Raw genomic sequence first — 90,018 nt, 5'->3', positions numbered from 1 at the left:
GAGCAAAGAGCTGACCTCCGTTAATCGCATCGGTTGAATCTGCTGATACATTACCGGCAGCTACATGGGTAATTCTTTGTGCACTATCGCTTCCATGACTGGCATCATATGCACTAATACCGCTATTCCATTGCAGGGCATCCTGCCGTAGTTCGGCAACATTACTGGTGGCAGTACTGATCGTGTTGTCTAATTGTCCCAGTATCGTTGAAGTACTGGAAGAAAGGCTATTCAGTCCGATGGCAGTACTGGAAGACAAACTGCTCAATCCGCTAGCAGCACTGGAAGATAAACTGTTCAATCCGCTAGAAGTACTGTTAGACAGACTGGCTATCATGCCTGAAGTAGTCGAAGATAAACTGCTCAAAGCATTTGATGCTGCAGTAGACAGACTGCTTAATCCGCTGGAAGTTGTGGTAGACAGACTATTTAGTCTGTCCGGCCAGTCTGTAGATAAACCGTTTACTTTATCCTGAACTGAGCTTAAACCACTAGAGACTGATCCTGATACTTCTGCCAGACTGCTGGCATAATTTGCATTAGCCTGATCAAGCTGCGCACCAGTAATAACATCAGTTGAATCTGCTGATACTTCACCGGCAGCAACATTGGTAATTTTTGCCGGATTTTTGGTTGCACGACTGGCATCATAAGCAGCAATATCATCATTCCATTGCAGTGCATTCTGCTTTAAATTAGTTACCCTGTTATCAATATTGCTTGCAACAGTAGACAGACTGATCACATCATTACCACCAGTTTGAGTAATCGTACTCAAAGAAGACGTGAAATGATCGAAACTGGTACTAACACTGCTGGAAAGTTCCGTAATATTAGTATTAGTTGTATATAACTGGCCAGCAGTAGCAACATCACTTGATCCCTTTTCAATATTGCCATCAGCTACATTGGTAATTTTCTGGACTTTTCCGTCACGCATAGCATCATAAGCACCATCTTTCCACAATAGCGCATTCTGCTGTAATGTTTTTACATTTGAGTCAGTCGCTGCCAGGCTGCTTGATGCTGATGCAGACAGTTCAGTCAATCTGCTGTTGGTACTGTCGATACCAGTAGACAAACTGGATAATCGATTACCACTAATTTCAGACAATGATGAAGACAGGCTATTTAAACCTGTTACCACACTGCTGGAAACGTCGTTTAGATTACCGGACAGGCTGCTAACCTGAGTATTGGTATCAAACAATTGCCCGCCGGTAATTACATCACTTGAGTCTGCTGCCAGACTACCTTGGGCTACATTGGTAATTTTTTGTGCAGTACCGGTTGCATGACTGGCATCATAAGCAGAAATAGTGTTATTCCATTGCAGCGCACTCTGCTGTAATGTAGCTATATTTGAATTAACAGAGCTTAACCCGGTATTGGCCGCTGCAGAAAGAGAGCTCAGACCGGTACTCAGCGACTGATTTAAATCAGCTGAAATATTATTCAAACTGGCAGATGTCGAACCAGACAAATTTTGCAATCTGCTATCCAGGCCGGCAGACAGAGTAGCCACACTGGTATTGGTGTCAAATAATTGCTTACCGGTGACAACATCAGTGGAATGTTCACTCAGATCACCATCTTTAACATGGGTAATTTTCTGTACACCATTTTCAACACCATGGCTGGCATCGTAAGCACCGTCTTTCCACTGTAAAGCATCCTGCTGCAAGTTAGTAATATTGGAATTGATATTATTCAAACCTGTACTAAGAGCTGTAGATAAACTGCCCACACCATCCGCAGATAAATTCTGCAGAGAACTGGATAAATTATTTAAACTTTCTGCTGTAGAACTGGAAAGACTATACAACTGTTTACCGGTCACCGCATCAGTTGAGTCAGCACCCTCTCTGCCGTCTGCTACATTGGTAATGCGCTGATTACCAAGTACCGGATGTTTAGCACTGTATGCCTTATCAGTATCATTCCATTGCAAAGCATTATCCTGCAAGGCCGCAACTTCGCGCTGATTGTTTCCCACAAGTCCGGAAAGACTACTAATAATCGACTGAGAAGAGCTGCTTAAGGCCGTACTCAGACTGTCTAACCCACCTGTAGTTGATAAAGATAGATTATTCAGAAGATTATTGGTTGTATATAACTGTGCTCCGATCACCACATCAGATGAATCTGCTGTTAAGGCACCTGCAGCAACACCTGTAATTTTCCGATTACCGGCATCATAAGCGATTTTACTTTCATTCCATAACAGAGCTTTATTACTTACATCGTCTATTTTTTGGTTACTGTCTGCCAGATTTGTACTTATTGTGCTGGTTACGTTATTCAGTTTAGCTACAGTAGCGGTCGAAAGACTGTATAACTGTCCGCCGGTAATTACATCTGTTGATCCCTGTTCAGTACTGCCGTCTGCAACATTGGTAATTTTCTGAGCTTTTCCGTTACGCTCAGCATCATAGGCACCATTTACCCCATTGTCACCTGCTTTCCACAGTAAAGCGTTATTTTGCAAACTGGACAGGCTGCTACTTACACCACTGGCTACTGTAGACAAACTAGCAATATCTGCTATATTTGAATTACCCACTGAATTTGACAGGCTGGTCAAACTTGAAGCAAAACTTTCTGATAAATTAGTCAGATTTGTATTGGTTTCATATAACTGGGAACCAATAACCACGTCACTGGAATGAGCCGAAGAAATATCACCGGCCGCAACATGCGTGATTTTCTGGGCTTTTCCGTCACGTTCAGCATCAAATACACCATCTTTTAACTGTAGTGCATCCCGGCTTAATTGATTCATGCTGGTTGAAGTATTGTCCAGAAGCTGATTGAGCTTATTTGAAGTTTCTGACAGGGTTGTACTGATTGAAGCAGACATTGAAGTGGAATTCGATAGCGCAGTGGAAATACTGCTTATCGCAACAGTTGACAAACTGCTCAATGCTGAATTGGTACTATAAAGCTGTCCGCCATTAATAGCATCAGTTGATTCTGGCGATAAATCACCGGCCGCAACATTGATAATTTTTGCTGTATTTGCCTGACCGTGAACTGCATCATAAGCCTGTACATCGTCATTCCACCGTAATGCATTTTCCTGCATCTGGCTGATACTGGTTAAAACTGAAGTATTTATTGCATCAAGTTTGTTATTAGTTTCAGTAAGCCGGCTGTCCAGTAAGCCGGCTGTATCTACCAGCTTGCTGTCATATGTAACTAAAGTTGAATTGGTCGTATTTATCAGTTCATTTAATTCTTTGTCGTTTTTAGTTAAATGGCTTACTGTTGAAGAAGACAGACTATTCAGACTGGCTGACACAGAATCGCCCAAGCTTTTTAACTGAGCCACATTGACAGCATCGGTATCCTGTGTACCGGCTGCCAGGCCGGTAATCTGCCGTGTGGCACCAGTACTGGCATTACCAATCGCCACCGATCCTCTGGTACTGTTCCAGGTAGATGATGTAGCATCATGAACCCCACCAGCAGGATCATAGCCAGCCACACCTGCTGCGGCTGTAGTTGCAGAATTACTGCCTATAGCCACGCCGTCATCAGAACTGACATTAGCCTCTGTACCGATGGCGACGCCATTCATACCACTAACTTGAGTCTTGTTACCCAGTGCCAGGGCATTAGCAGCACCGACTTTAGCTTCATTACCTACAATCATGGCCCCGGTAGCATTTGCAGAGACTTTGTTCAGATTGCCTAATATTCTTATATCATTAGCCTTAGTAGCACCGGTTGAATCAAGTGCTATAACATTACTATTACCGAATATACCGGTATTATCAGCAGCAATCGTACCATTCTGATTACCGAAAGAATAAGTGTCATTCCCGGTTACACTAGTGATACCGGTTGCAGCACCAGCAACTTCACCATTAGCCTTCGTTGGATCCTTTTCATCTTCTTTATTATTGTAAGCTGTTGTTGTTTCAGAACCGCCAATCGCACCGGATCTTTTCCCGCTTACCTGATTGGCTGAGCCTATACTGATACTTTGTTCGCCAGTGGCCTGAGCTGTATTACCGATAGCTACAGCAGAATCTGCTGTAGCCTGTGCCTGAACACCTAAGGCAACAGTACCATCTGCACTGGCCTGAGATTTCAAACCGGCAGCCACACTACCCACACCATTAGAAGATGCAACCGAACCTAAAGCCACACTGGAAACACCTGTAGCCTCAGCGCCGACACCAAAAGCAATCGAGGCCCGCCCAGAAGCCAGAGCAGCAGTTCCGATGGCCATCGCGCCACCGGCAGTTGCAGTAGCATTAGTACCGAATGCTACTGAGTAATTACCAGATGTGTAAGCACCACAACCGGATGCAAAAGAATAGACACCATAGGCTAACGGCATTTTATTTGCAGCACCGCCCGTCTGTGTACCCTGCATAGCAGCATCCGCATTGACCGAACTTGTGTTTGTGCCATAAGCCTTATCGCTGCCATTAGCAAAGCGTAAATATTCGTCCATTGCAGAAAGTAATTTAGCTGGATCATTCGGATTACCAATCACACGTCCAGGGTCGCCTCTGCCAGCAACTTCATCTGCGCCACAGCCCGGAGAACCTGTAGCAAAACCATTGACGCCGTTGATAATTACCGAACCGTGGCTTGCCCTGGCTGTACCATTCTGATCTTTATAATATACTAAAGCACCATTAGTACTAGTCGTCTTACTGTCGCCACCAATAATCGCAACATTAGAAGCAAAAACATTCGGAATAACGAGTGAAAAATTCAGAATTGAAGCGATAAGACTCCGTTTAAAGACTGATCCGAATCGGGACTTACTTTTTATCATGCCTGTGGCCGGCAAGCAGGCTACGGTATCGGACTTGGTTTTACTCTTAGCTAGTTCGGAGGCGGCCACCCAGGTCTGGGTCGTTTCATTCCATATAGCACGATATATTTTATTCAATTGGTTTACTCCTGATTAGAAATCATGCCGTCAAACAAAATTTGTATAAATTTAAATAAAGTTAAAATTTAAAATTAAATCTTTAAGCAATATAACATAATATACTTGCTTGTATGTATTCAACAAATTTAAATAATATTTAGTAAACTCAATAAAAACTATATTTTTTATAAAAATAAATATCTGAAATTCAAATATTTTTTTAAATTTATTTCAAAAATTAAATATATAAATATGTTAATTAAATAGATTGTTTATATATTATTATTGTCTTATTAACACCACAGTAATCTGATTAATCCGTTTTCTCAAAATTAAAAAATTAGAATGGCATTTTATTACACCTAAACAAATCTGATCTAAATAAATGGTTTTAGGCAGTTAGATTTATTATCTGCTTTTCGTTTGCTAGCCACTTGAATAAATACAGTAATGGAAGTAAATATAGTTATTAATTAGCTAAACGACGCAAATTGGCCGCAATTAAATTACGCTTACACATCATTTGAATTGTATTTTGTGTATTACCATTTCTGCGTAACAGAATAAAATTTGATCCGGCATAATATTAATCTATCAAAACAGACAGATACAGACAATGCATCTATATTCGCAGAGAAAAGCAGAATAGCCAGAAAATCTAGATCAAGGCATAACAGAATGTTATGCAGAAAGGTACAAAGCAAAAATGGTCTGACTGTAAAAACAATATGCTATTTAAATTAATAAATAGCATATTGTTAATCTGAATTAAAAATATAACTGTGAATAGTTAATTACAGAAGAATTCAATTTTTAATTAATAACCATGTAGCCGGAATACTGGTTTAACAGCCATATTCAAATCAATCAGCAGCCATATCGAATCTATATAATCCGGTTACTACTCCATTTGTTTTTCAACATCAATCAGCGCCCGGCGCGATAAAGCCAGATTGGCACGGTGGCTATCAAGTACTGAATACAAAAACAGGCTACCCAGTTTTTTCAGCGGCCGGATCAGATGATACTGTTGCCCCTGTGTAATCAGTATATCCTCAATTTCATCGCTAAGATCCAGCATCTGCATAGTTTTGATTTTAGAGCGGATAACTTCCGTACTGCTGGCCGCGGCAATTTCCAGATCAATTTTATTAATGGCATTACCGGCCATTAACATACCATTATCATAATCAACCACCGCCGCCGCCAGTGCACCTTCTACGTTTAGTAATTGCGCTACAACAGCTTGATAATCCATTGCATTTATATCCCGGAATAATATAATAAAGTGAAGCCGGTTAAATATTATCCGGCCAGTTTAACCTGATTTTGTTAAGTAATTATAACATATTCTTAACATGAATATTATCATGGCCGCAAGTCAGGCTGCATGCGGCAACTGATGAAATGCGGCCGGCAGCTGATAATTATGCGGAAAAGTTACCCATTCATAGGCTTGTGGCTGCGCCAAAAGCTGCCTTAACAGCGCATTATTGATCGCATGGCCGGATTTATGCCCCTCAAAGGAGCCAATAATCGGGTGACCAAGCGTATAAAGATCTCCAACAGCATCAAGAATTTTATGCCGGACAAATTCATCCGGATAGCGCAATCCTTCAGGATTAAGCACATCCGTATCATCAATTACAATCGCATTACTCAGATTACCCCCCAGCCCCAGATTGTGGCTGCGCATCAGTTCTACTTCCTGCATAAAACCAAATGTCCGCGCCCGGGAAATTTCATCAACATATGACTGTCCTGCAAAATCAATCCGGAAAGTCTGGTTACTGCGATTAAAAACAGGATGATCAAAATTTATGGTTAATGTAATCTGAAATCCTTCATATGGAGTAAATTTTACCCATTTATCTCCCTCTGTCAGTACCAGCGACTGTTTAATACGCAAAAATTTTTTTTCGACAGGCTGATCAATTACCCCGGCATCCTGTAACAGATAAATAAAAGGCAGGCTGGAACCATCCATAATAGGGATTTCCGGTGCATTAAGCTCAACAATAATATTATCGATTCCATAGGCAGCAAATGCCGACATAATATGCTCGATGGTGCCAATACGAATACCGTCCGGCGTAACAACCGTAGAAGATAAACGGGTATCGTTAATCAGTTCAGGAGTCAGCGGCACAAGCCGGCCAAATTCTCCGTTCAGATCCGTCCGGCGAAAACGAATACCACTATCCGAAGCAGCCGGATGCAGACTCAGGCGTACCCGTTCCCCGGAATGCAAACCCACTCCTGTAACACTGATACTTTTTGCTAATGTGCGCTGCAGCATATTCTGTTCCTGATCAATCCGACCATCCTATGGTAACGAATTTCACTGGTAAAGGTAATGAAATTTGCCAAACAGTGGATAAATTATTGCTATCAGCATTCATTTCTGTTAATTATCCACAGCAAACAATAGTATCAGAAAAATTATCCACATAATCCACAAATCATCCGCAGATGCATTTAATAACTTATCTACAAATAAAAATATGATTTATAGTGATATTTTAAGTTTTCCACAGGATGTATGGCTTCGTCTTTGTCTTCATCCATTTATTATTTATATTTTTATTTGAATAATAATTTAAATTCCGACATGTTCGCGTAATCCGGTTACTTCAACAGATTTACCTCTGAATTGAAATAAAACATCAAAATTACCCAGATGCATAACAAAAACTTTGTCTGTATGGTGCTGATGCACCGGTCGCGGATCCTGGGCAAGACTTTGATTAATTAATTGAAAATATTCAGAATCTAATGAAAAAAATTGCATTTGATTTAATGCATGCTGTGACCAGTGAACTGTCAGTAATTCGCGTTCATGTGCAAAACTGCTATGTGCATAAGGTTTAGCCTCAACAAACGGAATATAGGGTTTGATATCAATTACCGGTGTCTGATCGAGAAAATCCACACCGCTTACATACAATCGAATCTGTTTATTACATTCAATTCGCTCTAGTTTTACCAGTGATAAACCTAAATGATTAGGCCGGTGCGGACTGCGGGTTGCAAAAACCCCTTTTTTTTCTTTACCTCCTAATTTTGGCGGTCTGATCAGAGGTTGCCAGCCGTCTTTAATGGTGGCATGAAAAATAAACTGAATCCAGATATATTCATAATCACTTAAACCGCGTACACATTCGGCAGTAAACTCTGTGGATAATTCTATATATGCCTGAGCTGCCGGTACCAATCCTGGCTGCCGGGCAACTCCGAATTTTTGTTTATAGGGAGAATTAATGTAACCAATCGGGTGGATTGTCCAGTGCAGACCGGAATTTTCAGAAGATGCGGGCATAAAACGTACAAAATGTGATTAATCAGAACAGGTATATTGTACGGTAATTAGTATATTTCTCTGTATATAAATTGTGGATAAAATAATTAATTTATTGTTTTTATTATGCTTAAATTAATCATTAAATGAGTTTCAGCTGATATCCGACTACTTAAGTTATGCACGGAATCATAATATTATCGTTTAAATTGTTGATAAATATATTTATATTATTTACTGTTTTATACTGATTTCCGTATAAATTCGAAACAGCTTGTTTATCTGGCAGTATTACTGATTTATTAGCTGTTTAAAAGTATATTTTCTAATTAAAAATATTATTAATAACGATAAACAGACCATTATGATTGTGGATAATTTAATTTTTAGTGATAAGTGAATTTCTGTGGATTTTAATCTTGTATGGAAATGTGTGATTCATGATTTCAACCAGAATAAATTATTAAACCGGTATTCCGGACTCGTAGCCTGAAGACCTGCCTGTGGATAAATATAACAGAGTAGGGGAGTGGTTAACTATATGATTTTAATATTATAAAAAATAATTGTGTTGAATTATGGATTTTAAGTTGCAATGTTTTTATTTCATACCGGAAATTAGACTGAATTGATCTGTTTATAGCTGTTGATTATTTTTTACAGAATTAAAAAATATTGTACACAGTGATTTTGAAACTTGCCGGATAAAGTTATCCACAAATCATATTTGAACAGCAAAATAATATTTCCAACTGAGTGTCGGCAGTTTATCTGTATTTCTGTTACTATATCCGGTTAAGTATAAATTGATAGTAGCAATTAAATTACACTGATTAGCTGATTTATCTGTATTGCGGTGGTTAATCTGCAATCAGAATACCGGTAATCACTGATGGTTAGCGGTTATGATTAATCTAAGGGTGGTTCAGATGAAAATATTGGTAGCGGTAAAGCGTGTTGTCGATTACAACGTGAAAGTGCGTGTTAAACCTGATGAATCAGATGTGGATATTGGCAATGTGAAGATGTCGATGAATCCGTTTGATGAAATAGCTGTGGAAGAAGCTGTGCGTTTAAAGGAGGCCGGTAAAGCCACTGAGGTGGTGGTGGTATCTTTAGGCGTAAAACAGTGTGAAGAAACTTTGCGTACAGCTCTGGCAATGGGTGCTGATCGTGCCATTCATGTTGAAACAGATGAAAAGCTCGAGCCGCTGGCCGTGGCTAAGTTATTAAAAGCTGTGGCCGAAACCGAGCAGCCGCAGTTGTTGTTGCTGGGTAAGCAGGCAATTGATGATGATGCCAATCAGACGGCACAAATGCTTGCCGCTTTAATGCAGCTTGCGCAGGGTACTTTTGCCAGCAAAATAGAGCTTAAAGCAGATGAAGTGCTGGTTACCCGTGAAATTGACGGCGGGCAGGAACAGCTGGCGCTGAAATTACCTGCTGTAATCAGTACTGATTTGCGACTGAATGAACCTCGCTATATCAAGCTGCCGAATATTATGCAGGCAAAAAAGAAACCGCTTGAGAAAAAAACAGTAGCTGAGCTGGGTGTCGATATCAGCCCGCGGTTAGTACAGTTAAAGGTAACTGAACCGGCTGAGCGGGCTGCCGGCATCCGGGTTGGAAATGTGGCCGAGCTGGCAGACAGATTGCATCACGAAGCAAAAGTCATTTAAAGGAGATATTAATGTCGGTATTGATTATTGCTGAGTATCAGCAATCCTGTCTGGATGAGGCCACTTTGCATGCTGTATCTGGGGCACAGCAACTGGGGGAAATTGATATTCTGATAGCCGGGCACAATGTGGCCGATATCGCTGCTCAGGCACATCAAATTAGCGGGGTACGAAAAATATTACTGGCTGATGCTCCTGACTATGCTCAGGTATTGGCGGAAGCAGTAGCTCCGCTGGTAGTGCAACTTGCTGATTCATATGATCATATTATTGCGGCAGCTACTTGTTTCGGTAAAAATTTGTTACCGCGTGTTGCGGCTTTACTTGATTGTGCCCCTGTTTCTGATGTTGTTGCCATTATCGACAGTCAGACATTTGTTCACCCGATTTATGCCGGGAATGCTTTGCAGACAGTGCGTAGTGAACAATCGAAACAGTTGCTGACAATCCGGACTACCGCATTTGCTCTGGCAGAATCTGCTGGCGGGCAAGCAGCAATTGAATCTGTTGCCGCTGTTCCTGTGCCAGAATTAAGCCGTTTCATTGAACGTAAACTGACCAAATCAGATCATCCTGAGCTGACTACTGCTAAAGTGGTAGTCAGTGGCGGACGTGGTTTGGGCAGTGCTGAAAATTTTGCTGCACTTCTCAACCCGCTTGCCGATACCCTGAATGCAGCTATCGGTGCTTCACGCGCAGCTGTGGATGCCGGTTATGCTCCGAACGATTATCAGGTAGGGCAGACAGGGAAAGTAGTCGCACCGGAGTTATATATTGCTATTGGTATTTCAGGAGCCATTCAGCATCTGGCCGGAATGAAAGACAGTAAAGTTATTGTGGCTATTAATAAAGATGCTGATGCTCCGATTTTTAATGTAGCTGATTATGCGCTGGTTGCTGATTTAAATACTGCTGTACCAGAACTGCTTGAACAGTTAAAGGCTCTCGGACATTAAATTGCTGATGGTTGTTGAATAATGTTTCACGTGAAACATTATTCAACAGTTTGACCTTGAAACAAACGGGTAGAAAGTATCCGGTTTGCTGTAACTGATTGCCGGTAAACTGCCTGAATAAACCCAGTATTCAGGCAATTTTTATGATATCTTTTATAAAAAATTCAGCTTAAAATGATGAACCGATTACATGATAATCAGAGTTATGCTTTTGCATCAGATAATTATTCAGGTGTTCACCCGAAAATTATCCAGGCACTGACAATCGCTAATGGCGGACATCAGCCTGCTTATGGTGCTGATGTGTATACGCTTGCTCTGCAACAGAAAATCAAACAGTTATTTGGTGAGCAGGCTGAAGCTTTTCCGGTATTTAACGGAACCGGAGCCAATGTTACCGCTTTACAGGCATTGTTGCCGCGCTGGGGTGCGGTGATTTGTGCGGAGAGTGCACATATTCAGTGTGATGAAGGAGTGGCGCCTGAACATCTGGCCGGCGTAAAGCTCCTGACGGTTGCTACTGATGATGGTAAATTAACCCCGCAACTGGTAGCCCGGCAAGCCTGGGGTTTTGGAATGGAACATCGTGCTCAGCCGGCAGTTGTGTATATCAGCCAGACTACTGAGCTGGGCACTTGTTATAGCGTGGCTGAAATCCGTGATCTGGCCGAATATTGTCATAAACATAATATGCAGCTTTATCTGGATGGAGCACGGCTGGCGAATGCTCTGGTAGCGGAAAATACTGATGTCAGAACTATGGTTACCGATACGGGTGTGGATATGCTTAATCTGGGCGGTACTAAAAATGGTATGCTTCAGGGCGAATGTATCATCAGTATGCGCGCAGATACTCATGCTGCTATGCCGTATCTGCGTAAAATTAATGCTCAGCTTGGTGCAAAAATGCGTTTTATTTCAGCACAATTTCTGGCATGGCTGGAAGACGATCTGTGGCTGGATCTGGCCGCCGGCAGTAATCTGATGGCAAAGCGGCTGGCTGCATCACTGACCGCAATTGAGCAGGTATCGGTTACTCAAAAAGTTCAGGCAAATGCCATATTTGCAATATTACCTGCTAATGCTCGTGCCCGTTTGCATCAGCAGTTTCATTTTTATGACTGGGATGAAAGCAAAGGAGAAGTACGCTGGATGACCAGTTTTGATACCACGCCTGAACAAGTTGATGCATTTGCGGCCGCAATCAGGCAGGCTATTGCGGAAAAATGAGTACAATTTATCAGTACACAACGCTGGCAGCACCGGCACAGGCAGAATTTAAAGATAAAGGCAGCCGTTTTCTGGCCTTTGCCTATCCGGTGCAGGATGAGTCCGAAATTCGCCAGTATGTGCAAACTTTGCGGGAACAGCATCATAAGGCACGTCATTGCTGTTTTGCCTGGCGTCTGGGCGTAGATGGTAACCGTTATCGTGCCAATGATGATGGAGAACCTGCTGGTAGTGCCGGCCGGCCGATTCTCGGACAGATTGATTCTGCGAATATCACTGACGTTGTAGTGATAGTGATACGTTATTTTGGTGGTACTTTGCTGGGAGTTCCCGGGCTGATCCATGCTTATAAATCTGCTACTGCGGCAGCGATAGAAGCTGCTGATAAAATTTGTCTGGATGTATGCCGGCAATTATGGCTTTATTGTGATTATGCTCATTTAAGTGAAGCAATGCGCTGGTGCCGGCAGCAGCAGGCACAGATAATACAGCAGGATCTGCAGCAGCAGTGCTGTCTGTCTGTCCGCCTGCCGCTTGCTCAGCTGGAAAGCGGGCTGTCATCTTTACGCAAGCTGCGGATGATTGATGTTAAACTGGATAACTGAATATTACTGGTTAATGCTATAAAACGCAGCCGGCTGGCTGCATACACACCTTATTTTGGAGAAGGGGTATATGAAATTACTGGTTATCGGCAGCGGCGGAAGGGAACACGCTCTGGCCTGGCGTCTGGCACAGTCTCCCAAAGTAAATACGGTTTATGTAGCTCCGGGTAATGCCGGTACTGCAACAGAACCAAAGCTGCTCAACCTTGCTGTAACTGATCATCAGCAGTTGATTGCCTTCTGTCGTGAACAGCAAATAGCATTTACAGTAGTCGGCCCGGAAGCACCACTGGCAGCTGGTATTGTGGATAAATTTACGGCCGCTGGTCTGGCTGTTTTTGGTCCGAGCCAATATTGCGCTCAGCTGGAAAGCTCTAAAGATTTTGCTAAGGCGTTTATGGCGAGAACGGGTATCCCCACAGCTGCCTATCAGACTTTTACTGGTGCTGAAGCTGCTCATCAGTATATCAATCAGAAAGGCGCACCGATTGTTATCAAGGCTGATGGTCTGGCAGCCGGTAAGGGAGTGATTGTTGCCATGACACTGGCCGAAGCTCATCAGGCTGTAGATGATATGTTGCGGGACAATGCTATGGGTGCTGCCGGCAGCCGGGTAGTAATCGAAGATTTTTTACAGGGAGAAGAAGCCAGCTTTATTGTTATGGTGGATGGTGAGCACGTTTTACCTATGGCTACCAGTCAGGATCACAAACGCCTGCTTGATTTCGATAAAGGTCCGAATACCGGCGGAATGGGTGCTTATTCTCCTGCACCGGTAGTGACTGAAGCTGTATATCAGCGGGTAATGGATGAAATTATTCTGCCTGTAGTAAAAGGAATGCAGGCTGACGGCCACCCTTATCGCGGCTTTCTGTATGCCGGTTTGATGATAGATGATAGCGGAGCACCGTATACCATAGAATTTAACTGCCGGTTTGGTGATCCGGAAACTCAGCCGATTATGTGCCGGTTACAAAGTGATCTGGTTGAGCTGATAGAAGCTGCTCTGGACGGCCGGCTTGATACGGTGACTGCTGAATGGCGTGATCAGGCCGCTGTTGGTGTGGTACTGGCGGCGACTGGTTATCCACAGGATCCACGTAAGGGAGATGTAATTTCCGGGATTACTGAGGCTGATCAAACCGGAAAAGTTTTCCATGCCGGTACCGCGCTTAATTCCCGGAATGAACTGGTTACCCATGGCGGCCGGGTATTATGTGTAGTCGGATTAGGAGCAGATATCAAAACTGCACAAACCAAAGCTTATACTTCTCTGGAATCGATAAAATTTGCCGGTATGCAATACCGGCATGATATTGGTGCAAAAGCATTGAAAGCTGTGGATAACTAAATCTGATTTTTATATTTTATCCTGTTTATCAACAGATATTTTAATTATGTATTCTGTTTAGTTTAGCCGAACAGAATACATAATTTTTTGGCTAAACCAGATAATTAATATGTACTATCAAATTATTAAGATAAATTTTGATTATCGTGATATTCAATTTTAGCTTAGCACAGGCAAATGATAAGAATATAAAACTGTAATTGAATCGATTCTGTGGATAAATATAAAAATAACACTATGGTGTCTGAAGCTTGATTACATCCTCAGCAGTTAAAATAAATCGGCATATTTATTAACAATTTTGAGGAATCAGTATAAAACTGTTTTATGCGGAAAATTTGAACTGGTTTCAAGTTTCATTAAGAGGATTTAAACATCAGAATATTTTTTATTAACTGTGTATTATCAGCAATTATAATCAAAATTAAATATGACTTATTCAGCTATCGATTATTGATAACAGACACCATATAAAATGATAGTTGTCATCAATACTGGATTGTCTGCACATAGTCATTTATCCAGTATTTATCCACAGTCGCCGGATTTCCGGCTAAAAATACGGTTTTTATGTTCCGGCCTGTTTAGCACCTATTTTATTTAAAAGTACGCTGAAATTTTTCCCAGAAAAGATGTTAACTATCAGTGATCAGTAAATTTCAAATCAGGCCTAATAATCTGTCAAAATTTCAATGGCCGGAGAAAATAATCTGTTGCAATTCTCAGTAAATCAACCAAATATTGAATAGGCGATGCTAACTATTGCTGTACCTAATCCTGAATTTCTAAACCGGAGAGAAGTGATATCTGGTTGTTTGGTACTAATAAGATTATAATAAAATAACTTCTCGGTAACATTACCTACTTACAATAAGCGTTTTTTGAGCGGATATGATGTAGTGGTAGCATAACTGCTTCCCAAGCAGTTCGGGCGGGTTCGAATCCCGTTATCCGCTCCAAATCTTCTTTTGATAAGTCCATGGGTAATGATAATCAGTCTGCTGCTATATTCATTCCGACAGTTTTTTTGAGTATCTTATCTTATTTCCTATGATGTGTTTGAGGTTAGATAAATACTTCAGTCATTACTGAGTAATATTGCTTGTTCCGATTAATTTGACATTAAAAAATAAGCAGATATCGCTGCTAACCGATTTATCAGTTCGGTTTAGCAAACCTGCTGTCAAATCTGTATCCTGAAATGTCAGTGCTGACATCAATATTTTCGTTTGATATGCTTGGTTGAATTATCAGTGTGAAATATACAATGCCGGAAATATATGTCTTCAAACAAGCCGAACTTAGCAACAGAATTATATGAAGAATATAAAACTATTATTAGTCACCATAGCAACTATATCTGTAAGCTAAAAATAAAAGTTTCTGCCATCATTGCAAAAAGACAACTTGTTTCATTTATGAATGACATTAAATGGCTTGAACTTCAATATGCAGTTAAAGAATTATCATTTCCGCCTCCGTATATACTGCGATGTGTTACCGATGGTGACGATATTGCAGAACCTTTTTTTGAAAAAATACCCTGGTGGATAGGTGACTGGTCAAATTATTATCATGAAGGTATACCTGCATTATTTAATATTGAATGGATAAAAGTATACCCGCAATTAAGCAAATATCGCGGGCGTTTAGTGGAAAATGAAGTTTTAGATGAAACAGAAGCTTTCAGGACAATACTTAACCGGCTGAATATACCTTATGACAGAAAAGATAATATTTTTACTATTTATGGATATAAAAACCCTTAGCATTCGATAAATATAAAAATTTACAGAGTAAATAATCCTATTTTTTGTTTTATTACGAACACTTTTTTGCTTATTCAGCGAAACTAGATATTGAAAATCAGTGATCTACTTAAAGAATAAGTTTAATATGTCTTGTTTTATTAGAAGAAAGCCTGCGATTAGATATCTGTGGAGAAATAACTAAAAGATAAATTTCTCTTAATTTGGATAATAAAAATATATTTTATTAATAAAGAGTTACAACAAGAACAATATAATCTGATATTTGGAGACTGCAACCATGATTTGCTGTCAATAAAGCAAGTATTGAAACATCAGAAAAATCTTCGGGAATATTTGATCGATATTTGTAGTTATATGTGGATTTATTGTCTGCTATAGAATGATATCCACAGATTTATACACAAGCTGTAAACTTTTTATTCTGGTTTATTTAAACTGATACGTATCCTATCTGACAGCAGCAAAAAAAAGATGTTTTATTTAAATTACACGGCTTGAATCAGTAATACAAAATTTATACACCGAAAAATGTGCTGTTTGCTCCACTGTTGGTTTTATTCAAAGTTTACTTATTTCATCAGCTATACCATATGTAACTGATAAAAATTTATCCCTGAAATTTGATTAAAAATCAGCAATTGCTGCCACTAGCCGATGCTTTATGTATAGGCCTGGCTGATGTTTTCCAACTTAAGAGCAGGTTTAACTCTTTGATAGTTGGTTTATTCCTCTTATAAAGCAGAAATAGCAACTATAGTCCTGCGCATTTGATTTTATCCGCAAAAATTTATTTAAATTGATGATTTGCTTTTGTTTAATATGAATCAATTAGATTTTAAAATCTTGATTTATTTTATATAAATATTGCATAATAATTTAATTATATTATTAATAATTAATACTATTTTCAAAAGAGCATATTATCTTAATAGCATAAATAATAATGAAATACAAAGTAATGTGTCACAAAAATTATATATATTATAGTAGCTTAAAGAGAAAAATTTAAACCATTACGGATGTAGATCGATCGTTACTAAAATTTAACTTATTTAATATACTGTCGCTTTTATAATACATTTGATAATAAATAAACAAATAACGTATAGGAATAAATAGGTAAAATAAAAAATATAAAAAATCATATAAATTAAATAGTTAAATTTATTTATTTCTAAGATTTCTGAATGATTTTGCCTGTGTTTAAGTATAAAAATGTTATTTATTTATTCGCATTTATTAAAATATTTATGTTATATTTATGAATAATTTAACTCAATTTTAACCTATCTTTAATTTATTAAAGTATTTTGATAAACGCATGATTTTAAAAAATTAGGAGTAAACCAATTGAATAAAATATATCGTGCGATATGGAACGAATCCACTCAGACTTGGGTGGCCGCTTCTGAATTAGCAAAAAGTAAAACCAAGGCCAATGCGGTTTCCAGTAATACTGCTAAGCCGTCCCTGTTAGCCAGAATGGGTCTTTATACTTTCAGACTGGGGTTAATTGCCTCGCTGATCAATATATCTTTATATTCTGCTGATGTATATGCAGCAGGCAGGACCAGCATCTGGGGTGAGTATCTGTATGGTGATGAGGCCGCCAGTAAAAAACAAACAAGCTATAACTCAGTTACCATTGCAGGGGATAATGAGGATTATTGTGGTTATGATTATGTTAAAAATCGATCAAATACTAAAAATACACAAGCAAAGCTTCTTGATCCTTTAGATGAATATTTGCGTTTTGCACAAAATCAATCATTTCCGTATGGGGGGCATAATTACACACCTTATGATTCAACCACTGAAGCAGAAAAATGGGTTGGTCAACGGACACAGATTATAGGAAAAAATTATGGTAGCGGTTATCAGAGTGAGAAAACTGGAGGAGGAAAATCATCTCTTCCGAGAGCTTATGGAGTAGCTTCTTTTTCTTATGGATGTGCATCTCTGGCAACAGGTAATTATTCCCTGGCTTTTGGTGTTAATGCTACTGCTACAGCCGGTGGTGCTCAGGCATTTGGTGTGGCAGCTGTGGCTTCCGGGCGGGCGTCCAATGCGATCGGAATTTCATCTGAAGCTACCGGTGTGTCCGGTGTTGCTCTGGGTTCTGTGGCTCAGTCTGATGGTGTGGGAAGTGTTGCGCTGGGTTTGCAGGCACGGGCTAATGCTGATGGTGCTGTAGGTGTCGGGGTAGGGGCTCATGCAGGACTGGATTCCAGCGTAGCCATTGGTAACGATAATATTCTTGCCGGCAAGCAAAGTATCGGTATCGGTTCCGGTAACGCGGTAGATGGTGAGCAATCAATTGCTATCGGCAGTGCCCAGACACCTACTACCTACAACACGGTTGACGGTACGCAGAAAAATGTAACAACACACTATACCTATATTAAAGGGAATAAAACTTTATCTCTGGGTAACAGTAATACAGGCCAAAAGATCAAAAAAGAGGACTCAGAAGAACAAAAAGAATATGAATGGGAAAGTATCTCGGCAGCCAATACTGCCATCTTTGGTAACAACAATGTGATTAATAATGCCGTTGACGGTGCTCATATAATCGGTAGCGATAATACAGTAGGTACCTCAGAAGGTATTGCAGGTACCGGTGCAACAGTAATTGGTAATCACGCCAGCATTAGTGCAGATAATGCTCTTGCTCTGGGTAATCAAACCACTGTTAGCGGTGCTGATGCTATGGCAATAGGTACTGGTGCGGTGGCTACGGTGTCTGGCGGTGTTGCTCTGGGTTCCGGTTCTCTGGCGAATACAGCTCAGTATGTTGACGGTTATAATCCAAATAATCATGCAACCTACAGCGATCCGGATAGTAAAGCTGTCTGGAAAAGTACCTATGGTGCTGTTGCCATAGGCAATACTGACCCAAAACAAAATATTACCCGGCAGATTACAGATGTTGCGGCGGGTACCAACCCTACGGATGCAGTTAATGTTGCTCAGTTAAAAAATCTGAGCTTTTCAGTTCCGGGTATTTTTTCGTCTGCGTCAAGCAGTATTGATACTAATCTGATTGCAGCAGATAAGACTATCATCAGTAGTTCTGCTGCAATGCCTGCAAAATTTGATCCGCTTAATAGCAGCATCAGTACTGTTTCATCGCAGATAAAGCAGAAGTTCGGTGATCAGAATACTTCTGGTGAAGTAGGAGAAAATATTTCCCAGCTGAGTACATCTTTAGCAGATAATATTACTTCTATACAGAAAAAGCTCCTGCTGGATCAGGGCGGATTCTATGACGCTAAAATTTATGATGGCAAAACGCCGCGTAAAATCATTCACGTAGCTGATGCAGATATCAGCAACGCCGGTTCAACCGATCTGGTTAATGGCAGACTGCTTTATGCGACCAATTCGTCGCTGAGCTCTTTATCATCCAGTATAGATAGTGGTCTGAGTACGCTTAATAGCGGTTCCACTGAGGCTAAAAATATAGTTGATACTTCAACCAGCCAAATCAATACTGGTATAGATAGTTATTCCACATCGGTTTCTACCGGTATCCATAATCTGCAAACAGGCATATTAAAATGGAATGGTCTGCCTGAAGGCGAATTCAGGGCTGATAATGATAATACTGACCACAAGATAACAGGTGTGGCAGAAGGTTCGTTAGCAGCTGATTCAACCGATGCTGTAACTGGCGGTCAGTTACATACCACTAATACCAATATTAGCAGTCTGTCCAATAGCGTCAGCACAAGTTTCAGTAGTTTATCCAGCTCACTGTATGACTCTTCCGGTCTGGAAAAATTATCAACAAGTCTGAGTGATACAGGTAATCAGGTTGCTGCTTTACAAAATGATGCACTGCAATGGGATGATATTCATAAGGTGTATCGTGCCAGACACGGTGATAATGATGAAAATCAGAAAATCACTCATGTTTCTGCCGGTGTTGTTGATTTCGCTTCAACTGATGCGGTAACCGGTGGTCAGTATTATGATCTGAATACCGAGACAGATACCAGTGTAAGTACACTGACAGCAAGTGCTTTGCGCTCTGTCGGTCAGATTAATAGCAACATTTCGGCATTGCAGCAACAAGTACTGCAACTTGACGGAAAGAGCTTTAATGCACAGCGTAACGGAAAAAATCAGGCTATTACCGGAGTAGCCGGGGCTGATTTAACTGATTCATCAGTTGATGCTGTTACCGGAGCACAGTTATATTCAACAAACACATCTCTGAATAATTTAACGGATTCAACTGCTACCGGACTGAGCAGCTTGTCGACACAACTGAGCACATATTCTGAAAATACGCTGCAAAGCGGTATGGAACTTGTGAACGGTTCCAATACGAGTCTCAGTGCCTTACAAAGTAATGCTTTACTGTGGAATAGTGAAGATAAGGCATACAGTGCTGCTCACGGTACGCAAGGAAACCAGAACATTACCAATATAGCAGCCGGCGAGGTAAAAGAAAATTCAACTGATCTGATTAATATGGGTCAGATTCATGTATTCTCGGTGTCTGCGTCTGCAAGTATCGCTGCTGTAAACCAGGCAATAAATTCATTAAATGGTTTATCTGATACTGAAATTAATCGCCTGGCTGATACCATTAGTAGCAGTCTGAATACGGCAGATAATCAAATAGCGGGTTTAAAGAAAAATCTGTTGTTGTGGAACGGGAACGCTTATGATGCCAGTCACGGTAATCCTGAAGGTACGGAGAAAATTACCCATGTAGCAGAGGGCAGTTTGCAGTCCGATTCAACGGATGCCGTAACCGGAGGGCAGTTATACCGGACCAATACCAGAATCAGTGATCTGAAAGCAGAATCTGATAATCAGTTTAATATTTATTCCGGTAAGATTGATAGCAGTCTGGCTGCTGCGCAAACGAGTCTGAGTAATTCTATTGCTACAGATATCAATAATGTGCATGGTAATATGGATTCCGGTGTACAGACAGCTAACTCGCATATTACTGCTCTGCAGCAGGATAGTTTATTGTGGAATGGAAAAGCTTATGATGCCAGCCATAATCAGGGTGATAATGGAAAAAACAAAATCACTAATGTGGCTAAAGGCGACATTTTACATGATACTTCATCCGATGCTGTTACCGGTGCGCAGTTATTCGCTACCAATAGTAGTATAGATTCACTTTCTACTGCGTTTGACAGCAATGCATCTAAGTTTATCAGTACTACGGACAGTAATTTGAGCAGCTTGTCAGTTGCCATGCAGAATTCATCTTTTCCCGGACTGGAAAGCCTGTCTACCGGAACTCAGTCTCGTCTGGGTGAGATAAATAATCAAATTTCTGGGTTACAGCAGGCACTGCAATGGAACGATGGTGCTTATGATGCCAGTTTTGGTAAAAACGGAATGCAAAAAATTACTCATGTTGCTGATGGCCGGCTGGAGGAAGGGTCAAAAGATGCGGTAACAGGTAATCAATTGTATAACACTGATGCTGCCATCAATAATCTGGGAGCAAGTTTAAGTACCGGTATAAATAATATTAGCAGCTCCATACAGAGTATCGCTCAAAAAAATGATGAAACGATAACTGATTTATCCGAAAAAGTGCAGCAAACTAAGAGTCAGCTGACCAGTCTGGAGACTACTACAGCAGCCGATCTGACTCATATCAATACCGGTATTTCCGCTCTGCAGGATGATGCTGTGCAATGGGATGGCAAAAACTATGTTGCCAGCCATAGTGGTAAGCCAGGCATCATTACTCATGTATTAGCTGGTAGTCTGAATGAAGGTTCGTCAGATGCAGTGATTGGTGCACAGCTGTACAACACTAACAGCAGTATTACTGATCTGGAAAATAAACTGACAGATGTATCCAATAGCTTTAGCACGGGTATCAGCAGTTTATCCACAGCTGTATATGATAATGCTGATTCGAAGCTGTCGCAGTTGGTACAAAACAGGGAAAATATTGAAAATAATATTACACATTTGTCCTCAAGTGTATCCTCTGCATTTATTTCCGCTGACAATGAAATAGCTATTCTTAATCAAAATGCATTACAGTGGAACAGCTCACTGAGTGCATTTGATGCCAGTCATGGTCAGAAGGATGAAAAACATCTGATTAAGAACGCAGCTGAAGGTGATCTGCATGCCGGTTCGGCTGATGCTATTACTGCAGGTCAGCTGTATACCACCAATAGCACATTTAATGCACTGGATGATAATATCAGCGGGCGTTTTAGTAGTTTGTCAACGACATTAAGCAGTTTGATTAATACTAATGTAAGTACGCTTTCTTCCAGCATTGCCGGTCTGGATACCCGGGTGAGCGGATTAGAGCAGAATGCATTACAATGGAACAGCGATATTGCTGCTTATGATGCCAGTCGTGCAACCAAAAATCCGGCTAAAATTACTAATGTAGCTGCCGGTCTGATAGCATCAGATTCGTCTGATGCCGTTATTGGTGCTCAGTTACACAGCCTGTCAACTGTGTCTGATGGTCATTTATCCGCCTGGCGCAGTTCAATACTCTCCAGCTTAAGTACAATAGAAGATTCAGCAACTACGGCATCTGGTTCACTTTCTCAGCAGTTCGATACGCTATCAGAAAATATCTCCAACAATTTACAAGAATTTTCCGGCAGTGTTTCAAGTGGTGTGAGCAGTTCGTTTGTCAGCACTTCAGAGATTGTTACCGGTTTGTCATCTGCTATACATGAGCATCTGAGCCAGCTGTCTGATGGTATAGGTGAGAGTTTAACCAGTCTGTCGACCAGTACGGATACTGGTATCAACACGCTTTCTTCGCGTATTGACAGCTCAGCAAGTATATTAACAGAGTCTTTAAATACCGTTAATAACCATATAAGTACGCTTAATCAGGATGCCCTGCAATGGAATGGCGGTATTAGTGCATACGATGCCAGTCATGGAAGCAGTAGTGCACAAAGAATTACCCATGTAGCAGCCGGTGAAGTATCAGCAGATTCAACCGATGCGATTAACGGAGGTCAGCTCTTTGCTCTGTCCAGCTCAGCCTCAACCGGACTGAACAGTCTGTCAACCAGCATGAGCAGCATGGCAGACATTCAGCAGGGTAGTATATCCACAATCATTGCTGATAACCTGAAAGATGTAAATCAAAACGTATCCAGCCTGTCAACCGGTCTGAACACAGCTAATAGCAGCATAAACAGCCTGTCAAGCGGATATGCCAGTATCAATAATCGGGTATCTTCATTAAATCAGGATGCCCTGCAATGGAATGGCGGTATTAGTGCATATGATGCCAGTCATGGAAGTGGAAGTGCACAAAGAATTACCCATGTAGCAGCCGGTAATGTATCAGCAGATTCAACCGATGCGATTAACGGAGGTCAGCTCTTTGCTCTGTCCAGCTCAGCCTCAACCGGACTGAGCAGTCTGTCAACCAGCATGAGCGGCATGGCAGACATTCAGCAGGGTAGCATATCCACAATCATTGCTGATAACCTGAAAGATGTAAATCAAAATGTATCCAGCCTGTCAACCGGTCTGAACACAGCTAATAGCAGCATAAACAGCCTGTCAAGCGGATATGTAAATATCAATAATCAGGTATCTTCATTGAATCAGGATGCCCTGCAATGGAATGGCGGTATAAGTGCATATGATGCCAGTCATGGAAGCGGTAGTGCACAAAGAATTACCCATGTAGCAGCCGGTGAAGTATCAGCAGATTCAACCGATGCGATTAACGGAGGTCAGCTCTTTGCTCTGTCCAGCTCAGCCTCAACCGGTCTGAACAGTCTGTCAACCAGCATGAGCAGCATGGCAGACATTCAGCAGGGTAGTATATCCACAATCATTGCTGATAACCTGAAAGATGTAAATCAAAACGTATCCAGCCTGTCAACAGGTCTGAACACAGCTAATAGCAGCATAAACAGCCTGTCAAGCGGATATGCCAGTATCAATAACCAGGTATCTTCATTGAATCAGGATGCCCTGCAATGGAATGGCGGTATTAGTGCATATGATGCCAGTCATGGAAGTGGTAGTGCACAAAGAATTACCCATGTAGCAGCCGGTGATGTATCAGCAGATTCAACCGATGCGATTAACGGAGGTCAGCTCTTTGCTCTGTCCAGCTCAGCCTCAACCGGTCTGAACAGTTTATCAACCAGCATGAGCAGCCTGGCAGACATTCAGCAGGGTAGCATATCCACAATCATTGCTGATAACCTGAAAGATGTAAATCAAAATGTATCCAGCCTGTCAACCGGTCTGAACACAGCTAATAGCAGCATAAACAGCCTGTCAAGCGGATATGCCAGTATCAATAACCAGGTATCTTCATTAAATCAGGATGCCCTGCAATGGAATAGTGGTATTAATGCATATGATGCCAGTCATGGAAGCGGTAGTGCACAAAGAATTACCCATGTAGCAGCCGGTGATGTATCAGCAGAATCAACCGATGCAATTAACGGAGGTCAGCTCTTTGCTCTGTCCACCTCAGCTTCAACCGGTCTGAGCAGTCTGTCAACAACTGTTTCCTCAGCTGTTACTAGTAGTATTGCCAGTATAAGCACTTCTATGTCCACTGGATTTAGCCAGATGACAGACAGTGTAAATGCCTGGCAAACGGATTCTGAAATCATACAGACACAAGTGAGTACTCTAAAAAAGAATACGATTGTATGGAATGAAGAGCAAAACGGATTTGATGCAGGACGATCCGACGATGATAAGACTCGTGCTTCTTCCGATACCAAATATTACAAAATTTTTAATCTGAAGGATGGTGACGTTACTCCAGATTCACATGATGCGATAAATGGCAGACAGTTATACAGCGTAAAAACTGAGCTGACTGACCTTGTGAATACGAAAGCGTTAGCGTGGACATCTGATATTGGTGCCGATGGGAAAGAACTGCCAACAGGTGCTTATAATGCTACTCGCTACTCGAAAGCACAGAAAATTACCGGTGTTGCCGAAGGTGATGATTCAAAAGAAAATTCTCTTGATGCAGTGAATGGTGGGCAGTTGTGGAAGGTAAAACAAAGTATCACTGCCCTGACAGATAATCTGTCAACCCTGTCATCAACAGTAAGCGGACTGCCTTCCGGCACTATTTCTAATGATCCTGCACTGACGAGTCTGTCAACTGCAATCAGTAGTCAGCTTTCTGCTATAACTGCCGGTTTGGGTAAGCCAAGCGGATATGATCCAAGTACAGGTCAGATTACGCCGCCTAAATATGAAACCACTACCCCGACAGGCAATATAGTGACTGCGGATAATGTGGCTGACGCTTTGCGGAATATTCAGGATTACGGCACTAAATATGTAAAGAGTAACTCAGCAAAAGCAGCCTCAGTCGCACAGGGGGTTGATTCAGTTGCAATAGGCGGTGCATCAATGGCCAGCGGCACTTCAGCAGTTGCCATCGGTGATTCTGCCAGCGCATCGTCAGCCAATGGTGTTGCTCTGGGCAGTCAGGCGAAAGTAACTCAGAGCGGAGGCGTAGCACTTGGATCCGGATCGGTAGCAAGTACAGCAGCCGGTAAAGAGGGCTATATACCGGTAACGGCAACGCAGCAGCAGGCAGCAGCAATCCGGGCAACGAAGAGTACAGAAGGAGCGGTATCTGTAGGAGATACATCGAAAGGTGTATACCGTCAGATAACCGGGGTTGCCGCGGGTACGGCTGATACTGATGCAGTCAATGTGGCTCAGCTTAAGGGTGTGAATAATCAGATTACCAACATCAATAAGTATGTAAATCAGGTAAATGATCGTGTTCAGCGGACTGAACGCCGCGCCTATTCCGGTACGGCACTGGCCATGGCTCTGTCCGGTGCTTATCTGCCTTCTCTGAATGCCGGTGAACAGGCTGTTGGTGTAGGTGTTGGTACCTATCGCGGCTATACTGCGGTAGGAGCTAATTATAAAGCCATGAGTAACAGCGGTAATATTGGCTGGGGTGCAGGTGTTTCCACTACAGGCAAAGAAGTTGGCTTTAATGCCGGTGTCGGCTTTAAGTGGGGTCGCAATTAAACTGTTTTTACTCAGTAGTCTGACTAACTTCCGGATTTATCTGAATCCGGAAGTTTTTTTATGGTTTGGAAAAATGTTAAGAGATAAAAGATGGCGGATATACTGTATCTTCCCGGTTTACGGATGAATCAATTGGCATCGATTTTATGGATAAAGTGGTTCCCAAGCACATGATTAATCTGAAAGTATTTAGTTGACAATGATATGGTTCAGATTGAAAAAATCATAAAATTCTAGTGTGTGTACCGGATATTAACAGGCTGATTTACACATACAGAAGCCGTAGAAGATATTAATATTTAGATACTGTGCACCGGCCGGCTTTATTGATTTACTGTAGCCGGTATTATATATTTAATAACATTAAAATATTATTACATAAACATAGGAATGCCAACATGCATGCTGATCAGCAGACAGCCGGAAAGCAAACTGCACTGGTTGTAGAAGGTGGTGGAATGCGTGCTGCATTCAGCAGTGGTGTTACTGATGCCTTCTTACAGGCAGATTTTAACCCGTTTAGTTTACTGGTCGGAGTATCTTCCGGAGCCAGTACTATTGCCAGTTATCTGGCCGGACAGGAAGGGCGTAATCTGGATATACTGCTTGATCAGTCCTGCCGGCCGGAATTTATCAGCTGGTCACGCTTTATCCGTGGCGGCGACCTGATGGATATTGACTGGTTATGGCAGGTTGTACAACAGGAAAATCCGCTGGACTGTGAACGTATGTTTGCCCGACAGCGTGATTTCAGGGTTGTTTTAAGTAATGCTGTTAGCGGTGAGCCGGAGTATGTTGTGGCTCAGCCCGATTCTTTTCTGGAAGTACTGCGTGCTTCCAGCTCAATTCCGTTTATGATTCGTAAACCGGTAGCAATTGGCGGAGGATTTTATTTTGACGGCGGAGTTGCTGATGCCTTGCCGGTACAGTGGACTCTGTCTCAGCCGGGCATCGGTTGTGTGATAGTAATTCGTACCAGAGCGCACAATTATGTGAAGAAAGGTAGTCTGGGTGACAGTCTGCTGGCAAGGCGTTTGCCTGTCAGCGGGTTTGCTCAGGCATTACGGCAGCGAGTAAAGCATTATAATACTACCCTGACATGGATGCGGCAGCCTGAAAACTGCCGGTATATTATTGAAATTAATCCTCCGGATGATGGCAAAATGGCCGGACGTCTGTGCCGGGATGCCGGCCGTTTACGCTACAGTTATGCAGCCGGTCTGGAATGCGGCCGTGCATTATTGCAGCAATGGCCGGTAAATTAATAGTTTTTTGCCTTAAAGGTAAACGAGTAATTTGGTGAAGTAATGAAAACGGATTCGACTGTATCGAAAACACAGCACCGGCTTAGTCTTTTTGTTGCTATTCTGGCTTTGGCATTTGTTTTACGCGGCCCGCTGACTGGTGTGGGTCCCCTGTTACAGAATATTCAGACGCAGCTGCAGATAAGCAGTACGCTGGCCGGCATGCTGACTACGGTACCATTGCTGACATTTGGTCTGTTTTCGATTTTTATCCCCAGGCTTGCAGCACGTCTGGGCTCGGAGCAGATGGTCTTTTTTGCTTTGTGGATATTAACGCTGGGGCTGGTGCTGCGCTGTGGTTCCGGGCTGTTTCTGCTGCTGACAGGTACGGCTTTGCTCAGCTGTGCCATTGCTGTTGGCAATGTACTGATTCCCAGTATGGTAAAGCAGTATTTTCCGTTTAAAATGGGACTGGTTACCGCATTATATGCACTGGTGATGAATATGGGCGGTGCGGCCGGTTCTGCTTTAAGTGCTCCGCTTGCTCACAGTAATCTGTGGGGCTGGCGCGGTGCTCTGGTAATCTGGGTACTACCGGCGCTGGTGGCCATGGTTATCTGGTGGCTGCCTTTTAAAGCAGCCAATGCTGTGCCCAAGGCGGCTGTACGTGCACGTCAGGTAAAGATACACCTGTGGCGTAATCCGCTGGCCTGGCAGGTAACGCTATTTATGGGATTTCAGTCGTTTCTATTTTATTCTACAGTTAGCTGGCTGCCGCAGATTGTAGCCAAAGCCGGTGTATCAGCAACGGAAGCCGGTGGCTGGCTTGGGCTGATGCAGCTAGTGATGATACCAACCAATTTGCTGATACCAATTTATGCAGCCAGATTAAAGCAGCAGCACTGGATAGGGTCGATGTGCGGCGTAGCTTTAATTTTGTCGGTATTATTGCTGATGTCGCCATGGCGCAGCTGTTATTTTCCGGCAGTGTTGTTGCTGGGGCTGGGCATCAGCGGGGCTTTCTGTCTGAGCATGATGTTTTTTAGTTTGCGCAGCAGCAGTGTTACTGAAGGAGTGCTGTTATCCGGAATGGCACAAACCTGTGGCTATCTGTTTGCGGCTGTGGGTCCAGTCCTGATGGGCGCTCTGCATGACATGATGCATTCCTGGTTTCCGGCATTGTGTCTGATGTTTATTGCCGCGGTCGTTATTACAGTGTCTGGCTGGAATGCCGGTAAAGATCGCAAGTTATCTGATTTTCAGGAATAAAAATATCCACAGTTTTATCCACAAATTTCTGTGGATAAAACTGCCTGCCCGCATACCGGGCAATCCGGATTGGCAGCCAGTTGCAGGCGCTGCCATTGAAAAGAACAGGCGTCAAAACAGTGTAGCCAGCAGCCGTCAGGGTGAATACCGGCAATTATCTGCAATGCTTCACTGGCCTGTGCCGCGCCCATAATACCGAGTAAAGGTGCAAAAACTCCGTTTTTAGCACAACTGGCACCTTCATCATTCATTTCTCCTTCAAACAGGCATTGATAGCAGGGGCCGCGACCATCACGAAAATCATATACTGCCAGCTGACCTGCAAATACCAGTGCAGAGGCTGAAACCAATGGTTTGCGTGCACGGAAACAGACCTGATTAATCAGCCGGCGGCTGGCAAAATTGTCGGTACAATCCAGAATGATATCGGTATGCTGAACCAGTTGCTCTAACAGGCTGGCATCTGCTCTGGCTACAATGGGTTGTAATTGGGTCTGCGGATATTGTGTCTGTAGCTGCCGGCACAATATCGCGGCTTTTGCCTGACCGATATCTTGATCATTAAACCAGAACTGGCGTTGCAGATTACTGATTTCAATAGTGTCGTTATCCACAACGGTAATATGCCCTATTCCGCTGGAAGCCAGATAAGTCAGAGCCGGATGTGCCAGGCCGCCGGCACCGATTACCAGAGCACGGGCAGCAAGAATTGCTTCCTGTCCGGCAATATCCAGCTTATCCAGTAATATATGACGGCTGTAACGCAATAGTTGTTCATCAGTAATCATGATTGTCTCTGGTGGTTGGGTGGCTGTGACCGGTACAGGTGTAGTCTGGTTTATTCTGCCCTGCTATTATAATAGTTTAGTCTAGTTTCTCAGAATATTTATGCGCCATCCTGCCCGTCCGTCCGGCCGGTTTTTATATCGTCTGCGCAGCCATCTGCATCGTGGCGGTTTGATTGCTTATCCTACAGAAGGCAGTTATGGGCTAGGCTGTCTGCCTGATTGTGTGCCGGCGGTGCGTAAAGTCATTGCATTGAAAAAGCGACCGCAACATAAAGGGCTAATTGTTATTGCTGCTGATTTCACTCAATTACAGCCTTTGCTCGCACCTTTGTCCGCAACCGATATAGCGGCTGTCAGCCGGCAGTGGCCGGCACCCAGAACTTTACTGTTACCGGTACGCAAACAGGTTTCATCTGTGTTACGCGGGCGTGGTCGGCAAACTTTGGCCGTACGGGTTCCGGACCTGGCAACTGCCCGGTTTTTATGCAGAGCAGCAGGTACAGCGCTGGTATCTACTTCTTGTAACCGGGCAGGAAAAAAAGCTTGTTGTACAGAGCGTGAAGTCAGACGCCAGTTTGGAAAACAGGTGATGATTCTGGGCGGACGCACCGGCGGAAGAAAGCAGCCCAGCCAGATTATTGACTGGGCTTCCGGTAAGCGGCTGCGTTAGTTATTTTATGAATAAGCTGATCTGTAAATAAGTTATATCTGTCATTAACTGAATTACTGCGCAGACAATGTTTATATATTTGTAGTTTGCTGTTGCTTAGCACATTTTTAATGATTGCGGGCAACGACAAATTGCGCCAGTGCGCGAAGATGAGATGCACGCTGGTCAAAATCGCTTAAAGCATCAATAGCCTGTTGTACCAGATTTTCTGCATACTGGCGTGCTGTAATCAGCCCCATCAGACTAACGTAAGTAGGTTTATTAGTCCGGGCATCTTTTCCGGCGGTTTTACCCAGTGTGCTGCTATCCTGCTCGTAATCCAGTACATCATCAATAACCTGAAAAGCCAGACCCAGATGAGCGGCATAATGGTCGAGTGCGGTTAATGCCTGCTGGCTGATATCATGACAGCAAAGTCCGCCCAGTGTAACTGCTGCTCTGATCAGCGCACCGGTTTTCAACTGGTGCATGTGTTCCAGTTCGGCCTGATTCAGACCTACCCCTACGCAGGCTAAATCGATAGCCTGTCCGCCGGCCATGCCATGACAGCCGGCAGCCTGTGCCAGAGTCTGTATCATTTGCAGCTGACGCGCAGCGTCCAGACCAGTTGGCCGGCTCAGCAGGCTGAATGCCATACTTTGCAGGGCATCACCAACCAACAAGGCTGTTGCCGGTGTATATTGTATGTGACAGGCAGGCTTTCCGTGACGCAGACTGTCGTTATCCATCTCCGGCATATCGTCGTGCACAAGCGAATAGATATGTATGCATTCGATTGCAGCCAGAGCATAATCTGCGGCTTCTGTAACCGCACTACCCAGCTCCGCCGCCGCCAGAACCAGCATTGGCCGCAACCGTTTACCGCCATCCAGCGCCGCATAGCGCATGGCTTCAATCAGTGGTGCGGGAAGTTGTCCGGCCGGCGGAAGTAATCGGGTTAATGTTTCTTCCGTATGTGTCTGTACCTGTTTTTGCCAGTCGGCAAAATTACTCCCCTGTTTCAAGCTTCAGCTCCTTTAATTCACCATTATCCAGTACCTGTAGTTTTTGTTCTACCTCAGCCAGCTTCTGCTGGCAGTATTGCACCAGTTCCTGACCATATTCATATGCAGCCAGTGATTCTTCCAGCGGAAGATCATTGTTTTGCATGGATTCAGTTATTTTTTCCAGTTGCTGGATAGCTTCTTCATAGCTTTTGGGGGTTATTTTCTTCATATTATAGGTCTTTACATGAATTTATGGCTATTGTAACACTCGCACTATGGCTATTGCTGCGGATATCTGTATCATACAATTAGTCAGAATTAGCTGATAACCGGATGAAGTATATTTCAGTTTGTGTTATTAAAAGTAATGTGCTTATATAATCAGTAATAATATTTTTATATGCAACAGAATTTATTCATGTAATGAATAATAATACAGATATTTTATTCAGATAAGGGCAAATTTAAATCAATATCTGCCTCTCTAAATATAAAAATTGTTTTTTAACCGTAAGAATAAAAAGTTATTTGTAAAAATTAATATATTTATATATTAATTATATAACTTGTTATCTGATGCTGATGTTTGAAATAGCAGGCGGAAAACAGTTTTATGTAAAAAAATCAAATAAATTTTGATTTTTTGTATTATTCTTTTAGCATATGTTTTAATTTTCGGTAATACTTACTATTGTTGCCGGTTGTACGGTGTATAACTTTATATATATCGAAATATTTCCAGCATATTATGCTTTTGGAGTTTTTTAAAATTAGTTCATTATTATGGATTTTATTTGTCAGCAGGTATTTTTTTGCTGTTTATTTATCTGGTTTTAAAGCATAATGTTGTTTAAAGCATAATTATATTGTGCTAACTTTAAGTAATTGTTTTAATGGAAAATTAAAACATAGAATTATTTAATTTGTATGATTTGACAATCGGATATATGCAAAACAGGGAAGCCTGAGGAGGAATAATGGTGAACTATTTATACAGATACGGTTGTCTGTAACAGAGTAGCAGAGCAGGCATAGAAGCGAAGATTGAGTACTGTCGTTTATAATCGAATAAATAGTGGTTTCTGAATCTGTTTTACAGATTACTTAAGTAGTTTCTTTGTTTTAAGTAGGCGTTATGGGTAAACAAATTTTTTATGAGGAGTCAGGTCAGTTTAAAGTAGCGGAAATAGTTCAGGAAAATGATGCTACTTTTCTGGTTAATACACAACATGGTAAGCGGGCAAAAATCAAGGCCAGCCACGTTTTTCTGGTGTTTGATGGTGATGCTGCGCAATTTTTACAACAGGCTGCTGAAGCAGCTGCCGGTATTGATATCAGTCTGCTCTGGGAAGCGGTAGGCAATGAAAATGAATTTACCGCAGCCAGTGCAGCCAGTGAATATTTTGGCGATAGCAGCGGGAATATTGAGCTGGCGGCCACACTGATGGCTCTGTATGCAGCGCCTATGTATTTTTACAAAAAAAATAAAGGTGTATTCAAAGCTGCGCCGGCAGAAACATTACAGCAGGCGCTGGCAGCCATTGAACGGCGCAAACAGCAGGAAGAGCAAATCAATGGCTGGATACAGGAATTACTGGCCGGTCGCCTGCCGGATGAGATTGCTGCTGAAGCCAAAATGATTTTGCATGCACCTGATAAACAAAGTCTGAAATACAAAGCAGTGGTCAAAGCTGCTGATCAGAAAAAAACCTCACTGTTTGCCCTGCTCCGGAGTGTTGGTGCAGTACCGCCTCTGCCTGAATATTTTCTGGATGGTTTTTTACTTACCCAGTTTCCCAAAGGTACGGATTGCGGTAACTATCCTGTACCGGTTATGCACAATCTGCCAGATGCTGATACCGCAGTACGCGCATTTTCCATTGATGATATTGAAACCAGTGAGGTAGATGATGCATTCAGTGTACGTGACCTGCCCAATGGCAACAAACTGGTCGGAATTCATATTGCTGCCCCGGCTTTGGCAATAGATGCTGAGTCTTTGCTGGAAAAGCTGATATTTGAACGTTTAAGTACTGTGTATTATCCCGGTGGTAAAATTACCATGCTGCCGGATAACTGGATAGCTGCTTTCAGTCTGGATGAAGGAGCAGCACGACCGGCAGTCAGTCTGTATGCAGAAATCAGTCCGCAGTTTGAGGTGATACGTTATGAATCACGAATTGAATCGGTGTATATAGACTGTAATTTACGTATTGAAAATATTGAGCAGGCATTTCAGCCTTTGCAGCCGCGCGGTGATACGGAAGCTTTTGCACATCAGCATGAAATGAACTGGTTATATGATTTTGCTATGGCCAGAATGCAGGCGCGGGGTAAATATGATCCGGAACGTTTACCGCAGTACGATTATGGAATTAAGCTTGGGGCGGATAATACTGTACATATCAGCGTGCGTGAACGCGGAGCACCAATTGATACGCTGGTCAGTGAACTGATGATTTTTGCCAACAGCACCTGGGCGCAGATGCTGGATGAGGCTGAAATGGCGGGATTATTCCGTGTACAGCCTACCGGCAGAGTGCGGATGAGTACTCAGTCTGAGCCGCATATTGGTCTGGGGCTGAAACATTATGCCTGGTTTACTTCACCACTGCGCCGTGCTACTGATTATATTAACCAGAAGCAGCTGATCAGTTTACTGGATCCGGACGCAGAGCCACGTTTTGAACCGCAGGATGCCATGCTGTTTGCGGTATTGCGTGATTTTGAGTCGGCTTATGCAGCCTACAATGATTTTCAGCGCCATATGGAAGCATACTGGAGTCTGATATATATTCAGCAGGAACAGTTGCAGGAGCTGACTGCTCAGTTAATACGTGATGATTTAGTGCGTATTGAAGGCCTGCCACTGGTAAGCCGTGTTAACGGTGTACCGGTTGATGCCATGCCAAAATGCCGGATGAAGGTATCGATAACCGGAATCGATCCGATACAGGTAAGTGTCGGACTAAACTATATTAATGTTTTGCTGCCGGCAGATAATGCCAGCCAAATATCCGGCTGAATTATTTAAAGTGCTTTGAAGGTTACCTGATGGATGGCACACGATTTGATTGGCTACTTTGCTGACAGTATAAATATACGGGTGTGACCGTTGATTCTTTGTCTGTCTGATTGTTTTCAGACCGTATATTGTGCTTCGGTCAGAAATAACTTTTACTTAAAACCTTGTTTTTATACATGCAGCCCATATATGGGTTGCATTTCTATTATCTATCCGGTTTTGCTGTTCAGGCATCCTGCTGTTTAAGAGCAGGTTGCCTGCAAACCTTTGGAATAAAATTATGACTGAAGTAGATTTTTATGAAGTACTGGGTATAAGCCGTACTGCAGGGGATGAGGAAATCAAAAAAGCTTATCGTAAGCTGGCCATGAAATACCATCCTGACCGTAATCAGGGCGATAAAAACGCCGAAGAAAAATTTAAAGAAGTACAGCGTGCTTATGAAGTATTGTCTGATTCTCAAAAACGTGCTGCCTATGACCAGTTTGGACATGCCGGTGTAGACGGCAATATGGGTGCCGGAGCCGGCGGCTTTTCCGGCGGTTTTGATTTTGGTGATATTTTCAGCCAGATGTTTGGCGGCGGAGCCGGCGGACGGTCGCAGCAGAATAATCAGGGCGCTGATTTACAATATAATATTGAAATCAGTCTGGAAGAGGCTGCGCGCGGTATTAAGAAAAAAATCACTATTCCTACTCATGAAGAATGTGATGTCTGTCACGGCAGTGGTGCTAAAGTCGGGACTTCAGCCACTACCTGCAGCATGTGTGGCGGCAGTGGTGTCGTTCAGGTACGGCAGGCCATTTTTCAGTTACAGCAGACCTGCCCGACCTGTCACGGCAGTGGTAAACAGATTAAGGATCCGTGTGTTAAATGTCATGGCGACGGACTGGTAAAAACCCGCAAGACTGTTGAGGTTTCCATTCCGGCCGGTATTGATGACGGTCAGCGTATCCGCCTGAGCGGTGAAGGTGAACCTGGTAAGCATGGTGCGCCTGCCGGTGATTTATATGTGATGGTGAACGTGCGCCCGCATCCGGTCTTTGAGCGTGACGGCATGGATTTGCACTGTGAATTGCCTATCAGTTTTACGATAGCAGCGCTTGGCGGAGAGGTTGAGGTGCCTACGCTGGATGGTAAAGTTAAACTGAATATTCCGAAAGAAACACAAACCGGTCGTCGCATGCGGGTACGTGGTAAAGGAATTAAATCTGTACGTTCGGCTGCTGTGGGTGATTTATATTGTCATATCGTGGTAGAGACACCGGTAAATCTGACCGATCGTCAGCGTGAATTACTGGAAGAGTTTGAAAAAATCTCTACCGGTATGGACCGGGCTCAGACGCCGCGGCAAAAATCATTTATGGACAAACTGCGCGATTTATTTGAATAAAATACGAAAGTACCACAGTTCAGAAGTGTTTATTCCGGATGTATGAATAATTAATACTGGTTATACTGTGTAAAAGCCCGCAGAGCATAATTTTTCTGCGGGCTTTTGTTATCAGAAGAAAAGATACAGGCCGGTTAAGGCTTGCTTCTGCTGAATCCGGCAGAAAAAAATGATTTGTCGCATTTCCTGTTGATGAAAAGCGTAAGCAGGCGTTTTAGTGAATTAAGTTCCGCTAAATATGCAGGATATGGCTAGTCTGTAATCACAAAGGCGTTTAAGCTGAAACTGACTGAACAATTTAATCTGTATTGACCAGGAAATAAATTATCGCTCCGTTTACCGAAAGGTGCAGGAGCGACAGGGAGATTTGGTACAACAACTGAATGATTGTGGACAAATTTGTAGTATTTAACTGGATAAAAATCAGTCTTTATGCTTAATTCCTTATAAAACAAGGGTTATAGCATAATAAATACTATTTATTTTACTGATTATCTGTGGATAATTCTGTGGATAATTATTGAATCAAAAAATGGTCAGGCCAGTTCTGCACGTAATTGTGCAGCCAGTTGCGCCAGTTCTGCCTGATCAGCAGCCACACTTTCATGTTTACCCAGTTCATGGATATGTCCGGGAATCAGATGAATGTGATAATGAAATACAGACTGACCAGCCTGTTCGCCGGACAACTGTAATTGCACAACGCCATTACGATGTAACACTTTACGTTGCGCATTAATAATCTTTTTGGCTGCACTGAATACGGCAGCAAGGTAATCTTGCGGCATGTCAGTTAACTCTATTGCTTCACATTTAGGAATCACCAGTACATGGCCGCGTGCCTGTGGCATCACATCCATAAAAGCCAGTGTCTGCTCATCCTCATAAACTTTATGGCAAGGAATTTCACCACGGATAATTCGGGCAAAGATATTGTTACTGTCGTATTGTTGCATGACTGTCTCCTCTCAGGCTTTTGCTTACCAGCCGTTACCTGAGCAATTGTTTAAGAAATAATACTTAGCTTGCTTTTGGCAAATACGGTATCCAGCTCTTTAATCCCCTGTTTACCGAAATTGATGGTCAGGCGTGCCCCTTCAGCTTTCCGGGTAGCATCTATGATGACACCTGTGCCGAAACGTTCATGATAAACATTCTGTCCTAGCTGAAAGCCGTCAAAATCCGTGCTTTCCTGTGTTTCTGCCAGTTTGCTGCGGCTGTGAAACGGATTGGTTCTCTGCGTGGACTGTTGCCGGGCTATCAGAGAGTTTCTGTGAGCAGACAGATATTGCAATACCTCTTCCGGTATTTCATCCACAAAGCGTGATGGCAGGGCAAAATGCGTTTGTCCGTGTAACAGGCGTTGTTCTGCCATTGTTAAATACAGGCGTTTTCGTGCTCTGGTGATGGCTACATACATCAGGCGCCGCTCTTCTTCCAGCCCGTCGCGTTCGGCCATGCTGTATTCACTGGGGAATAAACCTTCTTCCAGCCCTGTCAGAAATACACCGTCAAATTCCAGCCCCTTGGCTGCATGCACAGTCATTAACTGCAAGGCATCTTCACCCTGTCCGGCCTGATGCTCTCCTGCTTCCAGTGAGGCAGTACTTAAAAAAGACAGTACCGGAAATAAAGGATCGTTTTCATCATACTCAGGTTCCATATCATAACCAGATTCCTGCGGTTTAAATGCCACTGCCGCATTCAGTAATTCTTCCAGGTTGTTGATGCGTTCCTGTTGTTCACCTTTCTGGGTACGGTAGTGTTCCATCAGACCGCTATCATAGATGGCAGCAGCCATCAGTTCCTGCAGAGAAACTTGCGCAGCCTGTTGCTGTAAATTTTCAATCAGGCGGATAAAAGCAGCAATTTTACTGTTTTTCGCTGACAGGCTGATGGCCGCCTGCCATAACGAAGTATGGGCTTCATTGGCTGCCGCCTGAATGTTTTCAACACTCCGCGCGCCGATACCGCGTGCCGGTACATTGATTACCCGTAATAATGCATTATCATCATTGGGGTTAACCGCCAGACGCAGGTAAGCCAGTGCATGTTTGATTTCCTGACGCTCATAAAAGCGCAGGCCGCCATAAATTTTGTAAGGTATACCGGCGCGGAACAGAGCCTGTTCCAGAACCCGCGACTGGGCATTACTGCGATACAGTACAGCCATCTGCATATAATTCAGCCCTTCGCGGTGTAAAGCCTTCACTTCATCAACCACAAACTGCGCTTCTTCAAGATCATTAATTGCCTGAAGCACACGGATTTTTTCGCCATCGCCGGCCTGAGTGCGCAGATTTTTACCCAGACGGCTGGCGTTGTGTGCAATCACCGCGTTGGCTGCTGTCAGAATATTGCCTACCGAACGGTAATTTTGTTCCAGCCGGATGGGTTCGCCAACATGAAACTCATTCAGAAAGCGGGTCATATTGGCTACTTCGGCACCGCGAAAGCGATAAATACTCTGGTCGTCGTCTCCCACGGCGAAAACCGCTGCATGCTCTCCGGCCAGTAATTTTAGCCATGCATACTGTAATTTATTTGTATCCTGAAATTCATCAATCAGCACATGATTAAAACGGTTCTGGTAATGATTGCGCAAAATTTCATTACTCTGCAGAATTTCATAACTGCGTAACATTAATTCCGCGAAATCCACTACACCTTCATTCCAGCACAAACTGTCATAGGCGGCATAACATTCAATCATTTGCCGTTCATGCGGGTCGCGGGCCGATAAACGCGAAGCACGCAATCCGTTTTCTTTTTGTGCATTAATGAATCCTTGCAGACTGCGCGGTGAGATAATTTCTTCAGCAATATTCAGTTGTTTTAGCAAGCGCTTGACTACAGAAAGCTGATCACCCATATCCAGAATCTGAAATGTTTTGGGCAGTGCTGCTTCCTGATGGTGCAGTCGTAAAAACCGATGGCACAGCCCGTGAAATGTCCCCAGCCACATCGCCCGTACCGAGACCGGTAACAGCGTGCTCAGGCGCAATTGCATTTCTTTAGCCGCCTTATTGGTAAAGGTAACGGCCAGAATGCTGTGTACACTGGCCTGACCAGTCTGCAATAACCAGGCAATACGTGTGGTTAGTACTCTGGTTTTACCACTTCCTGCACCCGCCAGTACCAGTGCCGGTTGCGCAGGCCAGGTAACGGCGGCTAATTGTTCACTATTAAGACCGGTCAGCAGACCGGCAGAAGATAAAATTTCCATAGCGCTTATTGTAGCTGATTAAGCCTGAAAAATCGCTTTGAAAAATATGCTTATGGCTTATTTTATACAGCACAAGAAGATTTATCTGACATCTGCACAAACTGAGCTTAAGCAGGACAATGGATGTTGCGTAAAATTCTGGCTGACGATACCAAAAAAGAGCAGAGCAAAATATCAGCGCTTTGCCGAATATCTGCCCTGCTCCTTTAATAAATCAGATTGCCGGTTGCAGATTAGTCCGGCGTGCTGAGCGGGCTGAGTCCGGGTAAGTCGGCAAAGCTGCGTTCGCGCACAATCTGGCAGAAATTATCCAGATAGCTTTTATTACTGTCTGTTTCGCGCATGGCGGCATACAATTCACTTTGCAGCGGTATATCACCAATCTGCCGTGCAACTACATAGCCTTTTTCCAGATACGGCATAACCGTCCAGTAAGGCAAGGCAGCAATGCCGCGCCGGCTGGAAACCAGCTGAATAATGGCTATCGTCAGTTCACTGTTACGCCGTGCCGGTTGTACCCCGGCCGGTTTTAAAACCTTACGCAGTAAATCCAGCATATCATCCGGTACCGGATAGGTGATCAGTGTTTCATTCTCAAAATCCTGAGCCTGCCATACACTTTTAGCCGCCAGCGGATGATCCTTCGCGCAAATGCCGACCATTTCATAGGCAAACAATGGCTGAAAAATAATCCCCGGCTGCGGAGCATATTCGGATACGATTGCCAGATCAGCACGGTGAGTCAGCAATAACCCAACCGGATCGGCCTGAAAGCCGGAAACAATATCCAGCTCTACTTTAGGCCACAGCGCCCGGAAAGCATCCATGGCCGGCATCAGCCAGTCAAAGCAGGTATGGCACTCTACCGCTACCCTCAGCTCCCCTGCCTCACCTTCAATTATCTGCGCCATATCCAGCTCTGCTACTGTAACCAGCGGCGTGATTTCTCGTGCCAGCTGTAGCAGCCGCACACCTACCGGAGTAAAGTGAATCGGGTTGGATTTACGTTCAAACAGAGGGGTACCATAAAACTGTTCCAGAACACGAATCTGGTGTGAAAGTGCAGACTGGGTCAGAAAAACCCTTTTTGCCGCCATCGATACGCTGCCGGTTTCTTCCAGAGCCAGCAAAGTGCGCAGATGGCGCAGTTCAATAATCGACTCCATGTATTCCGCCTTTGATGAGTATTTTTAACTACAAATTCAAGTTAAAAAATTCATAAACAGCCAGACTGCTTATAAATATCATTTATATGAATAGAACAATAATTACCTTACTGATAGCCAGTTATCTATTTACAAACCGGACACCTGTATACCATATCATACTCTTGGATTACACTAGTCTGAAATATAGTATTAAAAAAATTCATACAGAACTGCAAAATTTATCGCTTGTCGTAATGTCATAACTCACGCACACTGGCCGTTATTGAAATCCATCATTCGTAATAGGGAGAAACAAATATGAATACATTCCATCTGTCTGGTTATCCGCGTGTTGGTGCTAAACGTGAATTAAAATTTGCCGTTGAAGCATTCTGGAAAGGCGCAAAAAGCGAAACCGAGCTACGCCAGACAGCGGCAGATATCCGCCAGAAAAACTGGGCAACCCAGATTGCCGCTGGTGCCGATCTGCTGCCGGTAGGTGATTTTTCATATTACGACCACGTACTGGATACGCTGTGTGCACTGGGCGCTATTCCGGCACGTTTTGGTTTTGACGCAGATAAACTGACCCTGTCTCAGTATTTTGAACTGGCACGCGGTAATGCCAGTCAGGTAGCAATGGAAATGACCAAATGGTTTGATACCAACTACCACTATATCGTACCTGAATGGCATCAGAACACCAGTTTTAAGGCCAATGCAGCCAGTCTGATTGCCCAGATAGAAGAAGCCAAAGCCACCGGACATGATATTAAACCTACACTGGTGGGTCCGCTTACTCTGTTGTGGCTGGGTAAAGAAAAAGATGCCGGTCATAATCGTCTGGAATTATTGCCGCGTCTGCTGCCTGAATATCAGAAACTGTTACGTGAACTGGCCAATGCCGGTGTTGACTGGATACAGATTGACGAACCGATTCTTGCCGTAGATATTGCCCGTGAGTGGCTGGATGCCTTTGCTCCCACTTATCAGGAGCTGGCGATTACCGGTACCCGTATTATTATCGGCACCTATTTTGGCAGCGTTGCCGAACATATTAATCTGCTCAAAAACCTGCCGGTTAACGGCGTACATATTGATTGTGTGCGGGCACCTGAGCAACTGGCTGAATTTGCCAATGCATGGCCGGAAAATAAAGTATTGTCAGTTGGTCTGATCGACGGACGTAACGTATGGCGCGCCAATCTGCGTGAAGTAATAGAACTGCTGGCGCCGGTAGCTACTCAGCTGGGTAATAATTTATGGATTGCGCCGAGTTGTTCACTGTTGCACAGTCCGCAGGATTTAAGTGTAGAGGAGAAACTTAACCCTGAAATCAAAAACTGGCTTGCCTTTGCTGCCCAGAAACTACAGGAACTGGGTATCATCAAACAGGCACTGGCACACGGTAAAGACTCCGTACAGGAAGCTCTTGCCGCTTCTGATGCTGCGGCTGCCGGACGCAAAACCAGTAAACTGATTCATAATGATAAGGTTGCACAGCGCGTAGCCAGCCTGCGCGAACATGCCGACCAGCGTCATAGCCCGTTTGCACAACGGATTGAAAAACAACAGCAATGGATGAATCTGCCTCTGCTGCCAACCACCACTATCGGTTCATTTCCACAGACACAGGAAATTCGTCAGGCACGCGCCGCCTTTAAAAAGGGTGAACTGAGCGCTGCCGATTACGAAGCGGCCATGAAAAAAGACATTGCCTACTGTGTTGAGCAGCAGGAACAGCTGGATATCGATGTACTGGTACATGGTGAAGCTGAGCGCAATGATATGGTTGAATACTTTGGTGAACAGCTGGATGGTTACTGCTTTACTCAGTATGGCTGGGTACAGAGCTATGGTTCCCGCTGTGTTAAACCACCGATTATTTTTGGTGATGTGGCACGCCCGAAAGCCATGACTGTTGCCTGGTCTTCTTATGCACAATCTCTGACCAAACGTCCGATGAAAGGTATGCTTACCGGACCGGTAACCATGATGAAGTGGAGTTTTGTACGCAACGATGTACCATTAAGTCTGGTGTGCAAACAGATTGCGCTGGCACTGAACGACGAAGTACTGGATCTGGAAAAAGCCGGTATTCGTGTTATTCAGATTGATGAACCGGCCATTCGTGAAGCCTTGCCGCTGAAACGTGCGCAATGGGATGAATATCTGGCCTGGGCATGTGAATCATTCCGCCTCACTTCCACTGATGCGGATGACAGCACTCAGATTCATACACATATGTGCTATTCTGAATTTAATGATATTCTGCCGGCTATTGCCAGCATGGATGCTGATGTAATTACCATTGAAACTTCCCGTTCTGATATGGAATTACTGGATGCTTTTGTTAAATTCAGCTATCCGAATGATATTGGCCCCGGCGTATATGATATCCACAGCCCGCGTGTGCCTACTGAAGCCGAAGTCGAACATCTGTTGCGTAAAGCACTGAAAGTCATTGATCAGCGTCGGTTGTGGGTGAATCCGGATTGCGGACTGAAAACACGCGGATGGCCGGAAACCAAAGCAGCACTGGAAGTTATGGTTAATGTAACCAAAAAACTGCGTGCAGAATTAACTGCATAATTCAGATTTAGCTTATCACACCGCCCCGGTTTGCCGGGGCGGTTTTGTATGCTCGATTGGTAGAATATACCAATAATATTTTAGTTAATTTTACTTTTAATCAAACAAGATAATCAGGCATCTGTATGTGCTTATAAATTGGAATATATCTGAGTAAATACGCAGTTCATCATATAAATACATAATTTATGCATATATAATTAAATATTACTGATATCCGATAAAATATTTATCCAATATCAAACAAACCCTATTCATTATTATTTACAATGGGTAAAAAAATTAATCTAACTCAATTAATATAAAATAATAATAGTTTACTATTGTTGTAAATTTTATTTATTAATAGAATTTTAATTATCATTTATCTAATGAAAATTTTTAATTACCTGGAGAGATAAAGTTGGCTAAAGGATATTTTTTAAGAGTTGGGGATCGTACAACTTGTGGCGGTAAAATTATCAGTGGTGACAGTATGATCTTATGGCATGGTAGTGCTGCCGCATGGGAGGGCGATTGGGTTACCTGTGGAAGACATAGCGGAACCTACCGTATTACCGGAGGAGTCGTCAATATGTTTAATCCATCAAAAAAATTAGCTGGTTCAATCAGCAGTATCAGTACTTGTCCATGTAAAGCACGCTTAATTCCTTCCATAACTGACAGCTATATTGAAGACAGACTAACTAAATCTGTTAGCAGTATGCCGTATTCCCGCAGCTTTCATATTAAAACCCCGGAAAACGTTAATACTTATGGTGTGGCTTATGCTATCAAAACAGCTTCGGGTATTGTAACGGGAGAATCAAACCGCGATGGACATATGCATACCGTACAAACTTCGCAGCCTGAGCAGGTAGAAGTAAGCTATTTAGTTCAAACTAAGTTAGGAATTTAATTATGGCAGAATTAAAAACCCACACTATGAAATCAGCACCCAAGACTACTCTGAATGCAGATATTTTTACCTTAGACCAGATTCCTGCTGCTATGGATAAAATGGGCTGGGTAGTTGCAGCACAGCTGATGCGGCACTGGTTTAGCGGAAAACCGGCTAAACCTTTCACTGACAAGACAAAAAACCTTTATGTAAAAGGACCGGCAATAAATATACCGCCAGAACATGTAAATGATTCTATTGTAAAAATGCAATGGGCAATGAAATTTGAACCTGTACAGAAAGCGATTAAAAAATTAAAGGAAGGCTGGGCAAGTGAAAGGGGAATAAAAGAGCTAAAAGGAAGGCTTATTAAAAATAAAGGTAAGCTTGAAAAACTAAATGATGTTAAAATGATTGATACATATTTATATGTAAATTCAACTACAATTGGAAAAGCTGATTATGACCCTTTCGGCTCTTACAGTTTTTCCGGTATTTCCGGTGCCTCCGGCTCCGGCTACAGCTACTATAGTTACTACGGGTCTGGAATGGCCATTAATGATTTTATGGGCGCGATAGGCTTGTCATCATTAAAAATTGTGCCATGTGGTTATCAAACGGTACGTGGCGGAAAAAATGTCTTTATCACTGAAAAAATCGGTTTTTATATAAAAGATACCTATGATTTTCTCGGTACGCAATTTCTGGGTGTCTGGAATAAAAATGAAATGCTTGGTGCTGCAAAGGCGAAAGAATATCTAAACCTTTTTGAATCGAAAAGTTGGAAGCGAATATATGATTTGGCTATGCAAAATTATGCAATGGTTTGGAATAGTGATTTCAGAAAATGGCAGGAAAAGAAAAAAACTGGTATTGATTTTGTAGTTTTTTCGGATGTTTACTGGGATGACCCTTTAGATAAGCATAGAGAAATTCAATTAGATGCTAAAAAATAATTTAGAAATTTTTTCAGCTTTATCTGGTTTGATTTCTATTGATTATTTATAACCATTTCCGCAAAGTTGGAAATTATTTGGTTTGACTATTTCCTGAATAGATATTGATGCCGGATTAAAATTTTCCGGGCGTGATGAAAAATATTTAGCTTTTTAGAAAAAGTGATGGTTATGATGATATTAATATCAATATCAAATTAAACAAAACCATAGGAAATAAAATGAAACATAATATCCATATATTTTTTGAAAATATACTACGCAAAAATGCTGTATTTATAAAAATTATATTAGTGTTAATTATGGTGATGTGGTGGTGGTTTTTCTCGTCCTCCAGTTTTTATGGTGATTTTAATCTATGCGATACAATAAACAGTGATGATCGTGAGTATTACATAAATATGTATCAGCATCTGCCAACAACCCCGCTGGCAGTCTATGAATTGATAAAGGGGGATCGGTATTTTTATGTTTTATATAACAAACAAGGTAAGAAAATTTGGCATTCACCTTATTATGCTTATGAATCCGATCATTTAGTAACTGATTTTGTGCTACCTACTAAAAATAGTAATTCATTTAAATATTATGATGAAGAATGGAAAACAGTTGATATAACAAATAAAATAAATTAAGAATGTAGTAAGAGCATAATCAGTATTAAAGATGAAACCAATCTATAATAAAAGTATGGAGCGACGGATTATGAAAAAAAGTATAAAAATGATAAAAATAATAGGTTTATTTGCTTTTTTCTATTGGCTGTGTCTGTTTTCGTCATCCAGTTTTTACGGAAATTTTAATCTTCATTCAACAGTAAAAAGTGAAGATGGTGAGTACTATGCCAATATATATAAACATCTGCCCACTTCACCAATTTCAATTGTAGAAATATTAGGTGGTAATAAATACTTCGTCGTTTTATACAATAAAAAGGGAGAAGAACTATGGAGATGCTCTTATTTTGAATATCTTAGTAAAGAGGCGATATTATATCAAGAAATTTTTTTTCCTAATAAAACAGGAAATGATTTTCTATTTTTTACAGATCATGGTTTAGAAGGACACGATTTTTCTACAACTATACGTAATCATAAAGTAGTACTAATCAAGTAATTTAAACAGGGTTAGCAAAATTTTTGGATGCAGGATAGGATTAAGTTGATTTAACCCAAAAATCAAACAAGATAAAATATTGAATAATAAAAGCCTCCTTTTTTGCTTGCATATTTCATATCATAACAAATGACAAGAATTTATTTTATACGATAAATATTTGTAGTAAGTTGGAAGTTATTCAGTTTGACTGTTTCCTGAATAGATATTGATGCCGGATTTAAATCTTCCGGATGTGATGAAAAAAATTTAGCTTTTAGAAAAAGTGATGGTTATGATGGTATTAATATCAATATAAAATCAAATAAAATCATAGGAAATATTATGAAACATAATATCCATATATTTTTTGAAAATATACTACGCAAAAATGCTGTATTTATAAAAATTATATTAGTGTTAATTATGGTGATGTGGTGGTGGTTTTTCTCGTCCTCCAGTTTTTATGGTGATTTTAATCTGTCCGGTACAAGAGAAGGTAGAGATGGTGAATATTACATGAATATGTATGAGCATCTGCCAACAACTCCGCTGGCGGTCTATGAATTGATACAGGGGAAGCGATACTTTTATGTTTTATATAACAGACAAGGTAGGAAAATTTGGCATTCACCTTATTATGCTTATGGATACGGTAATTTAGTAACTGATTTTGTGCTACCCACTAAAAATAGTAATTCATTTAAATATTATGATGAAGAATGGAAAACAGTTGATATAACAAATAAAATAAATTAAGTATGCAGTAATATAGAGCACAATCAACATTAAAGATGGAAATAACCAGTCTATAATAAAAGTATGGGGCGACGGATTATGAAAAAAAGCATAAAAATGATAAAAATAATAGGTTATTTTGTATTTTTCTATTGGCTGTGTCTGTTTTCGTCATCCAGTTTTTACGGAAATTTTAATCTTTATACAACCATAAAAAGTGAAGATGGTGAGTACTATGCCAATATATATAAACATCTACCCACTTCACCAATTTCAATTGTAGAAATATTAGGTGGTAATAAATACTTCGTCGTTTTATATAATAAAAAGGGAGAAGAACTATGGAGATGCTCTTATTTTGAATATCTTAGTGAAGACACGATAATATATCAAGAAATTTTTTTCCCTAATAAAATGGGAAATAATTTTCTATTTTTTACAAATCATGGTATAGAAGGACAAGATTTTTCAAAAACCATACGTAATCATAAATTAGTACCAATCAAGTAATTTAAACCGGGTTAGCAAAATTTTTGGATGCAGGATAGGATTAAGTCCATTTAACTCAAAAATCAAACGAGATAAAATATTAAATAATAAAAGCTCCTTTTTTTGATTGCATATTTCATATCATAACAAATGACAAGAATTTATTTTATACGATAAATATTTATAGTAAGTTGGAGGTTATTCAGTTTGGCTGTTTCCTGAATAGATATCGATGTCGGATTTAAATCTTCTGGGCGTAATGAAAAATATTTAGCTTTTTAGAAAAAGTGATGGTTATGATGATATTAATATCAATATCAAATTAAACAAAACCATAGGAAATAAAATGAAACATAATATCCATATATTTTTTAAAAATATACTACGCAAAAATGCTGTATTTATAAAAATTATATTAGTGCTAATTATGGTGATGTGGTGGTGGTTTTTCTCGTCCTCCAGTTTTTATGGTGATTTTAATCTGTACGGTACAGTAGAAGGAGTGGATGGTGAGTATTACATAAATATGTATGAGCATCTGCCAACAACCCCGCTAGCAGTCTATGAATTGATAAAGGGGGATCGGTATTTTTATGTTTTATATAACAAACAAGGTAAGAAAATATGGCGTTCACCTCATTATGCTTATTTATATGATGATGTAAATTCTTTGTTTATTCCTACTAAAGACAGTAAATTATTAAGATATTCAGAAGAGGACTGGAGTGACGCTGATATAGATAATAAAATCAAGGAAGTATACGGTGATATAGAACATAATCAGCATTAAAGATGAAAATAACCAGTCTATAATAAAAGTATGGGGCGACGGATTATGAAAAAAAGCATAAAATGGATAAAAATGATAGGTTATTTTGCATTTTTCTATTGGCTGTGTCTGTTTTCGTCATCCAGTTTTTACGGAAATTTTAATCTTTATACAACCATAAAAAGTGAAGATGGTGAGTACTATGCCAATATATACAAACATCTGCCCACTTCACCAATTTCAATTATGCAAATATTAGGCGGTAATAAATACTTCGTCGTTTTATACAATAAAAAGGGAGAAGAACTATGGAGATGCTCTTATTTTGAATATCTTAGTAAAGAGGCGATATTATATCAAGAAATTTTTTTTCCTAATAAAACAGGAAATTATTTTCTATTTTTTACAGATCATGGTTTAGAAGGACACGATTTTTCTACAACCATACGTAATCATAAAGTAGTACTAATCAAGTAATTTAAATCGGGTTAGTAAAATTCTTGGATAATTATTTATTTTTGTTTCACTTATAAAAAATCATGTTAGCTTAAGAAGTTTCTTAAATGTAGGGCAGTAAATATAAACTCTGGTTTAACTGATATAGAGGATATACAAGTATCAATAAAGCAATACCAGATGAATCAATCATTAAAATACCGATGAAACCAATTTGTAGATTGTGAAGTTAGATATATTCATTTTGATATCGCTGATATAACAAATAGCAGCAACTAAGACATGGCATTAACCACAAATTCTATAAAAATATTGTGTTTTGACGGCCGTTGCCTGTCGGCTGTATAAAGCAGATGTACTTCTTTTGCCGGTGGTAAAAAATCTTGTAATATGGGGAGTAATTTATTTTGTCTGATGGCATCGCTAAGCATGGATTCGGGCAACATAGTAATACCCAGTCCTTCAATTGCGGCTTTTGCTAATACCAGAGTCTCATTGCTTTGTAATGAACCTGATATAGAAACATTAACTTTTTTTCCATTTATCATAAATGGCCAAAGGTAATCATTTTTATTTGGATTCATATACTGATAAATAAGACAATTGTGCTTCTCTAAATCCTTTGGTACAGACGGAACACCATGCTGAGCCAGATAACTGGGAGAAGCAGCAAAAGTGAGTTGATAGGGTTTTAATTTTCGCGCAATTAAACCTGAATCAGCTAACTGGCCAATACGAAACACAATATCAAAATTGTCCTGAACCAAATCTACATAGCGATCACTTAATTGAATATCAACTTCTACTTTGGGATAGCGTTTCATAAAATCGCTGATTACCGGTATTAAATTGTAATAACCATAGCTTACGGGAGCACTAATTCTTAAATTGCCTTTTGGCTCTTCACTGAATTGTTGTGCAAGTACTTTAGTTGCCTGGATTTCCGCTAAAATAGATAAGCATTTCGGGTAATATTGTTTGCCGAATTCAGTCAGATTTTGTGATCGTGTGGTTCGGTTAAGCAGTTTTAATCCTAAATAATTTTCTAAAAATGCTATGTATTTAGCAATCATTTGCGGTGATGTATTTAATGAAACGGACGCTGCGGCAAAAGAACCGGTTTTTACGGTCAGAATGAATGCTTGCATACATCGGAATAAATTCATATTGCCAACTCTCAGTTGTTAATCAATCAATTTTATTTGTATTTATTGCCTTTTAATTTGTACTGATAATACAGCGCTCTATTTAGAAAAGGAAATATTACGATGAAAAAGATTGGCATTATCGGAGCAGGATTTATCGGTCAGGCCTGGGCAAAGCTATTTATGCAGGCAGGCTATCAAGTGATGGTGAGTAATTCTAGAGGGAAAAATACATTGTTCAGTGTGGCTAGCAGCATAGGCTGTGAAATTGGAAGCCAGGAAGAAGCTATTGAGTTTGCAGAAATTATTCTGATTGCTATTCCATTTAATAATTATCTGCAACTACCTGCTGAATCAATGAGTAATAAAATAATATTAGATACCATGAACTATTATCCTGATCGCGACGGGCACTGGCCGCAATTAGATAAGCGTGAAATCACAACCAGTGAATTGGTTGCTCAGCATTTTTCGAAATCTAAAGTGGTTAAAGTTTTTAATGCGATTCTGGCAAGAGATGTTATTAAAGATGCCAGACCAAACGATAAATTAAACAGAAGAGCCATTCCAGTGGCAGGCAATGATTTAACTGCTAAACAAACTATATTTAAAATATTGGATCAGGTCGGTTATGATTTTGTTGATGCCGGCCTGCTGTCTGATAGCTGGCGATTTGAGCGGGCTAAACCTGCTTATTGTGTTCCGTTAAATATCCGGCAATTACAAGAAGCACTGGAGCAAGCTCAAAGAAATATTGATTTACCTGAAAATTCATGGAAATAAAAAAGTGAATGTTACTAAGATATAAACAGGCTTCATTATTTTTCTATCCTGATTGAATTTGGTAATTAAACAAATTAAAAAGCCCGTAATCATCGGGCTTTTTATGAGTTATATAAATTCAGAAATAGTATCCGGTTAGCTTTTTTTGCCATCAGCCAGTAATCTGTTCTATGGTTAAAATTCATTAAATCAGAAATTATTCGGTTTGCAATATTTTAATTAGTATTAACCAGAATAAAAACGCAGACTGCCACACAGGCAGTCTGCACAGGTTGTTCGCTGTTTTATATGGTTTAGTTAACCTGATATTTCGCCAGTGCCGCACGAATTTGCGGTAAGGCTGCTCTGGCAGCCTGTTCACCCAGCCGGATAGCCTGAGTTTTCTGGTCAAAACCGCCTACTGTACCCAGTTTCTGTACCTGAGGACGGATTACGACCTGAGCTTTGCTCAGTTCGCTGTTCAGGGCTGATGCGCTCATGATATTCAGGCTCTGGTCAAGATAAGAAAAAAATCCCTGACTGGTCAGACGTGCCGGTTTAGCAGATATATCTACCGCGATAACTACATTGGCACCCAGCTGTTTGGCTGCTGTGACCGGTACCGGAGCAACCAGACCGCCATCGACAAAACTTTTATTGCCGATTACTGTGGGCTGAAAAACATTGGGGATACTGGCCGATGCGCGTACTGCCTGTCCGGCATTACCACTGTTGAAAACAGCCATGCGGCCGGTACCGAATTCAGTAGCCACTGCGCCGAAACGGATAGGAAACTGCTGAATCGGTTTATTGCGAACTTTGTTGTTGATGTAATCCTGCAGTTTTTGTCCTTTGATAAAGCCGGATGTAGACAGTACCGGATCAACTAAATCGGTTTTATTCAGTATTTCAGCCTCAAGCTCCAGCCTGTCCGGGCTCATACCGGAAGCATACATGCTGCCAACCAGTGCACCGGCACTGGTACCGGTAACAACCCTTACCGGAATATGGTTTTCCTGTAAGACTTTAATTACCCCTATATGCGCAAAGCCTTTAGAAACTCCGCCACCAAGTGCCAGCCCGATAACAGCGCGAGGTTTGGCCGGAGCAGGAGGGGTAACCGGTGTGGTGTTTTTGCAGGCAGTGATGGTAACGAATGTAGTAATAATAAGTATGCTATTACGCAATAATGCCGAGAATTTCATATTATATTAATAATGTTCGGATTCTATGTTGTAGATGAGGGATAAAATTGTACTGGTGCTGTATTGTCGGGCAGTACCTGTTTTTTAACACCGTGTCCGTACACCAGCTCAAGTGTAACATTTTGAATATCATTGCTCTGCCATGCATTAGCCAGAATACGAACTGCATCAATTTCACTGTTAAATTGCAGACTTTGCCATAGTCCGGCTGTGCGCATGTCATCAATAAAGCGCTCTGCATTGGTGTATTGCAGAGTCAGCATATCCATGTCTGTTACCGGATCATAAAAACCGTGCTGAAACAACATGTCCCCAAGATCGTGCATATCGATCAGATTCGGTGTTTTCACTACTATACCCTCTGTACGCCAAAGTGTCATGACTTCTTTCAGGGTATCCGGACCAAAGTGGCTGAAAAAAAGTAAACCATCCGGTTTTAAAGCTCCGGCCCAGTTTCTGATAACAGCCACGGGATCATTCTGGTGAATCAGACCAAGGTTACTCCAGACCATATCAGCAGACTGGTTGCCGGGAAGCTGGTCGGAAACGATTTGTGCAGGCAGATTGCTGTGGAGTTTTTGCCACCAGTTTTGTTTGGCTTTGCGAATAATCTGTGCTGCCTGTAAATAAGCCTCGCGACTGTCATACTCCTGAAAATGCGCATGCGGATAACGCATGCTGAGCAAACGGTAACTTTCATCACCGTCTGCTGCTGCCAGGATAATCTGTTCCGGCGGTTGTTTCAGAATACACAGACGTTCATCCAGCGTAGCGGCCAGATGTGCATGGAGAAACCAGTCTGGCTTGTGTGGCAGAGTTGTCATGTGTGTCGCTCCCAAAATTGGCACAGTGCACGGGCAAATTGATCAGGATGGCTTAAAAACGGTGTATGTGCAGCCTGTGGCAGGAGGCACCATTCGCTTTGCGGCAGCCGCTGATGAATGTATTCACCCATACGTGGCGGAGTAATGGCATCGCGATCACCATAAACCAGTAATACCGGACAGTTTATGCTAGAGAGTAAAGGGCGTAAATCAGCCTGTTCTAACGCATGCAAAGCCGCGTTAAGAGCAGCAGGCGGTCCATACTGACAGATAGCCGGTATCAGGCTGTTAACACTGGCTTGTGCTGAAGTGTCTGCATACAGCATCTGTAATTGTAGAAACTGCTGCATGTATTTGGGATAATCTTCACGAAATTTATCAGCCATGATATTGAGGCTGGTACGTTTCAGCCCTTGCGGATAATCGCTGCCGGCCAGCAGTCTGACCAGACTGGCAGTCAGACACAGTGTGGCTACTTTCTCCGGATAGCGGGCGGCCAGAGTCAGTGCCACCATCCCGCCCAGTGACCAGCCAAGCAGATGTGCAGGAGCCGTAAGCTGTGCGGCCAGCTGGTCTGCAATACTGTCTATACTGAAATTACCGTTAAACGGTGCACAGCCATGCCCGGGCAGGTCTGGGGTATACCAGTTTTGTTGCCATGGGGTTGGCAGATATGCCTGTAAAGGGTCGAATATATGGTGGTTAGCGCCCCAGCCATGTATCAATAACGTTTGCGAAGGTGTGATCATGAGTATAACTTCATTGCTTACTTCATTCTGGCACGCCTGCATCGGCGCACCGCACTGTTTATTATGCCACGATTGTGCGGATGTCTCAGGTTTGTGCCGGTCATGCAGGCAGGATATGGCTGCTTTGCGGCGTTCTGATACTGATATCTGTCTGCGTTGCCGTGCCGGCGGGCTGACAGCCGGAGTGTGTGAACAGTGCGGCCAGAAATGGCCTTTTACAACTTTATATGCCAGTTACCGTTATGCCGCACCATTACAGCAAATGCTGCGTGCATTTAAGCATCAGCGGCAGCTTACTTTACTGGATACGCTGGCAGCACTGATGCTGGCACAGCCGCCGCAGTGGCTGGAGAAGGTAAAAATAGATGCTGTACTGGCTATGCCGCTGAGCCGCCGGCGCCTGTTTGAGCGTGGTTTCAATCAGAGCCAGTTACTGGCTGCAATCGTTGCCAGACACTATACCTTGCCGATAGTGACACCAGACTGGATAGAGCGTTGTCACCGACCACCGCAATCAACTTTAAAAAAATCAGCACGTTTGCATAATGTGCGCGGTGTATTTCGCCTTAATAGCGCAGTTAAAAAACGTAACTTGTTGTTAATAGATGATGTTGTGACCACCGGCGCAACAATTTTCGAATTGGCTCAGACCCTTAAGAAATCAGGTGTTGCGCAGGTTTATGTCTGGACACTCGCACATCCGGAATGAAAAAATCTTTGACAGACTGAAGTCTGTTTGGCATAGTGTCGCCCAGTTAAATAACTGATTCAATTGTTAACTGCGTTACAACCATGGCGATTTTGCCGGTTAGTAAGCAATTTTCAGAACCCGCCAGTGTGCTGTTTTAATCACCGCCGGTGTTTGTTCTTGCCAATTGAGGCACCAGCCTCTTCTGCCACATTTTAAAAGTGGCCGCCACTGTTTTTTGCTGCCTTAGTAGAAATTCAGTCTTTACCGGACTATGTATTGTTTACCCGCAAATGGTAATTGCGTGTCTGGTTTTTGCGTCTTTTACTCAAAGAAACGGAAATACGGTTTGATCAGAATTAAATTGTTATTTATTAGTGTTGCCATGATACTTGGATTGAGTGCGGCATATGCCGGACCATCAGGTAATTTGTCTGCACCAGTTTATCATCCCAAAAAATCAGTATCTAATCTTACAGTAGTACCCGCAGAGCATCTGCATAAAACAGCTAATCTTAGCTATCAGGTAGCGGGCAAACGTTATTATCCGCTACAAAAAGTGGCCAGTTTCAGTCAGGTAGGTAAAGCTTCCTACTATGGCAAAAATTTTCATGGCCGTAAAACTTCATCAGGCGAGCGCTTTGACAGCCAGATGCTGACAGCCGCCCATCCGACTTTACCTATCCCCAGTTATGCACGGGTAACCAACCTGTCCAATGGAAAGACAGTGGTTGTACGTATTAATGATCGCGGTCCCTTTCATGCTAACCGGGTAATGGATGTATCCTATGCTGCCGCACAGCAGTTAGGTTTTGTACGTGCCGGTACTGCTCAGGTACGGGTAGAGCAGATTCTGCCCGGAGAGCGTCTGCAACCGGCAGGTACCAGTGGTAATATTTACGTGGATCTGCAGAAATTTGACAGTAAGGAGCAGGCTCAGAAATATCTGAAAACCACTTCACGTCATTTACAGAGTGCAGGAAGCGAACAGCAGGCTAAGCTTGTGAAAGTTCAAAACAGCTATGTTGTCCGCATGGGTCCGTTTAAACAGCAGCAGCGTGCCGATGAGGCAAAAAAATCAATGCTGACTGTATTGTAAAATTGCTCAAGCTCAGAAAAAAGCCCGTGATATGATGCACGGGCTTTTATATATCTGGCTGTTGGGAAGGGAATATCATGATTAGCCGTTTACGCGGAATCATATTGGAAAAAAATCCGCCGGTAGTGGTACTGGATGTTCATGGCGTAGGCTATGAAGCTCAGGTTTCCATGCAAACCTTTTATACTTTACCGGCCGCAGGTGAAGAAACTGCACTGTATACTCAGCTGGTCGTGCGTGAAGATGCTCATCTGCTATTTGGTTTCGGCTCCCGCGAAGAACGGGAAACATTCCGTGCATTAGTAAAGGTAAGCGGTATCGGAGCCAAAAGTGCTCTGGGTATTTTATCCGCACTGACCAGTGAGGAGCTGGCTGCCGCTATTGCTACTGAAGATATTAAACGCCTGACAGCTGCACCAGGCATCGGTAAAAAAACCGCCGAACGCATGGTATTGGAATTGCGTGGCAAACTTGCCGCCGTCAGTGATGATGCTACCGGTTTGTTTACACAGAATACAGCCGGCAATAACGAAGATATTATTAATACATTACTTGCTTTAGGCTATACCGATAAAGAAGCCCGTACTGCCTGTAAAAATATACCGGCAGGTACAGACGTCAGTGAAGGTGTACGGCTGGCTTTAAAAAACATGCTATAAATTAATTTGCTTTATAATCATATACGCCACCACGGGAATTTGTATGGCATCTAAATTGATTTTGCTGGATCAGGATGGTGTTCTGGCCGACTTTGAGCAGGGAGTAAGACAACTATGGCAGCAAACCTATCAGCAACCGCTGCCTCTGAAAGAACGCAGACATTTTTACCTGCGTGATGATATGGCTCCCGAATTTCACCGGCAACTGGCGCAAATTTATAGCAGTAAAGGTTTTTTTGCTTCATTACCGCCTATGCAGCATGGTATTTCAGCAGCTAAGCGCCTGCTGGAAGCCGGCCATGATGTGCGTATTTGTACCTCACCTATACAGGATTATCACTATTGTGTATCCGAAAAATTTGACTGGGTGTGCCAGCATCTGGGTGAAGACTGGATGCAGCGCATAATTCTGGCCAAAGATAAAACCTGGGTACGCGGCGATATTCTGATTGATGATAAACCTCAGATAAGCGGCAGTCTGGTGCCGCAATGGCAACACTGGATTTATGATCAGCCCTATAATCGGCATCAGACTGAATTGTATCGGATAAACTGGGAACAACCGGAAACATGGTCTGAATTACTAAATAATTAAGTTCGGTGACCGAACTATATAAAACAGAGAGGCTGGAAACTACAATGCAAACGATTTTTTTAACATCTTATATTGCTGGAACCGGTCAAAAGCTAGCCGATTTTATGCAGAACAATAAAATTAATAGCAAGCGTGTTCTGTTTATCCCTACAGCCGGTAATGTTGAAGGCTACACAAAATATATAGATGAAGGTAAATCAGTATTAACACAGCTTGGATTGAAACTTGATTTACTGGATATTGCCACAGCGGATATCCGCCAGTGTCATACAGCTTTTTCGGCAGCAGAAATCATTTGCATAACCGGCGGTAATACATTTTATTTATTGCAGGAACTGAAAAGAAAAAATCTTGACCGGCTGCTTGCTCAAAGAATTGCTGAAGGCTGCGTTTATATTGGGGAATCTGCCGGTGCAATTATTCTGGCAGCAGACATAGAATATAATAAAATAATGGATGACAGCGGCCTGGCTCCAGAACTGAACAATTATACAGGTTTAAATTGCATCAATTTTTATCCTCTGCCGCATTATATTGATGAACCTTTTGTCCAGTCAGCCCAGCAAACCTATGCAGAATATAGTAAACGTTTGAATTTAGTAACTTTTAATAACTCTCAGGCTATTGTTGTTATTAATCATAATTATGTGGTGGTGTAAATTCAGAGCTGTCAATACGCAGCCAACCCAGTTTGTTCTGTCTGATTTTTAGCCTGTACAGAAGTACTTTAAGGCAAAACTATCTGAATAAAATAAATAATAGTATCGCAGCACATTATCAAATAAACCTCTGTAAGCTACAATAGCACAATTATTCCAATGCCAAAGATCGGTTGTGATTCAGCTTTGGCCTTATATCGTATTCAGGAAAGCCCATGTTTGGATTTTTTAAACGAAAAAAAAATACTGAGCCAGTTGCTGAGCAGCCCGTACCGGCCCCTCACCAGCAGGAAAACTCAGAACAATTACAGAATATAGCTGATGATTCTGTTCAGACTGAAGTAATACCGCAGCCTGAACCGGCTATCAGTGATCCTGTTGCAGAAAAACCTGAGCAGGCCGACACCGCTCCCGTTCAACCACAGGCCGAAACGGAACAAGATATTATTGTACCCACAGCAGTAGATGAACCGGCAGCCATTGCTGTAACAGACGATACTGCCTCACCAGTTCAGACACCTGTCGCTAGTGAAAATACAGTTGTGATAGCTGCTGAGCCGGCTATAGTGAGTGAGCAGACAGAAAAACCGGCTAAACTGAGCTGGACTGCACGACTAAAACAGGGGCTGAGCAAATCCCGCAATCAAATGGCCAAATCTCTGGCTTCTGTATTTGGCGGCGGTAAAATCGACGAAGATTTGTATGAAGAACTGGAAACCGTATTGCTTACCAGTGATATGGGAATTGAAGCCACAGAAAAACTGCTGGCACAGGTGCGTCAGCGGGTTACCCTGAAAGGGCTGAAAAACGGAGATGAGCTGCGCAGTGCTCTGAAAGAAGCCCTGTATGAATTACTGTTGCCACTGGATCAGCCACTGATTTTACCGGATGATAAAAAGCCCTTTGTGATTATGATGGCCGGTGTGAACGGTGCCGGTAAAACTACCAGTATTGGTAAACTGGCGAAATATTTTCAAAGTCAGGGTAAAAGCGTGCTGCTGGCTGCCGGCGATACCTTTCGTGCAGCAGCCCGCGAACAATTGCAGCAATGGGGTGAGCGCAATAATGTCACCGTGATTGCTCAGGCTTCCGGCGATTCAGCAGCAGTCTGTTATGATGCTCTGGAGGCGGCCAAAGCACGCGGTATTGATGTGGTACTGGCAGACACTGCCGGTCGCCTGCCTACTCAGCTGCATCTGATGGAAGAAATCAAAAAAGTAAAACGCGTCCTGCAAAAATCCTTGCCTGACGCCCCGCATGAAGTCATGCTGGTACTGGATGCCAATGTAGGACAGAATGCCATCAATCAGGTTGTAGCCTTTGATGATGCGCTCGGATTAACTGGTCTGATTGTTTCCAAACTGGATGGTACAGCCAAAGGCGGTATTCTCGCGGCACTGGCAGCCAAGCGACCGGTTCCGGTACGCTTTATCGGCGTGGGTGAAGGTATTGATGATTTACGCCCGTTTGATGCCCGAGCATTTGTAGATGCATTAATTGAGGATGAATAATAAAATGTCAGATAAAAGCCGGCTATAAAAATGAATAGACGGCTTTTCACTGTTTCAGTATAAACTGATGTTTTCGAGAAAGTATAATTATAGAAATAGCAGCCGGAACATTGAGCAGAATGCATCAAAAATACTATAAGACTCAATTAGTCTTACCATACAAATTTATTGATAGTAAAATAAATTAATAAAGAAGCTAATTATTAAAGTGGAGATACAAATGGCCGAAAATGAAACTAGATTAAACAGCAACTTATTCAAACAACATCAGAAGTTTGGTTTCGATATCATGGAGTATCTGGCTGATTTTTTTGAAAAAGCGGAGTTAGAAGAAGTTGATGAGGAGGCCGTAGACAGTGTAGATGGTTGTTATCAGCAACTAACTTTTCCTGATCAGTCTTCTATTCGTTATACTTCCTGGAATAATGGACAGCCGTTTTACGTTATTTTATTTAACTCACGCGGTGATTATATTTTAGAGTTGGACTTAACCAGACTGGTTTGTATTGAAGACAGATTTACCTGGTATCTGGCCAAGCCGGTTAATCCTGAGTCAAGAGAAGTGTTAGCAGCACATCTGGACTTGGTACAGATTCCTTCTGATTATAGAGCATGGGTAATTAATCAGAAAAAAATGTTGAAACAAGGTGAAAAGGTTAATAAAGAAGGTTTTTTACTGGTAAAAGATAGTAACTGGAAAGAATTAGTAGAAAAACTGGCTGCTCTTATTCAGGTATATCCAAAAAATACGTGATTGGCGGATAGGTAATCAGGGTAGATAATCTAAATTATTTATTATTGGTAGGTATACAATTACACTGGCTTAATAAACGCAGAAGATTTTTTCTGATTAGTCTGGAATCTTCCTGTAAATTGATGGTAGAAAATCTGATTGTGTGGTTTTGAATAATGACATGTTCATTTATGTTCTCATCAATAGCCGGATACAGTAACATCCCGGTTGCATGACAAGATGGGGCATCAGTAGTGTTTTCCTGACTTCTCAGGTAGGCATAAAGCTGATAAATATGTGCACTTTTAAACTTTTTGCTATTATTAGAACCTGATTGCCGAACAATAGAGGTACATTTTGTATCGATAATCATACGATGCTGGCAGGCTGAGTGTTCAATAATTAAATCTGTTCGCATTTGGGGCAGAAATTTATTTATATTGTTACTTGCAGACTTCTGCTGCCAGAATAACTTTTCACCGGAACTGATTTTCCATCTGCTGGCTGGCAGATTAACCCGGGCAAAGCCTATTGTAGCCTCTTCAAATAATTGCCGTAACCAAGTATCAGTTTTATTAATTTGTTCGGCCGATTGCACGCCGGCCTGTTCTGTAGGAATAGCCAGCTTAAAAATAAGACGGCATAAGGTGAGTAAATATCTATCTTGTGTGCCGGCCCGATCAAAATAGTCGGCTCTGAAATCATAGTGAGTTGACTGGCCTATTTTCAGTGTATTAAAGTGGCTGATAATTTTCTGACATCGGATTTTTAATTTTTCATCCTCTATCAGAGGCAATAAAGTGTGAGCGGCTGCATGAATATAGCGGTTTTTTGGTGTATCAATAGTTAAAACCTCAAACTGACATTGTATTCTGCCCTTTTCCAGTAAATGCTGTCGTACTGTAGCAAGAATATCTATTTTTCCTCTGACACGATTCAGTATTTGCGTCTGTTGTGTATATCCGCAGGATAATGATCGCATGAGTTTTTCGGTAGCCTTACAATACAATTCGGCAGCCAGCTTAATCAGATCTTCAGGATTATTTTCCAATTGAACTCGTTGCTGTTTACCCAAAGTCTGGTATAAATCAGAAGCATAAAGTAACAGTAACCAAATATTTTTAATCGGTATCTTGGCTACTGTAGTACTGGTTTCCTGTTTATTAGACATATATATATTTTTTAGTTAGTTGTTTTGCAATAATAATATTTTCTCAGCTTTCTCAAATTGATTGGGTTTATCAAACCAGTATTCTTTCAATAAAGGCATAATTTCAGTTTTTACGATAGTAGTAAACCATTTATCAGCTTGATCATCTTTTATGCTTTGACTGGTGGTCAGGTAGCTGTGTCCAATGGTAAATGCAGGACCAAGTGTTTGGTCATCGCTAATTTTTTTATTCAGTTTAATCATACAATTTTGCCATTTCTGTAATTTTTCCTCTGAAATTCCTGATTTGTCTTTCATATATTCCAGCCACTCATCATCAAAATTTGGTTTTAGATCAAAAAATGCAAAGCGGCGCCGCAATGCAAAGTCAACCATAGCCAGAGAGCGGTCAGCGATATTCATGGTGCCAATGACATACAGATTATCCGGAATATAAAAGCCTTTTTCATTTCCATAGGTTAGCTCCAATGCTTCCTGAGGATTACGTTTACTGGCTTCGAGCAGTGTTAACATTTCTCCAAAAATCTGTGCCGGATTTCCGCGATTGATTTCTTCAATAACAATCACATAGTTTGCGTCAGGATCATTTTTTGCCTGATTGGCTATATTAAGAAAAGGGCCGTCAACTAATTCAAGTTTGCCGTCGCTGGAAGGGCGATAGCCTCGGATGAAATCCTCATAGGATGTATTCGGATGAAACTGGATTGCTTTAATATTGTCAGAATTACGATAGCCAACGATTACACTGGCCAATCGTTTTGCCAGCCAGGTTTTACCGGTACCGGGCGGTCCTTGTAAAATTATATTTTTCTTTTCTTTTAATTTTGTCTGAATACTTTCCAATTCATCTTTGCTGATGAAACAGCCTTCTGCTATTAAACTATTGATAGTATAAGGTGTTTTAACTGTATTTGGCCCAATTTCTTCCTGAATATTGTTATTGGTTTTATTTTTAATATCACTATTATAATTTATTAATTTATATTTACCCCTACCAAAAAAATCTAGAATCTTTTTATCGCGTAAGTCCTGCATTACTCGGCTAATAGTTTGACTTATTGTATTATTGTTTGGATATTGGTTTTTCAGTAGTTGTTCATAATGCAACATAAACTGTTTTCGAGTAAAAATATTGCTTTTATTGTTATGACATAGTTCATAAATTAAATTTAGTACAGTTTGATACCATCCGGCATTAGTAAGCTGTTGCTGATTTTGATTATTCTTCATATCCGGCTCATAATTTGTATTATTAAAACATTCCTGCCAATAAGGCATCTGACAAAACTGATCGATATCCTGAGGCTGATCATTAAAGGTGAAATTAATCAATTGCTCCGATTGCCAGTTAGTATCTTTATTTACCGGCCAGATGGTTTTCAGACTGGTATAAAAATACCATTTTTTTTCAGGAGTAGATCTTTGCCAGCTGACTTTCAGAGATTTACCATCATCCGGATTTTCAATAACAGTACCGATGGCTTTAATTTGTGTTACCGGTACAGGATAGCCTTTGTTTTCGAAAGGCAGATCAGATATCTGAGGAGAGACGGATTTGATTGCTACCTGATCGCCGGCAGCTATCAAATGAATTTGTTCAATATCCTTCTTATTATTGCCAGCGTATATCCATTTATTATTACGAATAAAAATATCACTCCGGTTATTATTTGCCTCTAAAAACCAGTAGTTTTGCTTTGTATTATTCATTTTCCCCATCTTTGTAAATGATTACCGGTTGCTGATGAAGCATAGCACAGCAATTAAATTAATTAATATTAACTTTAAAATGACATTAAATATGATAAATGTTAATCATAATAAAGTTTAAATACAAATTTTTTTGAAAATAACATTTATAGACAATAACAAACAGCCGCCGATAAAATAATTAGCTGTGATATACGCAGATGCCGGTAAGTTAACTTTTAATCTGAATGGTTATTATATTTTAGTTCAAGAAATTGCCATAAAAAACGCGATGTAATCATCGCGTTTTTTATTCTTTACTGAAACTCAGGCAGCTTCATGAAAGCCGCAGTGACGTAACAGTGCATCGATTTGCGGTTCACGGCCGCGGAATGCTTTAAAGGATTCCATCGCTGGACGGGAGCCGCCGACAGCAAGTACTTCGTGCCAGAAACGTTTGCCTGTTGCCGCTGCATTCGCTTCTTCTTCAAAAGCAGCATAAATATCCGCAGAAAGCACTTCTGCCCAGCTATAGCTGTAATAACCGGCAGAATAACCACCGGCAAAGATATGGCTGAAAGAATGAGCAAAGCGGTTAAAATCTGGCTGAGGCATTACCGCTACCCGACGGCGTACTTCCTGCAAGGTTTGCTGCCAGTCACAACCCGGATGGCTGTAGATTTCCATATCAAACTGAGCAAATTCCATCTGGCGCAGCATCCAAAGCCCGCTCTGGAAGTTTTTTGCAGCCAGCATTTTCTTATAAAGCTCTTCAGGCAGTACCGCGCCGGTATCCTTATGGCAGCTCATACCGGCAAGCACATCATATTCCCAGACAAAGTTTTCCATAAACTGGCTGGGCATTTCCACTGCATCCCATTCCACGCCATTGATACCGGAAACCCCCAGTTCATCTACCTGAGTCAGCAGATGATGCAGGCCATGGCCGGTTTCGTGGAACAGAGTCAGGATTTCTTCGTGGCTCAGGCGTGCGGTATTGCCGGCTACAGGCGGTGTGAAATTGCACACCAGATACGCAATAGGTGTTTGCAGCTGGCCGGCATGATCGCCTGTTATAAAACGACGGCGGCCGCGGTAATCATTCATCCATGCACCGCCGCGCTTACCGGCTCGTGCATACAGATCCATGTAGACGCCACCGATGATGGCACCGCTCTGTTCAAGCTCATAATAGCGAACATCAGGATGCCATACCGGTACCTGTTTTTCGATGAAATGAACGCCATATAATTTATCAATCTGGGCAAACAGACCCGCGAGAACACGATCAGCCGGAAAATATTTTTTTACTTCAGTCTGGCTGAATGCATATTTAGCCTGACGCAGCTTTTCACTGGCATAGGTCATATCCCATGGCTGTAAATCATCCAGACTGAGATGTTCTCGTGCGTATGTTTTAACTTCAGCCAGATCTTTTTCAGCAAAAGGTTTGGCTCTGCTCGCCAGATCCTGAAGAAAGGTCATCACCTGTTGGGGTGTGTCAGCCATTTTGGTTGCCAGCGATAATTCTGCATAATTTTGGAAACCCATTAACTGAGCTTCGCGTGCGGCAATCTGCAGAATCCGGTTGATATTGGCGGTATTATCCCATTTAGCCTCGCCAAGCTCACTGGCCCGGGTTGAATAGGCATGATACAGCTGCCGGCGCAGTTCGCGATTGTGGGCATATTGCATTACTGCCAGATAATGCGGCATTTGCAGCCCGATTTTATAGCCGGTTTTACCTTCTGCCTGTGCCGCTGCGGCAAACATGGCCAGTGCCTCTTCTGTTAATCCGCTGATTTCGCTATCTCGTGCAAAGTCGGCATCTGTGCTGGTCTGACCGGATGTGTTTTCCTGACCAGCTAGTTCTGCGCCATTAGCAAAATACAATGCAAATGCATCAGTGGCGTCCAGAACATTCTGACTAAAGGCTGCGGAAAGCTGCGCACCTTCTGCCTGTAAGGCTGCAAACTCCGCCTGTTCCTGTTCCGGCAGCTCTGCTCCGCTGAGAACAAAATCTCTTAAATCATGGTTCAGTTTGGTTTGCTGTGCCGGGCTCAGCTGTGCATATTCTGCACTGGCTTTAATGCTTTTAAAGCGCTCATATAAGGCAATATCCTGACTGATCGCAGTAAAGAATTCGCTTACTTTAGGCATCAGTGCATTATAGGCTGCGCGTAATTCAGATGTATCTGCCACGCTGTTTAGATGGGCAACAACACTCCAGATACGACCGACACGTTCAGTAATACTGGTTAAAGCTTCTACGGTGTTATTCCAGCTGGCATCAGGCTCAGCTTTCAAGGCGGTGATAGCGGCAGCAGCCTGCTGCATCGCTTCGGTCATTGCCGGCTCAATATCTGCAGCCTTAATGGCATCGAAACGGGGTTCACTATCCAGATTCAACAAAACATTTTCAGACATAGTATTCTCAACAGAAAAATACCTGTAAATTTGCGGTTTTTCAGGTAAATCGGGTGGAAAGAACAGGAGCTTATACTTATCTTCTGCTATAAATAATATTGCATAATGTAACAGGATAAGGTCAAAAACATGAAAAACAATATTCGTTCTTATTTAGATACGCAACCACAAATTGCCGATAGTTGTTATATAGATGATATGGCTGTGGTTATCGGGGATGTAATTTTGCAGGAAGAAGTATCTGTGTGGCCGTTTGCGGTGATTCGCGCAGATGTGAACAGTATGCGTATTGGTGCCAGAAGCAATATTCAGGATCACTGTATGCTGCATGTCAGCCACAAAACAGCAGCCAAACCGGATGGCTCACCATTGGTGATTGGTGAGGATGTTACTGTAGGTCATCATGTTAATCTGCATGGCTGTACGATTGGTAACCGGGTGCTGGTGGGGATTAATTCGATTGTTCTGGATGATGCGATTATTGAGGATGATGTGATGATTGGTGCCGGCAGTCTGGTACCCCCGCGCAAACGTCTGGCGAGCGGTTATCTGTATCTGGGTTCTCCGGTACAGCAAATCCGCCCGTTAACGGAAAAGGAGCGAGAATTTCTATTATATTCAGCATCGCATTATGTTAAACTCATGAAGAGTTATTAAGTTAACCCTCTAATTAAAGGACTATAAAAAATGAAAAAATTCTTGTCTTTAAGTTTATTATGCAGCCTGCTGGCGTTGACAGGCTGTGCCAGCGATGGCTCAGGTAAAGGGCAAACCCAGGTGTATGGGGATATCAAAACCGGTGTGGAAACGTCACATACCAGTCATTAATTTATTTGGTCAAGTTAATTCGATGTAAATGAGTAGCAGAGTAATACTAAAATAGATGAGTGTCGTAAAATGGGTATTATATGCAGTTGGAAAATGCAAAATTTGCACGGAACAATTGTTATATTAATGAAGTTAAGCTAGATTGTGAAAATAGTTTTTCAAACCAACCGTTAAAGGACACAATGATGAAAAAGCTATTGGGAATTGGTGCCGTACTGGCTGCTCTGTTACTAACTGCCTGCGCTACTACAAATTCTGATACTAAAGCTGCTCCGTACAGTGATGTACAGGCTGCCGTAGAATCTAACTAAGCAGTAGTGATTAAATAAGTGGTTGGATTCGCTGGATAAATAATTCCAGCAAATCCAGCCACTTTTTTGTATAAAGTAAGCGGACAAATGCCGGTATAAAAAAATTGACAGATATCATTAGAAACGAAATAGGATTGAATAAAGAGACATCGGCACTCAGAGTAGTGCCGGTTAGCTCTAAATGAGGCATGTTATAGATTTGCATGTTTGAGTGTCTGCGACACTCAAAATCTGTTCAGAAATAATTTTTTATTTTAAAGTTAATGATTTTTGCCGGCCTGATTTGGTTAAATATAAGCTGGTCAGAAATAGCCTGAATGCAATAAATATATTATTCATATTGGCGGAAGATCTACAGCGTATATCAATTCAGACTATTACCTTTAACTTTCAAAACGTATGGCTGATAAACATACGCAGTTTAATCAACAGAATTTTTGATAATGGTCTCATCAATAATCTGATAGTAAACAGAAAAATATCACAATACTCTATTGGTTGTACTGATACAGACAATTAAATTACTTGAATAATGTTGGATTTAATATCAGCAAATAAAAATTTTTCCAGCCTTCGGCAAAATGCTTGCAAGGCTGGAGCAGAGCATGATTAGCCCGTTGTATTCCGGAACTGATAAAAGGCAGTCAGACTGCCTTTTATACTGGTTGGCGATTTTAGCAGATCGCTTAATCACCCTTAATGAGTGATGTAGTTGTGCCGTCCGGATGCACTTCTTGCAGAATAACCCCGCATTGGGCTGATGCAGATGCCGCGATGGCCTCGTAATCTTTACCCGGTTCGGCTACAAAAGTAAGTTTGTTACTCTGGCAGGAGGGCTGATAGGAAATGATTTTGCCATCGTTATGAGTATTATTAACATTGGTCAGACCAATAATGGCATTGGATATGGTAATCGGTACATTAGCTGGAATGGTGAATTCACGGTAGTACAGCTTAGACAAATTATGATTATGTCGTTTCATAGTATCCAAAGTAGCCGTTGCCGGTATACCAATGGTACTGTTACGAGCCAGCCCTAATGATGAAGCAAATGCCCCGCCTAAAGTACCACCGGTTGATTCTTTTACCTCATGTCCCTGAAAACTGTATTTCATATTAGTCGGTTTGCCATTCTGCCCGAAGATGCGTATCCGTGCCTGTTGTGCACTATCATCTGAAACATCCTGTGCCATAGCCAAATTAACATTAAAACTTAAGAAAAAACTGATTATCAGGAATTTTTTCAGGCTGAGTCTGGATTTGTTTTTTTTGATAAAAAACATATGAGTACTTTCTGAATAATTGAGGGTAGAAAAGTTAATAATAAAGTGATATATCAGAATAATTAACTGATATTACTCTATATTCACATAAATAAATATTATTTATCTGCATAATTTTTTTATAGCTGAAACGGCTCAGCCTGAAAGTGTGATTCAGATTAGTGTTATGAAATGTGTAATAAATTATAATGCAGATTGGTATTAATTCCAATATCATAATAATATTAATCTGATAACTACCGGATTGCTATTTTCCGGTTATTTGCTGCGCGATACTGGCGGATCATAGTGATCAGTAGCTGATACCTGAAAAAAGCAGATTTGATTTCAATAAGCGCAATAAGAATATGCATATTAATTTCTAGAAATTCAGATGTTATTTATGATAAATACATATTTATCCGCATAAACATAAACCATAACGGGCACAGTAATTTGTGCCCGTTATGCTGTTTGCTGTTCAGGTGAATTATGTCTGGCTGCCGCCCACAGTAAGACCGGCATCAATACGCAGCGTAGGCTGTCCCACACCTACCGGCACGCTTTGCCCGTCTTTACCGCAGATACCTACACCACTGTCCAGACTACTGTTATTGCCTATCATACTAACGTGTTTTAATACTTCCGGACCGCTGCCAATAATGGTGGCTCCTTTTACCGGATATTGCAGCTTACCGTTTTCAACCCACCAGGCTTCCGAAGCACTGAATACAAATTTACCACTGGTAATATCGACCTGTCCGCCGCCAAAATTAACCGCATACAAGCCCTTATCGACAGAAGCAATAATCTCTTCCGGATTAAGCCGGCCGTTTTCCATATAAGTATTGGTCATGCGCGGCATCGGTGCTGAGGCGTAATTTTCACGCCGGCCATTACCGGTCACAGGGACGCCCATTAAACGTGCATTGGTTTCATCCTGCAAATAGCCGCATAAAATACCATCTTCAATCAGTACCGTACGCTGTGTAGCATTGCCCTCATCATCAATATTCAGCGAACCACGGCGTTCGGCAATATTACCCTGGTCAACAACAGTCACACCTTTAGCCGCTACGCGTTCACCTAAACGGCCGGCAAACGCACTGGTTCCTTTGCGGTTAAAATCACCTTCCAGACCATGACCTACAGCTTCATGTAACAATACACCCGGCCAGCCATTGCCCAGTACCACCGTCATCTGACCGGCAGGTGCCGGACGGGCTTCCAGATTGGTCAGTGCCTGAGCAACAGCTGTATCTACATATGATTTGAGCATGGCTTCATCAAAATAACCCAGATCAAAGCGACCGCCTCCGCCACTGCTGCCCTGCTCGCGCCTTTCTCCCTGTTTGGCAATCACAGTAACAGATAAACGGACAAGCGGGCGGACATCAGTGTGTATCCGGCCGTCCAGTCGCGCCAGATAAATCAGTTCATGCTCGCATACTAGCCCGGCCATTACCTGCACAATACGCGGATCAGCAGCTTTTGCCAGTGTCTCCACACGCTGTAATAAGGCTACTTTCTCTCCGGCATCCAGACTAAGCATCGGATTAGCCATTGCATACAGCGGTTTGACTGACGGCAGAGAAGTTAGTCCCACTGAGCGCTGCTGACCGGCCTGACCAATTGCCCGTACAGCCTGTGCTGCATCTGTTAATGCCTGCACATTCAGATTGTCGGCGTAAGCAAATGCTGTTTTTTCACCACTTACCGCTCGGACACCGACGCCCTGCTCAATCTGAAAACTGCCTGATTTGACCATGCCTTCTTCCAGATGCCAGCTTTCATAGGTACTGCGCTGGCAGTAAATATCAGCATAATCAATATGGTGTGCTCCCATCAGAGAGAGTGCACGGGTAAAATCAGCTACAGCCAGTTCGTTGTCGGCCAGTAGCTGTTGGTGAACAAGTTGCGCGGTTTGAGTAGAGATAGGCATGAGCTGTCAAAAATTAGGTTGTGACAAAAGCACAGACAGAGAAAGATTTAATCAGAAAAGCAAATTGTGGGCAATTATACCGAAAACAAGCTTTGTCCGGGAGAATGCAGAAATACTTATTATACGCAGATCTGGTGTTGGAATAGAGACCGGAAAAACAAATTGTAAAAATTACCAAATTGTTATTGATAATAATTCTCATTATATTATAATGTGACTCACCAGTTAGTTAGAGATAGTTAACCGGTAATGACCTCAAACATCTTTTATCTAAATCTACTTTCAGGAGCGGCGTAACGATTAGCGTTAAATTTTTGCATCAAAACTCAAAAACCGAAAACACTTAACCCACTGAAATATCAGTGGGTTAAGTGTTTATAATAAGCTGATATTCAGTAATCAGATTTTATTGTGGCTGCTGTAGCCCTGAGGATTGAGCTGTTGCCAGTGCCATGCATCAGCCATCATACTGGCCAGACTGCGCTGAGCTGTCCAGCCCAGTTGTTCAGCTGCGCGTTCAGGATTGGCATAGCACACAGCAATATCTCCTGCCCGGCGCGGGACAATCTGATAAGGAATTTTTTTGCCGCTGGCCTGTTCAAAGGCATGTATGATTTCCAGTACCGAATAACCCTGCCCTGTACCCAGATTATAAATATGTACACCGGGCTGATTATTTGTAACGCGCATGGCACTTAAGTGGCCGTCCGCCAGATCCATTACATGGATATAATCACGGACACCGGTACCATCAGTAGTAGGATAATCGTTACCAAATACCGATAGCTGTGTCAGCTTGCCAACAGCTACCTGACAGATATACGGTAATAAATTATTCGGAATGCCATTCGGATCTTCACCAATTAATCCGGATTCATGTGCGCCCACCGGATTGAAATAACGCAGTAATGTCATACTCCAGCGCGCATCTGCTGCCTGTATATCCGTTAACATCCGCTCTACCATATATTTAGATGTTCCGTACGGATTGGTGGTTCCGCCGGTAGCCGCATTTTCATCAATCGGAACCGAAGCCGGTGTACCGTAAACTGTAGCTGAGGAACTGAAAACCAGATTGAAAATACCTGCTTTGGCCATTTCTTCAACCAGAATCAGGCTGCCACTGACATTATTATCATAATATTTCAGCGGCTCCCGTACACTTTCACCGACTGCTTTTAAGCCGGCAAAATGCAGCACATGCTCAATACTGTGCTGTTTAAATACCTGTTGCAGCAACGTACGGTCGCGAATATCGCCCTGATAAAAAGTTACCTCTTTACCGGTAATCTGTTTTAAACGCTCGAGTACCACTGGCGATGCATTACACAGATTATCAATAATAATCACATTGTAGCCGGCATTAAGTAATTGTACAGTTGTGTGAGAGCCAATAAAGCCGGCACCACCTGTTACCAGAATAGCCATAAATTATCCGTAATGATTTTTCATCGAAATACAACAAATAACCGGTATGTAAATAACCAGAAATCCATAAGTATATCTTGTTTATAATCATAGTTAAGCTAACGCGGGATAGAAGATATACAAAAAGAACCGGTATCTGCTGTATCTTTACAACAGTAAAGTGCTGAGCCGCACAGATGAGGTGACACAACAAAAAATATCCGGTACCTCTGACAAAAGTTATTTCTGTTCAAACGGCAATAACTGAACTGGACAGGAGTGATAAAACAGAAATCTGATAGAAATATGACTTGAAATACAGCGGCAAATAAAACCAGATAAACCATTATGCAGATATAGCAGATAAAAAATCAGATTGAATATTTGCTGAAAACCGGCTACTGATAAATATATAACTAATTAATAAATTGAAAGTTTATATTTATTATTTAATAATATACATTTTAAAAACTAAAATAACTTTTTTGATTTTAACAATGTTCTTCATAATTGGAAGATTGAGACATTAATATTTGTGCATGATATTGCGGCTGTTAATAAGCAAGTTAAGGATAAGTCATTTTTCTATCGGTTAACTCTTAATACTCATCATTATTCTGAAAAAGATACACAAAGTGAAAATAACTATGATTGTAAACAGCCTTTATTTAAAGACCGGCAAAATGTCTGTCTCAATTTAAATCTGCAGAATCAGTTTTTTAGATTTTAGCTAGCGAAATCAACACTAGTGCTTTTAAAGATATACAGAAATTGTGGTACAAGGCGATCATAGCTCGCCTGCGTCTGTTGTATTAGATGAATTTAAAGATAGCTTTAAACCGGATTCGGCACTATTTATACACTTCGGATAAATTAAGCAATTTGTAAATAGCAGGATCGGTCTATATTATTTACTCGATTTTTATATCAATGTTGTATTTAAACTAGTTTAACAGTATAGTATGCAAATATTGTGAATACCAAATATCAGCTTGTGATTATTAGATTAGCATTTTGTATTTAGTCATCTACTTAATAATATGGAGTATTTAATTATGCAGATGTATATGAAAAAAATAATATTTTTAATAACTTCGTTGTTGATGATTTTTTACTAAGTTCTTGCTCTAATTTATTAGACCGATATTTTTTATTTTAATAATATCAAATATTTAATTAGTTGACTGTATATGAAAAGAATAATATTTATAATAACCTCGTTGCTGCTGGCTTTTTTACTAAGTTCTTGTGCTAAACACTACAAAAGTGTAAGTATAGCTGAGAACCAGTTAATAAATAGTTCTGACGCCAAGGAATCTTTACATGTCAGTTTACAAATTGATGATTTTTATAATCCTTATTTAACTCATGCAGAAAATGAAGATATTAAACAAAATTTTCCGAAAAAGAATATTAAAATAATAGCAAATTATGAGCCTATAATTGATAAAACAGGCTCCATCATCAAAAAAAAGACAACAAATAGGCCATCACCATTTTTATCATTAAGGGATATTTTGGGAATTGATAATAAGGATATTGTGTATAACAAAATAAATCAATATGCAATTGCGACAAATTTAAAAGTTGATAAAAATAATCAAATTATAAACTTTGATATTCCTAAACCTACTAAGAATAACAAGCAAAAGTATGTTCTTAAAGGTATTTATCTTTATTATCCAGATTTTCAATTATCAGAAAGTCATAAATTTGGTTATTTTAGGGACGGATCAGATTATTATTTACCGATTTTTAAAAATCAAATCGATATCAATAAATTGAAAGGTTCTGTAAATAGATTTATGAACGTGGAACCATTAAATCTTGAAATAAAAACCGATAAGTTTTTTGACCTTACTTCTAATTATGGTAGAACAGAGTTAACTAAAAAAGACTATTTAGCCAGAAATATTGCCTTAAATACCAGTGTTTGGTTTTCAAATGATAAACCAATTAAAAAGAAAGTATTAAGTAATGAAGAAAAAGGTGATTTATTTGATGAAATGACTATCTCCATGGATGGGCAAAAATATGAACATATAGTTATTCCTGACTCAAAATTAAGTTGGTCTGATGCTGAAGATATATATGGTTCTTATGTTAAAGGCAAAACATTTGAAGTTTTACAACTTAAGGGACAACTTTCAAAGTATTCAGAAAAGGGTTATTACGACGGACGACGTGGAAAATGGGTTAAGCAAAAAGGGGATATAGTATATATTGACCAAAAATATGCGGATTATAATGGTTGTAAATTTCATTATCGAATAGTTTTTGAAAAAGATAATCAACCTAGAAGATATATTTTACACTCATATAAAAGGTCTGAATCAAATAATAAAGAATTTACAATATTTTCTAATAAAACTTATATATCACAAGAAAATTTGAACTTCTTTGAAAAAACAAAGCAGCGAAAAAAAGAATCCTTTGACTATAGCTTGAGACAAATTCCTGTATTTTATAAAAATTCGGATAAAGAATTTCGTGATCAACTCATACTTGAAAATCAAGACTTAGCACAAGCATGTATGAAGGAAATAGATCATATGAAAAGATTGATGACAATGCCAAAAGAACATTTAATGCAAGAATTTGAGCAATACAAAAAAATCATCAATAAAGAAAACTCGAAACAACGCTAATATAGCTGCATATTAATACAAATAAAGTAAATATATGGGTATTTCATCAAAATTTAATGAATATTACGATTCAGGTTACAGTTTGATTGGGCTGATAAATTAATATATTAGTAAATTACTTACCCTACTGGAGATGATTAATTTTATAATATAGTCTTATTTAATTTTTTATTACTTTTATTTTAACCACAAAAACAGCTCTGGCTCTGGTCAGAATATTTGTATTCGTTTTATTAATTTTTATTAAAAAACATATGTGCTGAAAAAATCATTAAAACAATGTATACTGAAACTGTATGTAATGATAATTTCAATTATTTATCAGTTAATGCTGCTCTAAGTAGATTGAATCTGAATATTTACAGTTAAGTTATGGTTAATAAACCTTACCAGTATGATTAACATACTAAATCAATGAAAAATTTCATCGAAATATTAAACCAAAAAAATATTAATTATACAGTTGAAAATGACATTATCCGCGTACCGGATAATCTGTGCTTTTATCAAAATCCACTTAAATCACTGCCGGATAATTTAATTATTGAAGGTGATCTGGATATCTCCCAAACAAAAATCAGCCAGTTACCGGATAACCTGATTGTCTGCGGTAATTTGGATATCTCCCATACTAAAATCAGTAAACTGCCGGAAAATATGATTTTTCGCCGGGATCTGAATATATCCGGTACACAAATCAGAGTGTTACCGGAAAATTTGGTGGTTCAGGGCAAACTTATCGCCTCTCGTACCAAAATACAAGTTTTACCGGAAACGCTAATTGTTGGTGGTGCGCTGGATTTATCCTATAGCTATATTCAGTCGCTACCAGAAAATCTGACAATAAACGGTAATTTATATTTACAGAATAGTTATATACTGGAATTACCGGAGAATTTGGTTGTTGCCGGAAACCTGGATGCCTCTTCAACCAGAATAACCCGATTACCGGAAAAATTTACGATAAAAGGCAGTCTTTGTCTGGAAAAAAGTGGTATCAATACTCTGCCTGCTAATCTGCATATAACCGATGATCTTGATTTGAGTAATACCCGTATCACAAAGTTACCTGAAAATCTGAAAGTAGATGGTAGCCTGATTCTGGCTGCCTCCAAAATTAAGAAATTACCAAAGGATATTCAGGTTAAAGCTAATCTGGACTTAAGTTTTACAGAAATCAGAAAATTACCGGATAATCTGACGGTGAACGGAGATCTGGATTTATCAGGAACAAAAATTAAAAAATTACCTGCTAATCTAAGAGTCAATGGATGTTTAGGATTGGAAAGTTGTATAAAAATCAATAAATTACTTAAAAATTTTAGGGCTATATGCACTAGTCTGGATTTGTGCTTTAATAAAATCAAAAAAATACCAGAGAATTTAAAAATACAATCCAATCTGTATTTGAATGAATGCAAAATCAAAAAATTTCCCAAAAAAATGAATATAAACGGAAATTTGAACCTGAATGACGCAAAAATAAAAAAATTGCCTGAAATTTTGCATGTTGGTGGCGATTTATCTCTTTTGCTGGTACCGATTAAAAAACTACCTAAAAAACTTTCAGTAGGAGGTGAGCTGTATTTATGGGGTTGCCCGGTTAAAAAAATTCCCAGTCATGTTAATGTAGTCAATGGGCTGGACTTAACTTTGACTAAAGTAAAAAAATTACCTCAGAATCTTACCAAGATAAAAAAACTGGCAATAGAGGAAACTAAAATTAACCGTTTGCCAGATAAGCTCAATGTTGAGGATTATCTGGATCTGAGAAATAGCCGAATTAAAAAATTACCTAAAAAATTACAGGTTGGTAATACATTGCTGTTAAAAAATACCCGGATTAAAAAGCTACCGAATAACCTGAAACTTGATCATGGTATAAACCTGAAAAAAACTTCAATCAGATATTTGCCCGAAAATCTGGAGCTCAAATGGTTAAGCCTTGATCTTAAAAAGATTAAAAATATTGCTTACCGGAAAAATTGTAAAGCTAAAAGAAAAACCATTTTTGCAGCTTATTTGAATGGTGAATATAAAATTTTTCAGAATGAATACTTGGTTGGTACCCTGCAAGAGTATGAGCAATTTGTTAACCAGAGATTTATTGATCCGCAGGCAAGTAAGCTTAAACAGGCAGCCAGGGATTGCGTAGAGCAATTGCAGAAAAAACTCAGTACTCATAAAACTTAATATATTGAATACTGGCTGACAATAAAACCAGACCGGATAAAGTCAAAGTACTTATTCAACTTTGTAACTTTTTAATTAGAAATAGATATTTATACTGAAAATATATACTGAAACTGCATGATATTAATACCAGCTTTCTGGAAATGTATGCAACTAAGTTACCTTCCCTTAAATTTTACCAGTATGCTAACATACTAAATCAATGAAAAAATTTATCGAAATATTAAATCAAAAAAACATTAAATATAAGGTTAAGAATGATGTTATCCGGGTACTGGATAATCTGTGCTTTTATCAACCCTGTCTAAAATCACTGCCTGACAATTTAATTATTAAAGGCAATCTGGATATTTCTCAAACAAAAATCAGAAATTTACCGGATAATCTGATTGTCTATGGGAATCTGAATCTATCCGGTACAGAAATCAGTATATTACCGGACAATCTGGTGGTTCATGGAGAACTAAACGCCTCTTATACCAAAATAATTACGTTGCCGGAAAAGCTTATAATAGGCGGTGCATTAGATTTATCCTTCAGCTATGTGCAGTCGCTACCAGAAAGTCTGACAATAAACGGCAATTTATCTTTACAAAATACCTATATACTGGAATTACCGGAAACTTTGGCAGTTGCCGGAGATTTAGATATTTCTTCAACCAGAATTACCCGACTACCGGAAAAGTTTACTATCAAGGGTAGTCTTAATTTGGGTCGTACTGATATCACAAAGTTACCTGAAAATCTGAAAGTAGATGGTAGTCTGATTCTGGCTTCCTCCAAAATTAAGAAATTTCCAAAGGATGTACAGGTAAAAGCTGATCTGGATTTATGCTATACGGAAATCAGAAAATTACCGGATAATCTAACGGTGAACGGTAATCTGGATTTGTCTGGAACAAAAATCAAAAAATTACCTGCTAATCTAAGAGTCAATGGATGTTTAGCATTGAGAGGGTGCAGTACAATCAATCAGTTACTTAAAAATTTTAAAGCTACTTGCATTAGCCTGGATCTAAGTTGTAATAAAATTAAGAAAGTACCAGAGAATTTAAAAATACAATCCAGTCTGGACCTGAATAGCTGTAAAATCAAAAAATTTCCTGCAGAGCTGATTGTAAATGAAAATCTGAATCTGGAGGACGCAAAAATCAAAAAATTACCTGTGAAGCTGACTGTAAAAGGAAATCTGGATTTATTTTACGCAAAAATCAAAAAATTGCCTGCAAAGCTGACTGTTGGCGGACAATTATCTATTGAAGGGACGTCAATTAAACAATTACCTAAAAATCTTTCAGTGGGAGGTGAGCTAAACTTATCGGGTACCAAAATTAAAAAAATTTCCAGTCATTTTAATATAGCGAATGGAATAAATTTAGCCTGTACACCAGTAAAAAAGCTACCCTCGAATTTTACTGAGATAAAAAATTTATATATTAACATAACAAAAATTTCTCGCTTGCCTGATAATCTCCATGTTTGGGAGAATCTCGTATTATGTAGCAGCAAAATTAAAAAGTTACCCAAAAATTTGCAGGTCGGTAAAAAACTGCTGTTAAATGATACCAAAATTAAAAAATTACCCGAAAATCTGAAACTTGAAGAAGGCATCGACCTGAGAAAAACTCAAATCAGATATCTGCCGGAAAATCTTGAGATTAAATGGTTAAGTCTTGATCTTAAAAAGATTAAAAATATTGCTTACCGGAAAAATTGTACATCTAAAAGAAAAACTATCTTTGCAGCTTATTTGAATGGTGAATATAAAATTTTTCAGAATAAATCCCTGATTGGTAATCTGAAAGAATATGAGCGATTTGTTAACCAGAGATTTCTTGACCCGCAGGCAGGTAAGCTTAAACAGGCAGCCAGAGATTGCGTAGAGGAATTGCAGAAAAAAATCAGAATTAATTAACTTAATGTACAAAGTACTGGCCGACAGCTGCAAAAAATGCTGAATTTGCCAGTACGTGACTCAGATATATTTGGCCGGCAGTAATTTATTAAAAATAGCATAAACATATTTTGTACTGTTTTTAATTCAACTTCATCCGATTGATTTGTATTAAGTGACTTAAGCTGAAGACACAGAGAAATAAGTTATGGAACAATTTATCACATATTTAAATACACAGCAGATTAAATACAGTATTGGGGATAATTCAATCACAATATTGGAATCTCTTAATCTGGCTGAAGTAAGAATCAAACATTTACCGGATAATCTTATTATTAACGGTGATCTCAATTTGCGATTAACAACAATAAAAAAATTGCCGGATAATTTAACCGTAAATGGTGATTTATGTGCGCGCGCAACTAAGATTAAAGCGTGGCCGAAAAATTTAAATGTAAAAGGTTCTATAGATTTATTACGTACCAGAATTGCATCATTACCAAATAATTTAACAGTAAATGGAGATTTGAATTTAGAACAAACACCTGTTAAATCCTTACCTGATAATCTGAAAGTAAAAGGAAATTTGGATTTGAGTGATTCGCATTTTTGCTATATACCGGAAAGATTCGATGTAGCTGGCTCTTTAAATTTGTCAGATACGAAAATTGACAGATTGCCGGATAATCTTAATATACAGGGTGATCTGAACATTGCCCGTACCAGAATTAAAAAACTACCTGAAAATTTATCTGTAAGCGGCAATTTAAATTTATGCGGAACCAAAGTAAAAAAATTGCCAGATAATTTTGACATTATGGGTGATTTAGATTTAAGTGATACCCGAATTAAAAAGTTACCTGGAAATTTAAAGGTTGGGGGTAAGTTGGATTTATACGGTACCAGAATACAAAAAATACCAAAAGATTTAACAGTAACTGGTGGCATTGCTTTAGGAGGCTCTAAAATTAGAAAGTTACCAGATAATTTAACTGTTAACGATTATTTGGATTTGGGTTTTACAAAAATCAAAAAGTTGCCGGATAATCTGATTGTAAACGGATATCTGGGATTGCGCGCTATTAAAGTCAAAAAATTATTAAAGCATTCAAATGTACAATGCACAAGTCTGGGTTTAGATGGTGCCAAGATAAAACAACTGCCTGCCAATATAGAAGTAAAAAACAGTTTATATCTGAGTTATACCGAAATAAAACAGCTACCGGATAATCTTGAATTAAAAGGTGATCTGACTTTACGTTATGTCCCTATAAAAAAGTTGCCGGATAATTTGACTGTTGGCGGATATCTTGATCTGAGCTGTACCAGAATCGAAACATTGCCTGAGAATTTAAAAGTTGCCGGTAATCTTAATTTAAGTTCTTCAAAACTAAAAAAATTACCGAAAAATTTACATATTGGCGGTGATTTAGACTTACATAATACAAAGATTAAAAAAATTCCGGATAATTTAAATGTGAATGGAACTTTAGATTTATTCAGAACGAAGATTAAGAAGCTTCCAAAAAATTTATTTGTAAAAAATGAGTTGTTTTTGAGTAATACCAGAGTTAAAACATTACCTTCTGATTTAAAAGTAGAAGGAGATCTCTGGCTGAGTTCTTCCTCAATTGAAAAATTGCCAGACAATTTAAAATTAAATGGCGATTTATACTTGCAAGACACTAATATTAAGCAATTACCAAAAAATTTATTTGTAAAAAGGCAGTTATCTATCACGAATACTAAAATCAGTGTATTGCCGGAAGATTTAATGTTTGGCTCAATTGAACTGGATATAAAAAAAATAAAAAATATAGTTTATAAAAAATGCCATTCAATAAAAGCCTTTATTTTTACAGTTTATTTACAGGGAGAAATAAAACTTGTTTACAATGGGAGTCTGATAGGTAATTTGGAAGAATTTGAACAATTTACAGATAAACTATTTTTAAAAGCTGAAGCTGATGAGTTTAAACAGATGGCCAGAGATTGCGCAGCGCAATTGAAGCAAAAGCTGTCTCTTGAATAATCATGGCAGTTTTATCAAAGGCTATCGATTAATAGCAGGGGACAGGAATTATGTTTGGATATTCACTGCAAAAATTATGACTAATAAAATCGTAGCTGTTATTGTGGATAAAATGCTGATTAGTTGCTATAGTTCCTGACATATTTTACGTTATAGCGTTATTTGTTTTCAATTTATAAAACTGATTAACAATTATTTTACGGATAGTTATGAATAAAAGCATTATGAATATTTATAAATGGGTTCATTGGTTTGTAATAATTGTTTTAGCATATTTTATTATCTGTAATGTCATTATTCATCTCTATGCCCGGCAAAAAGCAGCAGACAATGCTGATACTATGGTTATTTTAGGTGCTCAGGTAATGGGTAATCCTGCAGTACCTCATCCTGTTTTAAAAGGGCGTTTAGATAAAGCTCTGGTTTATTTGAAAAATAACCCTAATACCAAAGTAGTTGTTTGCGGAGGACAAGGAGAAGGCGAGCCGGCAACAGAAGCAAGCGTTATGGCTGGTTATTTAATTGATAACGGGATTGATGCCTCAAGGGTTTATCTTGAAGATAAATCAACACGTACTGCTCAGCAGTTTGTTTATGCGAATAAAGTATTACCATTAGGTAAGACCGTGGTAGTTACCAATGATTTTCACTTATTGCGTTCTATTATGTTAGCTAAAAGATCAGGAGTAAAAGATGTATCCGGCTTATCTGCACCTTTAAGTTTCAGAAATTACAGGAACTACATTTCTCTTATTAGAGAACCATTAGCTCTGATTAATTCATGGTTGTTCGATCATCCCCTGAATAATGATAATTAGAATACAGATAATTAAAACATTGAGAATACTGGGTTGATGGTAGTCAGTTTATAGTATTGAATTAGAATAGATACGGTTATTATTAACCGGTATAACCATCAGATGATTGCCCGAATTTAGCCAAATAGCAAACCGCTAAATTCAGGCGGGCAGTGGTTTTGTCTCGTAATAGCAAATGATATCAGCAGTATAAGATAATCAGTCCGGAAACAATTACACTGCTCCTCGTATTGCTTGATTTTAAAACCCTGGCGCTAGTTTTATTAATTAAACTACCCGATACAGGAATTTGATATCATCTGCCAGAAAAACATAATTTATCAGCCTAGATAGCAAATGCCATATACAACGACAGGGTACAAAATATTTTTAGAGCCTGTTGGTATTGAATCGAAATGTTTTTATCGTTACCTGAAAATTTCAGGGTTAAGGGAAATAATATTTATTATGGCTTAGCATCAGCTATCTTTATCCACAATAAAAAGCCTGCAAATATAATTTGCAGGCTTGTCAATACTACAATGCTTTTGGCCTAACCGCAGTTGGCCGCAAGAATATTCGGCGGGGCAAACTGCTTCACCTCATCTGCCGCCCATATCCGGTCTTCACTGCTGCCTCTGGAGAAAGTAGCCATTGCTCCTACCAATTGCTGTACCTGTTCGGCTGTATAGTGCATACCATCCGCAGTATGAATCTGATACTGCCGGTATGATGCATCCGCAAACCAGTTATCCAGCCGTACCTGATCACGTGAACCAACATGGCTGATAAGCAGGTCATCCCCATTCCGGCTTAGCCGCAATTCATCACTACGGTAGTCAGCAAAATCCAGAATATCACCCTGCGATTCATTTGCTGCCTGGTCAATCACCTCATCGCGTCCATAACCAGCCCGGAATACATAACGATCCCGCTGCCAGCTACCGCCAACCAGCAAATCATTACCGCTGCCTCCCTCCAGAATATCCTCGCCGGTGCCACCAAATAACTGATCATCTCCGGCACCGCCATACAGAATATCATTGCCGTCGCCGCCATCAAGCAAATCATTGCCGTTATAGCCATGTAAAATATCATTACCGCCATAGCCATACATCAAATCCTTGCCGGCCGTACCGAAAAGCTCATTATCCCTATCATTGCCTTCAATAATGCGGTCGTACCTGGCGGCATTATGATGCTGTATGTTATCAGCAAACTGCTGTAAGGAGCGTGTTATATAAGAATTACCACCATTAGGCTGGGCAAATAATAAATTATTCATATTCAGGCTGTTGGCACGTCCATCCAGATAATAGCCAACCAGATAGATTACATCCCCATTAACTCCATTGGTTACCTTAATGCCTTTGTTGTAAGCACTGATGGACAGATGATCCAGTGGCACATCCACAATCACTACCGACTGCCCGCTGTAATCCTCAATAGTGGTAACACCGTCACCTCTATTGAACACAAAGTAATCATCACCTGTACCACCATTCAGATAATCATTGCCTTTGCCGCCCAGCAGCCAGTCAAGCCCGTCGCCGCCGTAAAGCCGGTCGTTACCATTACCGCCGCTGAGGTAATCATTTCCTTCATCGCCCTGTAGCAGATCATCGCCTTCGCCGCCAAGTATCGTATCATTACCGTCGCCGCCAAGTATCGTATCATTACCACCGGCCGTATCTGTATCATTTATATTCATCGCATTACCGCCGCTGAGGAAATCATTGCCCTCCCCGCCATAGATCACATCATTGCCGCCACCACCATAAATGGTGTCGTTGCCGGTACCACCATCAAGGTAATCATTGCCATAGCCGCCATCTATATAATCATCACCTTCTTCGCCATAGATGGTGTCATTACCATTATCCTGCGGCCGGCTTTCTTTCGGGCTCTCCGTGCCCATATCACCGAATAATGTATCATTACCCGCACCGCCATAAATCAGATCATCGCCCAGCTGTCCCTGCACCAGATCGTTACCATTGCCTGCGTAAATAGTATCGTTGTAGCCATTATCTGTGGCCACAATATCTGTCACATTAGTGGAGAAATCACCGAATATCCGGTCATCACCATCGCCGCCATAAATAGTATCGCGGCCACCACCACCAAAGAGGATGTCATTGTCGATGCCGCCATCCAGTGTATCATCGCCATAGCCGCCCATTAATACGTCATTACCGGCACCGCCGGAAAGGTAATCATTCCCCGTCATGGTGGTATTCAGCTCATGGCCTTCACGACTATCATCACCCCATAGTATATCATTGCCATCACCACCGATAATCCAGTCGTCGCCACCACCACCGGTCAGCTTATCATTGCCGGCACCGCCATCAATAAAATCATTACCGTGTTCGGTAATATCTTTATTTAACCAGTCACCATAAATTTCGTCATCGCCATCGTCGCCATACAGTTCATCATTACCGGCACCACCATAAACCTGGTCATTATCATCACCGCCATGAATCACATCATCGCCATAACCACCATCGAGAATATCATTGCCGGCATCCCCCCAGATATGGTCGTTGCCAGCAAGCTCGGGATGGCGGCCGGCCGGATCTGAATCATCGCCCCAGATTTTATCGTCGTCATCACCGCCATAGAGATAATCATCACCGCCGCCGCCGATGATTTCATCATTGCCGGCACCACCATATATCGTATCGTTACCATGATATTTAGCGTCCAGCATCTCTTCCTTTGTATAGACGGCATTATCACCATACAATTTGTCATTACCATTACCACCAATAATGACATCATTGCCCCCATCACCAATTATCTGATCATCTCCGTCGCCGCCATCAATATAGTCATCACCATGTAAGGCACCCGCCAGTGAATTCAGGAAGCCCGGCCTGAGAATACCATCGCCATGTAAAAAGTCATTACCTTTGCCTCCTACAATATAATCATTGCCAGCCATACCATAGATGGTATCGTCACCCTGTTCTGTGCTGGCCGGAGCCACTGAATCACCTTCAATATAGTCATTCAGATTACTGCCTACAATATAGTCGCTGCCATCACCACCATATAAAAAGTCTCCGCCCACATCTGCGGCATCATCAAAAGTTTCACTAAGACCATCAAATATCCTAATATCTTGCTGATCAATATATATACCCCAGTTCGGGCCGGCATAAATCATTTTTTTACCGGAAGCCGGCATCGTCCAGCGCTCACCCGGGCGGATACGATCTCTCATGTTTAAATGATTATTAGCCCAGATAAAATCATCACCGGCACCTCCTTTGATGATGTCGGAGCCGCCACCTCCGGCAAGTAAATCTGTGCCATCGCCGCCGAGAATAATATCGTTGCCGCCCATGCCGTCAATCGCATCGCCACCATCGAGACCATTAATTTCATCGGCGCCGTCTGTGCCCTTAATCACATCTTCAAAGCCTTTTTCTACCACACCACCAATAATCGCACCTTTGGCATTGCGATTTTTCCAACCCCAGTAATATTGGCCGGCTAAACTCTCGTCCAGCTCAAAGTAGCCTTCTTTATGAATAATTTTGGTGCGCCAGTCGCCAATAATTTTATTGATTTTATTGTTATTACTATCCTTGAATTTGGGCAGCCTGATACCAAGCTTGCCGCCGCCCATATCATTCCAGCCGACAATGGTTAAAACATCATCTTTATTTTTCAGCGACTGAATCACCAGATTGCCGGTGATATTATCCAGATGTACGCGCCATTTATTGTTGGCTGAAATCCAGACACCATTTTCTTTTGCTGTCCATTTTATTTTTGAAAATTGTTGATTATCAATAAAAATACTGCCTTTGCCGTCAGAATCATAAATCTCATCTTTGCCATCGCCGCTGTTGAAATAATACTTGTCTGCGCCATCACCGCCCACCAGAACATCATTGCCCTTACCGCCCATGAGCGTATCATTGCCGGCACCGCCAAACAGATAATCATCACCCTCTCCGCCAGAGATATCATCACTGCCCTTGCCGCCAAAAATCACATCCGCCAGCTTGCCGCCTACTACCTTGGTATTACCATTGCCCAGCATCACCACCTGATGGGCGTCATCGCCAGCATCGGCATCGGTATTCCAGCTTTGCCCGGTCTGCTCATCACGAAACACAATCGCATCTTCGGTGCCGAAGCCATACTGTTTACGAATCGATTCAACTAATGATTTTTGATCCAGATAGGTCTTGCGTGTGGAAAAAGCAACACCGTCAGGTTCTTGATATTTACTACTTAACGTCTGATTATTTTCATTAGCCTGAGCAAGGCGCATTTCCTGAATCATCCAGGTGCGCACCTTAATCCATTCTTCACCTACATCATCAATTTTGCGTACCGCCGGCATTTTGTCCGGATTGAGTATCACCACCGGATTAAGCTGCATCAGTGCATTCAGATACAGCGATACCATTTGTTGATTGCCTTGTTTTTCCCATGTCTGCAACTGCGATAATAATTTTTCCGGCAGTTCATCAATAAACGCCAGCTGGTATTTAAATTCAAATTTGCCCGGCTGGCCGGCAATTTCCTGGCGATGACCATTTACCGGATCAAAGATAAATCCCCATCCTTTATCAGGAAAATTATCGTCATTAATGCTATTGATGCGCGGATCGGATGAATTAATGCTATTGGTATTTAATACTGCTGCCATAATCCACTTTGTTACCCCTTTGCCACCAGCTACATCCCAGTTAAATTTTAATTGCTGTTTTGCAGCGTCGGTATTTTTCTGATTTTCAAAATAACTGCCTGTATATTGGTCAGATGGAGAAGCATAGTCCTTGTACCATAAGTTTTGGTGACCTTCTCTGCCGAATTCAACCCAATAATCCTTTAGCGGGGCAAACATGCTTGTATTATCCACCCACTTTTTCGCCAGTGCCTGATCAGCGCTGGAAATTGGCACTTTTTTATAGCAACTCCAGATCAGTAAATTTCCAACCGGACCCGTACTCGCTGCCTTTAGCGTTATCGCAGCAGAGGATTCAGGTGTACCAGTTAGTTTATTAATATAAATATACCCATTTTTAGCATCGCTCATAATTCCAGATAATCCCAAGCTCATCAACCAGCTATCGACATTGGTGCCTTTGGTTGCCCACATAGCTTCCCACACTTGTTCGACAACCTGTTCGCCTTTGATTTCACGCCCACCAATGAGTTTCCCCGACGCATACTGTTCAATAATGCGCATCGGTTCATACAGCGTCCAGTAGTTAATATCAACATTATTATTTTTAAATACCTCAATATGAAACTCTTTCATTTGTTGATAAGTAATATCCTGATTGACACTACCCGAACCGGCCTTTTTTTCCAGCATATCCAGATAACCCAAGGCCATGCCGCGGCGAATCTTATTGGTTTCATCTGCTGTTAAAATATGATTATGTTCATTCGCCACTGCCTGCATAAATTCCAGTGCGCCATTACCGGTAATGCTATCCGCAGAAGCTACTCCATAGGCCCATTTAGCATAATGATAGCCACGCTTGGCCAGTTGCTGATACACCGCGCCAACATCGGATAAATCACCATTTTCAATCTGTTTACGCCATGCCTGAATTTCACTTCTGCTTACTTTTTGTGCTTCTAACATGCTCTTCTCCCTAAGATAACCAATAGGTTGTACCACGATTAAAAACTAAGCCTTACCAATCTGTTTGCCCAGCAGCTTGCCTTCCCGGCTTACGCGCCAGCTATCCAGTATTTTGATAATATTATTCTCCATCTCCTGCCACTGTGGCAGATAAGTACGGCTGTAACTAATCCATACTTGGATATGCCAGTCATCGTTATAAAACATATGATGACAAGAATTTATATGCTGAGTGAATTGACAGTCGATATAGGTTTTAATATTGCCGACCTGATCTTTTTTAATCATTCTATCTTTGGTAAGGGTATCCGATTTCCACGGTTCGCCGGTTTCCGGATCAATACCATTATTTGCCCGATATACGGTTAGGCCATACAGCGGTTGTGGCTGCTGAATATAATCAATATTTGAAATTTCTTTTGATATTTTAAAACCTTCCTGCACATAGGCGTTAAAATTTAACGCTACCTTAGCATCATATTGACCGTAGACACTTACGCTTGCCCAAGGGAAAGGCTTGCCATAAGGGATTAAAGTTTCATTATCGTGGCGATAATCCTGTTGTGTCTGCCGGAATGAAGTATAGACATCGCCATCGGTAATCCGATATTGAAAGCCAAATGATTCAATCGGCAAATCATAAGATTCCGGCGGACGCTGGTATCTGGCTTTGATTTTCGGATCAGCAAAATCACCCGGATCGCCCATATAGCGTGCCCAGCCATCAATCACTCCTGCAGGAATGCTGATAGAGTAAGTACCGAGTTTGCCAATAGTATCGGCGCGGCCACGGCTATCACGGTTATAGAACGGTACGGATGCTTGCTGTGCTGGTTGTTCGCTCACATCATAATCACAGCCGGCAAGCAGCAGCACCTGCCACAGCAATACTACGATAAACACAATCTTTTTATATCCAGATTTCATAAACAGCCTTGTTTCTCTATTTCACAGGATAAAAATTAACAGAAACTTTACCAAAAGAAAATAAAAAGTATGCTATTTTAGAATTTTTATTGTTTTAAATTAAATGTTAAGCAAAAGTTCAGTATTCATGCATATAAAATATATTAATAAATATTTACATTTAAATAAGCTTAACCAGCGAAGCGAATCTTATTGGTTTCATCTGCTGTTAAAATATGATTATGTTCATTTGCTACAGCCTGCATAAATTCCAGCGCGCCATTACCGATAATGGTATTCGCAGAAGCTACCCCATAGGCCCATTCAGCATAGTGATAGCCACGTTTGGCCAGTTGCTGATACACCGCGCCAACATCGGATAAATCTCCATTTTCAATCTGTTTACGCCATGCTTCAATTTCGCTTTTACTTACTTTTTGTGCTTCTAACATGCTCTTCTCCCTAAGATAATAACAAGTTGTACCACGATTAAAAACTAGGCCTTACCAATCTGTTTCCCCAGCAGCTTGCCTTCCCGGCTTACGCGCCAGCTATCCAGTATTTTGATAATATTATTCTCCATCTCCTGCCACTGTGGCAGATAAGTACGGCTGTAGCCAATCCATACTCTGATATGCCAGTCATCGTTATAAAACATATGGTCACAGGAATCTATATGATGGGTAAATTCACACTTGATATAGGTTTTAATATTGCCGGCCTGATCTTTTTTAATCATTCTATCTTTGGTAAGGGTATCCGATTTCCACGGTTCGCCGGTTTCCGGATCAATACCATTATTTGCCCGATATACGGTTAGGCCATACAGCGGTTGTGGCTGCTGAATATAATCAATATTTGAAATTTCCTTTGATACTCTGAAGTCATCTTGAACTGTAAAATTAAAATTCAACGGCGTAGCAGCATCATATTCACCATAAATAATAACCCCAGCCCACGGAAAAGGTTTGCCATACGGGATTAAGGTTTCATTATCGTGGCGATAATCCTGTTGTGTTTGCCGGAATGAAGTATAGACATCACCATCAGTAATGCGATATTGAAAGCCAAATGATTCAATCGGCAAATCGTAAGATTCCGGCGGACGCTGGTATCTGGCTTTAATTTTCGGATCAGCAAAATCTCCCGGATCGCCCATATATCGTGCCCAGCCATCAATCACGCCAGCAGGGATGCTGATGGATTGAGTACCGAGTTTGCCAATAGTATCGGCGCGGCCACGGCTATCACGGTTATAAAACAGAGGTGCTTGCTGTGCTGGTTGTTCGCTCACATAATAGTCACAGCCGGCAAGTAGCAGCACCTGCCACAGCAGCACCACGATAAGCAAAATCTTTTTATATCCAGACTTCATAAGCAGCCTTGCTTCTCTATTTCACAGGATAAAAATTAACAGAAACTTTACCAAAAGAAAATAAAAAGAATGTCATTTTGGAATTTTTATTGTTTTAAATTAAATGTTAAGCAAAAATTCAGTATTGATGCATATAGAATATATTAATAAATATTTACATTTAAATAAGCTTAACCAGCGCGGCGAATCTTATTGGTTTTATCGATCGTTAAATTATGATTATGTTTATTCGCCACCGTCTGCATAAATTCCAGTGCGCCATTACCGGTAATGGTATTCGCAGAAGCTACCCCATAGGCCCATTCAGCATAGTGATAGCCACGTTTGGCCAGTTGCTGATACACCGCGCCAACATCGGATAAATCTCCATTTTCAATCTGTTTACGCCATGCCTGAATTTCGCTTTTACTTACTTTTTGTGCTTCTAACATGCTCTTCTCCCTAAGATAATCAATAAGTTGTACCGCTATTAAAAACTAGGCCTTACCAATCTGTTTGCCCAGCAGTTTGCCTTCCCGGCTTACGCGCCAGCTATCCAGTATTTTGATAATATTGCCCTCCATTTCCTGCCACTGCGGCAGATAACTACGGTTATAACTAATCCATACTTGGATATGCCAGTTATCGTTATAAAACATATGATTACAAAAATTTTTATGCTGGGTAAATTCACACTTGATATAGGTTTTAATATTGCCAGCCTGATCTTTTTTAATCATTCTATCTTTGGTAAGGGTATCCGATTTCCATGGTTCGCCGGTTTCCGGATCAATACCATTATTTGCCCGATATACGGTTAGACCATACAGCGGTTGTTCCTGCTGGATATAATCAATATTTGAAATTTCTTTTGATACTCTGAAGTCATCCTGGACCGTAAAATTAAAATTCAACGGCACAGTAGCATCATATTGACCATAGACACTTACGCTTGCCCACGGGAAAGGTTTGCCATACGGGATTAAAGTTTCATTATCACGGCGATAATCCTGTTGTGTTTGCCGGAAAGAGGTATAAACATCGCCGTCAGTAATCCGATACTGAAAACCAAATGATTCAATTGGCAAATCATAAGATTCCGGTGGGCGCTGGTATCTGGCTTTAATTTTCGGATCGGCAAAATCGCCCGGATCGCCCATATAGCGTGCCCAGCCATCAATCACTCCTGCAGGAATGCTGATAGAGTAAGTACCGAGTTTGCCAATAGTATCGGCGCGGCCACGGCTATCACGGTTATAGAACGGTACGGGTGCTTGCTGTGCTGGTTGTTCGCTCACATAATAGTCACAGCCGGCAAGCAGCAACACCTGCCACAGCACCACGATAAGCATAATCTTTTTATATCCAGACTTCATAAGCAGCCCTTTTTCTCTATTTATAAAGATAAATTAACATTTTATTTACATTCAGGAAATGGCTGAATGTTGTTTGGTGTTTAAATTTTCTGTTATTTGATAATTGTTAATGACTAAATAAAATTTGTGAAATAATTATATTGTCAGGATATGTTATATATTATGAATAAATATTTATATATGAATAATATTGGGTTTTGATAATTGGTTATGCATAGATTTGGTTGAGGCATGTTATACGCTAATTGCTATAGATTGATGTTCGATTCGGCAATGGATGTGATTATTATTTTTGGATACGTGTATATGGATGCGCAGTGCAGGCAGATTTTGATTGGTATGTAATTAAAGGAATTGAATCGATTATAGAAAATGGCGGAAAACAGAAGTTTAAGCGATGTTATGAGTATTACTGCTTGGCTGTTTTGATGTTCATGGTTTGCTTTTTGTTGGATTTATGGGTTTCTGTTTGTGTATTGCAACGCTACCGGTAAGATTTTACTGGTAGCGTTTTGTATGAGATGGCTGGGTTAGCGTGCGCCGAAGCCGGTGAGCATGGTTTTGAGGGTTTTGAAGAATATGAGTATATCAAGTGAGAAGGAAAAATGTTTGATGTAGTAAAAATCATGTTCGATTTTTATCTGGGTTTGTTCGGTGTCGGCAGCGTAGCCCTGAGTAACTTGCGCCCAGCCGGAAATACCGGGTTTGACAATGTGGCGGTAGTCATAAAAGGGAATTTCCTGAATAAACTGGTCGACAAATACTTTTTGCTCGGGACGGGGACCAATCAGGCTCATGTCACCTTTCAGGATGTTCCAGAATTGCGGCAGTTCGTCGATGCGGGTTTTGCGGATGATGTGTCCGATACGGGTGACGCGGGCATCCCCAAGTTGCGCCATGCGGGCACCGTTTTTCTCTGAATCGCTGCACATGCTGCGAAATTTATAAATACAGAATTCTTTGCCGCTGCGTCCTACACGGTTTTGCCGGAACAGGATGTTACCCGGGCTTTCAAGTTTGATGGCAATGGCAGTAATAAGCATTACCGGCAGGGTAACAGGGGCAGACAGCAGGATAAGAACGATGTCGAATACGCGTTTAATTAATACATAGGTTGGTGAAGGCAGTAAAGAACCAAGATCATTTTCATATAGGTGATGAATTTTAACCCGTCCGGTAAGAAATTCTTCTACCTGACGAATATTGTAGACAGGCATGCCATTGAGGGTTTGCCGGGCAAGAAATTTCTGCCAGTGGTTGTCGAGCTCAGGTTCGTGCAGGTCGGCAACAATGCCGTTAATGACAGAGGTCTCAGGCAGGCAGGGGCTGGTTAATTTTATCCAGTTGACATTGGGAAGCTGGTCGGCGTTGCTGGCACGTCCGTAGGGCAGGTAGGCGTAGGTTGTTATGAATTTGTTGCGGTAATAGATATAAGAAATACACAGAAACAGGGACAGACAGCCTGCCATGAATAAAAACCATACGGTATAGGGCAGGTTAAAGAATTTGGCCGTCATCCACATGCCGAAAAACCAGAAGAAAGCATGCGGCAGAGCAATCACTGCGGATTTTCTGCCAGGAAAGTTGCTGAATACGGATAAAGATTTGGTGGTCAGGATATGGGCAATACCGGCAAGAATTATGCTGGTGATGAAAGCAGCACGTCCCTGAGCAAAGCCTTTAATAGGCTCCATGATGGCCAGTGGCAGTAGCATTACCAGCAGGGTTCCGAAGAAAAGACGGCTTTTATAGGACAGTAAACTTCGCATAATTGTTTTTTATTTGTTCAGGCGCAAATGTTGGTAGAGGTTGCCCAGCAGGCTGGTGGGCAGCAGACGGCTGCTGCCGCGCAGGGCAAAACAGCTTAGTGCCGGCAGCAATGGCTGGCTTTTGAGGCGGTGTTTTAGACGCAGCAGCTGCCATTCGCTGCGAAGGTAGCGCAGCCCGCGCCGGCGGGCATGCATGTTGTGGCCGGCACGGGCATATACGAGGGTTTC

66 protein-coding genes and 1 tRNA gene (1 of these 67 only partly in view) are annotated in these 90,018 nt (G+C 41.0%); 38 read left to right on the top strand and 29 right to left on the bottom strand.

What is annotated here, in order from left to right:
* From H3V11_RS04420 to tsaA, 4 genes are all read right to left on the bottom strand, one after another.
* A partial coding sequence (locus H3V11_RS04420) for an ESPR-type extended signal peptide-containing protein (RefSeq protein ID WP_255516510.1) occupies positions 1-4,912 on the bottom strand: 4,912 nt, incomplete at its 3' end.
* Positions 4,913-5,795: 883 nt separating this feature from the next.
* Positions 5,796-6,152 (bottom strand): hypothetical protein, encoded by a 357-nt coding sequence (locus H3V11_RS04415; protein ID WP_078474286.1) that lies wholly within the window; start codon positions 6,150-6,152, stop codon positions 5,796-5,798.
* 123 nt (positions 6,153-6,275) lie between these two features.
* Positions 6,276-7,193, bottom strand: a complete 918-nt coding sequence (gene lpxC / locus H3V11_RS04410) for a UDP-3-O-acyl-N-acetylglucosamine deacetylase (protein WP_198223670.1) — start codon at positions 7,191-7,193, stop codon at positions 6,276-6,278.
* A 300-nt stretch (positions 7,194-7,493) separates the two neighbouring features.
* Positions 7,494-8,186: a tRNA (N6-threonylcarbamoyladenosine(37)-N6)-methyltransferase TrmO gene (tsaA, locus tag H3V11_RS04405; protein ID WP_198223698.1), complete on the bottom strand. Its 693-nt coding sequence runs from the start codon at positions 8,184-8,186 to the stop codon at positions 7,494-7,496.
* Between the two features lie 935 nt (positions 8,187-9,121).
* Here tsaA and H3V11_RS04400 point away from each other — a divergent pair.
* The 10 genes from H3V11_RS04400 to H3V11_RS04355 all read left to right on the top strand — a co-directional run bounded on the left by H3V11_RS04400 (position 9,122) and on the right by H3V11_RS04355 (position 28,318).
* Complete coding sequence (locus H3V11_RS04400; RefSeq protein WP_078474288.1) at positions 9,122-9,871, top strand: electron transfer flavoprotein subunit beta/FixA family protein; 750 nt, start codon at positions 9,122-9,124, stop codon at positions 9,869-9,871.
* Positions 9,872-9,882: 11 nt separating this feature from the next.
* Positions 9,883-10,827, top strand: coding sequence for an electron transfer flavoprotein subunit alpha/FixB family protein (locus H3V11_RS04395; protein ID WP_198223669.1), 945 nt, complete (start codon positions 9,883-9,885; stop codon positions 10,825-10,827).
* A gap of 174 nt (positions 10,828-11,001) precedes the next feature.
* Entirely contained in the window at positions 11,002-12,057 is a 1,056-nt protein-coding gene (locus tag H3V11_RS04390; protein WP_232335745.1) for a low specificity L-threonine aldolase, read from the top strand.
* Complete coding sequence (locus tag H3V11_RS04385) at positions 12,054-12,662, top strand: YigZ family protein (protein WP_084548537.1); 609 nt, start codon at positions 12,054-12,056, stop codon at positions 12,660-12,662. The genes H3V11_RS04390 and H3V11_RS04385 overlap by 4 nt, the downstream gene beginning before the upstream one ends.
* Positions 12,663-12,732: 70 nt before the next feature.
* Positions 12,733-14,013, top strand: a complete 1,281-nt coding sequence (gene purD, locus H3V11_RS04380; protein WP_198223668.1) for a phosphoribosylamine--glycine ligase — start codon at positions 12,733-12,735, stop codon at positions 14,011-14,013.
* Between the two features lie 885 nt (positions 14,014-14,898).
* Positions 14,899-14,972, top strand: a tRNA-Gly gene (locus H3V11_RS04375).
* Between the two features lie 321 nt (positions 14,973-15,293).
* Positions 15,294-15,782, top strand: coding sequence for a DUF6678 family protein (locus H3V11_RS04370; RefSeq protein WP_100125462.1), 489 nt, complete (start codon positions 15,294-15,296; stop codon positions 15,780-15,782).
* Between the two features lie 1,353 nt (positions 15,783-17,135).
* Positions 17,136-25,805 carry an ESPR-type extended signal peptide-containing protein gene (locus H3V11_RS04365; protein WP_198223667.1) on the top strand — a complete coding sequence of 2,890 codons (8,670 nt, stop codon included), beginning with the start codon at positions 17,136-17,138 and terminating at the stop codon, positions 25,803-25,805.
* 398 nt (positions 25,806-26,203) lie between these two features.
* On the top strand, positions 26,204-27,070 hold the full coding sequence (locus tag H3V11_RS04360) for a patatin family protein (RefSeq protein WP_084562205.1): 867 nt from the start codon (positions 26,204-26,206) through the stop codon (positions 27,068-27,070).
* Positions 27,071-27,112: 42 nt separating this feature from the next.
* The gene (locus tag H3V11_RS04355; RefSeq protein ID WP_084548547.1) at positions 27,113-28,318 is read left to right on the top strand and encodes an MFS transporter; all 1,206 of its coding nucleotides are present in this window, start codon (positions 27,113-27,115) and stop codon (positions 28,316-28,318) included.
* A 14-nt stretch (positions 28,319-28,332) separates the two neighbouring features.
* Here the strand turns inward: H3V11_RS04355 and H3V11_RS04350 are convergent, their stop codons facing one another.
* Complete coding sequence (locus tag H3V11_RS04350; protein ID WP_096765604.1) at positions 28,333-29,106, bottom strand: HesA/MoeB/ThiF family protein; 774 nt, start codon at positions 29,104-29,106, stop codon at positions 28,333-28,335.
* A 100-nt stretch (positions 29,107-29,206) separates the two neighbouring features.
* Between H3V11_RS04350 and H3V11_RS04345 the strand changes: the two genes are divergently transcribed.
* A complete protein-coding gene (locus tag H3V11_RS04345; RefSeq protein WP_038649107.1) occupies positions 29,207-29,776 on the top strand; it encodes an L-threonylcarbamoyladenylate synthase in 570 nt (189 codons plus the stop codon).
* Positions 29,777-29,883: 107 nt separating this feature from the next.
* Here H3V11_RS04345 and H3V11_RS04340 read toward each other — a convergent pair whose 3' ends face one another.
* Positions 29,884-30,780: a polyprenyl synthetase family protein gene (locus H3V11_RS04340; protein ID WP_232335744.1), complete on the bottom strand. Its 897-nt coding sequence runs from the start codon at positions 30,778-30,780 to the stop codon at positions 29,884-29,886.
* Positions 30,764-30,991: an exodeoxyribonuclease VII small subunit gene (locus H3V11_RS04335; RefSeq protein WP_025331809.1), complete on the bottom strand. Its 228-nt coding sequence runs from the start codon at positions 30,989-30,991 to the stop codon at positions 30,764-30,766. The genes H3V11_RS04340 and H3V11_RS04335 overlap by 17 nt, the downstream gene beginning before the upstream one ends.
* A gap of 906 nt (positions 30,992-31,897) precedes the next feature.
* Between H3V11_RS04335 and H3V11_RS04330 the strand changes: the two genes are divergently transcribed.
* Together H3V11_RS04330 and dnaJ are read left to right on the top strand one after the other, a co-directional pair.
* Positions 31,898-33,787 carry a ribonuclease catalytic domain-containing protein gene (locus tag H3V11_RS04330; RefSeq protein WP_198223666.1) on the top strand — a complete coding sequence of 630 codons (1,890 nt, stop codon included), beginning with the start codon at positions 31,898-31,900 and terminating at the stop codon, positions 33,785-33,787.
* A gap of 280 nt (positions 33,788-34,067) precedes the next feature.
* Entirely contained in the window at positions 34,068-35,180 is a 1,113-nt protein-coding gene (dnaJ, locus tag H3V11_RS04325; RefSeq protein WP_037392221.1) for a molecular chaperone DnaJ, read from the top strand.
* Positions 35,181-35,716: 536 nt separating this feature from the next.
* Here the strand turns inward: dnaJ and H3V11_RS04320 are convergent.
* From H3V11_RS04320 to H3V11_RS04310, 3 genes are all read right to left on the bottom strand, one after another.
* The gene (locus H3V11_RS04320) at positions 35,717-36,136 is read right to left on the bottom strand and encodes an HIT family protein (protein WP_025331807.1); all 420 of its coding nucleotides are present in this window, start codon (positions 36,134-36,136) and stop codon (positions 35,717-35,719) included.
* 50 nt (positions 36,137-36,186) lie between these two features.
* Positions 36,187-38,406: a UvrD-helicase domain-containing protein gene (locus H3V11_RS04315; protein ID WP_198223665.1), complete on the bottom strand. Its 2,220-nt coding sequence runs from the start codon at positions 38,404-38,406 to the stop codon at positions 36,187-36,189.
* 233 nt (positions 38,407-38,639) lie between these two features.
* Positions 38,640-39,572 carry a LysR family transcriptional regulator gene (locus tag H3V11_RS04310; RefSeq protein ID WP_084548552.1) on the bottom strand — a complete coding sequence of 311 codons (933 nt, stop codon included), beginning with the start codon at positions 39,570-39,572 and terminating at the stop codon, positions 38,640-38,642.
* 300 nt (positions 39,573-39,872) lie between these two features.
* Here H3V11_RS04310 and metE point away from each other — a divergent pair, with 300 nt between their 5' ends.
* The 9 genes from metE to H3V11_RS04265 all read left to right on the top strand — a co-directional run bounded on the left by metE (position 39,873) and on the right by H3V11_RS04265 (position 47,550).
* A complete protein-coding gene (gene metE, locus H3V11_RS04305) occupies positions 39,873-42,146 on the top strand; it encodes a 5-methyltetrahydropteroyltriglutamate--homocysteine S-methyltransferase (RefSeq protein WP_198223664.1) in 2,274 nt (757 codons plus the stop codon).
* A gap of 403 nt (positions 42,147-42,549) precedes the next feature.
* A complete protein-coding gene (locus H3V11_RS04300) occupies positions 42,550-43,044 on the top strand; it encodes a PAAR domain-containing protein (RefSeq protein WP_198223663.1) in 495 nt (164 codons plus the stop codon).
* Positions 43,045-43,046: 2 nt separating this feature from the next.
* On the top strand, positions 43,047-43,982 hold the full coding sequence (locus H3V11_RS04295) for a DUF6402 family protein (protein WP_198211296.1): 936 nt from the start codon (positions 43,047-43,049) through the stop codon (positions 43,980-43,982).
* Positions 43,983-44,203: 221 nt separating this feature from the next.
* Positions 44,204-44,617 carry a DUF6201 family protein gene (locus tag H3V11_RS04290; RefSeq protein WP_198211297.1) on the top strand — a complete coding sequence of 138 codons (414 nt, stop codon included), beginning with the start codon at positions 44,204-44,206 and terminating at the stop codon, positions 44,615-44,617.
* A gap of 70 nt (positions 44,618-44,687) precedes the next feature.
* Complete coding sequence (locus H3V11_RS04285; protein WP_198211298.1) at positions 44,688-45,098, top strand: DUF6201 family protein; 411 nt, start codon at positions 44,688-44,690, stop codon at positions 45,096-45,098.
* A gap of 324 nt (positions 45,099-45,422) precedes the next feature.
* Positions 45,423-45,836 carry a DUF6201 family protein gene (locus tag H3V11_RS04280; protein WP_198211299.1) on the top strand — a complete coding sequence of 138 codons (414 nt, stop codon included), beginning with the start codon at positions 45,423-45,425 and terminating at the stop codon, positions 45,834-45,836.
* 78 nt (positions 45,837-45,914) lie between these two features.
* On the top strand, positions 45,915-46,325 hold the full coding sequence (locus tag H3V11_RS04275; protein ID WP_084554476.1) for a DUF6201 family protein: 411 nt from the start codon (positions 45,915-45,917) through the stop codon (positions 46,323-46,325).
* A 325-nt stretch (positions 46,326-46,650) separates the two neighbouring features.
* A complete protein-coding gene (locus H3V11_RS04270) occupies positions 46,651-47,094 on the top strand; it encodes a DUF6201 family protein (RefSeq protein ID WP_255516509.1) in 444 nt (147 codons plus the stop codon).
* Positions 47,095-47,139: 45 nt separating this feature from the next.
* Positions 47,140-47,550, top strand: a complete 411-nt coding sequence (locus H3V11_RS04265) for a DUF6201 family protein (RefSeq protein ID WP_198223661.1) — start codon at positions 47,140-47,142, stop codon at positions 47,548-47,550.
* 254 nt (positions 47,551-47,804) lie between these two features.
* On the opposite strand, the gene H3V11_RS04260 is transcribed toward H3V11_RS04265, so the two are convergent.
* Complete coding sequence (locus H3V11_RS04260) at positions 47,805-48,677, bottom strand: LysR family transcriptional regulator (protein WP_198223660.1); 873 nt, start codon at positions 48,675-48,677, stop codon at positions 47,805-47,807.
* A gap of 120 nt (positions 48,678-48,797) precedes the next feature.
* Here H3V11_RS04260 and H3V11_RS04255 point away from each other — a divergent pair, with 120 nt between their 5' ends.
* Positions 48,798-49,457 carry an NADPH-dependent F420 reductase gene (locus H3V11_RS04255; RefSeq protein WP_198218819.1) on the top strand — a complete coding sequence of 220 codons (660 nt, stop codon included), beginning with the start codon at positions 48,798-48,800 and terminating at the stop codon, positions 49,455-49,457.
* 293 nt (positions 49,458-49,750) lie between these two features.
* On the opposite strand, the gene H3V11_RS04250 is transcribed toward H3V11_RS04255, so the two are convergent.
* The 3 genes from H3V11_RS04250 to bioH are packed head-to-tail and all read right to left on the bottom strand — an operon-like array spanning position 49,751 to position 52,214.
* Positions 49,751-50,641 (bottom strand): patatin-like phospholipase family protein, encoded by an 891-nt coding sequence (locus H3V11_RS04250; protein ID WP_078475239.1) that lies wholly within the window; start codon positions 50,639-50,641, stop codon positions 49,751-49,753.
* Between the two features lie 23 nt (positions 50,642-50,664).
* Positions 50,665-51,465 carry a methyltransferase domain-containing protein gene (locus H3V11_RS04245; protein WP_198223659.1) on the bottom strand — a complete coding sequence of 267 codons (801 nt, stop codon included), beginning with the start codon at positions 51,463-51,465 and terminating at the stop codon, positions 50,665-50,667.
* Positions 51,462-52,214, bottom strand: a complete 753-nt coding sequence (gene bioH, locus H3V11_RS04240; protein WP_198223658.1) for a pimeloyl-ACP methyl ester esterase BioH — start codon at positions 52,212-52,214, stop codon at positions 51,462-51,464. Before bioH ends, H3V11_RS04245 begins: the two co-directional genes overlap by 4 nt.
* Between bioH and H3V11_RS11825 the strand changes: the two genes are divergently transcribed.
* From H3V11_RS11825 to H3V11_RS04205, 7 genes are all read left to right on the top strand, one after another.
* Complete coding sequence (locus H3V11_RS11825) at positions 52,213-52,923, top strand: ComF family protein (RefSeq protein ID WP_232335743.1); 711 nt, start codon at positions 52,213-52,215, stop codon at positions 52,921-52,923. The two genes, bioH and H3V11_RS11825, sit on opposite strands and share 2 nt — an antisense overlap.
* Before the next feature lie 328 nt (positions 52,924-53,251).
* Complete coding sequence (locus tag H3V11_RS04230; protein ID WP_279029077.1) at positions 53,252-54,001, top strand: septal ring lytic transglycosylase RlpA family protein; 750 nt, start codon at positions 53,252-53,254, stop codon at positions 53,999-54,001.
* Positions 54,002-54,078: 77 nt separating this feature from the next.
* Positions 54,079-54,660: a Holliday junction branch migration protein RuvA gene (ruvA, locus tag H3V11_RS04225; RefSeq protein ID WP_198223657.1), complete on the top strand. Its 582-nt coding sequence runs from the start codon at positions 54,079-54,081 to the stop codon at positions 54,658-54,660.
* Between the two features lie 43 nt (positions 54,661-54,703).
* Positions 54,704-55,255, top strand: coding sequence for a 5'-3'-deoxyribonucleotidase (locus H3V11_RS04220; protein ID WP_037392063.1), 552 nt, complete (start codon positions 54,704-54,706; stop codon positions 55,253-55,255).
* A gap of 44 nt (positions 55,256-55,299) precedes the next feature.
* Entirely contained in the window at positions 55,300-55,914 is a 615-nt protein-coding gene (locus tag H3V11_RS04215; RefSeq protein ID WP_198223656.1) for a Type 1 glutamine amidotransferase-like domain-containing protein, read from the top strand.
* A 215-nt stretch (positions 55,915-56,129) separates the two neighbouring features.
* Complete coding sequence (ftsY, locus tag H3V11_RS04210; RefSeq protein ID WP_084585719.1) at positions 56,130-57,425, top strand: signal recognition particle-docking protein FtsY; 1,296 nt, start codon at positions 56,130-56,132, stop codon at positions 57,423-57,425.
* Positions 57,426-57,645: 220 nt separating this feature from the next.
* Positions 57,646-58,179 (top strand): hypothetical protein, encoded by a 534-nt coding sequence (locus H3V11_RS04205; protein WP_084585720.1) that lies wholly within the window; start codon positions 57,646-57,648, stop codon positions 58,177-58,179.
* A gap of 34 nt (positions 58,180-58,213) precedes the next feature.
* Here H3V11_RS04205 and H3V11_RS04200 read toward each other — a convergent pair whose 3' ends face one another.
* The 3 genes from H3V11_RS04200 to H3V11_RS04190 form a co-directional block, all read right to left on the bottom strand.
* Positions 58,214-59,329, bottom strand: a complete 1,116-nt coding sequence (locus H3V11_RS04200) for a hypothetical protein (protein WP_198223655.1) — start codon at positions 59,327-59,329, stop codon at positions 58,214-58,216.
* A 15-nt stretch (positions 59,330-59,344) separates the two neighbouring features.
* Complete coding sequence (locus H3V11_RS04195) at positions 59,345-61,039, bottom strand: AAA family ATPase (RefSeq protein WP_198223654.1); 1,695 nt, start codon at positions 61,037-61,039, stop codon at positions 59,345-59,347.
* Between the two features lie 306 nt (positions 61,040-61,345).
* Complete coding sequence (locus tag H3V11_RS04190; protein ID WP_198223653.1) at positions 61,346-63,445, bottom strand: M3 family metallopeptidase; 2,100 nt, start codon at positions 63,443-63,445, stop codon at positions 61,346-61,348.
* 129 nt (positions 63,446-63,574) lie between these two features.
* Between H3V11_RS04190 and H3V11_RS04185 the strand changes: the two genes are divergently transcribed.
* From H3V11_RS04185 to H3V11_RS11950, 3 genes are all read left to right on the top strand, one after another.
* Complete coding sequence (locus H3V11_RS04185; protein ID WP_198223652.1) at positions 63,575-64,102, top strand: gamma carbonic anhydrase family protein; 528 nt, start codon at positions 63,575-63,577, stop codon at positions 64,100-64,102.
* A gap of 30 nt (positions 64,103-64,132) precedes the next feature.
* Entirely contained in the window at positions 64,133-64,273 is a 141-nt protein-coding gene (locus H3V11_RS04180) for a hypothetical protein (RefSeq protein WP_172349955.1), read from the top strand.
* A gap of 185 nt (positions 64,274-64,458) precedes the next feature.
* A complete protein-coding gene (locus tag H3V11_RS11950) occupies positions 64,459-64,584 on the top strand; it encodes a hypothetical protein (RefSeq protein ID WP_255454304.1) in 126 nt (41 codons plus the stop codon).
* 10 nt (positions 64,585-64,594) lie between these two features.
* Here the strand turns inward: H3V11_RS11950 and H3V11_RS04175 are convergent, their stop codons facing one another.
* The 4 genes from H3V11_RS04175 to galE form a co-directional block, all read right to left on the bottom strand.
* Positions 64,595-64,789 carry a hypothetical protein gene (locus H3V11_RS04175; RefSeq protein ID WP_198186485.1) on the bottom strand — a complete coding sequence of 65 codons (195 nt, stop codon included), beginning with the start codon at positions 64,787-64,789 and terminating at the stop codon, positions 64,595-64,597.
* Between the two features lie 481 nt (positions 64,790-65,270).
* Entirely contained in the window at positions 65,271-65,867 is a 597-nt protein-coding gene (locus H3V11_RS04170; protein ID WP_084565213.1) for a hypothetical protein, read from the bottom strand.
* A 469-nt stretch (positions 65,868-66,336) separates the two neighbouring features.
* Complete coding sequence (gene tldD / locus H3V11_RS04165; RefSeq protein ID WP_198190368.1) at positions 66,337-67,788, bottom strand: metalloprotease TldD; 1,452 nt, start codon at positions 67,786-67,788, stop codon at positions 66,337-66,339.
* Between the two features lie 399 nt (positions 67,789-68,187).
* Positions 68,188-69,216, bottom strand: a complete 1,029-nt coding sequence (galE, locus tag H3V11_RS04160) for a UDP-glucose 4-epimerase GalE (RefSeq protein ID WP_198223651.1) — start codon at positions 69,214-69,216, stop codon at positions 68,188-68,190.
* A gap of 1,169 nt (positions 69,217-70,385) precedes the next feature.
* Between galE and H3V11_RS04155 the strand changes: the two genes are divergently transcribed.
* From H3V11_RS04155 to H3V11_RS04135, 5 genes are all read left to right on the top strand, one after another.
* Positions 70,386-71,843: a hypothetical protein gene (locus H3V11_RS04155; RefSeq protein WP_198223650.1), complete on the top strand. Its 1,458-nt coding sequence runs from the start codon at positions 70,386-70,388 to the stop codon at positions 71,841-71,843.
* Positions 71,844-72,257: 414 nt separating this feature from the next.
* Entirely contained in the window at positions 72,258-74,036 is a 1,779-nt protein-coding gene (locus tag H3V11_RS04150) for a hypothetical protein (RefSeq protein ID WP_198223649.1), read from the top strand.
* A gap of 202 nt (positions 74,037-74,238) precedes the next feature.
* Positions 74,239-75,951, top strand: a complete 1,713-nt coding sequence (locus H3V11_RS04145; RefSeq protein WP_084565218.1) for a hypothetical protein — start codon at positions 74,239-74,241, stop codon at positions 75,949-75,951.
* Between the two features lie 187 nt (positions 75,952-76,138).
* A complete protein-coding gene (locus H3V11_RS04140) occupies positions 76,139-77,965 on the top strand; it encodes a hypothetical protein (protein WP_198223648.1) in 1,827 nt (608 codons plus the stop codon).
* A 209-nt stretch (positions 77,966-78,174) separates the two neighbouring features.
* Positions 78,175-78,783 (top strand): YdcF family protein, encoded by a 609-nt coding sequence (locus tag H3V11_RS04135; RefSeq protein WP_174832480.1) that lies wholly within the window; start codon positions 78,175-78,177, stop codon positions 78,781-78,783.
* A 532-nt stretch (positions 78,784-79,315) separates the two neighbouring features.
* Here the strand turns inward: H3V11_RS04135 and H3V11_RS12005 are convergent.
* The 8 genes from H3V11_RS12005 to H3V11_RS04095 all read right to left on the bottom strand — a co-directional run.
* A complete protein-coding gene (locus H3V11_RS12005) occupies positions 79,316-84,385 on the bottom strand; it encodes a calcium-binding protein (protein WP_198223647.1) in 5,070 nt (1,689 codons plus the stop codon).
* 45 nt (positions 84,386-84,430) lie between these two features.
* Positions 84,431-85,312, bottom strand: a complete 882-nt coding sequence (locus tag H3V11_RS04125) for a hypothetical protein (RefSeq protein ID WP_198223646.1) — start codon at positions 85,310-85,312, stop codon at positions 84,431-84,433.
* Positions 85,313-85,482: 170 nt separating this feature from the next.
* Positions 85,483-85,743, bottom strand: a complete 261-nt coding sequence (locus H3V11_RS04120) for a hypothetical protein (protein ID WP_198223645.1) — start codon at positions 85,741-85,743, stop codon at positions 85,483-85,485.
* A gap of 44 nt (positions 85,744-85,787) precedes the next feature.
* On the bottom strand, positions 85,788-86,666 hold the full coding sequence (locus H3V11_RS04115) for a hypothetical protein (RefSeq protein ID WP_198223644.1): 879 nt from the start codon (positions 86,664-86,666) through the stop codon (positions 85,788-85,790).
* 170 nt (positions 86,667-86,836) lie between these two features.
* A complete protein-coding gene (locus H3V11_RS04110; RefSeq protein ID WP_198223643.1) occupies positions 86,837-87,097 on the bottom strand; it encodes a hypothetical protein in 261 nt (86 codons plus the stop codon).
* Positions 87,098-87,142: 45 nt separating this feature from the next.
* Positions 87,143-88,021, bottom strand: a complete 879-nt coding sequence (locus H3V11_RS04105) for a hypothetical protein (RefSeq protein WP_198223642.1) — start codon at positions 88,019-88,021, stop codon at positions 87,143-87,145.
* A gap of 530 nt (positions 88,022-88,551) precedes the next feature.
* Positions 88,552-89,790 (bottom strand): sugar transferase, encoded by a 1,239-nt coding sequence (locus H3V11_RS04100; protein WP_051506515.1) that lies wholly within the window; start codon positions 89,788-89,790, stop codon positions 88,552-88,554.
* 9 nt (positions 89,791-89,799) lie between these two features.
* Positions 89,800-90,018, bottom strand: the 3' end of a protein-coding gene (locus H3V11_RS04095) for a glycosyltransferase (protein WP_084548580.1). Its footprint extends 603 nt past the window's final position; 219 of the gene's 822 nt are visible here — the last part of the coding sequence; the start codon falls outside the window, past its right edge; the stop codon is at positions 89,800-89,802.

The sequence above is a fragment of the Snodgrassella sp. W8158 genome, from assembly GCF_016100435.1.
Classification (GTDB): Bacteria; Pseudomonadota; Gammaproteobacteria; order Burkholderiales; family Neisseriaceae; genus Snodgrassella; species Snodgrassella alvi.
This window is presented reverse-complemented; position numbering and strand designations above follow the sequence as displayed.

What these genes read in the sequence shown, in the direction of transcription:
- H3V11_RS04415 (WP_078474286.1), bottom strand. Translation starts at nt 6,152, where the DNA reads ATGGATTATCAAGCTGTTGTAGCGCAATTACTAAACGTAGAAGGTGCA.
- lpxC (WP_198223670.1), bottom strand. Translation starts at nt 7,193, where the DNA reads ATGCTGCAGCGCACATTAGCAAAAAGTATCAGTGTTACAGGAGTGGGT.
- H3V11_RS04400 (WP_078474288.1), top strand. Translation starts at nt 9,122, where the DNA reads ATGAAAATATTGGTAGCGGTAAAGCGTGTTGTCGATTACAACGTGAAA.
- H3V11_RS04395 (WP_198223669.1), top strand. Translation starts at nt 9,883, where the DNA reads ATGTCGGTATTGATTATTGCTGAGTATCAGCAATCCTGTCTGGATGAG.
- H3V11_RS04390 (WP_232335745.1), top strand. Translation starts at nt 11,002, where the DNA reads ATGATGAACCGATTACATGATAATCAGAGTTATGCTTTTGCATCAGAT.
- H3V11_RS04385 (WP_084548537.1), top strand. Translation starts at nt 12,054, where the DNA reads ATGAGTACAATTTATCAGTACACAACGCTGGCAGCACCGGCACAGGCA.
- purD (WP_198223668.1), top strand. Translation starts at nt 12,733, where the DNA reads ATGAAATTACTGGTTATCGGCAGCGGCGGAAGGGAACACGCTCTGGCC.
- H3V11_RS04370 (WP_100125462.1), top strand. Translation starts at nt 15,294, where the DNA reads ATGTCTTCAAACAAGCCGAACTTAGCAACAGAATTATATGAAGAATAT.
- H3V11_RS04360 (WP_084562205.1), top strand. Translation starts at nt 26,204, where the DNA reads ATGCATGCTGATCAGCAGACAGCCGGAAAGCAAACTGCACTGGTTGTA.
- H3V11_RS04355 (WP_084548547.1), top strand. Translation starts at nt 27,113, where the DNA reads ATGAAAACGGATTCGACTGTATCGAAAACACAGCACCGGCTTAGTCTT.
- H3V11_RS04350 (WP_096765604.1), bottom strand. Translation starts at nt 29,106, where the DNA reads ATGATTACTGATGAACAACTATTGCGTTACAGCCGTCATATATTACTG.
- H3V11_RS04345 (WP_038649107.1), top strand. Translation starts at nt 29,207, where the DNA reads ATGCGCCATCCTGCCCGTCCGTCCGGCCGGTTTTTATATCGTCTGCGC.
- H3V11_RS04335 (WP_025331809.1), bottom strand. Translation starts at nt 30,991, where the DNA reads ATGAAGAAAATAACCCCCAAAAGCTATGAAGAAGCTATCCAGCAACTG.
- H3V11_RS04330 (WP_198223666.1), top strand. Translation starts at nt 31,898, where the DNA reads ATGGGTAAACAAATTTTTTATGAGGAGTCAGGTCAGTTTAAAGTAGCG.
- dnaJ (WP_037392221.1), top strand. Translation starts at nt 34,068, where the DNA reads ATGACTGAAGTAGATTTTTATGAAGTACTGGGTATAAGCCGTACTGCA.
- H3V11_RS04320 (WP_025331807.1), bottom strand. Translation starts at nt 36,136, where the DNA reads ATGCAACAATACGACAGTAACAATATCTTTGCCCGAATTATCCGTGGT.
- H3V11_RS04315 (WP_198223665.1), bottom strand. Translation starts at nt 38,406, where the DNA reads ATGGAAATTTTATCTTCTGCCGGTCTGCTGACCGGTCTTAATAGTGAA.
- H3V11_RS04310 (WP_084548552.1), bottom strand. Translation starts at nt 39,572, where the DNA reads ATGGAGTCGATTATTGAACTGCGCCATCTGCGCACTTTGCTGGCTCTG.
- metE (WP_198223664.1), top strand. Translation starts at nt 39,873, where the DNA reads ATGAATACATTCCATCTGTCTGGTTATCCGCGTGTTGGTGCTAAACGT.
- H3V11_RS04295 (WP_198211296.1), top strand. Translation starts at nt 43,047, where the DNA reads ATGGCAGAATTAAAAACCCACACTATGAAATCAGCACCCAAGACTACT.
- H3V11_RS04290 (WP_198211297.1), top strand. Translation starts at nt 44,204, where the DNA reads ATGAAACATAATATCCATATATTTTTTGAAAATATACTACGCAAAAAT.
- H3V11_RS04285 (WP_198211298.1), top strand. Translation starts at nt 44,688, where the DNA reads ATGAAAAAAAGTATAAAAATGATAAAAATAATAGGTTTATTTGCTTTT.
- H3V11_RS04280 (WP_198211299.1), top strand. Translation starts at nt 45,423, where the DNA reads ATGAAACATAATATCCATATATTTTTTGAAAATATACTACGCAAAAAT.
- H3V11_RS04275 (WP_084554476.1), top strand. Translation starts at nt 45,915, where the DNA reads ATGAAAAAAAGCATAAAAATGATAAAAATAATAGGTTATTTTGTATTT.
- H3V11_RS04270 (WP_255516509.1), top strand. Translation starts at nt 46,651, where the DNA reads ATGAAACATAATATCCATATATTTTTTAAAAATATACTACGCAAAAAT.
- H3V11_RS04265 (WP_198223661.1), top strand. Translation starts at nt 47,140, where the DNA reads ATGAAAAAAAGCATAAAATGGATAAAAATGATAGGTTATTTTGCATTT.
- H3V11_RS04260 (WP_198223660.1), bottom strand. Translation starts at nt 48,677, where the DNA reads ATGCAAGCATTCATTCTGACCGTAAAAACCGGTTCTTTTGCCGCAGCG.
- H3V11_RS04255 (WP_198218819.1), top strand. Translation starts at nt 48,798, where the DNA reads ATGAAAAAGATTGGCATTATCGGAGCAGGATTTATCGGTCAGGCCTGG.
- H3V11_RS04250 (WP_078475239.1), bottom strand. Translation starts at nt 50,641, where the DNA reads ATGAAATTCTCGGCATTATTGCGTAATAGCATACTTATTATTACTACA.
- H3V11_RS04245 (WP_198223659.1), bottom strand. Translation starts at nt 51,465, where the DNA reads ATGACAACTCTGCCACACAAGCCAGACTGGTTTCTCCATGCACATCTG.
- H3V11_RS11825 (WP_232335743.1), top strand. Translation starts at nt 52,213, where the DNA reads ATGAGTATAACTTCATTGCTTACTTCATTCTGGCACGCCTGCATCGGC.
- bioH (WP_198223658.1), bottom strand. Translation starts at nt 52,214, where the DNA reads ATGATCACACCTTCGCAAACGTTATTGATACATGGCTGGGGCGCTAAC.
- ruvA (WP_198223657.1), top strand. Translation starts at nt 54,079, where the DNA reads ATGATTAGCCGTTTACGCGGAATCATATTGGAAAAAAATCCGCCGGTA.
- H3V11_RS04220 (WP_037392063.1), top strand. Translation starts at nt 54,704, where the DNA reads ATGGCATCTAAATTGATTTTGCTGGATCAGGATGGTGTTCTGGCCGAC.
- H3V11_RS04215 (WP_198223656.1), top strand. Translation starts at nt 55,300, where the DNA reads ATGCAAACGATTTTTTTAACATCTTATATTGCTGGAACCGGTCAAAAG.
- ftsY (WP_084585719.1), top strand. Translation starts at nt 56,130, where the DNA reads ATGTTTGGATTTTTTAAACGAAAAAAAAATACTGAGCCAGTTGCTGAG.
- H3V11_RS04205 (WP_084585720.1), top strand. Translation starts at nt 57,646, where the DNA reads ATGGCCGAAAATGAAACTAGATTAAACAGCAACTTATTCAAACAACAT.
- H3V11_RS04200 (WP_198223655.1), bottom strand. Translation starts at nt 59,329, where the DNA reads ATGTCTAATAAACAGGAAACCAGTACTACAGTAGCCAAGATACCGATT.
- H3V11_RS04195 (WP_198223654.1), bottom strand. Translation starts at nt 61,039, where the DNA reads ATGAATAATACAAAGCAAAACTACTGGTTTTTAGAGGCAAATAATAAC.
- H3V11_RS04190 (WP_198223653.1), bottom strand. Translation starts at nt 63,445, where the DNA reads ATGTCTGAAAATGTTTTGTTGAATCTGGATAGTGAACCCCGTTTCGAT.
- H3V11_RS04185 (WP_198223652.1), top strand. Translation starts at nt 63,575, where the DNA reads ATGAAAAACAATATTCGTTCTTATTTAGATACGCAACCACAAATTGCC.
- H3V11_RS04180 (WP_172349955.1), top strand. Translation starts at nt 64,133, where the DNA reads ATGAAAAAATTCTTGTCTTTAAGTTTATTATGCAGCCTGCTGGCGTTG.
- H3V11_RS11950 (WP_255454304.1), top strand. Translation starts at nt 64,459, where the DNA reads ATGAAAAAGCTATTGGGAATTGGTGCCGTACTGGCTGCTCTGTTACTA.
- H3V11_RS04175 (WP_198186485.1), bottom strand. Translation starts at nt 64,789, where the DNA reads ATGCAAATCTATAACATGCCTCATTTAGAGCTAACCGGCACTACTCTG.
- H3V11_RS04170 (WP_084565213.1), bottom strand. Translation starts at nt 65,867, where the DNA reads ATGTTTTTTATCAAAAAAAACAAATCCAGACTCAGCCTGAAAAAATTC.
- tldD (WP_198190368.1), bottom strand. Translation starts at nt 67,788, where the DNA reads ATGCCTATCTCTACTCAAACCGCGCAACTTGTTCACCAACAGCTACTG.
- galE (WP_198223651.1), bottom strand. Translation starts at nt 69,216, where the DNA reads ATGGCTATTCTGGTAACAGGTGGTGCCGGCTTTATTGGCTCTCACACA.
- H3V11_RS04155 (WP_198223650.1), top strand. Translation starts at nt 70,386, where the DNA reads ATGAAAAGAATAATATTTATAATAACCTCGTTGCTGCTGGCTTTTTTA.
- H3V11_RS04150 (WP_198223649.1), top strand. Translation starts at nt 72,258, where the DNA reads ATGAAAAATTTCATCGAAATATTAAACCAAAAAAATATTAATTATACA.
- H3V11_RS04145 (WP_084565218.1), top strand. Translation starts at nt 74,239, where the DNA reads ATGAAAAAATTTATCGAAATATTAAATCAAAAAAACATTAAATATAAG.
- H3V11_RS04140 (WP_198223648.1), top strand. Translation starts at nt 76,139, where the DNA reads ATGGAACAATTTATCACATATTTAAATACACAGCAGATTAAATACAGT.
- H3V11_RS04135 (WP_174832480.1), top strand. Translation starts at nt 78,175, where the DNA reads ATGAATAAAAGCATTATGAATATTTATAAATGGGTTCATTGGTTTGTA.
- H3V11_RS12005 (WP_198223647.1), bottom strand. Translation starts at nt 84,385, where the DNA reads ATGTTAGAAGCACAAAAAGTAAGCAGAAGTGAAATTCAGGCATGGCGT.
- H3V11_RS04125 (WP_198223646.1), bottom strand. Translation starts at nt 85,312, where the DNA reads ATGAAATCTGGATATAAAAAGATTGTGTTTATCGTAGTATTGCTGTGG.
- H3V11_RS04120 (WP_198223645.1), bottom strand. Translation starts at nt 85,743, where the DNA reads ATGTTAGAAGCACAAAAAGTAAGTAAAAGCGAAATTGAAGCATGGCGT.
- H3V11_RS04115 (WP_198223644.1), bottom strand. Translation starts at nt 86,666, where the DNA reads ATGAAGTCTGGATATAAAAAGATTTTGCTTATCGTGGTGCTGCTGTGG.
- H3V11_RS04110 (WP_198223643.1), bottom strand. Translation starts at nt 87,097, where the DNA reads ATGTTAGAAGCACAAAAAGTAAGTAAAAGCGAAATTCAGGCATGGCGT.
- H3V11_RS04105 (WP_198223642.1), bottom strand. Translation starts at nt 88,021, where the DNA reads ATGAAGTCTGGATATAAAAAGATTATGCTTATCGTGGTGCTGTGGCAG.
- H3V11_RS04100 (WP_051506515.1), bottom strand. Translation starts at nt 89,790, where the DNA reads ATGCGAAGTTTACTGTCCTATAAAAGCCGTCTTTTCTTCGGAACCCTG.